This is a genomic window from Paenibacillus kobensis NBRC 15729 (assembly GCF_004000825.1).
Taxonomy (GTDB): domain Bacteria; phylum Bacillota; class Bacilli; order Paenibacillales; family Paenibacillaceae; genus Paenibacillus_T; species Paenibacillus_T kobensis.
Map to the genome: position 1 here is coordinate 1 of NZ_BILZ01000006.1, position 115,343 is coordinate 115,343.

Sequence of the window (115,343 nt, forward strand, 5' to 3'; positions counted from 1 at the left end):
ACCGGTGCGACGGGCGCTACTGGTGAAACAGGTGCGACCGGTGCGACGGGCGCTACTGGTGAAACAGGTGCGACCGGTGCGACTGGCGCTACTGGTGAAACAGGTACGACGGGTACCACGGGTACAACAGGCGCGACCGGTGCGACCGGTACTACTGGTGCTACTGGCGCAACAGGTGCGACGGGCACGACTGGTGAAACTGGTGCGACAGGCACGACGGGTATTACAGGTGCAACAGGCGCGACTGGCGCTACTGGTGAAACAGGCACGACGGGTACCACGGGTACAACAGGCGCAACCGGTGCGACCGGAGTTACTGGTGCAACAGGTGCAACAGGCGCGACAGGAGCTACTGGTGTGACTGGCACTACTGGTGCAACAGGTGCAACAGGCGCAACAGGTGCAACAGGCGCAACAGGTGCAACAGGCGCAACAGGTGCAACTGGCATCACTGGTGCAACAGGTACGACGGGCACTACTGGTGAAACTGGCGCGACGGGTACCACGGGTACAACAGGCGCGACCGGCGCAACTGGCACTACTGGTATAACTGGTGCTACTGGAACGACCGGGGCCACTGGGGCCACTGGGGCTACAGGGGCTACTGGATCTGCTTTTACAAACGTGAACGCCTTTGCAGCTAATACAACAGGGGCCGTCATTGCTGTCGTTTTGGGCGGAACGTCTGTGGCGCTGCCCAACAACCAAGTGCTGAACGGCGGAATTACGGTTAATGGGGCGAATACGGTATTTACGGTACCAGTAGCAGGCGACTATTTGATCACGTATCAAGTGAACACGACAGCCGCACTAGCAATGGGCACGAGGCTAATCATTAACGGTGCTCCGAATACACCGAGTACCAGGTCTGTAGCGGTTGCGGTATCCAGCTTCAACAACGTCATCATTACGCCGCTGGCCGCAAGCTCCACCATCACTTTAGAACTGTTCGGACTGCTCGGGGCGGCGACGTTAATTTCCGGCGGTGCAGGTGCGGCTCTTACAATCGTGTTACTGTCTTAAATACCTGATGTAAATGACGAACAAATGCCGTGCAATGCGGTCATCCAAGACGTCGACAGTGCGACCTTGTATCTGTTAGGCGAATGACCAACTATAATTGCCCCCGATACAAATGCCCATGCAATCGCGGAACTTCCTGCATAACCTACTTTCGTACCCACAACGCAAGGAGGTGCGAAGCACAATGTCTGGACATATTGGCGGAGCTTTCACGAACGTAGGAACAATTCTCGTTCTTTTCATCCTTCTTGTTATCGTAGCATGCAGCTGCATGGGACTCGGCGGTATCGGCTACGGCGGTTACGGCAAATACTAATCTAACTAGGGAAGTGCGGACGGCGGCAGCACTACGCTGCCGTCCGTTATTCTCTCCCGGCTTTATATCCAATTAACGAATTCGAGAAACTTACAAAATGTGTCGCAAGACCGCTTAAAATTTCAAGGTAATGGTATATGTTTCTCCAGCTCATCTGGTACCCATTAATGGCCCTAACCACCCCGATCATACATACGGCATTCATTGCACAATCAAACGACTTTTGGAGCGTCTTCATCAGCATCATCACAAAATATATGCCTGTGTCGCATAGTTAAACGATTCGTTGCGTGCTGCTGACAATTCATCGAACCAATCGAATGGGTAGACTCGGTTCGTTTTAATCCAAACCACAAGAAGCGCTAAGGTACGGCTTCCCGTGACTTAGCGCTTTTCGTATTATCAGCAAAAAACATTCAATGGTTCTCAGGTACGCTCGCGTTCCCTACTACGGCTTCTCATGCCCGCTAACCCGATCAAGCCAAGAAGACCAAGCCAGCCCCAATCGAAGTCGTTATCATCGTTAGCTAAAGCTCTCGTTCGATAATTCCCCTCGTTGTTGTAAGACGTCGCATTCATCCCATTGCCAACCGTGTTGTTGTAATTGTTCGTGTTGTAACCCTCATTAGTGCCATTATAAGCGGAGCTCTGCAAGCCACTTCCGACAGTTGTACTTGTCGAAGCAGCCTCCGAATGTCCCGCAGCAAGCATCATAGTCAAGCAACTTGCTACGGCAAACATGGAAATCGCTTTTCTCATTGAGGACCACTCCTTAGTTGAATTGTTGCTCCATTGTTTTGTCCTTTGATCCGTCTGTCTATTCACTTGTCGGATTATCCCCTAAGCCATTAACGGCGGCAGCGCTATCTCATCGAATTGCGAAGTATAAAGCTCCAAGTTTGACGTTAATTCGTGTCCGCTCCAAGGTAAGGGGAAAGTCCGAACCGGAATAAAGGGACTCTCTCCGTTACGTCGCCGCCGCAAGGCTTTCCGGTACCAGAGCTTTCCGAAATGCCGAGCGAGCGTAGTCCTGGTATAAGCGATCTCTTCCGGTAAAGAGTATATATAAAAAGCGACCGCTCTCCCGTTCACGCGGGCTGCGGTCGCTCTGCTTATCGTTCATTGCTTCTTCTTCGTATCGCGAATGGTTTTGTGCAATATACCGTACTTGTCACATATTTCTTCGATATTGGCCGCCCACCTCGTAAAGAGCGCGCGTAATCTGCCCGAGCGTTGCATGTCTTACCGTCTCCATTAGCGCTTCGAATAGGTTGCCGTTCGTCCTCGCGGCTTGCTTGAGCCGTTCAATAGAAGGGCCGCACTCTGCCTGATGCTGATGCTTGAACTCGGATGCGCTCCGTAGCTGCGTCTCTTTCTCTTCAGCCGACGAACGGGCAAGCTCGATCTCTGCTCGTTCTTTGCCCGAATTGGGCTGCGTAAACGTATTTACGCCGATAATGGGCAGCTCGCCAGAATGCTTCTTATGCTCATAATGGAGCGATTCCTCTTGAATTTTGCCCCGCTGATATCCAGTCTCCATTGCTCCTAGTACGCCCCCTCGATCATGAAGGCGCTGGAATTCCAACAATACCGCCTCCTCCACGAGGTCGGTCAGTTCATCAATGGTGAATGAGCCTTGAAGCGGATTCTCGTTCTTGGTCATGCCGAACTCCCGGTTGATGATCATCTGGATGGCCATGGCACGACGGACGGAATGCTCGGTCGGTGTCGTAACGGCTTCATCGTAAGCATTCGTGTGCAAAGAATTGCAATTATCATAGATGGCAATCAATGCCTGCAACGTCGTCCGGATATCGTTGAAGTCCATTTCTTGGGCATGCAGAGAGCGGCCGGACGTTTGAATATGGTACTTCAACCTCTGGCTCCGTTCGTTTCCGCCGTATTTATTTTTGATCACCGTTGCCCAAATTCGCCTCGCAACCCGACCCATCACGCTGTACTCCGGATCAAGTCCATTGCTGAAGAAGAATGACAAATTCGGAGCGAATTGATCGATCTTCATTCCACGGGACAAATAATACTCGACGTAAGTGAAGCCGTTAGCAAGCGTAAATGCCAACTGCGTAATCGGATTGGCTCCCGCCTCCGCAATGTGATAGCCGCTAATACTGACAGAATAATAGTGGCGAACCTGATGATCGATAAAATATTGCTGGATGTCCCCCATCATTTTCATCGCGAACTCCGTTGAGAAAATGCACGTATTCTGCCCTTGGTCTTCTTTCAAAATATCCGCCTGAACGGTTCCACGCACCGTCCTAAGCGCGGCTGCTTTAAGCTCTTCCCTTTCGGATTCCGTCGGTTCGCGCAATTGAGCGGCAACGAACTGTTCCGTTAACTGGTCGATTGCCGTATTCATGAACATGGCGAGCAGGACAGGAGCCGGGCCATTAATCGTCATCGATACGCTAACCGAAGGATGACAAAGATCGAATCCCCGGAACAGTTTCTTCATGTCATCCAGTGTACAGACGCTTACGCCGCTGTTGCCGATTTTGCCATAGATATCAGGTCGCTCCTCCGGATCGTGTCCGTATAGCGTCACGCTGTCGAATGCAGTGGACAGCCGTTTCGCTTCGTCGTTCCGGCAGAGCAGATGAAACCGCCGATTCGTCCGCTCAGGTGTACCTTCGCCAGCGAATTGGCGCTTAGGATCTTCGTCAGAACGTTTGAACGGGAATACGCCAGCCGTATAGGGAAAATAACCGGGCAAGTTCTCTTTCAACAACCAGCGGAGCACCTCTCCATCATCTACGAACGAAGGAACACTGACTCGCGGAATACGTGTACCGGAGAGTGATTCGGAATAGAGCGCGGTTCCCTTAGCCTTCTCCTGACCGTTGGACGGCGTCGAAAGCCAGTCCTGACGATACGACTGGCGGATTGCCGGCCACTCCATTAAGCGCTTCCGGTTATCGGGATGGAGACGCTCCTCATACCGATGTTGCAATTCCTCCAGCCTCTTCACAAGAGCGGACGACTCCGCATTCGGCAGCTGCGGTCCATCGTTTGCTTCAATCAATGCCTTGGCTTCACGCAAATGCGCGATCTTCCTCGCAATAGAAGTCTGCTCTTCTACTAACTGCGAATACGCTCGGACTGTCTGCACAATTTCACCTAAATAACCGGTTCGATCTGGCGGAATGATGCGGGTAATTTTTGTTCCTTTCGTCTGCGGCTGTAGAGTGCTTACGGGTACCGGCGGCCAATATCCCCCTGTTACGGCGGTATCCACTGCTTTCATGAGATAGCGGAACAGCTCGTTCGTCCCATGATCGTTGAACTGACTGGCGATCGTGCCGAACACAGGCAGTTCCTCGTCTGGTATGTCGAACTTCTGCCGGCTGCGCTTGTATTGCTTGCACACGTCACGCAGCGCATCTTCCGAGCCCCGGCGTTCAAATTTATTGATCACGATCATGTCTGCGAAGTCGATCATATCAATTTTCTCAAGCTGTGAAGCCGCTCCGAACTCGCTCGTCATGACGTACACGGACACGTCGCACAGATCCACGACAGCAGAGCTGCCTTGCCCGATACCGCTTGTCTCGACGATGACGAGATCGCACCCCATTTGTTTGACAATATGGATCGCATCCTTCGTTGCCGCGCTAATTTCCGATTTGGACCCGCGTGTTGCCATGCTGCGCATATACACGTTCGGATGATGGACAGCATTCATCCGGATCCGATCTCCTAGCAGCGCCCCGCCGGACTTCAGCTTCGTAGGATCAACCGACAGAACCGCAATAGACTTATCCGGATAATGTTCGAGAAACCGGCGTACCAATTCATCTGTAAGCGAGCTTTTGCCCGCGCCGCCTGTGCCTGTTATGCCGACAACCGGAACAGATGGTATGTTCATTTCCAGTTGCTGAAGCACGGCTGCATCAGAGTCGTCGAGATCAGCTTGAAAACCACGTTCCTCTGCCCATGTAATAAGCCTCGCAGCGGCTCCCCAATCGCCGGTTTGCAGCGCAGCGAAGTCGTGTTCTGGCCGCTTAGGCTTCTTGTAATCACATTGCCGAATCATGAAATTGATCATCCCCTGCAGCCCCATCACACGTCCGTCTTCCGGAGAGAATATACGGGCAATACCGTAACGATGCAGTTGCTCGATCTCTGCCGGAATAATCACGCCCCCTCCTCCGGCGAATATTCGAATATGTCCCGCCCCTTGCTGCTGCAGCAGGTCGTACATATATTGCAAATATTCGATATGGCCTCCTTGGTAAGAGCTGACCGCAATGCCTTGGACATCTTCTTGGATAGCACAATCCACAACTTCCGATACTGAGCGGTTATGTCCCAGATGGATGACCTCAACACCTGAAGCTTGGAGGATACGCCTCATAATATTGATCGACGCGTCATGTCCGTCGAATAATGCGGCAGCCGTTACGAATCGAACAGGGTTGCATGGGCGATAAGCTTCTGTCTCCAATATTCTCATCCCTCCCGTTACGGCCGGTTAATATCAAGCTAACCGCACAGCTCTTGCTTTATTAATGTATTCTTCTGCCGCAAGGTGTAGTAAATAAAAATAGACCCGCGATCATCATCGCAGGTCCAATCTATCGAACAACAGTATCAGAAAAGCTCCGCAAGCTGGACAAGCAACGTTATGCCCGCTGCCTGCTTGTGGATTGGTTCCACACTACGATCGGTATTAAGATCAGCGACAGCAGGCTCCCGCCTAGTGATAGCATCGCATAGCTAGTACCCGCGACGACCATTCCGGACAACACCCCGCCGGATGCTCCCGATAGCGAGACGAATACGTCGACGCTGCCTTGTGTTTTGGCCCGAGTAGCCGGATCCGTAGAATCCACGATTAATGTCGTTCCGCTGATTAAGCCAATATTCCAGCCCAAGCCGAGCAAGGCCAGAGCAAGAATGAGCAGCGGCATCGAATCGGAAGGTGATAACGCTGCGACAAGACCGGCGGATAACAGCGTGAGACCAGCGGCATACACCATTGCGGTACGGCCAATTCGGTCAATTAAAGCTCCGGTCACGATCGACGGCAAATACATCGCCGCGACATGGATGCCGATTACAAGACCAACGTCGCCTAGACTATGGCCATGATGCTTCATATGAATGGGCGTCATTGTCATTATCGAGACCATCACTGCTTGGGTAATAATCATTACGGACGCACCGATTACAATGCCGCGTTTGTTCGTTTGCCGGGCAACCGCAGTCTGGCTTCCTTCTGCAAGTTGGGCTTGAGCAATTGCTTTGGCTATGACATGAGGGTCAGGACGAAGAAACGCCAGCAGGAACAGTCCAGCCAGCGTGAAGGCGACGGCTCCGAGCATGAATGGTCCGGCTAAGGTCGGAAGACCGACCGATTCCGCAGCATGGCCTGTCACTTCAACCAAGCTTGGACCCGCAACGGCACCGAACGTGGTCGACACGAGCGCCAGGCTGATCGATTTGGCACGCTGCGACGGTAACGCAAGATCGCTGCCGGCGTATCGCGCTTGCAGGTTTGTCGCTGTTCCCGCTCCATATACAATGAAGGACAGGAACAAGAGCCATACTTGATCCGCAGCGGCCGCTGCTATAATACCGACTGCACCGGCGCCTCCCAATAGGAAGCCAGTCGCTAGTCCGGCTCTCCTGCCGCTGCGCTGCGTGAGCCGTCCGACCATCAGAGCGGCGACAGCAGAACCAAGTGTAAGCAGCGCCGTCGGCAAACCGGCATAACTTTCGGTGCCAAGCATATCTTGCGCCAGCAGTGCGCCAACGGTCACCCCAGCAGCAAGACCAGCCCCTCCGAGCAACTGCGAGATGATGACAACCGCCAGCGTTCTGCGGTAGAGCTGACGGAGCCGTTCTGGAGATTGAATGTATTGCTCAATCGTATGCCGTGAATGTGACGGCATCGATTCAGCCTTCACTGTCGTCGTGTCAGGCATATCGGTATTCCCCTTTCGCTTTCCGTTCATTGCTGCCGATACTTGTTCCAGTCATGCAGGCTTGCGTCGAGCCTGATGGCATGCAGCCCCTTCGCTTTCAACAGCTTCACGGCCTCCGCCGCATACAAGCAATAATGGCCCCGGCAGTATGCGAAGATAGCCTGGTCTTGCGGCAATTGATCGATATAACGTTCCAAATCGCCCATCGGTATAGAGATGGCACCATCAATATGGCCGGCTTCATATTCTTCGCGCGGTCTCACATCGATGATTGTAATCCCCCCGCTCTCATACCGGTCTACGAATTGCTCCACCGTAACCGACTCGAACGGCTCCCTGCTCTCCTCGATCTGTTGACGTAATTGCGCAAGTTCTTCGAGCTGCTTATCGGCTACTGTCCGAATGGCGAGCAGCAGATCGATGACTGATTTATCGCTCAAGTCATAGATGACATAATTACGGTCTTTGCGATAGACGACAAGCTGTGAATCAAGCAGCGCTTGCAAATGCTTCGACGTGTTCGCCACACTCATTCTCGTGATAGCCGATAAGCTTTCGACCGACTTGGGTCCTTGTGACAGCAGGTCAAGTATTTCTAGCCGCTTTGGGCTCGACAACACTTTGCCGACTCTGGATAGTTGATTGAACACATTGTCCTTGAACGCCGCACCATCCATCTTGATGTTCCGCCCCCCTGATCTATTCAACTTATTGGTTGAATAGTAACATGGTGAATGATAGGAGTAAAGCCATTTTTCAGAACATCCTGAATATAATAAAAGACCGGAGAGTAATTCCTCTCCGATCTTCGATTCCGTTACTTCTCGCAAGCGATCAAATCCTTGTCTCGATCACTCTTCTTATTAGCGTCGTACAATTCTTTGGACACATACGGTTTTTTCTTCGTTTTGCCGCCCTTATTCTTCGCTTTAGCGGATTGCGCCACTCCGCCCGGGTAATCTTTATTGAGCTCTGTACAGTTTGTGTACGTCTTCACTTTACTTGCGGCATGTACAGGTGCGCTGATGCCAACCAACAACGATATGACCATTAGTCCGATTGCGACATTCCTCATCGTGATTCCTCTCTCCCTTGCATCAACCGTCAAGGCTTGATTGCTTTCCAAATAAACTTATGCTCGCGCAGCGCCAGCTCGCCGTCGATTCGATTCTGCAGCATCAGTGCTTCCAGCTCTCCCCGGTGCTCGGGCCTTGTGAGATCCGGATTGCCCGGAACGTCAGACATAAACTTCGCGAACTCCTGTTCATTCGGAAAATAATGGACGGCATCATGGTACTCTTCGATTTCGACATCCTTAAATCCGTTGCCTGCTAATCTCTCGCGTACCTTGTCCATACTCGTATGAATGCCGAAGATCGTTCCGCCAGACGCAAGAATTCGGCCGTGATCCAATATCGAAGTCGGTCCTCGGCGGTCGTAGATGAGATCAAATTGTCCATCCTTGAACGGCAGTTCCGTCTTCGTTGTCGCATAGACGAACGACACGTTCGGCACTCCGCTGCTATGGAGCAGCGATTGTGCGATGGAGAGAAGTTCGGTCGAGTTATCGAAACCAGTGATGTGCTGTGCATATTGTGCCATTCTCAACGTAAAATCGCCATGCCCGCATCCGGCATCCAGAACCGAGCGATATTGCGGGAGCATGTCCCGAAGCCGCTCTTCAAATATCGGTTCCGCAGACTTTCCGGCCGTCGTGTACACCGCACGGCTCTTGTAGCCGCCATTCCTTCTCGCAATAAGATCATACCATTCTACGCTCATTGAGTCCCCCCTGTAAATAAGTCACGAGGACGACTATAAAACTCCAGTAACTGAATTGTCAAGAAAAAAGTGGAATTGGGTTCGTCACCATGTTCTAACTCCCGGAGCGTTCACCGAATTACGGATGATATCGATAAGCGGAATCGTATAAGCGAACAGGATTAACGCAACGGCAATGCCGATCCACAATCCCCAGCGTTCGAGATATTTTGGCGTATGATCGGCTGATTCCGACACTTCGCCAATCGGATATTCGGTTTCTCCTTTCGGCGCGCGCAGCAGGCCGATTACATTGCTTATTATCAGTACGACACCGATGAACAAAATGACGCCTCCTACAGCCATTGCCACATGATATGGCATCCAGAGCACCGCATCGGGATGATCGTCATAAGTCGTGTATGCGGTACGCCGCGGAGAACCCAGCAACCCGACCGTATGCATGGAACCGGACATGATGAACATGCCCACGCACCAGATTAAGGTCTGAATGATGCCTAGCCGATTCATACGAGGTGTCAACACACGGCCCGTTACGACCGGAATAAGCCAGTATACGATACCGAAGAACGTAAGAGCGACACTAGTGGCTACCGTCAAGTGAAAATGTCCCGTCACCCACAATGTATTATGGACGACTGCGTTCATCTGATTGCTGGCATTAATAATGCCGCCTGCGCCAGCCGGGATGAAGATGAGCATGCCCATGAATGGCGCGAAGAAGCGGACATCCTTCCAAGGAAGCACCTTCACCCAGCCGAACAAGCCCTTCGCTCCTTTCGATCTTCCGAACAGTTCGAACGTAGCGAACATCGAGAACGCCGTCATAAGCGAAGGAATGATGACCATAAACGTCAAGACAACCTGCAGAAACTTCCAAAACGACGAGATGCCCGGCTCCATGAGTTGATGGTGGAAACCGACCGGTATCGAGAACAACAGAAACAACATGAACGACAATCTTGCAAGCGCATCGCTGAATATGCGCCCGCCGATAATTTTCGGAATGACGACGTACCAGCACAGATAAGCTGGCAGCAGCCAGAAGTAAACCAGCGGATGACCGAAATACCAGAACAGCGTCCGGCTTAGCACAACGTTCACGGTATCCACCCAACCGAATGACCATGGGATAAGCTGTACGACGACCTCCACCGCTACGCCGATCGTTGCAATCTGCCACAGCAGCATCGTAACGACGGACATATAAGCGAACAGCGGCGACAGCTTGCCTGTGTTAGCTTTGCGCCATTGCCGGTATTGATAGAACATACCGAAGCCGCTCAGCCAACTGCCGATGACGACGAGAGCCAATGCGATATAAAACCAAGGCGACGCTTTCATTGGAGCGTAGAACGTATACAGCACCGTCGCTTGGCCTGCCAAGATGACGGCTACGCCGATAATCGTGCCAACCGACATGAGTATATAGCCGGCCCATCCCAGCTTGCGTGCCGCAGGAAGCAGCTTTCCTCCTAACGTATGGGAAACGCCGGAGTACAGAAAGCCGACAATAAAGTACGTCGTGAAAATAAGTGCCATTAATACGCCGTGAGCGGTCAGAAGCTCGTAGTAGCCGATGAAATCAGGCAATATCGATGCTCCGCCCCTCACCATTCCTTGCATCATGCCTGCAATGCCGCCGAGAAGAAGCGCTCCGAAAGCGAATAATATATGAGCAAGGACTAGCTTACCGTCTTGCCGGTCGAATGATTTCATACGTGAAGCCTCCTATTTCACGACGAGCGTCGTTTTCATATATTCGTGGCCGGTGCCGCAATACTCGTTGCATAGAATGAGGTAGGTACCCGGCTTGTCGAACGTATGGCTGATATGGCTTATCTCGCCTGGCACGATCATCATATTGACGTTCGTACCGACGATCGAGAACCCGTGTACAACATCTGAGCTTGTAACGGTGAAATCAACCGTCGATCCGGCTTCAACTTCGTAAGTAGCCGGATCGTAGCCGAAGGCATAGGCCACCATAGCCGCTTCATAATGCCGGTCGCCGATTAATTGAAAGCCCGGCTTATCGAACGGTGCCGTCTCCGTCACTTTGGCAGGATCAATCGTGTGATGATGCTCGCTCGGCGGCTGAATGCCCATGCTGAAAGCCATCGTGCCAAGCACGATCAGGAAGACTGCCAGCATGGAGATGCCGATCGCAAGCCACATTTTCTCTAGTCGATGCAAATGCATGAGTGTCCACTCCCCTTTAATTTCGAACGATGAATAGTACGAACACGCCGATCCAGGATATGGCGATGAAAGCGCCAAGCAGCAGAACGGAGACGAACGTCCCTTTCAGCGCTGGCTCATCCCCCTTCTTCACAGGCGCATCTTGTTTCGTATGATGCTGCTGTTGCGTACCGGACATATGGATAACCTCCTGTTCGTCGATTATGGATTCATTGTATGGAATCGTCTGCACTGGATCTGTGAGCAACGTCACAAAATCCCAGCTGCAGTTGTGTATAAATCGTGAATTGGTCATACGAAAGCCCCATCCGTTTCTCCTGCGAGATCGAACGGGGCTCCTGGACTGCGAGTATGATCCCATCTTTGTGACTATGGAATAAGCAAGCTATGATTCATTCGACACAGCGGCAAGACTGTCGTTTGCCATATAGAACGACTGAGCAGGTCTCGCGAGCTGGAACATATCGCGCGCCATGACGATTTCTTCATTCGTCGGAATAACCATCACTTTCGTCGGAGAATACGGGCTGCTAATGAGCCGCTCTGAATGGCCCGAACGGTTCGCCTCCGTATCGACGTAGACGCCGGCGAATTCAAGGCCAGAGCAGATCCTTTCCCGAATCTCGGCACTGTTCTCCCCGACACCTGCGGTGAATATAATGCCGTCCGCACCGTTCAACCGGGCGAAATAGAGCCCGATATATTGGTGAAGCTTAGCAATAAACATGTCCAGAGCGAGTCTTGATCGCTCATGCCCTTCGCCAGCCGTCTTGAGCAGATCCCGAATGTCATTGCTGACGCCGGATATGCCCAGCAGCCCGCTCTGATGGTTCAGCATATGCATAACCTCTTCCGTCCCGACTCCTTCCAGCCGCTCCAAGTAAGGGATGACGGCCGGGTCGATATTGCCGCTTCTCGTCCCCATCGTAACGCCGGCCAGCGGAGTCAATCCCATCGACGTGTCATACGACTGTCCGTAACGGATTGCCGTCACGCTTACGCCGTTGCCAATGTGACAGCTGATCAACCGCAGCTTCTCCAGCGGCATCCCCATCAGGTCCGCAGCTCGCTGCATCACATACCGGTGGCTTGTGCCGTGGAAGCCGTATTTGCGGATCTTATGCTTGCTGTAATACTCGTAGGGTATCGAATACAAATAAGAGGTCGGCGGCATCGTCTGATGGAAGCTTGTGTCGAATACCGCTGCATGCGGGATCGCAGGATAATGGAGCTGGGCGAGCCGGATTCCCTCCAGATTGACCGGATTGTGCAGCGGTGCAAGATAGGAGATCGACTCCATGCGCCGCAGCACATCCTCATTCAGCAGCACGGATTCCGGAAACAAATCCGCGCCGTGTACAACACGGTGAGCCATCATATCGACATCGTGGCCGATGAGCCGGAAGATCGAATCCAGCAGCGCTTGGAACGACTGATCCGGCTCCCTCCTTTCATTGCCTTCCTGCAGCAGCCTCTCAGTTGGCATTTCATACAGCTTATACTTCACTGAGCTGCTGCCGCAGTTCAGAACGAGTACCTTGCATGACGTTGAAGTTGAATCCATCGGTCGACCTTCCTTCCATGAACGGAATCTGCGTATGTTTCTGCAAGGATGTGCGATTATCTCGGGATTATCGTGCCTTTATGGACCGTGTCTTGCCCTTTTGGATTCGCGTCCTGCTTGCGCGTCAGCTTCGCCCATATTTTACGAAGGAGAGGGAGCAAGAAGGCGTCAAGACCAAACCGTTCTGCATTCGTACCCGCTGTGAAAATCACAAAGCCAAGCAGCAGCAGCCAAGGGTTCGTGCTTACGGTGCCCGCGAACATGAACAAGAAGTTGAGCAGCATGCCGAAGAATGCAGCCGTTAACGTCAATCCGCCGACCAGGATGCCTAATCCGATGAGAAACTCGCCGAGCGGAATTAAGAAGTTGATTACCTTCACGTTCGGCAAAGCAAAATGCTCGATGAAATACGTATAATTCGGGAATAGCACCTCGCTCGTCGCTTTGTCGACGACTGGTTTATTTATGGCATTGTTCAGGAAGCCCGTTGCATCGAAACCGTCTTTCAACTTATCGAAGCCATGCGTTAGCCAAGTCCAGCCGACATAAATCCGAAGCAATGTAATCGCAACAGCCGCCCATACGTTTTGTTTGAAGAACCTCATCACCATGAGGGTCATCTCCTCTCGAATCTTAATTAACTTGTGAAAATAATCACATACTGTAGGTGAAATGACGACTCTCCCTTCACATCATCCGGGAAGAGCCGCAAGTTGTTGCTGTTCTGCTATTCGACAATGAGTTTGCCGGTCATCTCGGTATGGCCTCCGCCGCACATCATGTTGCAGAAGTACTTAAATTCACCGGACTTATCTGCCGTGAAAGTAACCGATTGATTCCCTTTCACTTCCTTGTCATAGCCGTCAATCTTAAGCGTATGGTTGCCTTGGCTGTTCACCAGTTTAATCGTTACCTTGTCGCCCTTCTTCACTTTGATTTCCTTCTGGTCGAATGTAAAGTTCTTCGCATCGACCGTAACCGTTGTACCGCCGCCTGCATCGTCGCTAGCGGTTGCGGCCGCCGGACTGGATGAGGTCTCCTTATCGCCTCCGCCGCATCCCGCAGTTACGAGCGCGATCGTCATTAGTAACGCCATTGTGCAAATCCATTTGTTCATCGTCTGTTCCTCCTTCGATTGAATGTCTTTATCATATCCAATACTTTCATAAAACATTGTGATAAAAATCACAAAATAGCAACTGTCATTAATTCGACACAATTCTTGAGTTGAAGCACATGACAAAAAGCCGCCTAGGACGTGATCCTAAGCGGCTTCTTCAGCTTAATTCCTTGATTCATCTTCCTGCCGCAACGATCCTCCCGTTCCGGTCTACGGCTCGAAACACGACCCCGCCGGGACCGGTCGACGGAACGTCGGCCATTCCTGCTGCGTAACCCTTCTCCACAATCCAGCCGATAATCTTCGTCTCTTCATTCTGCCCTCCATCTCCTCCTCAAGGAGGATGAGTCCTTAGCAAACCGCTTCGGACTTACCGAATTTGACGACTTTATCGTCTTTGAATTCAAACCAGGTATATACCTTCTGATCGCCGTATAACCACCGTCCGTCGCTGCTTTCATCCTCGTTCGGCTCTCCGTATTGGACGTGCACAAAGCTTCGGCTGGAACCGACCGTCACACCGCGGTACGTCTTCAGTACGGGCTTCGACACTTCGATCGATCCGGCATTCGTCATCGTTACCCCGTCGAATGTATACGTCATAAGTTCTGATGCCATGCATTCGTTGTGTTCTTTGCTTACTGTACGAGGCTTGCCTAGCAGCTTGGCGTAATACTGAGCGTTGTTCGACTCCCCGATTAGAACGTCGTATGGCAGGAAGCTTTCATGGTTCACATGCTTGCCGATGTTGACCCAGCCGTCAGACAGATCGAATCTTTTGCCCAAATAATGGGACAGCTTCTCGACGTCAAGATACGTCTTGTTCTCATACAGCAGTGAACGGTCCGCATACACGTTTCCCTCAACGTAGACCATCGCATCTGCCATCGCTGCGCTGACAGGCTTCGTATAGACAGATGCGCTCGATCGGTCATTGTCAACCGTACCGAACCAGTACCCAGCAGCAAATGTGAATAGAAGAGCACCAACTGTTATCATCCGCTTCATTTTCATCGTGTACCTCCATTCGTTTCGATATGAAGAAAGCCGCATGAATGCGGCTTCCAATCACTCCGTCTGGCGTTCGAGTCTTACTTTGAATACTGGTTTCGAATGATGACGCTTGCCTCTCCCGAATGTACGTCAATCGTCTTCACCAGCAATGCAATTCGATTGTCTTCATTCAGAAGATCCCAATACTGCTTCGCAAGCGAATCTGCCTTGCCTGCAAGCTTTACCTCGAACGGTTCTCCTGCAAAAGTCGGCAGCGGCTCGGCGTTAGCCGCATAAGTATGGATGCAATGCCCGATGCCGGGTACAGCCTGTTCGTAGTTATAATAAAACCGTCCGCAGCTGCCGCGTTCGTTGATTCGTTTCAAAATCGACAACTGGTACGCATACCGGGCGTCCGCCGTCGTATCGACAAGACCGGATATGCGGGGCGTATAGTTCGGTTCGTCCGGTTCATACGTTCGGGTAAGCAGTGCGTCCTCTAACGTACCACCCTTCGTGATCGAATCGAAGATCGTATCGGTCTGATCGCCGTTCGATACGATATGGCGGCCATCCGCCGACTTCAGCGGATAGTAAATGATAAGCGACGGATCGGACAACTTAGCCGGATCGACCGCCTCATTTTTGACGAAATCGCCTTCGATGACGAACTTTCGGTTGCGGCTGTTGACGCTGCGCCCCATGATCCAATAGATTTGAACGATATGACGGGAATCCTCGGATAATCCGATGACGATTCCGCGTCCTGGATATGGGTTGCCGGCGATACGCTCAAGATTGTGCTGTGCCTTCTGTTCGGTATTAGGCATTGATAGAACGGCTCCTCTCATCGATTCAGCTTGTAATAATAAAGACCGTCACGCAGTTGTTCTTCCCGTTCGAAATTCAATTTCGATAATAATTTCTGGCATTGGCTATTGGCGGTTTCGACCGTCGCTTCGATATAATCCAAGTTCATCAGCTTGAATCCAATCTTAACGACTTCGCCAAGCGCTTCCTGCATATAGCCTTGTCCCCAGTGCTTGCTCGACAGATCGAATCCGATCTCGGCCCTCGCGCCGTCTGTATCCGCAACCCAACAATGATAGCCGCATGTACCCACTAATTCGCCCGTCATTAACGAAAACAAGCCATATCGGCACCCGCTGTCATCAAGGTGAAATTGAATGATTTCCTTCGCCTCCTGCAAGCTCTGGCAAGGCTCGATATCCATGAACCGGGTCACGTCCGCATCGGAGAAATGGCGGAAAATCGCAGGTGCATCCTCGATCGTTAGCTCTCTTAGCAATAATCTCGTAGTCTGAATTGGAGGAAAATGAATCACGTTGACGGCTCCCTAAATGCAAATTTATAAGAAAGATTTCACTACTATTCGGCATCATTTGTCAAAATCCTTGCGAAAAAGCGAGATTTGTAAATGATAAGGACATTCGAGCGAAATGACTGGTTTCTACAACCCTATATATTTACCCATAATTGAAGAGAATCTGACCCTCATGCTATGATACACGAATAAGATGTTATTTATCGTTAAGGAAGTGTTGTCGTGGAAACGCTCAAACTCGGATTTCTAGCCTCGCACGGCGGGAGCAACGTCAATGCCATTATTCAAGCTTATGAGAATGGCCAGCTGTTAGCGGTTCCTTCTGTCGTCATCAGCAACAACTCGGGGGCAACTGCGCTTGAACATGCCCGCAGCGCGGGTCTGCCCGCCTATCATATTAGCGCCAATGCTCATCCCGATCCGGAGGAATTAGACCAACAAATCTTGCATGCGCTTCGCAAGCATGAGGTCAATCTCGTCATTCTGGCAGGCTATATGAAAAAAATCGGACCGCAGACGCTGCACGCCTATAGCGGCCGCATCTTGAACGTCCATCCTTCTTTGCTCCCCCGCCACGGCGGCCACGGCATGTTCGGACGGGCCGTTCATGAATCCGTTCTTCAATCCGGCGATGAGATGACAGGCGTTACGATCCATCTCGTCAATGAAGAGTACGACGAAGGCGCGATTGCTGCGCAATTCGAAGTGCCCGTCATGCCAGGCGATACCGTCGATACGCTTGCCGCACGAGTTCTGGCCCAGGAGCATTTCGCCTACGCGGAGACGATCAACCGAATTGCACGCGGCGAGATTGATTTGGACAAGCTGTAGCACCGCACCGAATAGCCGATTTAAAAAGCTGCGCATCAGACTGATGCGCAGCTTTCTCGGTTTGAGTCGCAATGATTGCTAACGTCCACGATGCTTGTCCTTGGATTTTTGAATTCTGCGTTCCCGCTTCCACTCGGCCAATTGCTCTTGCTGCAGCCGGCCGGACACCTGCCGCTCCCGTTTCCGGGCTTCAAGCTCCTTCTTGACCGCATCCTGCGCATACGACGAGACGCCTTTCCTTGCAAGTTCCCGCGCCGCCTGTCGGGCAAGGCGCTTCGGATTCATCGTGCCTGCCGGCTTACGAATCGATTCTACCGAGACCCTCGACCGCTCCATCAACGCCATCATCTCATGATGAACGAATGACAATACCTGCGCATCCTTCGGCTCATCGCCGAACAAATGTCTGCAGGCTTGCAGCCGGTTGCTCTCCTCCCGTTCGACAATGCCGACCCATAGCTTCATGCTCTCATCCCAAAATACAGTTAGCTTCATAGAGCTTCCCCCTCATGTACTGCTCGGAGCGACGGACATCCCGAGGGGGGAAGGCTACGGATACACGGACGAATCATTGCCCCGTGCACGCCCGGACTACCAACCGGGCCGTGATTTTACTCTCCATTCATGATCAGTATATCGGATCGATACCGAATAATGGAAGCCTAAACCGTCCTAATCTTCATCTTCATCTTCGGCGAATAACTCTCGCAGCACCGTTGTGCGATTTTCCAGAAACCGGCGCGTAAGAATGTAGTGCAGCGTATCCTCATACTTTACCGGACGTATCGGCTGTTCGTCGAAATCGAGGATTTGCGCATCAGGATAACCGAGCAGGATAGGCGAATGCGTCGCAATAATGAACTGCGCCTGATCCTCTAAATCTTTCATAATACGAAGCAGCGCAAGCTGCCGGGCCGGAGACAGCGCCGCCTCCGGTTCGTCGAGCAGATAGATGGCCTTCTTGCCGAAGCGATGCTTGAACAAAGACAGAAACGCTTCGCCGTGCGATTGCTTATGGAGCGATTTGCCCCCATAATATTGAAGCGCCCCTGGTACTGTGTCCAAATGAGAGGCAAATTGATAGAACGTTTCGGCGCGCAGAAAAAAACCGTTCGTTATTTTCGGCATCCAAGACAGCCGGAGATGTGCGCCTAACGCAGAATGCGCGGCGTCGACGTCATATGTATTATTTTTGCCACCGCCCGCTGTATGAAAGCCGCATTGATCAGCTATCGCCTCCAGCAGCGTCGATTTGCCTGAACCGTTCTCGCCGACGAAGAACGTGACCTGATGGCTGAATGCCAGCGTATCGATCGCCCTTATTGCCGGGATCGAGAAGGGATAGGCTGACGTTTCGGACTCTTCATGCCGCATTACCGTCACACTGCGCAAATACATAGGTTCCCTCCTTGCTCTCGCTATAGATGGTCACTACTTTACCGCGTGACGGGCTGGAAGTCCAGATGCAAACGAACCTCAGTTGCTGTCCGCTTGCCCGCTTCCCCTCATTTTCCCAATAGTAAGGAGCACTGCCGGAAACAGCAAGCTGAACACGAAGACGTAATACGGCCAAAATTCAAACGAATGAATAACTTCCGCATAGTTCGGAAAAATCGATTGCGCCGTTGCAAAGCTGATGAGACCGAGCGGGATCAGCAGCGCTCTCCCGTCATGCAGACGAAAGATGCCGGACAGACCTGTCTTCACGGCTTGAAGGATCATCGATAACCGGAAAAAGATCGAAATATACCACAGCACGGCGATCAATATTTCGAACCGTTCAAAAATGTCGGCAAAACTGATCGTTCGTATGACAAAGTAGCTCGGATAAGTCAAATTGGCGGTCACCTTGCTGCTTAATGTCGCAATGTTACAGAAGGTCACGATGCAAAACAGCGTTCCGCAAATGATGGAGCTGCGCAGAACGGTGCTCGTCCACTGCTTCGCATTTTGAAAATCGGGCACGAAGAATAGATACAGCACGCTTTCCAGAAAAGGAAAAGCGATAAGCAGAATCGAGGCGTGAACGACCGGTTTGAATCCAAACTCCAACACCGGTTTAATGTTATCGAGTTGGATAGTCGGAACGAGTGCCGCTATGCTAATCGTCAACAGAAGCATAACCGCCCAGAATAGCAGCTCTGCCGCGCGCCCGGTTACCGTTACACCAGAGCGGACCGCATAGATGACAGCGACAAGGATAAGGGCATAGATGGCTTCCGTTGGCGTCTCCGGCAATACAGAAGTCGCCACGAAGTCGCCGATATCCCGCAGTACGAGCATAAATAGAAGAAACGAGAAAGCAACCACAAAGAGTAGAGCAATGCTTCTGCCGAGCACATTGCCCATAATGAAAGAGACATAATCAACGAAAGATCGCCCATTCATCTGTCTGGCAAGCGCAATGTGCAGCGGACTCATCAACAAATAGCCTGCTAAAGCGACGAATATCGCCAACCAAGCATCCTGCTTTGCAATGTTAGCGAGGGAGGCTGGCAGAATAAGCAGTGCGCTTCCAAGCTGCGATAGCGTAAACCACATCGTCGCTTGCCGAACGGTCAGTGACGGCTTCTCCAACTCCACTCCTCCTCTCAATTTAAGTAAACAGAGGCACGACGATTCGATGGATCGGACTGAACATATATTCTATCCATATAAGCGGACTGGGCAGCTCTACCTGAAAGATGTGCAGTATACTAAGTCCAATGCCTATCATGAGGATGGAGACGCTGACCAGCAGTTCGCGCCAACGTCCCCCTCCTTTGATCATGGTCCGATAGTCCAAGAAACTAGCCGCCACTGCTGCAAGCATGACAATCCCAATAAGCATGCGCTCATTCCTTTCTTGTCTCGGGACTGTTATCGAACGGGCTTATAATTTTGCCGAACTTGCCGAGTTGATAATGGATTTGAATTTCCACCGGCATGTCCTCGAATCGCTGGTTCCAATCCGCCTTCCACCTATGCCAATCCTTCGGATACTTCCGGTGGAATGCCTCGCCGAAACCGTATATGTCCACACCGTAACGCTGTTGAACATGACGTATACCCGACATAATGACCTGATTCAACCGTTTCGCAGCTTCTGTCTGCAACTTGTACATATCCTTAGGTTTAGACAAGTCCATCATGCAGTGCATCTCGCCTACATTGGCGCGAACGTCGATCTTCATCGTCATGTAAGGCTTGCCGCTGCGGATAGAAGGCTGCATCTTCGTCTTTGCGCCCAACACTTCGACGACGAATTTATCGTCTGAATCCATACATGTCACATTCGCGACAGTCGAAGTTACATGATTCGTAATATAGGCATACGATTTGCTGTCCGATTCATTCAGCCAACCAAGCAGACGGTCGTCCCGGAAGACGCCAATGCCTTGATACTTGAAGTTGGCAAAGGTCGCCGGTTGGGCAACGTTCTTGGACGTGATGCCTTTCTTCGCGTCACCGGCAATGGTAAGTCCGGTCAATATCGGCTCCAGCCCGTCCTTCGTCAACATCTGCATCATGGAGACGACGTTAACGGCCGAGGTCGGCGCCCATGCTTTCGCCGAAACGCGCAGCGATTTCATAAGATCCATCGCCGGCAGCACCTCCATTGGCGTGACGAGCGAAAGCATCTGTTTGGCTGAATACTCACGGGCAACCGCCATATTAAAGTCAGGCCTTACTTCATGGTCGCGGAGCAAGAAGTCTAGCGTCTGCTTGATCCCTTCACGGGCTACGGTTTCATCGAACAATAGGAACGTCATATGAGACAAATACATTCTGCGGGGCGCGCTCGTTGTTGACTTGCGCAGCGCTTCGAACAGTGTCGGCGCTTTCTCCGAATATACAATTGTCGCCGATCTCTGGGTATTCGATTTCTGCGACATTTGGATGGGATCAACAACTTGTACGGATACTTCGTATTGCCCGTCTGCCCGATCGATTCCCATCGCTAGGACCGTCGATATTTCATTCAGCTCCCGCCGGTTCCAGCAGCCCGTTAAACTTATTAACAACAGAGCAAGGACCATCCTATACCCTATCCGCCGGTATGTACCCAAGTGCATCTGCTCAGCTCCTTTGTCTGGACCGTTTTGTATTCAACCGGTACGGCAGACGGACTAGTGCATCTTTCTGCGCATCCGCTTTGTATGGCGCATAGGGTCTCATGTACGGAACGCCGAACGATTGCAGCCCGCACAAATGGATGACGAGCACGATAATACCGATCGTTAATCCGAAAGCGCCGAAAGCTGCTGCCAATCCCATAAAAATAAAACGAAGGATCCGAATGGCGATGGACATCGAATATGAAGGAATCACGAAGTTGGATATCGCCGTGATCGCCAATACGATTACCATCGCTGCAGAAACGATGCTGGCTTCTACTGCCGCTTGTCCAATGACGATCGTACCCACGATCGATACGGCTTGTCCGATCGTTCTTGGCATGCGGATGCCGGCTTCTCTTAATATTTCGAACGTCACTTCCATCAGCACGGCTTCGATGAACGCAGGAAACGGTACACCTTCCCGTTGTGCGGCAAGACTGAGCAGCAGCTGCGTCGGCAGCATGTCTTGATGATAGGTCGTCAATGCAATATAGATCGCTGGCGCAAACATGCAGATGAAGAGAGAAAGATACCGAAGCATACGAATCAAGCTGCTGTAGATATACGACTCATAATAATCTTCCGCGGACTGCATGAAGTCGGCGAACAACGACGGAGCCAACAGCACAAAAGGCGATCCATCGATAAAAATAGCGGCCTTTCCATCCAGGATGCCCGCCGCAATGACGTCCGGGCGGTCCGTATTATAGAGAAGCGGAAATATCGTCCGCGGCTTGTCTTTCAGCAGCCATTCTTCAATATATTCGCCTTCCAGCACTTTCTCCAATTGACTGTTCCGCAGCCGCTCGGTTAATTGACGAATGAGCTGATCGCCCGCAATACCTTGCACGTACATGATCGTTATATCCGTCTTCGTCATTGAGCCCACCGGAATCGTTTGCACCCGCACCCGTACGTCCTTTACCCTCCGGCGAACAAGCGTCGTATTCGTATGCAGCGATTCCGTGAACGATTGCTGCGGTCCTCGTACGACCGGCTGCGCTTTCGACTCCGTAATGGCGCGGTCTTCCCAACCCGGCAGCGACACCGCCAACGCCTCGCGCGAATGATCAAGCAGCACAAGCACACTTCCGGATAGAAGTTGATCCATCGCCTCTTCCCTCGACGCCGTAAGCTGTACTTCGTCGCTGGCGATAATACTCTCCTTCAAATAATGGACCGTGACCGGCTTCATCTCGTCATACACACGGTCAAGAATAGCCGAGATCAGACTATCCTGCACCAAATGCTTCTCAACCATGCCATCTAAAAAAATAAGCGCCAGACGGATCTGCTGCATGACGGTTATTTCCCGTACGATGAGATCCGAGCTTTCCCCCATAATCGATTGGATGCTCTTGATGTTAAGATCCAGCCTGTCCGAGAAGGCGGATTGGTGATTGATGCTTGCCATGTCATCCCTCCACCTCGTAAGTATTTCCAATAAAACAAAAAAGCCGCTCGAAAGCGGCAGCAAAGATGAAATATACCGTAACGAAAGACTAGCTCCAAGCTCCGCCTGACATGATAGACAAACACTCGGCATATGGATTACCGATTATATGCATACCATTCGCCTGAAGCTGAAAGGAGGAAAATTCATGTACAGCAAGACAGTGCTGCTTGCAGCTAACCGGAACAGAAACACCGTTACGGTCATAGATGCAAGGTCGAACCGCATCGAGCGCCTTATCCCGGTCGGTCCAGGTCCAACCGGCATCGCGGTCGGGCCGAACGAGCATGCCTACGTTAACAACTTCGCCGGTTCAACCGTGTCGGTCGTTCGATATACGACTGGGGAATATGTTGCTACCGTACCTGTCGGCATTGATCCCGTTGGCATCGCGGCATCGCCCAATCGGCGATACGTATACGTTTCAAGCACTGGCGATGATTCGATAACGCAAATATCGACTTCGACTAATGAAGTGCTTTCCCAAACTCCGGCCGGCGGGGATGACCCGACAGCTATCGCCTTCTCGCCCGTTGGCGACCTGTCCTATGTCTGTTTGTCCGGCGGAGGAGCGGTTGCAGTCATTGATCTGGCAGATCCGAATCAAGGAGGAAATGGTCTGCCCGTAGGCTCCACGCCCAATGATGTCGTATTCAATGAGGCCGGCACACGGGCTTATGTCACGAATAGAGACAGTCAGACGGTATCCGTCATCGATACAAGCGTAAATTTCGTAATGAATGATATTCCGATTCCTGGCGCCGTCTCTCCCACCAAAAATGTTCTGTCCCCGGACGGCAGCACGCTATATGTATGCGACTCCGGTACCAACTCGGTCTACATGATCAGTACCGTTACCGAGACCGTCGTCGGTGCCATTACGATACCGGATCCAGTATCCGTTGCCGTGTCCCGTATGCGAGACCGGTTATATGTCGGAAGCGGAGCGGGAGGCTCTATAACGGTCATCGATACGAAAGTTCATGCGGTCGTCGACACCATCACCGGTATCGACGAGCCTTACGCGCTGGCCGTAACGGACATTGAACCGTTCCCATTATCCACCGGCATTCTCGACCGGCAGGCTGGAGATGAATTTTATGTCAATATCAATTATTTGAACACTTCCAGCACGGATCTCGCCGAGGTCATCGTTCTCGCGTTCGATTATACATCCGGCAGCAAGGTGCCGTTCATCCACGAACAATTCTCCATCTCGCCTAATCAGCTTATGACGAAGAAATATTGGGTCTCCTTCACACGGAAGTTCGAGTTCCAATTCGGCATTACGTGTACGCTGGCCGCCGATGTACTCATCTCGATCTGGCCGACGGACGCTGCCGGCAACGTCATTCCGGAGCTTCGTCTTCTGCCTACGCAGCTATCGGTTATCTCCAGCTTGACGCCTAACGTGCCGTGATAAGACTAATGTAGTTCCAAGGTGATCGTAACGCTTCCAGGCGGTAAAAAGAGGAGGCCATTGTATAGTGCAGTGGCCTCCTCTTTTTACCGCCTGTATGATTCAACTACCGTTCTCCTTTAGTTGAACTTACTTTGTGCCTGGTAAAACATTACCTTGCATTTCTTTTATGAGTTCTAAGAATTGAACAACTTCCTTGGATGGATGTAATGGATATATCAAACCATATGGAACTTCGAAATCTAAATCACTAGGGATCGTCACCAAGGATGGATGAATATCTGCCCACGCCTCCAATGTTAACATAACCGTATTACTTTCCTCGCAGCGATTAAACACATCAAGATCATAGAGACGCGGAACATCCTTAATTTGTATTTGAGGATGTTTCATTTTCAGGAAATCACGTATGTCATGAATGACGGCACTATTCCCACCGTTCACTACAGCCAATCTTTCCCCATACAAATCTTTGACAGAAAGTGTTTTTCTTGAAGCCAGCCTATGTTGCCGAGATACAGCAAAGCAAACGCGGTAACTCCCCAGTTCGAGCACACGGTAGTAATCCTTGAAGTTATCTGTAAGAAATGGCCCCGCAATGATATCGAGCGATTGGCCAATCATGCGGTAAGTGGTTGGGAGTGTATGTGCGTCATCTTCGAAATGAACGATGTTTATTCCGAATTGAGGGTATAGGTCGCTAATTCCATTCCACAAATCAATCAAAACCTTACAGGGATTAAGCATCGAAGTACCCACCCGAACAATATGCCGATTAGCCTTTGCAGAGTGATGCATGCGGATAAGAGATTCTTGAAAATACTGCAGCATATATTTCGCATCTTTGATAAAAGCTGTTCCTGCCTTTGTGAGGCTGACACCGTGGTTGGTACGGTTAAAAAGTGGGACTCCGGCTTGCTTTTCCAACAAATTCATTTGTTTCATCACTGCGGTTGAAGAAATAAACAGCTTTTCGGCTGCCTTAGAAAAGCTTCCGGACTCCACCACTTGAACAAACGTCTTCAGTTGCTCCATCATTCAGGCAGACTCCTCCTTTTGCATCAACCATAAGTTAATACCATGCTAACTTATTTGAAATTCCGCATCAAGCTGCTAAGCCGTAACATTATAGAAGAACGAATGAGTAAACAGAAGCTTTAAAAATACTACACACAGGAACTTTATTGGAGGAGAATACGATGGAAAACAAAGTCTGGTTCATTACAGGAGCCTCTCGCGGATTAGGGCGCATTTGGGCGGAGGCCGCACTCTCTCGCGGGGATAAGGTTGCCGCGACCGCTCGAACACCGGAAAGCATCGCCGAACTTAAGGAACGTTTCGGAGACGCGGTTCTCCCTCTAGCGCTCGATGTAACGGATTCCCAGCAGGTCGAGCATGTCGTTCAGCAGGCTCATGCGCATTTCGGCAGGTTGGACGTCGTCCTAAACAATGCCGGTTACACACTGGTTGGCACGACTGAGGAGGCTGACGAATCCGACATCCGCGAACTATTTGACACCAATTACTTTGGTACGCTTCGTGTCATCCAAGCTGCCCTGCCTCTGCTTCGACTTCAGGGCAGCGGGCACATTCTCGGCGTCTCAAGTGCCATGGGGATTGTTGCGGCCCCGCTCATCGGCTTCTATTGCGCGTCCAAATGGGCAGTCGAAGCATTGCACGACAGCCTCGCTCAAGAGGTTAACAGCTTCGGCATTAAGGTCACGTTGCTCGAGCTGGGCGCCTTTGCAACTGACTTTGGAAGCCCCCTGTCCATGAAGACATCACAGGGAATGGAAGTTTACGCTGAACTTCGGAATCGGGTGTCCGTTCGTTTATCGACAGAAGAACGAGGCGATCCGAGTGCGACGGCCGAAGCGATTCTTCAAATCATAGACGCCGAGGACCCGCCTCTGCGGTTTGCGGTCGGCGCAGGGGTCTTGCCTTTGGTGCGCGGAGTCTATGCTGATCGTTTAGCCACTTGGGAAACATGGGAAGCTGTTTCGAACGGAGCGCAAGGAACGTCGATAAGCCACCGTTAGATCTGGAATGAGTAAAAGGTAAAGGGGGCAGCTGCCAATAAGGCAGTCTGTCCCCTGTTTTTTGCAATACTTCTAACTGATCCTATACGTAGCTTCAATTCAACTCTTCTGCCCTTTAGTTGAACGGCGGCGGAGATTACTAAATGAGGTCTGCCGTTATTGTACCGAGGGAGTTGAATCCACGGGTTCATTCGGTTAAAACAATCCCCGACGAATGAAATTAGCTGTCACTGGGACTTTGCCCACTTCCCTCGACCATACAGACAACTGGCCGATATGATGGATTTCATGGGCGATGACATGCCGCATGATTTCTCCGTATTTGAAGTTTACGGGCTCCCCCGTAGGTGCTAATTCAGATAACACTTTCAATTCCATTTCATTAGTCCACGACATGACAAAAGGACGAACTTCCTCGTGAAACCTGGCGGATAAATCCGTCACTTGCTGCAGGCTGGCATAGGATTCGAACGGCTCCGTGAACTCTGGCTTCCCTTGTAGAGCAGATATCCAACTGAATTCCACATCCGCAATATGAAACAACGTGTGCAAAATGCCTCCAGTCCCGCCCGTTCGCTTCTTGAGTAGTTCTTCTACGGAAACGTCTTGGCACCAAGCGAGCCAGTCTTGCCGAACTTGCCAGTTATACTCGAATAATTTCAACATCTGAGTTGCCTCCTATTAAATTCTTATTTATACATGATGACTTCTAGTGTGTCAACCATCGGGACATGGAGTCCCTTAAATTAGTAGAAGTCTTGCAGTTTCTGTTTGTTCATCCCATATCCTTGGAACATAGCAATGATCCCTATCAACAGCATCAAACACTGAAAATGACACCATTTAATATTCACCCGTATTTCAAGATTCTAACTCAATCCCTACCGCTTGCAGTGAAATAATAACAAAAAAGAACGGCTGATAATTCAGCCGTCCGGTGGGACAAATATGTCTTATGCTCTTCATAATAACGGTATATTTTGCCGAACACGCGGTTCGCAAGCTGTTGGGGCAGAAGATCGTTCAACCGTCTCACCACGTCACTCATTGGCGTTTCCGATGGAATTTCCCCGCTAATGAGCCTCGCCAAGTCAACCTCGAACAGCCCATCCAACGGCTGAAGACAATTTCCGAACCGATAGATGGCCTTCTCACCAACCTGCTCAACTAACTCATAGTGGAGACAGATTGCCATATACGACCTTCTCCCCTCTCGCCTTGCATCATGTCAGCTCATGTACTGGTTCATCCGCTGAATCCTGCTTCTCTTTCTTGCGCGCAGGCAAGTTCAGAATGAGGAAGCCGGCGACGAAGATGAACGTGCCGCCTATAATGTAGACCGTAATGGGATCATGGAAAAATAAATACGACCACAGAATAGCGAACAAAACGGTGCTGTTGCCCACAATCGCGACAACCATGAATGGAACGCGCTTGATGGCTTCGGCGAACCAGAAGAAACTTAAGCCCGTAATGACGCCAAGCAGCACGAGTGCTCCCCATGCCCCTGCCGTAACCGGACCGGTAAAGCCATGCGATTGAATCGGTACAGGCACCGACACGATTAAGGTACTAACCAGGAAGACCGATAAGTTCATGTTGCCGTTGTCCATCGACTTCAGCAGCATCCGCTGGCTGAGAACGTGAATCGCAGCGCCGATACCGGCCAGCGTGAACAACAGCGTCGTCAACCCGCTTCCTTCCGCCAGCTTGTCGAGAGGCGTTCCGTTCCATCCGACGACGATGACGCCGGCGACACAGAACAGAGCCGCGATCCAGCCGCGTGCCGTAACACGTTCCTTGAACAGCCAACCCGCCGCGAACAGCAGCACAACGGTTTGAACCGGTTGAACGAGAATATTGCCGTAAGAATAGCCGATCTTCAAAGCGATATTCTCGAATACGTAGTTGGCTGCTTTGCCGAATGCGCCAAGCCAGATCCATTTCATCCCGAAGCGAAGCTGAAGCTTGCCGTCCCGATACCATAAATATGCGATTAGGCAGACGACTCCGAAGAAAAACCGGCAGAACGAGATAATCGAGCTGTCGACCATGGTCGACGCTGTTTTGACTAGAACACCTACGAAGCTCCATGCCAACGTCGCCAGCAGGAGCAATACATAACTCAAGTAAGGCACCTTCTTCTCTGATGAATTGAAGCAAAAAGAGGTTGTCCCCTATCGAACTTTCATGAGATCGGGGCAACCTCTTACCTTATATAATTTACTTACCGAGCTGCTCGCGCCATTGGTACTTCGGCTTCCAGCCCAAAAGCTTCATCGCCTTCTCGCTGTTCAAGAGAGCTTCATGTCCTTCGAGCGGCGCGCGGAAGTCAGTCACTTCCGGATAACGCGCAGCCATCAGCTCGCGGCTAGGAACAGCCATGCTCGTCTCGTCCGAACCGAGGTTCAACGCTACGGAGCCAAGTCCGTCGGTCTCGATCGCTAGACGGCAAGCTTCCGCTGCGTCGCGCGTATCGATGTAACTCCACAGAATGCGCTCACGTTCTTCGGGATTGTTGATCCACGAAGGAAATTGTGCGTACCATTCCGGCGGAATGACGTTGCCAAGGCGGAGCGATACGACTTGAATGCCCGTTCTGCGGTGGAACATGTCTGCTGTCGCCTCGTTCACCACTTTGGACAAGCCGTAGCTGTCCTGTGGCAACTGCGGATGCGCTTCGTCCATCGGCACGTACTGCGGACCGAAAGGATGAACCGCGAAGCAAATACCGTACGACGATTCGCTGGATGCGATAACGGCTTTCTTAATCCCAAGGCCGGATGCGGCTTCCAGCACGTTATAGGTTGCCATAACGTTGTTGCGGAACGTTACTTCAGGCGGAACCATGCCCGCTCTAGGAATGGCCGCCATATGTACAACCGCGTCTGCTCCAGCAAGCGCGCCGTACGTCTGTCCCAAATCCTCGAGGTCAACGATCAGCGTCGGACACAGATGCTCATCCGGTTGGCGCGTATCGACGTTCAGAACCTCGTAACCATGCTCGACAAAATGTTTGACGATCCAGCGTCCAAGCATCCCGCTGCCGCCGGTTACGACTACCTTCTTCTTCTTATCGGCCATCATCGAAATCTCCTCTCTCAACGTGTCTCATGATGTGTGATTTCTCGACTTCTTGCCCGAACGGAATCCAAGCAAACTTCTGAACGATATCAAGTATACCGTTCCTCCGGCTATGAAGTCTACACTTTGTTTATTCAATAAACCATAGGTTCTTTCGATATCGTCCGATTAAGCCAAAATCGATTCAATGCGCGTCAATACATCTTCGCTAAGCTCGATGCCGGAAGCTTTGGCATTCTCCGTCACCTGCTCCGGACGGCTTGCGCCTACGAGAGCGCTCGCGATGTTCGGCTGACGCAAAATCCATGCAAGCGCCAAGTTGCCAACGGTAATGCCGAGCTCCGCCGCAATGGTTTCAAGCTGGCGGACTTTGGCGATTTTCTCATCCGTAACACCGTTGCGCACCCAATCGATCTTCGCAGCCCGACTATCGGACGGGAGGTTCGCGGCAGATGTATATTTACCTGTCAGTAGGCCTTGCGCCAACGGCGAGAATACGACTTGTCCAATGCCGGAACGTTCACTGAACGGAATAACTTCTTTCTCGATATATCGCTCGAACATATTATAAATCGGCTGGTTGACGACGATCCGGTCAAGCAAATAACGGTCCGCTACACCGAGCGCCTCCGCCATTTGGGACGCTTGCCATTCACTAACGCCGACATAGAGCACTTTGCCTTGACGTACGAGATCATCGATCGCGCGAAGCGTCTCGTAGACCGGCGTCTCGGGGTCATGGCGGTGGCAGTAGTAAATATCGACGTAATCATGTCCGAGCCGCTTCAAGCTCGCGTGTGCTTGCTCCATGACATGCTTGCGGGACAACCCGCGGTCGTTCGGTCCATCGCCCATTGGCCAGAACACCTTCGTCGCAAGCACGTACGATTCACGCGGATACGCTTTAAGCGCTTCGCCCATCAGCTCCTCCGCTGCTCCACGCTCGTACATGTTCGCCGTATCGAAGAAGTTAATGCCAAGCTCATACGCCGTCTTAATCGAGTTAACCGCATGCTCGCGTTCGACGTAGCCCCCGTATGTCATCCAGCTTCCGAGACTGATCTCGCTGACTTTCAAACCTGTACCGCCCAATTTACGATATTTCATATCCCAAATCCTCCCTAGTCGGATAACGTGTGTATTGTAACCGTGAACACGCTTTTCATTCTAGAATAGTTTGCACCTTAAGTGAAGACGTGAAAAGTTGTTCATTATGTTATACCGAGTTTACCTACTATACTTAATGATAGTGAATAATCTTGCTATTTATTTGAATCGCAGTGCTTCATTTCCTCCGAATAATTCACAACGCTACACTCCAGCAGAAAGGTCATTGCGAAGGGCAGAAAACCGAGCGACTGCCTCCTCGATCGCGATCGTCTCCTTATTGCCGCTGCGGCGTTCCACCCACTCCACTTTCCCGGCTTCCGCGTCCTTGCCGACGACGATTCTCACCGGAATGCCGATCAAATCCGCGTCCTTGAACTTTACGCCCGGACGCTCGTCGCGGTCGTCGAATAACACCTCGATGCCGCGGCTGCGCAGACCGCTGTATAGCTCCTCTGCCGTTTGCTGCTGGACTTCGTCCTTCGTTGAAACTAGAACAAGGTGCGCTTGATAAGGCGCGATCGAAGCCGGCCAGATGATGCCGTTGCCATCGTGATGCTGCTCGAGAATTGCCGACATAATGCGCGATACACCAATGCCGTAACACCCCATAATCATCGTCTGGCTGCGGCCAGATGCGTCCAAGTACGAGGCGTTCAGCTTCTCGCTGTATTTGGTGCCAAGCTTGAACACATGCCCCACTTCAATGCCGCGGAAAAACTTCAGCTTGCCTTCGCTGCAACGCGGGCAGCCGTCTCCTTCTGCCGCATTCCGGTAATCGCCCACTCGCGTCAGGTCAAGATCACGCTGCGGGTTCAAATGACGGTAGTGGTGATCGGCTTCATTGGCGCCGGCGATGCCGGCAGCCATGCGGGCGACTTCACGGTCAATCAGCACCGGCAGCGATAAGCCGTACGGTCCGACAAAGCCGACCGGAACGCCTGTTAAGCGGGCAACCGTCTCGCTGTCTGCAATCGCAATATTCTCTGCGCCAAGCGCATTTTTTACTTTAATTTCATTAATCTCATGGTCACCTCTAACGACGACCGCTACCGCCTGCTCGTCCGCCATGAAGACGACTGTCTTCATAATGTCAGTTGCCGGCACACAGAGCGACTGCACGAGTTGCTCGATCGTCCGGACGTCAGGCGTATATACTTTCTCAATCGAAGCTTCTGTAGAAGAGGCTGTGTCGGCTCCATGCTCTTCGATCTTCTCCGATGACTCCGCCTTCTCTAAATTTGCCGCATATTGGCAGCAATCGCATGCCGCAATCGTATCTTCGCCGATTTCGGCCAGCGCCATAAATTCATGCGTTCCGCCTTCTCCGCCGATGGCTCCCGCATCGGCTTCAACCGCGCGAAAAGCCAATCCGCAGCGTTGAAAAATCCGGTGATAAGCGTCATACATCCGCTTATAGCTGCGGTCAAGCCCTTCCCAATCGGCATCGAATGAATAGGCATCCTTCATCAGAAACTCCCTGCCGCGAAGCAGGCCGAAGCGTGGACGGCGCTCATCACGGAATTTCGTTTGAATCTGATACAGCGTCACCGGCAGCTTCCGGTACGAGCTGATCTCGCCGCGGACAAGCGTCGTAATGACTTCCTCATGGGTCGGCCCAAGCGCAAATTCCCGTTCATGACGGTCTTGCAGACGCATAAGCTCAGGACCGTAAACGCCATAGCGGCCGGACTCCTTCCATAATTCCGCCGGCTGCAAGGTTGGCATTAGAACTTCTTGCGCATCAGCCGCATCCATTTCTTCTCGTACGATCTGCTCAATCTTACGCAGTACGCGCCGCCCGAGCGGCAAGTACGTATAAATGCCTGCCGCCAACTGCCGGATATAACCGGCACGCAGCATAAGCTGGTGGCTCGCAACTTCAGCATCAGCCGGACTTTCTCTTAACGTGGAAGAAGCTAATTGGGATTGCCGCATGATTGACACTCTCCTTAGTCGATTGAATAATAATCGCTTATAAACACAAAAAGACACATTCGTCAGGGACGAATGTGCCGTGGTACCACCCTAGTTATGGCCTTATGCCTGTCCGCGAGGACAGATGAAGGCGTCTCGAACGAATAACGGCTAACGCCGGCGGAAGAAGAGCAAAGTTTCTCCGCAGCTCACAAGGTAGGTAAAGCTCGGACCGGTGCGAGAAACCTTGCAGCCTTCGGGTTTCTTCTCTGTACGGCGGTTGCCCAAGCCTATTGGCCTTGATCATCGCTATTGAACTATATGAATTTCCACCATTCTACATGGCCGCAATGAACCCGTCAAGCTTATCGTACAGCGCCCAGCAGCCGCTTCTTGTCCAATGTCGACTTAATGTCCTTCACCATTTGAATCGAAGCCTCGATCTCCACTTTGCGCGTCGAGACGCTTTCGATGCTGCAGCCGACCGGAATGCCTTTCTCCAGACCGAATTCCAACAGCTCTTCAAATATTTTGTGCGTGAGCTGGATAGACTTGTCCAACACGTCCGATGAATATTTCAACTCGTTCTCGAGCCACTTCGGAATGCTGATGCCGAGCCACTTCATAAATTCCAATGTTTTCGTCGAGCCGCAAGGCGCAATGTTGAACAGAATCGGCACCATCTCCAGCTCTTCCTGCTGGCAATAATGATAGTAATCGGACAGGAAGTTTTTCGAAGCTTCTACATTGTACGTCGCTTGAGAAACGAAGAAGTCGCATCCCTGCTTCATTTTCTCAACAACGCGCAGATGCTCGTCATTCTTCTTCATATGCCGTTCTGGAATAATGACGCCGCCGAAAGTCAAATTACTGCTATGCTGCTTGCTGATCCGATACGCGTCGTTGAGCGAAAGTTGAACCTCTTGTTGACTGGAAGAAGCGCCAACGAAGACGGAATAGCGCTGATCGATCGTATTCTTATTCAGCCATCTCTTCAATTCTGCTTCCGAATATTTGCCCACACAACGGTAGATGATCTTCGGTATATCGAGTTCATGAAGATACTCTTTGCTGTATGTCTCTGGGTCAAGCGATTTCATGTAAGGGAATGGACGCTCCGTATCGATCCGGTCGGATTCCTCCTGTACGTCGTACAGAATCAATGCATCGATGTCCAAACCTTTCAACCGTTCGATTTGCTTCTGTGATATTTCGGTTATTTTCTCCGGCGTATGCGTTTCCTTCGGAGGCGTCATACCGTATGTGATGATACCCATCTGTTTATTTAAAATCGATTGTTTTAGCACGTGATCACATCCTCGAGTACGAATTGCGCAATAACAAACGCGATAATTAGCTGATCTTATATTCGCATATTTTGCGGTGAATCGCCATACTTTCGAGGAATTTGATTTATAATTATTTCTTATTCCTCATATTTATTCATATAATGGACTCATGTCTTCATTTAAATACCGGTACTCGTATACGTCCCGCGCCTTGAATCCTTTCGCTCTTGTTGGCCTTACGCTAGAACCCTCCGGCACAACGAATGCATATTCACAATCTTCTACTTCCTCTAGGAACCTGGCTTTCACGATATCATCCTCCATATCGTCGGCCCATCCGAACAGCTTCCGAATCGTTGAAACAGCGTCCTTGCGTTCCGCAAGAAACTTCTTGGCAGCTTCGCTCCGCCATGATGCCGTCATTTGATCCGAGCCTGCATACTTCACATTCTTGAGCTCTTTCGTCTCCGCGACCGAAACCTCGATGATCCATAGCTTGCCTGTATTTGGGTCTACACCGAAAATATCGATTCCGTTGCCCGAGTTGTTGAATTGTCCTGGTGCCGTATTCATCTGCGGCAGCGTGCGGCCTTCAACGTTCTCGATTTGCCCAAGCCCGCCATCTTTCTTGAGTGCGCCTCGAATCGACTCTTCGAACCTCTCGGGGTCCATCTTCGGCCGGCCCGGGCTGCCATATCCAAGCGGAGGGCCGTCTTTACCTGATCCCCCTCCTGATCCTTTACCGGATCCTTTGCCTGTACCTTTGCCGGATCCTTTACCTGAACCCCCTACAGTCCCTTTGGCCGAACTTCCTTTCATACCGCGCTTTTCCAGTACACCGGACTTCGGCGCCGGCGAATCCGGAATGGGCATATAGCCATGTTCGGTCATGCCTTGAGGCGGGAATAAAGCATCCGCCGCTTTCTGGATCGCGTTATCAGCTGCTTCCGTTGCCTCATTGACCAACTTCGCGCCAGCTTGCTTCGCTTCCTTATAAGCCTCTTCGAACCTTTGCGCGAGTATGGCCGCTTCGTCTTTAATTCGTCTAATCTTGTCGAGCTGTCTTTCTACCAATTGTCCCTCTTCTGCAAGAGTCACCATTTTGGAACTGAGCGATTTGAGCGTGCCGCCCAATGTTTTCAGAACCCCAACCGACCCTCGGGTAATGCCATATATCGCGATAATCGAGTTTATGCGATCGTTGACCTCAAGAAATTTGCGTCCATCATCGCCTAACTCGTCGATAATAAACCCGCGGTTTTCTTGGATAAGCGATGAAAGAGTACCTGCCACCGTTGCGATACGGTCCGCCCACAACAACGCTCTTGCTCCCCATGTCGCTTCTGCGCCGAGCACTACCCCTTCGCCGGCCCCTAACGTTAAGCCGAGACCGAAAGCCTCCGTCATCTTCTCTGCGACCCTCGTGTTCGTCTCATTGTGAAGTCTTACCAGAAATAAGGCCGGTTTATAAACGACGGGCGACGCTTTCCCTTCATCATACATCCGCACGCCGATCATTTCATTCTCCGGGAGCTCGATCCCGTCTACAAATACCGCGGTAGGAAGCGTCTTTCTTTCGGATTGATAATCGCTGTTACCCAAAGCATCAATCGTTAATCTTATATATATTTTTCCGCCCTCCCGGCGCTCCGCTCTATCGATGGTAGCGGATTTCGTGAACCCCGGCAGCATGAGCGGAAACACTTTCAAGTCGTCTCTCCCTATTTCATCTGGACTAACAAGCTGCGCTTTCGCCGTCATAATCCGTTCTGACTGCTCCTTCTCGTCATCGCCCAAATGACCATCGGTCAGCTCGTCGTACAACCGGTCAAGCAGCCGCCGTCCCGGCTCTTCTTGTACAATCTGTTCCAACAAATCATCCGGGCAGCTGGTAATAAGAGCCACCGACACATCGTCCCGATCGGTTGAATCGAGAGCATCAAGCGTCTGCTGCACAAAATCGAATTTTCCTTTCTTCACCATATCGAGCAGTGCGGCACCTAACGCTTCTTCGTCGAGATTCCCTATCGACTTATACTGCTCAATCAGGTCTTCCGGTTTTCCGGGGTTGTATGTTTTGTTGCTTTCCATTTGCTGCTTCAGGGAATCCGTAACCTTCTTATTGCCTAGGTTCTGTTGCTGCCTGCGCAGCTCTTCCGCCGTTGGAGGACCGGCAAACATAGAGCTTTGCAAGCTTGAATATGGGGATTGGCTTGACGCGGGCTCCGGTGTATAAGAGCTGTAGTTCGTTCCAGCCCCGTCCGAACTAGACGAACCGCTATCACTAACGTTGGATTGATTCGCATAGGAAGAATAATTCGGTTCCGACTTCGATGGCTGTTCTGAAACTAATTTCTCGTCTCCCATAACGTTCACACCTTTTCTCGAACGAATACCTGCCGACAAATAAACGCCTTGCACTTCGAAACTCTAGGTGCAAGGCGTTCTTATGTCTTTATTCAGCTTCAATATAAGTTCGTGTTCGAACTACCGATTCCTCTATACCTATAGAAAAACGGCTGCTGTATGTACAGCAGCCGTCTGCAGCCTACTCCAATTCTACGTTGTGGTACACTTGCTGAACATCCTCGAGATCCTCAAGAGCGTCGATCAGCTTCTCGAACGAAGCTGCCGCAGCATCGTCCGGCAAGGAGACATAGTTTTGCGCAAGCATCGTAATCTCTGCAACGACAAACTCGGTTACGCCTGCATCCTTCAACGCTTGCTGAACCGCGTTGAATTGATCCGGCGCAGCGTAGATCATAATCGTCTCATCTTCTTCCTCGATGTCGCGTACGTCTACGTCGGCTTCCAGCATTACTTCCATGATTTCGTCAAGCGACTTGCCTTCAACGCCGAAAACAGCCGTTGGATCGAACATATAAGATACCGATCCGCTGACGCCCATGTTGCCGCCGCTCTTGTTGAATGCGGAGCGAACGTTCGGCGCCGTACGGTTAACATTATTCGTAAGCGCGTCGACGATAATCATCGAACCGCCGGGACCGAAGCCCTCATAACGAAGCTCCTCGTAGTTCTCATCGGAGCTGCCTTTCGCTTTCTCGATCGCACGGTCGATAATGGCCTTCGGAACGTTATACGTTTTGGCACGCTCAAGTACGAATTTCAAAGCGCTGTTCGATTCCGGATTCGGCTCGCCCTTCTTCGCGGCTACGTAAATCTCGAGACCGAATTTAGCGTAAACTTTACTTGTGTTAGCGTCTTTCGAAGCTTTCTTCTCTTTAATATTGTTCCACTTACGACCCATGATGCGCCTACTTTCTAAATTAATCTATATACGTATATTATAACGACTTTCCGCCGTGTTGGACAACTGTTAGCTTCTTATTACGTAATATGCTGCTAGGCGAGCGTTATTCGATCCGCGATCCGGCGGGCCGTCCGTTCTCCATTCGCCACGCAATCTGGAATGCCGACGCCGTAATACGAGCAGCCCGCGAGCAGTACGTTCGGGAACAACTGTTCCATCTTGCTCTCCAACGATGCGACAATCTGTGGATGGCGAATGTGGTAGTTCGGCATCGTATCGTTCCATTTCGTCACATCGTAATAGATCGGCGCCGCGTCGATGCCCATCGCATCCTTCACGTCTTGAACCGCAACCGTCAGCAGTTCCGCATCGGTCATGCGGGACAGCTTCTCGTAAGCAGGCTTCGAGCTTTTATAAAATAACCGGACGAGCAGCCGGCTGGAAGCCGACGTATGCTCCCACTTGCGGCTTGTCCATGTGCAGGCATTGCACACAAGCTTGCTGCTGTCAGCCGTAATAAAACCGGTGCCGTCTGCCGGCAGACGGCCATCCGGCACATCGAACCCGATGTAGACGCTAATGAGCGAACTGTTGCGAAGCTCTGCAAAATCGGCATTCAGCTGCTCTGCGCCAAGCAGCGATTGAGCTGCGGTATGGAGCGTGCCGAGGACGATATGGTCGGCTTCGATTGTTTCGCCATTCGCCAGGATGACGCCATAGCGATCGTCCATTCGGTCAATCCGCTCGGCGCGCACTCCTTTCCGAAACTCCACTTCCCCGGCAAGCCGCTCCTCCATCCGGTCGATCAGCGTGGACAGTCCGTTCTCGAACGAATAAAACTTCCGGTCGCCGCCCTTCTGCAAGATGCTTCGGTTCGCCTCCAGCCCTTTCATAATGCTGCCGTGCTCATTCTTATAATCCAGCAAGTACGGGAGCGTCGATGCAATCGTTAACTCCATCAAGTCGCCGGAATAAACACCGGACAGAACAGGCGCGATTTGTTTCTCGACCAATTCCTTGCCAAGAAACGCCTCCAGGAAACGTCCGATCGAATCCTGTTTAGTGAAGCTCGTATTCGGCGTATAAAAGTCTTTCAGCGCTTCCACTTTGCCTTCGGTGGATACTAACGTGCTGCTGACGAGCGATTCGATTGTCATCGGAATGCCGAACAGACTGTCCTTCGGGATGAGTTTCAATTCGCCGTCGACATGGATATACGATTTGCCGGTCGCATTGTAGACGAGCTCCTCCTGCAAGCTAAGCTCTTCGAGCAGCGGATCCATATTCGTCTTGCGGGAGACGACGGAATCCGCTCCCGACTCCATAATGTATTCGCCTTGCCGAGTGGTTCTGATCTTGCCGCCGAGTTCTCGGCTTCCCTCCACGACGACAAGTCTGACGGGCGATTGCGCGCCGCGCGTGTATTGGTTCAAATAATAAGCGGTCGACATCCCTGTCACACCGCCTCCAATGATGACGATTGTTGTCATTGTATACACCTCGAATCGAATGGCGTCCTATTGCGTAAGCTCTTATTATTCTAGCAGTAATGCAGATGCCCTACAAATGGGCGGAACGCGAAAAACCCGCTATAACTGCGGGTTTTTCGTGAACGTTATGTGGCAAATTTGCGACGCTCTTACCAGCCAAGCTGCTGGAATTGAATGTCGGTGCTCCACAGCTGCTCCAACTGAAGCACCTGCTCAGCCGGCATAACGCCAGCGCTAGCCGATACATTCTCGATCAACTGCTGCACGCTGCGCACACCGGGAATGACGGTCGCAATCTCCGGGTAAGCGAGAATGAATCGAAGGGCGGCAACGGTCATCGACGTGTCCTCCCCGATAATCGACCGGATTCGGTCGACGATCGCGCCGCGCTTCGCAATGATTTCCGGTGACCAGCGTTTACGTACGCCTTCGAATGTACTTCCGCTGTTGTACTTGCCGGACAGCCAGCCGGAATCGAGCGGCACCTTAACAATGAGGCCGATGTTTTTTTCCTTCGCCAGCTTGAACGTCTCCGCCGTCTCTTGGTACATGATGTTGAACATGACTTCGATCACGCCTACGTTTGTCTTGCTAATCACTTCAATCATCTCTTCACGGCTGTCCACCGAAGCGCCATAGGCAAGCAGCTTGCCTTCCCGCTTCAGCTCATCGAACACATCGTACTGGCCGAACTTGCCGTCCAAGTGGTCAAAGGGCGGATTATGGATCAGAATTGAATCCAAATAATCGGTCTGCAGCCGCTTCAAGCTCTGCTCTACCGATTCACGAATGGCGCTTGCAGAGTAGTCGGTTACGCCGTCCGCGCCATGTCCGAATTTCGTATTGATGACGACTTCATTCCGCCTGCCGCGAATCGCTTGTCCAAGCAATTCCTCGCTGGCTCCGCGTCCGTAGCCAGGCGCCGTGTCAAAAAAGTTCATTCCCCGCTCGATCGCCTCATGAACGAGCTTGACCGCCTCCGCGTCGTTCATAGACTCCCAATCTTGCTTATTGCCAAGCTGCCACGCCCCAAAACCGACTTCTGACACTTGCTTGCCTGTGTTTCCATATGGTCTTGTATTCATTGTCATCTCCCTTTCTCATAATCCGATATTGCTCTTCAGCCCTTGATAGCTTCCCGCATCCGGGAAACCATTCGCAGCGAGTGATTGGAACCGTTCGGAGAAACCACAGCTTACCAACTGATCAATGGGCACCATCACGACGTCTTGAATTGGATTCGCATCGAATTCGTTCGACGGCAGCCGGATCTCGCCGCCGATGCGTTCAAGTTTGAATGTAATATGGAGCAAAGACGGAACTGCATCCGGTTTATCGCAAATGTAGAGGAGCTTCACAACCTTCGTCGCAAGTCCCGTCTCTTCTTCGATCTCACGCACAATGGCCTCTTCAAGCGTCTCGCCTTGCTCGACTCTTCCGCCTGGCAGTGACCATCCTCGGCTGGCATTGACGTTCTGCTTCACTAACAGTATCGAATCTTCCTCGATTAGAATGCCCGTTACGCGAACCTGCAGCAGATTGTTCATCGCTCTCTCCCTTAGTATGAAATAATCGACAACCTATCATACTACAGGGTCCCTATAAATGGTAGATGTGAAGAGAGCTAGACAGACAAACGCTGTCTTAACGTAACCATCCATTCCGGCTCATGCTCCCATAGAAAACGTGATGATGCACTTTCCGTGGTTCAGATTACCATTTTAGATTGAACATTGGGTTCGCTCATGTTATATTATTCAGAAAATTTCGACAGGAGTGATCTTCATGACAACCGAGCCTAGTAATCCAATCTTGTTCTCGCTGCCAGAACAGTTCGACAGCGAACGGCTGCATATTCGTGCCCCGTTGTGGGGAGACGGCGCAGCTCTGAATGAAGCGGTTATCGAAAGCCTGGAACAGTTTAAGCCCTGGTTTCCATGGGCACAATCGATTCCGTCCGTAGAAGATTCCGAAGCAACGGTTCGAAGAACGCGTCTCCAATTTTTGGAGAGAAGCGATTTGATGCTGCTCCTTACCTCGAAGCAGGACGGCCGGCTTATCGGCGGCAGCGGACTTCATCGAATCGATTGGCCCGCTCGGAAATTCGAGATCGGCTATTGGGTGCGAAGCACTTGCAGCGGCCAAGGCTATATTGCAGAAGCGGTAGCTGCCATAACGCAATTTGCTATTCAGGAACTTCATGCGAACCGTATTGAAATTCGGTGCGATTCCCGCAACACCCGCAGCGCCAAAGTCGCAGAACGTTCCGGCTATACGCTTGAAGGTGTTCTGCGTTCGGAGAAATGCGCTGAAGACGGCTCGCTGAGGAATACGATGATTTGGGCTAAAGTGAGAGGAATCGAGTTCTAAGCGAATCCAAGCAGGATCACCCCTGCTGTAATGACTAACGATGCGGCGATTCTCCTCTTCCCCTGCTCTTCCTGCAAGATGAAAATGCCCATTAATGTACCGAATACGGTGCCGATTTCTCTCATTGGGGCTAATTGCGAGACCGGAGCGAGAGACAAGGCATACAAGAACAGCAAATATCCCCCGGGCGCCATCAGTCCGCCAAGCAGCATAATGCGCCAATTGGTCTTCCACTCGATCGATATGCCCTTTGCCTTCACAGCCGCCCATGACAGGATGAGAAAGTTGCCGACATTCGTCGCTTCGTTCAGGACGACGGCCGACGTGTATTCAAGCGCGATTTTGTCGATGATGATATAGCTTGCAATGCAGATGCCAACGGCTAACGCTAATAAGGGGGCTTTTCGGGACGTTTTCTTCTTGAAGCTCATGCCGCTTACCGATCCGATGCCGATGACGATGCCGAGTACTCCTGCCCAGCCCACTAGATGCAGATGCTCGCCAAGCACCAGCACGCCAATAATCGGCACGAGCAGCGGACTTGTTCCTCTCATAATCGGATAGACCTGCGACATGTCGCCAACCGAATAAGCAGCAGCAAGTAGAATAACATATAGACCGTGAACGGCCATCGAAGCAACAATCCAGCCTGCGCCGCCACCGGTGAATGATGTGCTGTCCCATTCTGCGATAGCCCAAGGCAAGAACAGGATCATGGCAATGAGCTGGCAGAACCATAGAAAGATGTTTTTGTTAATGCTTCGCTTCGTATACAAGTTCCACACCGAATGCAGAACCCCCGAACCGAGCACGAGTGCGATTGCTGTTCCGTACATAGAAGCCCTCCTGCTAATAAAGCTAATAAAAGAAGAACCGAGTTCGTCGGTTCTTCTTTTATTGATATTACCGGCTACGATACAATAACGCCTTCACCGCGAACCGGGGCAATACTAACTGCCGCCGCCATCTGTGCGGCTGTTGAATGAGACGGTAAAGCCATTCCACGTTCAACTTTTGCCACAGTACAGGGGTCTCTTTCGCCCATATCTTCATTCCGCCTTTGCTGTATCATCAACTTCGTGTTCGTGCAAACTGCTGCGTATCAAATGGATAAACGATTGGACAAGCGGCGGCGTCGGAACGTCATTCGCCGTACAAATCGCGATCGGACGCTTCAGATCGATGCCAGGCACGAATACACGGCATACTTCGCCTCGCTCGACGAACTCGCGGACAGCCATAGCGGATATAAGATTCGCCCCGTAACCGGCACTGACCGCCTTAATCGTTTCATGTAAGCCGTTGAATTGCATGCCGATTCTCGGCTGCCTCACATTATAGGTTCGGCACATGGACAAGAACCGCTCGCGTGTCGAGCTTCCGTCTTCACGGATGACGAACGTCTCCTCCATCATGTCGTGCAACGATACTTCGCGGTTCGCGAGCCGATGTCCGGGCGGAACGACAAACCACAGCTCGTCGTCCATCACCTTCTCCCAGCGAACGTTAGGAAGCTCCCATCCCCCGCCGATGACGGCAACGTCAGCGGTATGGCGATTTAGCAGTTCGAAAGCCTCTTCCGTATTCCCGGTCAGAACCGTGATACGAACATCTTCATGATCAGCCTTGAACCTGGCAATACATTTGGGAAGGAGAGCCGTCGCTGGCAGATAGGTTGCCGCTATCGTCAGTTCTCCTATTGCTCCTCCAGCTATTTCTCTCATTCTCGCCATAATGTCGTGCTCTACAGCAAATAGCCTGCAGGACATACGATACAATTCCTCTCCGGCGTAAGTCAGGGCGATACCCCGCCCTTCCGGCTTCACGAGCGAGATTCCAAGCTCCTTCTCCAAGCTGCGTAAATGTTGGGTTACGGCCGGTTGGCTAATGTGCAACTGCTCCGATGCTTTCGTCACACTTCCGTACTGGGCAACGGAGTGGAATATTTTGAGCGCATGCAAGTTCATGGATAACACCTGCCTCCGCCGGAATTCATTAGTTAAACTTATGATTTTCTCATTATTATATATTAGTTTTTCCATATTGGCTGTATTAATTTGTAATTAGAAAAGAGCTCTTGCTGCAGTAGATCAACATACTAAAGTTAAACTGGAGGATGGCAAGCATGAACAGTAATGACCGAATCCGCGAAGCTACTGAGTCCGATATTTCGGTTCTATGTACGTTAATGGAAGAATTGAGCGGAAGCAGCTTAACGGAGGAAGAAATGCGCAATCGAATGAAAATGATTCAAGATAGCCGCACCGATTCGCTCTATGTCTATGAAGAGGACGGCGAGGTGCGCGGTACGTTAGGTTTTCGAGTGAAAGAGAATATTCGCGAGATTAGCCGTTACGGGGAAATCTGTATCGTAATCGTCAAATCCGAGCATAAACGGTTCGGTATCGGCAAGCGGCTGATGGCATACGGAGAACAATTGGCACAGCAGCTCGGCTGCAAAGCGGCTTATCTCAATAGCGGCTTCGGCCGCGCAGAAGAAGCGCACCTGTTCTACAAGGCGCTGGGGTATGAAATAACGGGGTACAGGTTCGTCAAAACGCTTGAGAGGATCGATCCCAATGACTCGATTACACTTTAAAACGGACGGCAGTTTCAAAATCGTTCAGTTCACGGACATTCACTGGCACGATGGCCAAGCAGAGGATATTCGCAGTCTGCAGCTGATGCGCGGTATACTCGGTCAGGAACAGCCTGACTTGATCGTATTTACAGGCGATCTGATTCACAGCGAGCTTACCGCATCGCCGTCAGAAGCTTTTATACAAGCGGTCTCAGCGGCAACAGGAAGCAGCATTCCATGGACATTCGTGTTCGGTAATCACGATGCAGAGGAAGGCATTACGCGTGATGCATTGATGATGTTGGCGAAACAACTCCCCCATTGCCTGGCGGAAGCAGGCCCATCGCTCATTCACGGCGTTGGCAATGCCTTTCTGCCGATCTACGATTCCGAGCAGTCCGGCCGCATTCGTACCGCCCTATATTTGTTCGACTCTGGCAGCAAGGCGCCCGACTCGATCGGCGGGGCTGCGTGGATTGAGCACAGTCAAATCGAGTGGTATTTAGAACATTCACGCCAGCTGCAGGTGACTAACGGAGGTACACCTGTCCCTGCACTCGCCTTTTTCCACATTCCGCTGCCTGAATACAACGACTTATGGGATTTCAGTATTGCTTATGGCATCAACGGTGAAGGCGTCGGTTGTCCCCGCCTCAACTCCGGGCTCTTTCATGCTTTCCGCAGCAGAGGCGATGTGTCCGGTGTATTCGTCGGGCATGATCATCTGAACGATTACTGGGGTCAGCTGCATGGTATCCGTTTATGCTATGGCCGTTACACCGGATTCAACGCGTATGGTCAGGATGGCTTTCCCCGCGGAGCGCGCATTATCCAACTGAATGAGGACGCTCGCCATTTTTCAACTTGGCTGCATCTTGAAGAAGGCACTATCGTACACGAGCAACCGAAGCACGAGCCTGCTGCACAGGCTTTATGGCTACAGTGTAAGAAGCGCATTGTACAGTAGCAGATATCAGCCTCTCCTTACTTACGGCGTAACAGTGACTCGAACAGTATCCATGATGAGTTCGACTAATTGCTGTACGGTTGAACGGTCAATCGGACGGCGGAGACGGTAGATGGGCACTTGCGAAGCGACTTGCGTTATTGAAGAGAAATGCCATTGCTGCGCGTTAATCCGCTCGACTAGGAAGCTGCGGAATGTATGTTTGCGCAGAACGGCTAACCGCTCGAGCGGTTGATAATTCGAGAGTTCAATTTCGCCGTCAAGTGTTTTATCAAGCTCGAACAAGCCGGCTAAAGGAATCGGCTGGGAATAAAATTGTTCTTGGACTGGAATAGCGAATTTGTCAGAATAAATTTTGTTATATCCGTCCGCATCCATGTTCAATTGATCGATGCTGCTTTGCCACAGCTTCTGCTGCGGATAAGCCGGACTGACAATCGGACGGCCCGTATCCGTGTCAATGCTTACTGCAATGACATCGTCGGTAACAAGAGGACAACCCTGTTTCAACAGCGCCGCTGCGAGTGTCGACTTGCCCGCACCGGAATCGCCGACGAATGCATAGCCTTGCCCGCCGATGACAACGACGCTCCCATGCAGCGGCAGTACACGTCTCTGCATAAGTACCATGCCCATGCAAGTACCGAGCAAATAGAGACGAATCATTCGAGAATCCGCCCCCTCGAACGGCGACACGATAATTGACCGTCCTTCTTGCACGGCGAATATCGCCACATCGGGCACAAGCATTATAAACTGCTGGTCAAAGCATGCGTAATAGCCCTTCTCCGGACCTTTCGACCGCCAGTCTTCCGTTAAATCGCCAGCCTTTATTTCAAGATCAATGATTGTACCGGACCCATTGGGCTTCATAAGTTCAGGCATCGCGATCTCGCTCGCAATGATAAGTCCGAACGCTTGATAGACCTCAACTTTATTCGCCTTATTCTCTATCATCTTTAGACCCACCTCATTGTAAAAGTGAAGTATTATGCCCTTATAAGCAATAGGCTTATAAGGGCATCACATCACGTGAATTAAGAAGCGGCCAAGCAGCCTACGTCGATAATGTCATCCGGATGCTTCGCATCGCATTTGTTTTTATCGATGATGACGCCGCCTGCACCGTGCATCGTCATATTGACGTCAAGCACTTCCAAAGCCGGAGCTTGCCATTGCTTCAACGCTTTATTTTCCATGGGTATCACCTCCTTTCCATGCGCCAGACTATGCCAACTGTTTCAGGAACCGGTATACGATCAGGCTTCGCATTAACATTCGGGCATCAGAATCGTACGCTTGATCAGGTCTCGGCGCCGATCCAATCACGTCTCTCGATTTCTTTATTTGTTCGATGTTCAATATTTCCGCGTATCGGCGGTCTTCGCATAACGAATTGAGCTCATCCATGATCAAATTCCAGGACGGAATTACGCGGTGAAGCCAGTCCGAGCCTTGAATGCCGCGAAGCCGCTGATTCAACCTCACTTTATCCGGCAAATACCCTTGCGTTGCTCTACGAATGAGAGAACGGTCGATACCGTCTTGTACATATTGTTCAAGAGGAACAGATAAACAGAACTGAATAACGCGAGGATCATAAGTCGGATCCCGTTCCCAAATTGCATAATTAAGCGATAGCTGGGTTCCTAATGTTCCGGACATATGCGGGAATACGAGCCGGCGGAATTCGTTCTCTCGCGCTTCGATAAAATTCAACTTGCTGTCAGGTGAACCGACCTCGACGTTATGCAACTGTTCGAACACCTTCGTTTTCCTTGCATAATCAGGGTGAATTAATGAAGGAAACGACTTGGCAAGAGTCGCGGAAGATTTGTCCAACATGGGAAAAGCGGTTGGTACGATCATTTGAAGCAAATGCTTTCTTCTTATTTTCATCTGACTGCCGTAAAGCTTAAGCTCCCGGTACAACTTCGGCCATTTTAACCGTTTCAGCAAATGCCCATAATAATCGATACCTGAACCCCACGATACCGATAAATTGCCTCCAGAGCCTGTCAGCAAGATGCCCACGTCATCCTGCTTCGCACGCTCGAATATTCCTCTGAGCCAATGCGAGTTCTCGAAGCACTTGTAAGGAGCATTCAGCATTTCAAGCCATGGCATAACTTCGGTTAGCGGATTGACTTCCGCAAAGTCGAGATACTGGTGCTTTAACGTTCGGACATGCTGTACCGTCGCTTCTATGTAAGGGCTTTCATTAGCAAATCTGCGTCTGGAGCTCCAATCGATAAAATCAGATGGCGGTATGCTGCTGTATGTATGAAGCGTCTTTCCTTCACGGCTAAGCTGCTCTGCCGCAAAGCTGACGACAGCTCCCGAGTCCAGCCCTCCGCTTAAGCTGGAACCGACTTGCCGATAGGTACGAACCTTCGATGCTATTGCGGTCTGGAATACTTCGCGGAACGCTTCCTCGTATTCCCCGTTCGACCGGAATCGAATGGATTTCCCTCGAAATTCAAAAGCGTTATACTGCGCAAGCTTCAGCTTCCCGTTCGCGACCATGAACGAATGGGCAGGCGGCAGGTGTTGGATCCGGTTGTAAGCCGATAAGTTCACATCCGCGACTTCTAGCATCGTCGGTATCGCTAGAAACTGCGCAAGCCACGTTTCGTTCAATTGTTTCTTCACGCCTTCGATCTCGAACAGCGGCGGAATGACCGTGCTGAAAGCGAACTTCTTTTGATCATAATAGTAATGGAGCGTCCGATTGCCCAGCATATCCCTTGCTCCGAATAGCTGCTGTTTGTTCGCATCCCATATGACGAAAGTGAAGTCGCCGATTAAATATCGCGGTGCTTCCTCCCCCCACTTCACATAGGCAAGCATGATAAGCTCGCTGTCGGTTATGTTCTTCCTTCTCGGCCACTCGATCCGCAGCCGACCGAACAGTTCCTCCCGGTTATCAATAATAGCATCGGCCGTGATCGCGAGATTATGGCCAGCGCTATAATAGGGCAGTTTCTCATTCACCGATTCAGGCGTTACCCATTGTGCGTGGCAGCCCATTCCGATCAAGCCCCCGTGCCAAGTACGAACATCATTGGCCGGATATCGTTGCAAAGCAAGCATCATTCGCTGAGGCAAGTCATATGGAACGGGTTCAGCTGTTAGATGCAGGACTCCGATGATAGCACTCATATGCTCCTCCTCACCTATTAAATCGATAGAGAATATAGTTCCTTACGACTAGTTGAATTTATCTTATCACACTTGCTACATTTTGTAACTATTTATTTTTAAAAAGGGTCAATTTTGCTCTGTTAGGTTACGAAACGTATCTATTAGGTGAAAGAAAAAACGTCTGCTCGACGTCTATTTCCTCTATTCCATATGCTCTCCGCGCCGTTCCAAATCTTGGACCGTATCGCTTTTCGGCACTTCCTTCTCGTTCTTCAGCGTTCCGAACAGTACATCGACGAACGGCGTAGATACTCCGTACCAGTAATTCTCATTCTTGTAGTGATGCAGCAGATGGGTGCGTTTGACCCATTGACCGAGCTTCGTCGCCGGTTGTATCGGACGATGGGCGACATAATGCTTCCATTCATAGATGAGCAGCATCGCGACTAAGCCAGCGGCGAATGCGAGCGTCGAGTTAAAATTCCCGAATAGGAAGTAGAACAATACAGCAAACACCGTTAAGTTCGGCAAGCTGTACCATACGGGCAAAAACAGCAGTTTCAATTCGGACGGGCGAGTATGGTGATCGTAATGTAAGCGCTTTAATATTTTCAAAAACAAAACGTTCTTCGGCGCCTTCAGATGAAAGAGAAACCGGTGTGTCAAATACTCACTGAACATGAAGGCGACCATTCCGATAACCCCATAGAGCACGCTTGACAGCACCAAACTTTGAATCCATAACGCTGTTGCCAATACGACTAGCACGAATGACATGATGACGACATCGAGATGAAGAAAAAAGGGCCGGTATAACTCTTGCTTCGGTTTGTTAGCCACGCCTTCGTGACCCCACCCCTTCCCTGTTCGTCGTAGATGAGTGTTCGTATTACTTCACTCCTACTCTAACATGAATCGCTGTATTTGAATACGGGGGCTGATCATAGAAATAAGCCGCTGGATTAGTCCCGCGGCTTACTCTGTCATAGGGAGGTTCTGATTCCTTCTACCCGATACTCCGGAATGTTCAACGAAACGTTAATGCTGAATTGAAAATGTATCGCACTGTCTTCTATAAATACAATCTTGTAGGTGACGACATAAGGCGTTTCGATATAAACAAGTTTCAATTCCAATGTTCTACTGTCCAGCCATGACGCAGAAGTGATAACTTCTTGCCGGTGCAACGATAAATCTTTGTTGAACACATCATATACAGCGATCGGCTCTATCCAACTAAAAGGCAATACATTATTCCTCTCGTCCCCATAGACCATCTGCATCTCCAATAGATCGTCCTGCTCAAAGAAGCGAATCTGACGAAGACCATGAGGATTGCCGCTTAACGTATAAGCTGCTCCGTCAAGGCTTGCCGTACGGTCAGAATACGGCTTATTGATGTCGATACCTTCTGACAGTTGAGCAACCCGTTGCAGCAATACCCTTTGCAGCAATACCTGATCGTCATCGTGAGATAGAGAGCCTTCCTCATCTATTCGATCAATGATATGTTCGTAAATAAGATTCAGCAGCGATTGCAGCTCATTCATGCTGGTGAAGCTCGCTGTCGCAGCGATAACGATCTGTTCATTCGGCGCGACAAAACATAATTGGCCGAACGAACCGTCACCGCGATAGCATTCCTTCCGGCACAAATGAATTTGATAGCCGTAACCTTGTGCCGAATCAACCCGGCCAGGCGCCGCTTCCGCGCGGTTGTCGCTTTGTTCGGATGTCGCCATTCGAATATAAGTCTCCGATACGATCCTTTTCCCCTCGTACAATCCGTTATTCAACAGCAGTAAGCCGAACTTGGCGATGCTTTCCGTCGTCAGACTAAGTCCCATCCCGCCTGCCGTTATTCCCATCGGACATTTCTCCCAAGACGGTCTAGGGATGGCTAAAGGCTCGAACAACGCCGGCATAAGAAAATCGACCAAGCCGATTCCCGTTACTCTCTCGATTATGGCAGCCAGCATATAAGTCGAGTGAGTACTATAACGGTATCTTGTCCCCGGCCCGTGCGGCACGTGCTGTGACAAGAACGCCGAAGCCCAATCCTGCTCCTTCGCCACAGCTGCATAAATATTGTCTTCATGTCCGGCCGTCATCGACAACAGATGACGGACCGTCATTCGGGCCAAATTCGGCGTTACCGTTGTCGGGAGCTTATCCGGAAAGAATGAAATGACGGCATCGTCCAGATCCAATAAGCCTCGGTCCCATGCAATGCCGACTGCAATTGATGTTATGCTCTTGCTCAATGAAAACAGCAACTGCGGGCAATCGCTTCGGTACGGGTTCCGATGCCATTGCAGCATACAATCCCCATTCTGTAACAGCATAAAGCTGTTAATGGCCAATTGGTGCTCAGCAATATCATCGACAAGCGCGATCAGCGCATTTGCAGGTAACTGGCGTTGTTGTGATATCGTACTTCGAAAGCTCGTCATTCCATCGTCCCCCTCGCCGTTGTACCCGTTATGCGAAAGATCACGGGGTCTGTCTATTTGTTTCAACCCGCATCCTTCTGCAGCGACTCTTCATGCCTTTGTTGAATATCATGAAGACGCCGGTATACGCCGTTTAACGCCAACAAATCAGCATGTCTTCCTTGTTCGACAATCGTTCCCCGATCGATGACATAGATCTTATCCGCCTGCCTGATCGTCGACAGCCGGTGGGCGATTGCGATTGTGGTCTTCCCCTCCATTAGACGCTGAAGCCCTTGCTGGACCGCTTGTTCCGATTCGGAATCAAGCGCTGATGTCGCTTCGTCGAGCAGCAGAATCGGCGCATCCTTCAATAAAGCTCTTGCAATCGCAATCCGCTGCTTCTGGCCGCCCGATAATTTCGCACCACGCTCGCCGAGAAGCGTTAGATAGCCATTCTCCTGCTCCATAATAAAATCATGAGCATTCGCCGCGCGTGCAGCAGCCACGATCTCATCGCTAGAGGCATTGGGACGCCCATACCGAATGTTCTCTTCTATCGTACCCGTGAACAAATAAGTATCTTGCGACACATAAGCGATGCGGTCTCTTAATTCATGCAGCGTAAACTCGGAATAGCTCTTGCCCTCCATAAGCAATTCACCTTGTTTAAGCGGATACAATCCGAGAAGAAGCTTCAAAACCGTACTTTTCCCTCCCCCGCTCGGACCGGCAAGAGCGATAACGCAGCCTCTCTCCGCCTTTAGGTTCAGACTGTTCAACAGCAGATTCTCTTCGGTGTAGCCAAACGATGCGTTGCGCAGTTCAAGCGCTTCCTCTGCTCCAGCGCCATTATCCGTATGCGAGGAATGACTGTCATAACGAATCGGCTCCGCTTCAGCGTCCATGAGTTCAAAGATACGGTCTGCACCAGCCAATGAGGCTTGTAAGCCCGACCAGAACATCCCGAATTGACTGAATAGGTTCGATACATTATCAAGCAGCAATATGATCGCTAATAGCGTAGCAAACTCGATATGTCCATTCATAACCATCCAAGCTCCAAGCATAAAGGCTCCGCCGCTATTCACCCATCGTAACCCATAGTTCGTACCGTTCATGTAGGCATTCGTGCGGGCACGTCTCATCATGAGCTTGGCGAGCAAATGATTCATTCCGCGATACTGCCGGGACACCCTATCCTTCATATGAAACATGCGAATGACTTGCGCACCAGCAATCTGATCCGACAACCGCTCCGTCAATGCAGATGAATGCGATTGAATCGATGCGCTGATCTGCCGAAGCGGTCTTGCGAATTTGCCGTTCAAATAGGCAGACAATAGTCCCATGCCCATCATTGCAGCGGCGAAACGCCAATCGAGCGAATACATCACAACCGCAGAACCGGCGCCTGTTACGCAAAGCGAAACGACCGATCGAATATTGCCTGTGAACGCTGATTCCATCATGCCGAAGTCGTTCGTCATTCTAGAGATGGTGTCCCCGCTATGCCGATTCTCATAATAAGAGACAGGCAGTTTCTCCATATGGTGGAACAGCTTATGCCGAACGTCCATCATAATGGTATGAACCGACCGTCCGAACAAATATTGAATGATCGGAACCGCTATACATAGCACAACCGCTACGCTTGCAAATTGAATACATATTTGATATAACTCCGGCATGCTTCGGTGCTTTACAGCTTCGAGCACGCGTTTCACCAGCAGGGCGGTTACGATCGATACGCTGGAATCGGACAGACCAACCGCAATTAAGGCGGCTGTATAAGAGAGCTTATGCCGACCCATGAGTCTAGCCATTTGTACGAATTGAGCAACTCCCGATCTGGACGACAATTATGCTCCCTCCTTAGCAACGAATGGGGGCGGATTCTCCGCGGCGCTCGTTTGTACGCTGTACAGTCGGTTATAGTCTCCGCTGCTTGCTAACAATTCGGCATGTGTACCGCTCTCTACGATTCGGCCGTTAGCCATCACGAGAATGGTATCCGCTTCGATGATCGTGGACAATCGATGTGCAACGACCAACACCGTCCGGTCTTTCATCACCTGCTGAATAGCGTCTTGAACTTGCCGCTCCGACTCCGCATCCAGCGCTGAGGTAGCCTCATCTAGTAATAGGATCGGTGCTTTCTTAATTATTGCCCGGGCGATGGATAGCCGTTGCCTTTGACCTCCGGACAGATTGATGCCTCTTTCGCCGATGAGCATTTCATATCCGTCAGGAAGCGATTCAATATAGTGATGGATGTTCGCCATCCGCGCCGCTTGTTCGATTGCCTCTTGTTCAACCGAGTCGTCCCCGCATGTAATATTGTCAGCTATTGTACCCGGAAACAGAAACGTATCTTGAGATACGAGGGCGATCATCGATCTCGCAGCCGAAAGACTCCAATCCGACAACGGCACATCGAATAGCTTGATTCCCCCTGAATTCTGCTCATAAAATCCGGTGATCAGCTTGAACACGGTCGATTTGCCCGAACCGCTCGACCCGACGAGTGCCGTCATCGATCCTCTGGGCAGCGTAAAGCTAACGTCGTCCAATACGTACTTATTTCCGTCATATGCGAATGTTACATGATCGAACGATACTGCTGGTGCATCAGAAGAGATAACCGGGGTTCGGCCATCCATTCTTTCTGCCGGCTTATCCATCAACTCGAACAAATGCTCCGTCACGCCAGCGATTTGTTTGTAATGACCAATCTGGGCCGGCAGCAAACTCATCCCTTGAACGAGAAAATTAATGAACTGACCGAATGCCAGCAAGGCCCCTAATGTAAGCAGATCTTTGATCACGAGCACGCCGCCAAGAAAGAAGAATGTAATAAACGGCGCCATGCTCACGAAGACGGTTACGGATGAGATTATGGCCTTTCTCTTCTCAATGATTAACGAGTTGACCAGCAATCGGTTAATCATCTCTTTATATTTGTTATGGAACAACTGTACGAGATTGAATGACTTGATGAGTGTAATACCGCCAACGGCATCCTGGACGGCAGCATTCGATTCCGCTACGATCTGTTGGTGGTTCATGGAGTAGTGATGAAGAGGTCCGCTGATCAGGAGAGACATCACCGCGGTTACCGCAATTATCGCAATGCAGATGAGGGTTAGTATCCAATTCATATAGAGCATCAAAGTTAAGCAGACGACGACCCGGATCAACTCATAAATGATGGTCAGCATCGTCCCGCCTAGGAAATCTTCCAGCTTATTCATACTGCCGGCTAATCGGGATTGAATATCGCCTGAATGGTGCAGCTCAAGTTCATATAGCGGAAGACGATCCAGATGCGCGCTGAACGAATCCCGCATATCCCGTAAGGCATACACTGTGTATCTCCCGGTGGCATATCTTTCTGCAAAGGATAGGATGATACCTAACAAAATGGAAGCAACCATTAGCAGCATCGACATGTTAGCTTCCCTGCTGTCGCTTGCAACCGCAGCATTGACCAGCCGATTAATCACATACACGACGAATATGTCATTCCCCGCGCTAAGAATGATCGTTATCAGCTTGAGGGCAATCCATAATCGATAAGGTTTCAAAAAAGGGAACAGCCGCATAATCGAGGCCATTGCTTGACGATGAACCAAAGCTTCCATAGCGAGAACACCTCTTCTCACGATTCGATTAGACTAGACTAGACTAGACTAATTTAACTTTTCAATTCCTTCTCTGAGCACAACCGATTCGTACAGCTTGATGAGCATCGATTCCGCTTCACGAATGTCGAGCTCCAGCGTATTCGAGTTGATCATCGTTCCCATGCCGATGATGAAGATCGACAGGCTCATAAAGATTTGTTCAAACGTGCTTTCATCCAACGATTGAAGCCGGGAGTCGATATCTTTAATTGCGGAGTACATCATTTCTCTCAGCTTGTGATGGCTTTTGGTCAAGTAATGCTTCGTATAATCGGATAAGTATACGACCCGGAACAGCTGCTTCTCATGCTGCGCGAACAACAACATGCCCAATGTTAAATTAAGCGCGCGGGCGTTGTTCGAGTCTTCGTATTTGCTTATGTAGTCGATCGTATAATCGACAGCCAGCTGATAGACATCATCTTTGATCGCGTCCATATTCCCATATACTCCGTAAATGGGATGCGTCGAACAGTTCAGGTGCTGTGCAATGCGTCTTGCGGTAAGCGCTTCGAAACCATGCTCGCGCACGAGCTCGAACGCTGCTTCCGCGATTTTTTCTTTCGTCAGTTCCGCTTTCGGGGGCACAGAATCAACTCCATCATTTGTTAATAACACTCGTTACGTAACATATGTTATCTGGATTTTATTTACATGTCAACGAAAAATATGAAATGATGTAATCCACAAAATTTACTGCGTCCTTCCCATCCCGTTCGTTCTCTGCTACAATAAAACCAATTTAAAAGCTGTATGCGACTGGCGATTAAAGTGGAATGAACCACAAGGGAGCATAGAGTCGGATTGTACCGTTCGCCTGGGGAAGTATCTGTAGGAACTCGTGAATTGCGAGCTCTTGCAGATGCTTTTTTTTTCGTTTAGGAGGAGCTTGTAATTCTAATCGATGAGGAGGAACAACAAATGACCGTCATGATGAAAGCTAGAGAAGCCGCAGATGAAGTGTATGAATCGGTCCGGATCAAGATCGATAACTGGAACAAAGCAGGGATTACGCCCTGCATCGCAACCATTCTAGTCGAAGGCGATCCGGCTTCCGCCTATTACGCGCAAGCGAAGAACAGAATGGCCGATAAGCTGGGCATCCGCTTCGAACTGCACTCGCTGCCGCAGGATGTCCAAGAAGACGTTGTTATCCAATTGGTAAAACGGTTGAATGACGATCGTTCCATCCATGGCATTATGCTGGAACTTCCGCTTCCCAAGCAGCTTTCGGCTAGCCGCCTCGAGAGCATCATCTCCCCCTTGAAGGACGTCGACGGCGTTACGCCGGTCAACAAGCTGGCAACTCTAACAGGAGCCGAAGGACTTTACCCCGCCACACCGCAAGCGTGCATTCAGCTGCTGAAGCATTATGGCTACTCGCTCGAAGGCCGGAATGTCACGTTAGTCGGACGCGGCCAGACGGTCGGACTGCCTCTCTTCCACATGCTGCAGAGGGAGAATGCAACCGTCACCGTCTGCCATTCCCGAACGCCGGATATCGCGTTCCATCTCCGGCATGCCGAGATTGCTTTCGTTGCCGTCGGACGCCCTAACATGATCAAGAAAGAGATGGTTCATTCTGAATTAGCGATCATCGATGCCGGCATTAACGAGCTTAACAATGGAACGATCACCGGTGACGTAGAACCCGAAGCCGCCTTGCATGCCGCAGCGCTCTCCCCCGTTCCGGGCGGTGTCGGAACATTAACGACAGCCATTTTATTCGAGAACTTAACGAAAGCTGTCTCCCTTCAGCACCGGGAGGTGCCGCATCCATGAGTACGAGCTTATGGGATCAATCGATCCGTCATTTCATACAGCACGCCGCTAGTCCGCAGCCAACACCTGGCGGCGGCAGCATCGCCGCACTCGTCGGAGCGCTTGCAGCGTCCATGACGTCCATGGTCGGCCATTTATCCCAAAGCGATAAATACGCTGACGTTCGCCCTCAGATGGACGATGCCATTGATACGATGAACCGTTTAATCTCTCAATGCGAGCAGATTCTCCAAGAAGATATCGAAGCTTTCAATACGTACATGCAAGCCTACAGGCTGCCTAAAGTTACGGATGAGGAGAAGAAGATACGCAGCCATGCGCTGCAGCAAGCAGCCGTCTCTGCTATTGAAGTGCCGATTCGGCTCATCGAGTTGTGCCGCAGCGGAGTCGTCTCCACGCACAGCATTGCGCATACGTCGAATCCTAATGTCATTTCCGATCTTGCGATCGGCTCGATCTTGTTCGAAGCAGCCGCCCAATCCGCCCTGCTTACGATCGAGATTAACCTGGCTTCACTGAAGGACGAAGCTTTGATTCAGCATTATAAGCACCAATTAGCCCAATGCATGCCAGCTATTGAACAATTGAAACGTTCAACGCTTCAAGTAACCCGCGACCGGTTGAAAGCCGAATCATAAGGCAGTCCATTTTCCTTCAAATCCATCCCGCCCGCCTTGTCATAATCGACGCCCTGACGTAATACGATCGTAAGAAAAAGTGCGGAATGGAGGAATAACGTGATTCCTCGATATAGACGGGCTCTGATCGTCGAGGGCGGGTACGAAGGACACAAGCCGCAGGAAGTTGCGCTCATTGTAGCGCGAATGCTGAGCCAGCAGCATTTTAGAGTTGATATCTATAACACTCTGGACATTTTCTCCTACCGTACTAAGCTGGAGGAAGCCGATCTTATCATTCCTTTATGGACGATGGGGGAGCTTACGCCCGACCAGACCCGCAATTTGACCGATGCTGTAGCTGCTGGTACGGGTCTCGCCGGCCTGCATGCCACCGCCGATGCGTTTCGAAGCGTCATCGAATATCAAGCGATGGTCGGCGGCCAATTTCTTGCGCATCCCGGGGGACAACAGGTAACCTACCGGGTACACCTGCCCCATCCAACGCATCCGCTTGTTGCCGGTATCGGCGATTTCTGCGTAACGACGGAACAATATTACATGATGGTCGATCCGTCCATTGCGGTACTCGCGAACAGCTGCTTTTCCACCCCTGCTCCTCCGCTTGTATGGCGGCCGGTAATCATGCCGACAGCCTGGATCAAGCAATACGGCGAGGGCCGCATTTATTACAATTCGCTTGGGCATTCTCCCGAAATCGTCCTCATGCCTCAAGTATCCGAGATGCTAAGACGGGGGCTCGTATGGGCTGCCAGACGCTAATCGAACCAAGTTGTCCAGACTCTTCCTCCGCTATTACCACTTACAGGAATAATTCGACACCCCCTATCGCACAATAGCGGTACGGGGGTGTTGTATGTATGCCGGACCAAAGCCAATCCAACAGCAGTGAACCGACCGTGTCCCTTACGCCGATCTCGACACAGCTGGAAGTCAATCGGTCCCGGCTGGAACAGATATTAGTCAATTGCAGTGATTTGATCTATCTGCCTTGGAAGTACGGACCGAACTTGGAACTGGAAGCACTAACTGTTCATTTCCAATCCTTGGTTGAACTCAACCAAACGAACTACCTTAAGACGGTTCTGCAAGATCTGGTCACTCACGAGGTAGGGCCAGGTACAGAAGTTACGCTCGACACGATAAAGGCATTCTTCGAAGGAAATGGCGTATCCGACCGTACTGCACGATTAGCGGACGATATCGATACGGTTGTACAGAAATTGCTGGACGGCTATTTTGTTATTTTGATAGCTGGATGGGATAAGGCGCTGTACTTCGAAACGTCCAATGTTGAGACAAGAGCAATTTCAGAGCCTCCCAATGAAAGCGTTGTGCAGGGTCCTCGCGAGAGCACGGTTGAGAACATGAACAAAAACCTTGGCCTTCTTCGCATTCGGCTCAGAAGTCCCCATTTCAAGCTCGTGTCGATTAATGGCGGCGGCAAGACTCGTACACATGTCGTATACGGCTATCTGGATGATTGTATCGACAAGGAATTGTTAGTTGAATTTGAACACCGTATCGAGAAAGTGAAACAAACCGAGATATTGGAAACCTCTTATGTCGAGAAGCTGATCCAAGACTCCGCTTACTCGCCGTTTCCGCAGTTCCGGATCACCGAGCGTCCTGACGTAGCAGTCGCTTCCTTGCTGGACGGCAGAATTATCGTACTCGTTCAAGGAACAGGGTCGATGCTGATTTGTCCCGGCTTGTTCATCGATCTGCTTCAATCGAACGAAGATTTTTATCATCGTACCGTCTACACGACGATGATTCGCTGGCTGCGATTGTTCGCATTTTTGTTCGCCTTGACGTTGCCCAGCATCTATATCGCGCTCAGTACTTTCCATTCCGAAATGATCCCGACCGTACTGCTGCTCGCGATTCTGGATTCACGCGAAGGCATCCCGTTTCCCGCCTTCTTCGAAGCATTTATTATGGAATTTTTCTTTGAATTGCTTCGGGAAGCCGGTATTCGCCTGCCAAGGCCCGTCGGTTCAGCCGTCAGCATCGTTGGAGCACTGGTTATTGGCGAAGCAGCGATTAATGCGGGACTCGCCTCCCCGATCATGGTGGTCGTTGTTGCTCTGACTGGCATCGCTTCGTTCGCGCTTCCGCAATACAATATGGCGATCGCACTGCGTATTCTCCGGTTTCCGTTAATGATGCTATCAGCCGTTCTCGGCGGATTCGGCTTAATGTTCGGCCTGCTGATCATCCTATGGCATCTCATCACGCTGCGGTCGCTCGGTAAACCGTACATGAATCCGGAACGGGTCTTCCAATTGCATCAAGCTTACGCTGCAGCAACCAACAAAAAAGAGAGCAATAAGAACCCGTAAATAAAACCAACCAACGCCATAGGATCACGACTCGGAGAGAATGAGGATGAGATGAGGATGAGGAAATGGTTCAAGATACTCTTTCTTATACTAAGCATCGCTCTCTTATCAGGATGCTGGAACCGCGAAGAGCTTCCGGAGAAAGCATTCGTTATGGGTATCGCGATCAATAAACCAGAACCAGACAAGGTCAAAATTATGGTTCAACTGTTTAAACCGTCGCAGAAAACGGCAGGCAAAGGTGACACCGGCAACTCATTTACAAACATCGAGTCGACCGGGGCTACCACTCAAGAGGCCATACGGGATATTACGCTTCGTCTCGGCCGCAAAACGCAATGGGGACATACGAGAATGATCATTATTGATGAGCGAACGGCAGCGCGTAACAATTTGTTATCCTTGCTAGAATTATTTTATCGGGACCATGAGACGCGAATTACGACCAAAGTCGTTATTGCCAAAGAAGATTCCGCAGACCTGTTGAAAGAAAAACCGATGATCGAGCTGACATCCTCCCAACAAATGAACCGTATGGAGGAAATCGCCAACCGATTTGCAGGTAAAGTACCGAACATGACTTTATTGAAGCTTGCCCGCGATTTGAAAAGCGAAACCGGGAACACGATAATGCCGCTTATGTCCAAATCGTCATCCAACGAAATGATTCTCATTGGCTCGGCAGCTATCCATCAAGGACAGTTCGCTGGACCGCTAAGCAGCAGACAAACGCAAGATTTATTAATGCTGAGAGGCCAATTCCGCAGCGGAATCGTCAAAGTGCCTTGCGAAGCCAATAACAACGAAAAAGAACGTAAGTACGAATCTCTCGAGGTGCAATCGGTCAATTCCGTCATGAAGCCTGCCATTGCATCAGATTCGCTGCGCGTCCATTATCAGGTGAAGGTGCAGGGTAACATATCCGAACTGCAATGCACCCGATTGGACACCTCGAGCGACGAAACAGCATATCTCCATCGCATTGAAGAACTTATTCAGAAAAGGCTGCTTGATACGATCAAATATACACAAAGCAAAGAAGTGGATTTGCTCGGAATCGGCAACTCAATATACCGCAAGCATACCCGGATCTGGAGACAGTGGAAGCCGGATTGGGACAAACGATATGCCGAAGCAAAATTCGACATTAAAGTTACGGTTCATATCGACAATACATTAACGATGGTTGGGAAGCCATTGTTCACGAAATAAAGGGGGGCTGGGAGCCATGCTGGAGAAATTGACCGTACTCACTGCATTCTACGCCTTGGCAACCGCTACCGATATGCGGAAGCTGAAGGCAGCATCACGACACGGAAAGTGGTCCTATATGGCGCTTCTTCTCTGCTCGCTCTATTTCAGTACCGATTATTTACTGGATGTCCAATGGCCCGATTTACAATGGCTGGCTCGTCATATACTTCAGCATCCAGCGCAAGCCGTTATCGAAACATTGAGAGCGAAACACGCATGAAGAAGCATGAATCGATCGGTTTTGTCCAAACGGCTATTTTGTTGTTTGCCTACTTGTCCGGCTCTTCGATCATTGTCATTCCATCGCCCGTCATTACCTATGCCTCTAATTCGGCATGGCTGTCGATTCTGCTGTCGATGATGTTCGGGCTCGTCATACTGTCGGTCATCCTCTATTTGCTCCGGCTATACCCGGACAAGTCATTCATCGGCATTTGCCGTGCGGTGATCGGACGATGGCCGACCGTAATCGTCGCCTGCTTGATGCTGACCATGGCATTCCATATGGCAAGCGGCATTATCATCGATGTCGTCGCATTTATGAACAGCATGATGCTGCCGGAAACCCCCGGTTATATCTTCATGTGCCTGATGTTCATCATGTCAGCACTGTTGCTGCGTACCGGCATTGAATCGATGGCTCGGATGTTTACGATCCTTACGATCGTCGTTTTTTTATTCTGGCTCACCGTCATCGTCCTGCTTATTCCAAGCTATCAATTGGACTTTCTGCAGCCGGTATTCCCCGATGGCATGAAGCCCACGCTGCTTGGCAGTTATCTGACTTCCGGCTTCCCGTACGGAGAGATTGTACTGTTCGCAGTCATCCTTCCCTTCACCCGAGATATCAAATCAAAGCCGCTTAAACGGTCTCTGGTGCTGGTCATCCTGCTCAATGGCGCAATGCTAACCGTAACAACGCTTAGTACCATCATGGTGCTGGGTCCGATTGCGACGGATAAAAAATACTCGTTATTCGTCTTGGCGCAAACGATCGAAATTGGCGATATGCTTGAGCGGATCGAAGCCATCATCGGCATGTCAATGATCGCTGGTTCGCTAATGAAAGCATCGATTACCCTATTCGCGATTCAAACGATTATAACGGAGTTGTTCGGTCTGCAGGACCACCGGCTATTGTCCAATCCGTTATGTCTGCTCGTCCAAATCATGTCGCTGTCTATGCCAACGACAATGAAAGCATGGGAAAATCTCGTCTTAGTGATTCATCCGCTGTGGGTAGGCATTGCCTATATCCTCCCGCTGCTTCTCGTTACGATTGTCGCAACTTTCAAGCAACCCGCTAGAGCAGCACCTGCCTGAAACTTGCAGGACCGCCGGCCTGTATACGGTTCTAGACCGGATGCAGGCCGAATACATTTCAAGATGCGCAGTGTAAGAGCAGTTAGCATGGTGGATTCGCTGTGACTATCGCGCAATGATGAATGGTCCCCACGAAAGCAGGTGCGCGGATGCGGAGATATATAACTCAACAAGGCGATACGTTGGCGCGAATCGGACTACAGCTGCAAGTCGATCTCCTGCAGTTGTGCCGAATGAACCCACAAATTGCGGCTAACCATCCCCTCGCTGCAGGGCAAATCATCACCATCCCTGATCATGATAGCCCACCATTACAGATTCTTACACCGGTCATGCCCCCTCCGCCAGGCTACTGCACGGACACGCTCCTTCCGCCAGCATTCACCTTTCCCGAATGGGTACCGCTTACTCCGTTATCCCAAATGGAACAAACCGATTACGACATTCTCATCGTCGGCGCTGGAGCCGGAGGCAGTGCGGTGCTGCGCAGATTGTGCGAACGAATGGGCAGCCGGCGGTTAAAAATAGGCATTATCGAACGCGGCAAGCTGTTGCTGCCATCCCATGCCCTCAACGTTCCGACGTTGTGGAATTGGGACCGCATGCAGCGTTATTATCAGAATCCGACCGTTACCGTTCCCGCCGGACGGCAATGGCCCGAATTCCCTGGCGCCATTCTTGTCTTCGCCCTTGGCGGACGCACCTTATTCTGGGGATTAACATGCGTGCGCATCCCGTCTTTCGAGTTCGCCAATTGGCCAATCTCCTACAAAGAACTGGAGCCTTATTATAAAATCGCAGAGACGGTTCTGCTGGTGAACGATGCGAAGTCTCCGATTAATGATCAACTTCTCGAACGGTTATGGCTGTCCGGTTATATCGGAGCCTCGGACGTTCCTGAAGCGGTCGCCCGCGGACGAATCCCCCGATACATGAGCGCGATCGAGTTCATAGGCGAAGCGCTGCGGACTGCGGCGTTCGACATGGCTGTCCAGGCGCGCGCTGTTAAAGTCATGACGAACGAAGGCCGTGTGACGGGGGTACAAGTGATGGATGCAAACAAGAGATCCTATGTACTGAAGGCTTCCACCGTTGTAGTCTCTGGCAGCACGTTCGAAACCCCCCGCCTGCTCCTTAATTCTGGCATACCAGGCAGAGCCATCGGTCACTATCTATCGAATCATTCCTATATTAAAGCCGAAATGCCAAGCGGAGTACCTGCCGGACGAGAAGGCTCGATCAATATTATTGTTCCTCAAACCGAATCGCGGCCTTACCAGTTCAAAATATTAGGCAATCGCGACCTGGTCACTTATGACGTAGCGGGCATAGTCGAGAACCGATTCGACAATTACGTCTATCTGGACGAGCGTCGTCGTGATAACTTCGGCATACCGGAGCTGCAGGTCCGATTCTCATACTCCCCTGCCGATGAACAGGTCATGCGGGAGATGGTTCATGCGCTACATGACGTATCGGCTGCGATGCGTATTCAAGACCCGTGGCATTACTGCTTCTGGCCTCCTGGCATCGACAATCACGACTACGGCACATGCCGGATGGGCAATGACCCCAACACATCAGCGACAGACCGCAATGGCCGGATTCACGGCATCGAAGGCCTGTACATTTCGGATGCGAGTGTGTTCCCCAGCCTCGGAGCGTCCAATCCTTTATTGACGAACGTCGCGCTATCGACGCGGCTTGCGGATCATTTGTTGAAATTATAGACATTTCGATATAGTTTCCAAGAAATAAGAAAAGAGGAGCTAATCGCCCCTCTTCGTTATTCCTTCGCGCCATTCTGGCGAAGCAGTTCCGCAACGTTGTGGTTTCCTTGCTCTATCGCAATCGATAAAGCAGTCAAACCTCCTTCTTGCTTCGCATTGACATCCGCTCCATGTTCAATCAGCAAGCGGATCAGCTCCATGTTATCGTCATGAAATGCCGCTGTATGCAGACTCGTATGACCAACACTATCGAAAATGTTTGGGTTTGCATGCTGTGCCAGCAACAATCGAATAACATTCAGGTTACGTTGCCCGGCTATCGCTGCGTGCAAGGCTGTATTCGAAGGAATGAACGAGATCTTGGAATGCGATACCGCATCCACATTCGCATCGTAATCGATTAATAACTGTACAATCACTTGATTTCCCATATGTGCCGCATACCCCAATGGCGTAAGCCCGTCACTATTCTCCACATTGGCAAGCTGCGGGTTCAATTCCAACTGGTCTTTCATACGTGAACCATCACCAGATTGTAAGACTTTGAACAGATCATTGATCAATTGCTGGTTCTCCATTCCTATTGCCTCCTTATGCGACTGTTTGTTTCAAGGACAATCCTAATGAACTGCACTTCGAATTATACGGAAGATATCCGGTCACGACTTCTCGAAAATCACCTATTTCGACGGAACTGCGAAGGCGATGCTGCAAACCGTCTGGCAAAGAGACTGCTGAATGAGCTAACGCTTTGAAATCCAATTTCTATACAAATGTCCGTAATTGGCCTATCCGTTTGCAGCAGCAGCTTCTTCGCTTGCTGCAGTCTTCTCTCCGTAACATATTGATGAGGAGACATACCGAATAACTGCTTATAGCTTCTTAGAAAATGATTGGTGGATAAACATGCCGCCCGCGCCATATCGGATAATGAGATCGATTGATCGTAGTAGGCTGATATGTATTCATGACCCAGATGGAGTCTCTTATATAATTCTTCGCGAGTTGAAGCCCGGAGTGATTGCAATCTTAGCCTCTCTTGACCTGTCTCGCGATGCACCAGCAGGAGACCTTGTGCCAGTTCATGCAGCTTTTCATCCAGCCAGGACTGCTCGAGACTATTATGGACATGTTGAGACTTCATCTGAGCTAACGTACCGGCTAACCAATGATCACTATACGTTTTCTCTACAAAGTCAATATTCGTAGGCTTCACATCATTCGGATCATCCAATAGCTGCTCATTCGATGCTTTCATACTGCTATATACTTCATTCACCATCTTATCCGGGAAGAAGATACAAAACGATTCCACAGGAATATCCGATTCAATCGTTATTGCATACTCCTGACCGTGATTAAGAAGCAGGTAACTCCCTTCTTCTACCGCAAAATGACCTCGTCCGGCATGATAGTATGCTCGTCCGTTCCTAAATGTCTTAATGGATAAGGCTCCCTTGCCCTTCCAATAATAGCTGTCGCTCCTGTCGTGGAGTATCGACCTGTTCGTTCGTAGTGAATCGTTCTTTACCGCCACCTACTCACCACCATGTCTACACTTTAGATTCTATAGAACCGATCCAAGCCTCTCCAACCTTAACCGTAAACAAAGTCTCGTCACCATACGGCAGCTTTACAGGTCTGCACGAGTAAGACCGTCTTACAAGATTGTTGTAACGGTCCAACGTCTCTACCCCAATCGCGATAGCTTCATTTCACTCAAAATCGTAATCATCGGCGGCACTACTTTTATCGGACCGCAGGTCATCAAGCAGTTAAACCAATTAGATCAGTATCAAATTACTCTATTTCACCGGGGTTAGACCCGTTGTGAACTGCCTCCCCATGTGAAATAAGATACAAAAGCTCCCCCTGCGTATTAACCGATATCCTTAACAAGATTCTACCAAAGATCCGAATGACTGGTGCAATAAATATGGAACGGACAATTCATACTCGCCCCTCAAGCCAAAATGCCAGACCAATTAAGAGTGCAATTCAATCTGGAACCAACCCCGCTCCGCTCGTTGTGGACTGAGCAACAATTTTAACAAAAAGAACCTAAGGGATATACGAGTTGTATCTCCTTATCTTCTCCGAGGCCCTCACACAGCATATAATTATGATCCGCACCAGCAATGCACAAGATTCGCTTACCTGGGTGTCTCTTTATTGCGTTCTTAATTCGTTGAATCATGATCAAATGCCGGCATTCCCACCTGAATACATGAGCTTGCGGATTAAGCTGCTCTAACCATTCATACTTCAGTTTGGTCACTTGATCGAAAGCGATGGAATTGAACGGAATCGAGTTGGTATCCCCTGCTGCAAGCTGTTTCTCAAACCACCTGTCTAATTCATTCTCCAATTGTTCCTTCTGAGGCTCGGCATACTGGTTAAACGGGTCAAAGTCAGTCCAAACGTCAAGTTCAACCCAATCAATCGGTTCGAAGACAATCGATCGTTGTTCGCACAATGGGAAGATTAATTCCCAGTACTCACTCGCCGGCTCTCCCCAGTACCCGCGGTTGTTCGGGTCTTCAATAAATTTATCCCAACTGCTGGGGAGCACCTCACCACAAATGACATCTGGATTAAATTCAACAATTAGTTCCTCTATTAATTCCATCGTCAAGCCATATCGCTGCCTCAATTCTGGATCATGAAGCACCCCGAGTATTCCTATAGTCGTCAAGTAAGCACACTCCTTCTATCTCTATTATTCGCCACACTGACATCTAATCCTAATGCCGAGCTGTCTCCACAACGAAACAAATTTAACATACTTCTAATTAGATATCAATTAAATCACATACTATTTGACCTACCACTAAATGTCAAGTAAATTCTGGAATTCGTGTAATGGTAGGCGCTTGCCAGCCCCCATTCCGGACTTTCACCGTAGAGATGACGCCCATGCTGGGCGTACTATAAAAAAGCCTGCACATCAATGTGCAAGCTTTTTGAGTTCCATTTGAAGAAGGTCATAACTACTTCGGTCAATGGGACCATGACCCGGTTATCTTTATTCGCGTAGAAGTAACCCAAACAATAACACGCCGCAACAATGCGGCGTTTACCATCTAACATCTCACGTACTTCCGTTTGAACCCGAGCGCTCCTCTGTCTATCTGCTTCTGAATATTGTCCATCGCGTTGATGAACTTGCTTTTCTTAGTATCTTTATTAAGCTCTACCGGTCCTACCGCATTGGCGGTTTCGACTGCCTTATCGTGAAGCGGCGAGTAGGATACGGCTACTGTATATATAAAATTGTTCATCGCAGCCTTCGTCCGGTCAGGACTTTGATGAATCGTGTTCGCCGCTTGATCCAGCATACCTGCGATTTTGCTCTCTTCGAACTCGCTGTCCTTCCGACTGCCGAGAAGCCAGCAATAGCAGCTCCAGCCTGCTGACATTCGCAGCTCTTCTCCGCTGGCAATCCACCGGTCTGCGACTTCCTGCGCAATAGCGGTCTCTGCCAATGTTACCGCCACAACGTAATCGGACAGCATATAGAAATAAGCACCGTCAATCCAGCGCTCAAAATCATCGGCTGTCATCGCTTTCGGATCGGCGATAACGCCGGCAAAATACATCGCATCATAATTACCCGTAGCATACAGCTCTTCTGCCAGCGGTTGATTGATTTTGATCTTTTTGGCGATTGGCTTCATTTCGCCTGTTGCCACGCCATACAGCGGCTCTCGCGCGCCATTGGTACTATACATTTTCTTAAGGCGATCCTTGCCGAGCGATTCAAGTTCCTGCATCACCGTATCAAAATTCATTATCAGCCCATCCTTTCATAGCCGTTTATCGTAACAGCCAGTTCCTCTACATCCAAAATAGCTGAAATGAACAACTTTCTCAACCTATATAAGAATCGAGTGATTAGATCACTAAAATCCCCGCCATTCCTTTGCTTAAGCTCATGAAGCGAAGAGCTTAGTCGCAAATCGAATGACGGGGACCTCTAAGTGTGTATCCATTTATTTGTTGCGGCTTACGCGGAACCCTTGATCGGGTCCAAAGCCGTTCGCATCGAACTTGCCCCGGTAAGTAGACTCGTTGTTGACTACGTCGCCGATCCAACCGCCGCCTCTTACAATACGGAACAAGCCACTGGCGTAATTCTCATCTTGGAACCAATCCCAGACCCATTCCCGTACATTGCCGGACATATCGTATAGTCCCAGTTCGTTCGGTTTCTTGAGACCGACCTCTTTGGTTTGGGTGTGATTGTTCTCGATAGCTGGCCAATTCCAGTCTCCATCCAATGGTTTATCCCCTGCGTTCCTCCAACCCCAAGCCACATCATCTGCATTATCACTGCCGCTGTATTTAAAGCTCTTGCTGGACTGACCGCCGCCTGCAGCATATTCCCACTCCGCATCGTTCGGAAGGCGGTACCCGTTAGCCCCTTCATTGACGGTTACGGTCCATTTGACCGTATCGATCTCGCTCTTATTGGCCGGATCGGGTTTATCTATATCTACTTTGTAGTATGGCGTTAGACCCTCTTTGACACTTCTCTTATTGCAATACTCTATGACGTCATACCAGCTTACCATCTCGACCGGCAGCTTGCTGCCTTTGAACTGAGACGGGTTGCCTCCCATGACATCAATCCACTCTTGCTGTGTAACCTCGTATTTGCCGATATAAAAATCCGCTATCGTTACGTTTCTGTTAAAATAGTTGGACTTCGTGTTAACAAACGTCCCGCCTTGGACTAACACTAGATCATCTGTTGACGCTGTATTTTCTTGTTTCGCAGTCTCTGCTTTATTCTCGTTCTTCGGCTGCGAACAAGAGCTAACAATAAGAGACATCGCTATTAAACAGAAGATCCCAAGCTTTTTCATTAATATATCTCCTTTAGCGAACAGGATAGGAATAGGCATTGTTAGCCTAAGTTTATCCCCTAATCAGATACGCTGTAAACCCGCATTGAAATATATAAGGCCGCCGGTCGTGAGACCGGCAGGCCTTTAGTGATTTAAATGATGAGACCGTTATATTACCAAACCGTTACGTTGGAGTAGCCGCTCGATTGGTAACCTTCCGTTGCCAATACTTGGTACGACCAGCTGCTGCCCAAGTTCATGCCTTTGCTCTTCCAAGCGTTATAATGGTTTTGGAACGTAATCGCTACGTTGCTGCCCGTTGCGCGTTTCGACTGGCGAACGCTCCAGAACTGCGTGAACGTAGCCGTACCGTCGATCGAAGGTTGGTTAACACGTTGCGTCGTGTAGATATCGTACGTGCCGCCGTCGCTGGAAACCGAACCTTTGTACGTTCCCGTAGGACGGTAAGTGCCCCAGCTGTCTACTACATAATATTCAATGAGGGAGTTTCTCGTCCATCCGTAGAGCGTCAAATAACCGTTGCCGCTTGGCGAAAATGCGCCAGCATTGTAGTTGATCACGCGGGAAGCCGAACCCGTGTTCCAACCTTTACCTACGACGAAATTACCCGTATTAGACCAAGTTACACTATAATTGCCACCGGAACCATTAACAGCGTTTACAGAACCGCCGCCATCTGTCCAGTTCTGCCAGTAATCCGTTGCTGCGCTTGCCGTTGCTGCGAGCATACCAAAGCTCAGGGATGCTGCTACGAGTGCTGTTGCGATTGTCTTTTTGAATTTAAACATTACTTAATTCACCCTCCAAAGATTTTTATTTTTTTTGACACCGCTTACATACTACCTTTTCAAGCTTTACTTACGCAGTACATAATTCTATCTGTGCCGATACTTGATGTAAGTATTCCTGTGAATCGCCTCCTCTCGTTGTAAATTATAGTATGTAAGCGCATACGTAACAACTTAACAAATTATAGATTGAACCCTACTAATTTAAGTAAACTCTAGTAACTTAGCAGAAAATTGATAAGCAATTTCACAACGTTGGCATATCTTCCAGACAATTTCCATAGAAATCGACTCACCTGATATCCTCTGCTATTCTATCGTACAATGACGGCCTAATAAAAGAACCGCCCCTAATTGGACGGCCGGAACCGTTTATTCAAACGGCCCAAATGCGCTTTATACAAGGCTTATCCTCTGCGAAAGCAAGTAGAAATACATCTGGATTGGACATCGAGTCCCATTCAGCGAATCCGAAACGATCATCATAATGGTTAAGTAGAAGAGAGATTAGTCCGCCATGTGACACGATAATTATGTTGGCATGAGCGCTGCACAGCACTTCCTTGACTACCTGAATAGCACGATTCATAGCCGTATTAGTAGACTCCCCGCCTGGATAACACAAGTTCAGATCCTCATAGGTCAGACGGAGCATATTGTACCAGTCCGGATGGAAGCAAACCAATATGCTCTGTCATCTCATCTCTATCACTCGAGATTAGTATTTACAGAATCCATTGGAGCCAGTATGATGGAGTAACAACTTGTATACAAGTACACTAGTAGACTTCTTTGAGGTGAACATGATGAAACTAGGCATGATAGGTCTTGGCAAAATGGGTTACAATCTGGTGCAAAATATGCTGCAGCATCAGCATCAGGTCGTCGTATACGATGTGAACCCTGAGCCTGGCAAGAAATTAGCGGAACAAGGCGCTCAGTTTGCGGCATCGATTGAAGAACTCGTAACGAGTCTGCCCTCCCCTCGAATCATATGGATGATGGTACCTGCAGGCGAAATCGTCGATCACGTCATCGAGACACTCATCCCGATGCTGTCGCAAGGCGATATCGTCATCGATGGCGGCAATTCGCACTACAAACAATCCATTCGCCGCTCGGAGAAGCTGCAAGCTCACGGCATCCGCTTCTTTGATGCTGGTACATCCGGAGGAATGGATGGCGCGGCACATGGCGGCTGCTTCATGATTGGCGGAGATAAAGAAGCGTTCGCAATCATCGAGCCTATTTTCCAAGACATTGCGGTAGACAAAGGCTATCTGTACGCGGGCAAGTGCGGCAGCGGCCATTATCTCAAGATGATTCACAACGGCATTGAATACGGCATGATGCAATCGATCGCTGAAGGATTCGAGCTGTTGTCGAAGAGCGATTTTGAATACAACTATGAAGAAGTAGCCCGTGTATGGTCCAACGGTTCCGTTATTCGCGGTTGGCTGATGGAGCTTACAGAGAACGCTTTCTCGAAAGACCCTCAGTTGGACGGCATTCGCGGCGTGATGAAGAGCTCCGGCGAAGGCAAATGGACGGTCGAAACCGCACTGGATCTGGAAGTCAGCACTCCGGTCATTGCGCTATCGTTGCTGATGAGATACCGCTCCCTAGAGACCGATACGTTCCATGGCAAAGTCGTTGCAGCATTGCGCAATGAATTTGGCGGTCATGCTGTCGTTCGCAATAATTAGCAAACAACCGCTCTCCTCATAGTACCGATTGGCGAATTTATGTTAGAATCGATCATACATGTCGGTTTCATTATTCGAATTTGATCGTTATAGGAGAGTTGAGTCCATATGCATTATCCTTCCGCTTGGCTGCAAGGTGCTTCCTTGGGTGAGTCTATTGCTTCTGAATTAAGGCTGCAGATTATCAACGGGACCATTAAACAAGGTGAAAAGTTATCAGAGAACCGGATCGCAGCCGATTTCTCGACTAGCCGTTCTCCGGTTAGGGAAGCATTGAAAGCATTGTCCAATGAAGGGCTTATTCGTCTCGAACGGATGGGAGCTGTCGTTCTCGGGCTTAGCACTCAAGATCTTCAGGAGCTGTATGATGTCCGCTATTTGATCGAGAGCTTCGCCCAGCAACGGCTGGCTAGCGGAAACCACGAGTCTCTGCTCGCTAATTTGAAGCAGCTCATTGATAAAATGGAGTTAGCTGTGAAGTACAACGATTACGTTGAGTTTTCGCAGCTGGATTTTCGTTTTCATGAATCGATCATAGCGGAAGCCCAGCATACAAGAATTTTGCATCTGTGGAAGAGCATCCGACACATCGTGCTGACCGTCATGCTCATTACAACCGATGTCGTGTTCTCCGAAGGGGAGAAAGAACAACTTCGAGTGATCGAGAAGCACCGGGTCATTATCAAAGCACTGGAAACGAAAGATGTGAATGTGATTCAAAACGTTACACAAGAATACTTCGCGGATTCCAATATTACGCTTCATAGCAGTCTTTCATAATCAATCGGGGTACTGCTCTATAGAATGAAAGCGCTTGAACAAGCGTTTTATCTTTGTTGTCGACAAGTATACAGATAGTGAACTGCTTTCATTTGTTGAAAGCGTTCTATACTGGGAATGCTACAAAAGATAGGCATTCGAATTCACCAGGAGGTCACATCATGAGCACGATCTTTGGTTTCAGCCACAATGTTACGTTATTGATATGGGCGTTAGTGTCCATTGTTTTTCTTGTCCTGCTTATTGCGAAGTACAAATGGAATCCATTCGTCACCTTGTTGATCTCTTCTCTACTATTAGGGTTTCTTGCCGGCATGAAGCCTGATGATGTCATCAAATCAGTGACAGGCGGACTCGGCGGAACATTAGGCACGATAGCCATCGTAATCGGACTTGGTACAATGCTGGGCAAAATGATGGCCGAATCAGGCGGAGCCGAGCGGATCGCGACAACATTGGTCGACCGGTTCGGCGAGAAACGAGTTCATTGGGCGATGATGACCGTTGGCTTCATTGTCGGGATTCCCGTATTTTTCGAAGTCGGGGTTATCCTCCTCATTCCGATCGTGTTCATCGTCGCACGCAAAACAAAAATGTCTCTGCTGCAAATCGGTATTCCCGTTCTGGCGGGTCTGTCTACGGTACACGGACTTGTTCCTCCCCATCCGGCACCGATGATTGCAATCGACGCGTATCAAGCGGATCTTGGCACAACGATTCTGTATTCCATCATTGTCGGTCTGCCGACTGCTATCATTGCGGGACCGCTATTCGGTAAATTTATCGGCCGTCGAATTCAGGTGGAGCCGCCGGCTAACTTAGCGGAGCAATTCGCAACGAGGGAAAACAACAACCTTCCGGGCTTCGGCATAACACTGTTTACGATTCTGCTGCCTGTCCTGTTAATGCTGATTGGCTCCATCGCCAATATCGTCGATCCGGAAGCAACGAGCAGCTTCACCGTATTCTGCGAGTTTATTGGACATGAGATCATTGCGCTGTTGATCGCCGTTGTGTTCGCCTTCTTTTCTCTTGGTTTTGCAAGAGGATTCTCCAAGGAAGATGTGTCGCGGTTCACAAGCGAATGCTTGGCCCCTACAGCTACAATCATCTTGATCATCGGTGCAGGCGGAGCGTTCAAGCAAGTGCTGATTAACAGCGGCGTTGGCGGTGCGATTGCCGAAATTGCCACTCAGGCGAACATCAACATTATCCTCTTCGCCTGGTTCGTCGCTGCGCTAATTCGGGTCGCAACAGGCTCAGCAACGGTTGCGATGACGACGGCGGCTGGCATTATTGCGCCAGTGCTAGTGCAAAACCCGGATACGAATGTCGAGTTAGTCGTTCTTGCGACCGGTGCAGGTTCTCTTGTTCTGTCCCATGTCAACGACGCTGGGTTCTGGATGGTGAAGGAGTTCTTCAACATGTCTGTGCCGCAAACGTTAAAATCATGGACGGTCATGGAGACGCTGTTATCCGTTGTAGGTTTGATCTTGATCATGCTCCTTAGCACGGTGGTATAATGTAATTTAATCCCGAAAGAAGGTGTTTCCATTGAGTCAGCCTCACTATATGATTGGCGTTGATATCGGTACAACGAGTACGAAAGCGGTTATGTTCGAAGACAACGGGAAAGTTGTAACGAAGGCGGACGAAGGATATCCCCTATTCACACCTTCTTCGTCCGTCGCGGAGCAAGATCCTGACCAAATATTCCACGCCGTTGTTCATACGCTGAAGCAGGTGATGGAGCAGAGCGGCGCAAATCCGGATCAAGTGCTATTCATCTCCTTCAGCTCGGCCATGCACAGCGTGATTGTTGTTGATGCTGACGGCAAACCGCTTACACGCTGCATCACGTGGGGAGATAACCGAAGCGCGGCTTGGGCAGAACGGTTAAAGAATGAAATGAACGGGCATGAAATTTACCGGAGGACGGGAACGCCCATCCATCCCATGTCCCCCCTGCCCAAGCTCATGTGGCTTCGCCATGATCAACCGGAATTATTCCATAAAGCATACAAGTTTATATCGATCAAAGAATACGTATTCGCTAAGCTATTCGGCGAGTATGTCATCGATCATTCCATCGCTTCCGCGACAGGCATGATGAATCTGGAGAAGCTGGATTGGGACGAAGAAGCATTAAGTCTCGCCGGGGTATCGAGAGACCGATTGTCCAAGCTTGTTCCTACGACTTATACGTTAACCGGAATGTCTGCTGCATTCGCAGAAGAAATCGGATTAAACACCACGACGCCATTTGTTATAGGAGCCAGCGACGGGGTACTGTCCAATCTTGGCGTTAACGCCATACAACCAGGCGTTGTCGCAGCGACAATTGGGACAAGCGGTGCCATTCGCACCGTCGTTGACAAACCGGTAACCGATCCGAAAGGCAGAACGTTCTGTTATGCATTGACCGAGAAGCACTGGGTTATCGGCGGGGCTGTCAACAATGGCGGCATGCTGCTGCGTTGGGCAAGAGATGAATTCGCTGCATCTGAAGTCGAGACGGCTAAGCGATTAGGCATCGACCCGTATGATCTCATCATGCAAATCGTCCAGAACGTCAATCCGGGTTCGGACGGCTTGCTCTTCCACCCTTATCTGACCGGAGAGCGTGCGCCATTATGGAACTCGAACGCCCGCGGATCATTCTTCGGACTCAATATGCACCATCGCAAGGAGCATATGATTCGTGCAGTTCTCGAAGGGGTTATTTTTAATCTGTACACGGTATTGCTCGCCATGGAGGAGCAGATTGGACGTCCGACCAAGATCCACGCAACGGGAGGCTTCGCCCGCGCGCCGCTATGGCGTCAGATGATGTCCGATGTTTTCGGTCAGGAAGTCGTCATTCCGGAAAGCTTCGAGAGCTCGTGTCTAGGCGCGGTTGTCCTCGGCCTTCTCGCCATCGGCAAAGCCGATAGTCTCGATATCGTTGCAGACATGGTCGGCTCCACCCATCAGCATCAACCGATCAGGGAGCATGCCGATGTCTATCATCAGCTGCTGCCGATCTATATTCAACTGGCTCGCAAGCTCGAAACGGAGTACGAAGCGATTGCGAAGTTTCAGCAGCAGATTGTGAGGTAACAATGAATGAGAAAAGCAGTCCATCCTGGCGGGATGGACTGCTTTTTTATTTTTAGAAAGTCGTACTTTGGGATAATTACTTTTAGATTCACTTCATCTGATCGTACTGGTACTTAATAATAAGCTTCTACTTTCAACATCGAGCATCCTAACAAATATTCAAGGTTTGCTATGGTTTCTTTAGTAATATCTCTTTTAGGGTTCATTATTTCGATTGAGAACCGAGCAAAACCTGCGTTACCTTTATAAATCAGTTCACTTAATAACGAAGGTGAATTACAGCAATATGTAATTATATCCAACTTCTGAAATGACGTTTCAGAAGCCTTGTCCATTGCGGCCCCCCACCAACCCAAATCAAGGATATTTGAACAGATTGGGCAACTTACACTTTCAAAATTTCTTCCTTGGTCGATAAATCGCACTTCATCCGTCATTATGTAATTTGCTTTCTCAAAAGCTAAGCTTAGAGCAAACCACTCTTTTACTTTCTCTAAATTCATGTCAGTTGGCACATATTCAGGTTCATTGGGTATTAACTTGATGATCCAATCGGACATAGTGAATCCCTCCGTCTCGACCATTCTTTAGCCTATATAAGTGAAACGTCAACTTTCATCAGAAGAACGCATACAGACCATCTTCGAAATACTCGTACTCTTCATCGGTAATAATCTTGTCACCGTAACCATCGTAGAAAGCTCGATAGTCTTCCGCCGATTGAAATATATTGGGCTTCGGTCTAACCGCTAACGAGATATCATAACGAGGGTCCCCATAGGCACCCCCGCTCCAATCAATAAAACCTGATATTGCGCCTTCGTGCACTAAAACATTATCAATGGTGCAATCGCCATGTATCAGTGTTTGTTGCATCTCATTCGGCTTCTTATTTCTTAATTTGTTAAGCAATTCCGGAGTTCCATCCACCTTATAATGCTTCACATTATGCTCCGCTTGATTAAGCATATGGTCGAGCCATAATTCTCCGCTCATCAATTCGGCTGGACAAGGCGTAGAATGGAGTTCTCTTAGACTTCTTCCATAATTGAGAAAAACGTTGTACCTAATTGCTGGATCGTTCTCATCGGTCAGTATTTTACGTATAGATTCCCCTTGCAAATATTCCATGAGCAGCCAAGCCTGGATTCCTCCATCTTCCTCTTCATGCTCACTATAATGATAGACTTGTGGGACTCGCAGGCTGGTTCGAGACACATAGGTCAGAATGGAACGTTCTTTTCTCAACCATTCACTATATTGGCGGCCCTTCGTCCGCTTGAGTACATAAAGACCTGTGTCGCATGCAATGATCCCGACATCAGAGGTATGCCCTTGCCGCGGGAACGTAGTCTTACGTATTGCACCTAACTCATTCATGATTTCGAACGGGATCTCGTGTTGATAAAACGGCTCCAAATTATAGCCCCCTGCTTGTTACAGATGAATTGATTATAGCCAAACTTTACCTATCGTTCAAAGCACTTGAACCAGTATTGTTAAGGATAGACAAACACATCTCGGGAGGAACTAGCCTTGGTACTAAGTAATAATGTGAATGACATCATAACGTACCTGCAAGAAGCAGGAGTGATCGAACCCCATACTAAAATTATGAATAAAATGAACGGGACAACGGACGGACTCGTCTATACGCTGACCGTCAACGAAGAACCGAAATATGTATTGAAGCTCGATAACCCAGTAAATATAGGCTTGGCGGAGCAATTCCACCTTACCTACCGAAATAGCACGTTATTGCCGAGGCTCCACTACACCGATCCCGCTAGGTCATTCAATCTGTATGCTTATAGTAAGGGTACAACCCATTATAATCGCGGTTCCAAAATTCATTGGCTGACCCTTTTAGTTAAGCAGTTATTGAATCATTACGATAGATACGATCAAACGAATACATGGGGACGAATCATATTGCCGCGTCAATCTTGGCGTGAGTTTAATGAGATCAGTGTGGAAAGCGCTCGATCTAAGATAGGAAATGTATTGCCATCTGAGGATTATTATAAAGTAAAAGCTCTTATTGCACGTATTTCTGAAGTCAGCGACAACAACAAATTCCTATTGCACGGGGATACAGGCGTCCATAATTTCATGTTTCATGAATCTGTACTCCATGCAGTCATCGATCCCTCCCTAATGGTCGGGCCGGTTATTTATGATTTCACTTATGCTTTCTGCTCCTCTCCCGATGATTTGAATCTCGAAACGTTATTGGCCGCTTTCGGTTTACTCCAACAGGTGACAATGGACCAATCGAGACTTATCGAGGAAGTTATCGTTCAGCTTTATTGCCGTATTGGAATCTGCGTTCAAGTCCATCCGCATGATTTGGAAGGCTATTTGAAGGGGTGGGAGTATTGGAAAGCTCTCTTGACCTAGTCCTATAGCGTGATTACGTTTATCATAGATATCATAGACAAAACGAACTTTCGTCAGGAGGTAAGATCGCTTGAAACGTACGGAAGTTGCCTTTGATGTTGAGACTGTCCCCTCATCCATTAGGCCATATATCAAAGGGGCAGCCGTTTACGATAGCAGTTGTTCTGAAGATGCGAAGACCCTTTATATTTCGGGATCAGAACGAGCATTCTTGAAAATAAGCAGCAAAGGTTCCCTTGAACGCGAATACCGTATGACTAACTTTCTGCATCGACATCTTGTCGCACCGAGGGCTATAGCATACGAATCCGATTCAGACTATGATTATTTGCTAACCGAATCGGTAACGGGTGAAGATGGAACGGCTGAAGAGCACATTGCGAATCCGAATAAATTGGCAAGCGTGTTCGGTGAAAATTTAAGAAGACTCCACTCCCTTCCTGTCGAAGGCTGTCCATACAGCAAAAGAACAGTTGAATTGGTGGATGAGGCCCGCACTAATGGGTTTGATCTTCAAATGTTGAATGAATTCAACTATTCTGCCAACGACAATGTGGTTATCCATGGCGACTACTGCTTGCCTAATATCATCATGGACGATTTCTCGTTCAAAGGGTTTATTGATTTAGGATCCGGCGGGATCGGCGACCGGCACTACGATCTTTATTGGGGAATATGGACTCTCCAATATAACTTGAAGACGGACCGCTATCGTCAAGTATTCTTAGATGCTTATGGCCGAAGTGATATTGACGAAGAAGGACTGAATTATTTTACAATCCTTAATCAATTAACGGATTAGTGGGATAAGGTCAATCCGACGAGGCTAGAAATGAAATCGACTCACATCCGTTAAATTTCGCAAACTTATTGAAACAATCGTCCAAGGCTGTCCGCACGCTCTTCGTTTGCTTCACACCGTTCTCATACCAAATATTTTTAACGACAAGCGTTCTGTCTTTTCGCTCTGCGATGACCTCAACACGTCCGATGAAGTCTTCTCCGTATAACAGAGGCAGTACATAATGCCCGAACTTCCGCTTGATAACGGGCGTATAAATCTCCCACGTGTAATCGAAACCAAATATCGCATGGATAAGCTTCCTGTCCCACATCATATTGTCCAGCGGGGCGATTAACTCGCAGCGAGACTCCAGATTAGGGTTGTTCAGGACGGTTTCAATAAGCGGCAAGTCCTCTGTGCGGCAATACAAGGTATCCTTTATTTGTTCAACGGCAACCGCTAAAATTTTATTCTCGTTCAACAACTGGCGGAATACTTCGTTACGCTCGTCCGTTTTCAATCCCCATATGTTCAGCCATGCATCGGATGCGCGATTCCACAGCAAGCCAATTGCGCCAACCCGGCGTAATACCCGCCATTTTTGATGATCAAGCTCGCTAGGCAGCGGCTCTGGCGCATTCAACATGCGGTCAGGTATATACTTATCGGCGATGTCGTAGTATTTGCGCGTTCCTTTCTTGTGATGAATAATCAATTCGCCTGTCGAGTACATCTGTTCCAGTACCGAACGAGAAGTATTATTGCCGCCGCTCCAGTGAATGGCCGATCGCCAAGTGAAATCCTTTTCCAATTTATAATCATTCGAACACAGCGCACCCTGATTCTGGATATGAGACCGAACTTCCTCTGTCAGAGCTTGCATTTCAGGGTAGTGTTCGGCATGTTCCCGGGCGGCCTGTCTGTATCTCTCAAAATACGGCCAGTCCTCAACAAGGATAATGGCCAGGTTCTTATCAGGATAGTCGACTAGACGTCGATCTTGATACAGCAGTTCGTCGAGCATTTCCTTTGTAAAACCTTTAATTCTCGACTGCAGCACCAGCTCAGCATTTTTACCGCACACATCGATTGGATCGAATTGGATGCAGCCAGCCTGCCGAACAAAATCCAATATGCCCTGCTTCCCTTCAAACTTATAATGACCTAGTAGACCGTGCTTCAACAACATAAATTGCCGTGCTTGGCGGTTCGTTAATTTGATCATTCGCGCACCTGCCCTATTGTTTATAGGCTATCGCATCGATTTGGACCTGCAATCCATTCATTCCGCCAGCATGGGCAAACTCCGTAGAGATGGTTTTCCTTGCCGGATACCCCTGAATAAATCGTCTTGCAAACACCTTTTCCATGAACGAAATGTTCCAAACATCTTTGAGCAAAACATCGATTTTGACAACAGCCTCCAACGTCAGTCCGATGGTATGTAACCGCCGCTCCATATCGTCAATGGCTCCATCTACTTGTTCTTCAAAAGCAGCGCCGATATTGCCCGCACAAAAACTTAAAAAAACGAATTCTCCCGCTTCCACAATACCCGAATAAACATATTCCTCGTTAATGTCGCTTCTTATGATTCCGCTCATTATTCATGCACCCCCGTTATTTGTACCATCATTATATCGGGGTAACTACGACAACTGTCTGTCATAGTTTATCGTATAGAGAGACCATGGATTTGGCAGATTCGAGCACACGAATACGCAACTTTTCCGGCGTCAATATCTCCACGCTATCGCCAAGAGCTAACATCGTACCATACCAGAAATGTTCATTCTCCACAACGTTCAGCGTCATTAGAACGTCACCGTTATCCAACTCCTCCGTAATCGTGCCGCGCAAGTATTCGATAGCCCGTGCCTTTGCCTCCGCTTTGCAGCGGATCGTCACGTTCATATAGATGCGAGTATCCGTTTCGTCGGCGGCGCGGAGTATCGCTTCGGCGCTTTCATGCTCTCTCGTAAAAGTGATATCTGTCGGCAGAAGATCGTTCATACGAACAAGTTTATATGTGCGATAGTCATTCTTGACCGTGGAATATGCTAGCAGATACCACGCGTACCACCGATAAAGCACGGCTATAGGCTCGACCGTATGCGTTAGCGTCATCGCATTTGCGTTCGTATAAGTAAACTGGACCGCACGCTTGGAATGCACCGCGGATTGGAGCAACTGCAGCATCTTCTCGTCACCCTCACGCACGACCGAGAAGTCAAGGATCATGGTACTGTCTCCCGCTTTGGATACGGAGGCTAGCTTGTCGAGCGTTGCATTTACCTTCGGATCATTCGTAGCTGTAGCAAGTCCTTGAAGCGCGGTCAGGATATGCGAATAATCCTCTTGAGTTGCCGCATGCTGCCGCATCCCAAAGGTATCCATGATTTCGTATCCCCCGGCTGCACCTGTCAAAGCAACGACTGGTATTCCTGCACGGCACAGAGAATCAATGTCACGTTGGATCGTTCGGGATGATACTTCGAAGCGCCTTGCAAGTTCGCTGGCGGAAGCCTTGCCATGATTCAGAAGATAGACGGTGATGGCATATAGACGATCTATTTTCATAGGTTATAATTCCTTGGACGGAGAATGTAAGCTAGTGCTATTTTTCAAGTACGCAATGGACAGGATAAATTATACCTCTCAAACTAGTATAACGAGCTCTGTAATAATGTGGAATATATGATTTCAAAAACGAGCTTCATCAACTGCGGTTAAATCACACTTTGCCGTGATCTCACCATATCTCAGCCCTTCTGTACGGAAAACTTCCACCTACAATCTGGCAGGATTGTTCAATATTCTCTCGAATATATTCTAACTTGGAGTAATTATGATCTTCGTGAATATCAAGTAATATGAAATCGTTGCAAGTATTTAACAATATTTTCGGGAGTGATTCAATGGTTTTGGAGTTAGAACAAATTTCAACAGAGAGATTGCCTGCTCTTAAAAATCTATTTGAACTTGTGGCATACGACTTATCTGAATTTGGCGGAACGGATGTTAATGAGAATGGACTTTATGTCACCAACCTTAACCTCAAGGATTGGCATGAGGATCCGAATTATCGTCTTTATTTCATAACGGTAAGTGGAAACCTAGCAGGATTTGTAATCATTAAATACTTAGTTGAAAAAGATACTTATTATTTGAATCATTTTTTTGTACTCCGAAAATATAGAAAACAGAATATTGGTAAGCAGGCTGCTATAAAGGCATTCGATCTGTTTGCAGGGAATTGGCGTGTAAGTGAATTTGACTGGAATATGCCCGCACAGCTATTTTGGAGAAAGGTTATCTCCTCTTACACCGACGAGAATTTTACGGAGAGAAGAAGAGCGGATGATAAAGGGCCCATGCAAGAATTTACAACCTGTACTTATGACGAAAATAGTAGCTCAAAAAAGCCTGTGGTGTATTAGACCACAGGCTTCAGTTTTTTTATGCGGCGCCTATCTATATCGGGCGCTTGAGTACAGTTATTAAATTTTCGTTGTTCTTCCTATATGCGGCCTGATCATAGTTCCGAATCGGGGGAAAAGGATAACCCCGTCAGCTTTACTTTGATTCAGTAGACGTTTGTCGGAAAGGATTAAGAAACGACTTGGGGATGTCCGTTTCGAAACGCAAGAGCTCGCCTTTTGTTGGATGTTTAAAAGCTAACACTCTCGCGTGAAGTCCCAGTCGATTAATGGCCTTTGACCTCGAACCATATTTTTTATCGCCGACAATGGGATGCCCGATATCTTGCATATGGACGCGAATTTGATTTTTACGCCCCGTTTCGAGACGGACCTCCAATAAGGTAAAGCTGCTATTGGATTGAATGGTTTTGTAATGTGTCACAGCGTGCTGACCGTCATTAGGGTAATGACTGGAATACATTTTAAGCGTGCTGCTTTCTTTCAACCAAGACGAAATCGTACCTTCCGTTTTTTTGACCTTTCCTTCAACCAAGGCAACGTATGTACGTTCCTCTACCGTGTCTTGCCAGGAATTCTGAAGCAATTGCTGTACCCTCTCGCTCTTGGCGAACATCATGACACCGGAAGTATCCCGATCCAGACGATGAACGACAAAAATGCGGTTCCCGGGATCCTGAATACGAACATGAGCCATTAGCTGCCGGTAGGCTGTCGTTTCGTTTTCTTGGCCGGAAGAGATCGACAGTAACCCCGCATTCTTCTGAATGACGATGATATCCTCATCCTCATGCAGGATGGTTAGCCCGATGAGCTGTGGTTCTTCAACCACTTTATCCTTACGAATGGTCACCGTCTGTCCAGGCTCAAGCGGACAATTGTATGCCGTCACGACCCGGTCGTTGACCAATACTTGTCCGCGTGCCAGTATGGCTTTAACGGTGTTACGTCCGAGGTTGGACTGCTTATTCAATAAAAAAGGCAGCAGCTCCGTCGGTTCTTTAACGGTATATTGGCTGATATTGGGACGGTTAGTTCTAGAGTCGTTCGGCGTCTTCGCGCCGGGACGTCCTTTCTTCGCAGGAGCCGACTTCGCCATACGGTCGCCTCTATGGGTTGACCATTCGGCTTGAGCGGCTGCAATCTGAGCATGTCCGTTCCGTCTGTTCGCTTTCAGATTGTCTCGCCGGTCCGATGCACCGCCCGAGCGTCTTTGTCCATCTGCTCTATTAGAACCACTAACGTCTCGTTGATTGCTGCGATTATCCTTCGAATACCCGGAACGCTGCTCGCCATGCCGGTTCGCTGGTCCGTTCTGCTTTTTCCTGCTCTTATCGGGTTGTTCCTTATTACCACTCATCATGCTGATACGCTCCGTTTCTGCTTGTCCGCTATCGATTCCTTCCTTCACTATACCATAGCAACTCTCATTTCCCAACGGCAGAACGACAAGCGAGTCTGTCAAAACAACGAACAAGCCGACCCGCACCGGGATCGGCTTACTGCTGTTATCAATATCTAGTTAACCGACAGGAACCGAAACAAGCTCTCCTCGTTCCTCCAGATAAGCTTTCAAGCAAGCACCAGTATAAGACGCTGATTCCTCCATCACTTGCTCCGGTGTTCCGGCTGCGACGACCATTCCGCCCCCTCGGCCCGCCTCAGGACCGAGATCGATAACGTAATCCGCCGTCTTAATGACATCGAGATTATGCTCAATCACGAGGACCGTATGACCCGCCTCGACGAGACGATTCAAGCAGTCGAGAAGTTTTTGAATATCTGCCAAATGAAGTCCCGTTGTAGGCTCATCCAGTATGTAAAGATTGTGTGCGCCTCGTTTGATTTTGCCGAGCTCTGCCGCGAGCTTGATCCGCTGCGCTTCCCCGCCCGACATTATCGTTGCCGATTGGCCTAATTGAAGATAGCCAAGGCCCAGTTGGTTCAAAATATTAAGCTTATGCACAACAAGCTTCTCATCGTGGAAGAAAACTTCTGCATCCTCAATCGACATGTTTAACACATCGTTAATGGTGCGGTCCCGATATTTAACCTCCAGCAGCTCTGCTGTATAACGGGCGCCTTTGCACGAGGGACAAACGGTCTCGACATCCGGCATGAACTGCAGCTGAGTGGTAATCGTGCCATACCCTTTGCATTCCTCGCAGCGGCCGCCCTTCGTATTGAAGCTGAAGTACGAGTCTGTGAAACCGCGCTCGACCGCTTCCGGCAATGAAGCGAACAACGACCGGATCCGATCGAACAGACCGACATACGTCGCCGGATTCGACGTCGGCATTCTGCCGATAGGCGACTGATCGATGCTGATGACATTCGAGATAAGATCATAACCTTCCAGTGCATCATGCTCTCCGGGAATGATCCGTTCATCCTGAAATAAACTGGACAGCTTCTTATATAGAACCTGGTTTATCAAGCTGCTCTTGCCCGATCCCGAAACGCCTGTTGCACAGATGAATACGCCGAGCGGTATATCGACCGTGATGTTCTTTAGCGTGTTCTCGCGTGCGCCTATGATTCGCAGCTTGCGACCATCCGGTCGTCTTCGGATAGCCGGCATCGGAATCGTACGCCGTCCGCTCAAGTATTGACCCGTCAGCGAGTTCGGATGGCGCTTCAAGTCATCAATCGTGCCCTCTGCGACGATATTCCCGCCGTGTACGCCGGGACCTGGTCCGATCTCGATCACATGATCAGCTTCGGCTATCGTCTCCACGTCATGCTCGACAACGATAACGGTATTGCCGGTATCACGCAGCCGCTTCAACGTATCAATCACTTTGCGCCCGTCACGCGGATGAAGTCCAATACTAGGCTCATCCAGCACATATAACATTCCCATAAGCCCCGATCCGATCTGTGTGGACAATCGGATTCGCTGCGCTTCGCCCCCCGAGATCGAATCCGAACGGCGGTTCAAACTTAAATATCCGATGCCGATTCCGAGCAGCAGATCGATTCGGCTTGTCAGTTCATGCAATATCGGCACGCCGACCGCTTGCTTCCGCTCCGGGATCGATGTTCCTCTCAATACCGGCAGCAGTTCGTCGAGAGGCATCGTGCATGCATCATGAATCGTTAAGCCGCCTACCGTCACGAGCAGCCGTTCGGCTTTCAGCCGAGTTCCTTCGCATTCCGGACACGTATGCTCGACCATCACTTTCTTGAACATACTTTCTTCGTAGCCTTTGACGTCTTTCTTACGGCGGGAATTGCGGTACCATCGATCGATCTCGCCGACGATGCCGTCGAACGTGAACATTTTGCCGACATGCCTCTGAATCCACTCCGACTGATCGTTCGTCTCCGAACCGATGAACGGGAAGCGCTCCCCTTTTGTTCCATAGAACAACAGCTCCACGCTGCGGCGCGGAAGCTCTTTGAACGGCAGATCAAGATTGATCCCATAATGCTGTGACAGTCCGTATATCATCATGTTCCGCCACGATTTCGGATTGGACAGCTTATAGATCCGCTCGCTTAGCGCACCTTTGCGGATGCTGCGCTCCGGATGATCGATCATGAGCTCCGGTTTCGCTTTCTTATAGGTACCCAGTCCGACACAAGTACGGCAAGCGCTGTCCATATCGTTGAACGAGAAATAATACGGAAGCAGTTCCCCAACGACTAACTGGTGGGATACGCAGCCGAACCCGGCATAAAACTTCTCGCCTGCATCCGCAGCAAGCTCCTCCCCCTCGAATGCGATATGAAGGAAGCCTTCGCCTAGCTTCAGTCCTTCCTCTACCGAGCGGACAAGCTGCTTGTATACATCCCGCCGAACCTCGAATCGGTCAATAAGCACTTTAATATCATAGGGAGACTGCTCATCCAGTTCGATGTTATGACTTGCATCGTGAAGTACGCCGTCGATCCGGTAACGCCTGAATCCTTTCTCACGAATCTCATCGAACAGAACCGAATATTCTTCACCGTAGATGCGGGCAACAGGAGCATACAATTCGACAATCGAACCTTCAGGAAGCGTAAAAATATGTTCCGCGATCTGCGCAGACGTCTTCATGGCCAGCTCTCCGCGGCAATGCGGACAATGAGCCGTTCCGATCGTCGCGAACAACAACCGGACATAGTCATAAATATCCGACATCGTTCCGACCGTCGAGCGCGGATTCGGCGTTCCCGTCTTCTGTTCAATGGATACGACAGGTGACAATCCGGTCACATAATCGATGTCAGGCTTCTTCAGCTGCGGGATATAACGCTTGGCATAGTTCGAAGACAGGGACTCCAAGAACCTCCTCTGTCCTTCTCCGTAGATGACGTCGAACGCAAGCGTCGATTTGCCGGAGCCGCTAACGCCTGTGATGACCGTAAGCTGATCGCGCGGAATATCGACCGAGATGTTATTCAGATTGTTCTGCCTTGCACCTTTGATCGAAATCGTCTTCCTCATCCTCGCAGCATCTCCTCATCCAACATGAAATAAGCAACCTCGTCCAGTTCCACTCTGCTCTTCGGCGTCAGCTTGACGGGCGACGACGCTTTATCGATAATCCCCTTCTCCGCCAGCCATTCCGTTGCATGAACGATCAGACCGTCCTCCATCCGGTGTTTCTGCTTCATGTGCTGCATGAGATCCGAGAACGGCCGCACGTCCCGCTCCTCTTGCAAATAATTGAAGATCAGCTTGAACAATCGATCTTTGCGCTCGTACAAGTAGCGGTCCGCTTGTTTAACCGCATCCATGAGAATCAGTTCATTCTTCGGCCCTTCACCAGTTCCGTATACATCGCTCCGAAGAAATCCGGGCGAAGACGCAGCGCTTGCTGAATCGCTTCGCGAGTCGGAATCTCCTGATTGAGTACGACTTCAATCTGCGCAAGCTGTTCGATGATCTTCATCATATAGAGGAACGAATACGTTACGTCATGCTTGACCACGATCCATTTCTCCGCCTTCTCGAGCAGGACGATCGCATAAGAAGCAAGCATGAGCAGCTGAATATCCCGGTCGCGGTCGCCGACTTGACGCATCCGCTCGTATATATCCCGGACGGCTTCGTCCTTGCAATAGACGAGCTTGCTTTTGTACAGGATGGAATGCGTGCCGCTCGATTGGATGACCCGTTCGAACGACTTCTTGAATTCGGTACGCGACATCAGGTTCGCACTGAATACGATGCCTTGCTCCACGAGATGAAACGGAGCGTAAGCCCGCTTCTCATCGTCACTGACCAAGAAAACATCGATATCCGATTTCTCCCATACCTCGTCGTACGACAAACTTCCTGCAATGAAGACGGCCAAAATATGGATGTCCTGCTTGACACGCTCCACGAACGCTTCCATAACATCGCGGTACTTCTGCTGAAGCTGCTCATTCACGGCTTCCGTCTCTCCCTCGATTAACGAATGTTTGTTCTCATATCTTACCACCAAAATATGGAACAGAGGAAGTCTCTATTCTATAAATCTTATATTAGGAGAAAAAACAAATCCCGGCGTCCGCACGCCGGGATTCTGAGATCAGCGAACACGAATACGCCGAACACGACGATCATGATAGAAGCAGCGCCATTGATAACACCAGCGGTCGATACATCGTGCCTAGCTCAATCACATCCTCTCCGGCATTCGGTCATGAACCCCGGCTCAGCGCCATATTTTAGCCAATAGAAGAGAATTCGTCCTTGGACGATGAAGGAGGTTGTCCGAATATGTACGACCATCAATTTCATCATGAACATGCAAGTTGCGAACAACTGTATACGATCCAGGTAGAAGGCGAAGGGCAAGTGACGGCTTCTCCCGACCGTGCAATCATTACGCTTGGCGTCATTACCGAGGGGATGCAGCTGCGCACCGTTCAGGCCGACAATGCAGCTGTGACGGCACAGGTCATTCAGTCGCTCCGGCAGTTGAACATTCCGCAAGAACAAATTCAGACGGTCGATTACCGAATTGAGAGCGAGTATGATTATATTGACGGAAAGCAGATTTTTCGCGGGTACAAGGTAACTCACAACTTTCAAATCACGACAGACAATATCGGCCAGGCTGGCATTATCGTCGATACCGCGGTGGCTAATGGAGCCAACAACGTTGCCGGCATCCGCTACACGTTGACGAATGCCGATCTGTATGAGAAGCAGGCGTTATCACTGGCTGTCCGCAATGCAGTCGGCAAGGCGGGCGCAATTGCGCAAGCGATGAGCATCACGATCGACCCGACGCCGGTTCGGGTGCAGGAACTGCCGAGCACATCTCTGACCCCTCAGCCTATGTCCGCCGCCCTGAAAGCAAGCGCCGTTACGCCGCTTTCACCCGGTCAATTGACGATTACCGCTTCCCTTCTCGCCTGGTTCAATCGGTGCTGACATCTTGCATATAGAAGGAATAGGCCTCTTGAAGCCCGGCTGCTAGAGATACTATCGGCTCCCAGCCCAGCTCCTTCTTCGCCTTGCTGTTGTCCAGGCAGCTGTGCGCCGTATCTCCCGCTCTCGGCGGCAGATAGAACAGCGGCACTTCGGTACGATGAATCGCCAGCAGTTGCCGGGCAAGCTCGTTGATCGACGTGCCAATTCCCGTACTGACATGAAAGGTATCATGGCTGTTGCCTGAAGCAGCGGCCATTAACGCAGCGACGACATCACGCACATTGACGAAGTCGCGTGTCTGATTGCCGTCACCATGGATCGTAAGCGAACGTCCCTCCCGAAGGCAGCATAAGAGCAGCGGGATGACGTTGCCTTCTCCTTGCGGCATTTGGCGCGGACCGTAGACATTGGAGAAACGAAGAATCGTTGCCTTTAGATGATACAGACGTGCGAACAGTCTGACATAGTGCTCGGACGTCCATTTGGACTGCGCATAGAACGAGACCGGTTCAACGGAATCCGCCTCCGTCAGCTGTTCCCGGTTGTTCGCTCCATATACGGATGCAGTCGATGCAAAGATGAACTTCGATACGTTCGCTCGAACGGCGGCATGGATCATTTGTACGGTTCCTAACACGTTCACCCTCGTATCTTCCGCCGGATCATCCATCGAACGGGCGACGTTCGCTTGCCCTGCAAGATGGAATAATAGATCCGGTTTGTGCTGCAGTACGATGTTCAGCGCTTGATCCGAGACGACATCTGCTGTATGCAACACGGCGCCGCCCGGCACATTGCGGGCTTGCCCCGTACTTAGATTATCAATGACATGAACGTCCATTCCTCTTTGCAGCAGCTCTTGCACGAGATGCGAACCAATGAATCCCGCTCCTCCGGTTACGATCGCCTTCATGCCATTGTCTCCCTCCAGCACATTCGTTCCATTCTCTTCTTGCTAGTATATGGTTGATAGAAAGGAGTTGGCACCGTCATTGTCCGCATCGGTTCGCATTTTCCGCTGCCAGACGAACGATTGCGGCGGTTGTGGCGTATGATGCAGTGATACAGTACATTCGTCCAGAAACAAGGAGGTGCAAGCGTACATGCATTCCCATTGGAACGGTTATCCGCCTCTGCAGACCAATCCGAGTCCGTCCGCGAATACTCAGCCGCTAACCTCACCGGTTGCACAGCAGCATGAGCCCAACCTTCCTCCATATGGCGCGGCTTACACGGATTCCTTTGCGATAATGCACCTTGCAAGCCGCATGGACTATCTCATCCGATTGATGGAAGAGAACAATAAACTGCTTCGTTCACTCGAGCAGCAGCAGAACCGCGTCGTCACGAGCGGAGGAGGCTCGGTCATCGTCCGGATGTAGACTCCGCTAGGCTGATAATTCGTGCACAAATCAAATAGGCTGTCCCTCTGCAAGCCGTGCGGCATGCGGAAGAACAGCCTATTGGTTGTGATTCGCAATTGATTTTACAATCGATAAAATTCGTTCGCGCTGCCCGGCGCCACTTGAAGCTCATCCTTGCGCATGCCATCGCTCTTCTTGTTCAGCGCCGCGTCAATGAGCCATTCTGTAAAACCGGCAACCTTCATCGTACGTTGTTCTTCCAGAGAGAAGAACCCCGCCGCATCCACCTCGACGCCGTCCGGCACCGGTTCCCCGCTTATATACTCCATTTCGAACGCAATATATACATTATGCACACTGCGCGGCTGATCTCTCAGCGCTACAATGCCGACGACGCTGGATTGTACCCCGGTTTCTTCGAGAACTTCGCGGACGACCGTCTCGCCTATCGGCTCCAGTTGTTCGATATAACCGCCTGGAATAGTCCAATTGCCTTTACCCGGCTCTTGAGCTCTGCGTACGAGAAGTATTTGCCCGTTTCTTCGGACAAGCGCTCCGACGCCGATGCTGTAATTGCCCCAATGCACCGCACCGCAGGCTTCGGCTGTACAAGCCCGCCTCTCCACGCCGTCGATGGTCCGTTTCTCCATCGGAGCTCCGCATGTTACGCAATAGTTGACCGACATCGCACTATCACCTTTCTGTTCGCTCATCAAGACGAGCCTATGAAATTTATCTTCCTATCATAGCTTGTCTGCGAAGATGGTTACAAGGATCAATTGATATTCAAGAGACAGCGGGAACCGAATCAAGCCCGGTTGTCTTCGTGTACGAAGGCAATCGGGCTGTGGCTTCTACCCTATTACGAAGGAGTGACGGAAAGCAAATCCATAAAGAAATGGACCGGAACATGCTCCAGCGTCAGACGATCCTCGAAAATCCTTATAATCGCATCCGCCTGCGCTTCCGAATAATGGCCCCTCACATTAGTCTCGAACTTGCGCTGAAGGAGCGGAATGCCTTCTTCTCGTCTCCTTCGGTGTCCGATCGGATACTCGACTTCCACCTTATCAGTAGCCGTTCCGTCTGTGAAACGGACTTGCACAGCGTTCGCAATCGACCTCTTCTTCTCATCCAGATAGTCTGCCGAATAGCGGACATCCTCTGAAGTCTTCATCTTGCTGCGAAGCAGATCGATTCGCGGGTCGCTTGCTGCAACATCCTCGTAATGATCCGCATTCAACTCGCCGTGGATAAGCGCGATAGCGACCATATATTGCAGACAGTGGTCGCGGTCGGCAGGGTTGTGCAAAGGGCCGCGCTTGTCGATAATGCGGAGTGCCGATTCATGCGTCGTCAGTTCGATCGTATCGATATCCGCCAGTCGGTCCTTCACTGCCGGATGCAGTTGAATGGCGCATTCAACTGCCGTCTGGCCATGGAACTCAGCCGGATAAGAGATTTTGAACAACACGTTCTCCATCACATAACTGCCAAGCTCCCGGCTGAGCGACACGGGCCGGCTTTTGAACAATACGTCTTGGAAGCCCCACATCGGCACGGTCAGAGCAGACGGATAGCCCATCTCTCCTTGCAGTGTCATCATAGCGAGCCGTACGGCCCGGCTCGTCGCATCGCCCGCCGCCCACGACTTGCGCGTTCCCGTATTAGGGGCATGACGGTAGGTCCGCAAGGAATGCCCGTCGAGCCAAGCATTCGACAACGCCGCGATAATATCGTCCTTCGTACCGCCGAACAGCCCTGTGACGACAGCCGTGGAAGCGATTTTGACGAGTATGACGTGGTCGAGACCGACGCGGTTGAAGCTGTTGTCAAGCGCCAGCACGCCTTGAATTTCATGGGCTTGAATCATTGCCGTCAGCACGTCGCGCATTAGCAGCGGCTGTTGTCCGGCAGCCGTTCTTGTTCTGCTAACATAATCAGCTGCTGCCAGAATCCCGCCCAGATTGTCGGAAGGATGCCCCCATTCTGCCGCCAGCCACGTGTCGTTATAATCGAGCCATCGAATCGCGCACCCGATGTTGAAGGCTGCGGAGACCGGATCGAGCTCATAAGCTGTACCCGGCACTCGCGCTCCGTTCGGCACGACTGTACCAGGCACTACGGGACCGAGCAGCTTCGTGCAGGCCGGATACTGCAGCGCCAACAAGCCGCAGCCGAGCGTATCCATCAGACAATACCGGGCCGTCTCGAACGCTTCGCTGCTGCCCGCTTGACGCTGGACCGCGTAGTCTGCAAGCCGTATCAGCAACCCGTCCGGCTCTGGGCGGTCCGCATGAATGAACGATGACATACGTGCACCTCCTTGATCATGGATCAACGGTCGTCTGTCATCTGCTCTTGCTCGCCTATATTCGTTCTTTCAATGGAATCCAAGGCTGCCGATCGCGTCCGACGTATTCGGCATTCGGTCGGATGAGCCGATTGCAGCTCCGCTGCTCGACGATGTGGGCCGTCCATCCGCTCAGCCGCGAAATCACGAACAGCGGCGTGAACAGGTCGTTCGGAATGCCGAGCAACCGATATGCGGACGCGCTGTAAAAGTCCAAGTTCGGGAACAGCTTCTTCTTCCGCTGCATGACGAATTCGATCCGTTCCGAAATATCATATAGCTTCCAATCGTCCGCGAGTTCAGACAAGGCGCGCGACTGCTCCTTAATCAGATCGGACCGCGGATCGGACGTCATATAGACGCGGTGGCCGAATCCCATGATCAGGCGCTTCTGGAGAAGCATCTGCTGGACGCCGGCTTCCGCCTCCTCCGCACTCGAGAATGCCCCGATCAGCTCCATTGCCGCTTCGTTCGCGCCGCCGTGCAGGTTGCCGCGAAGCGTTCCGATGCCCGTCGTCACCGCCGAATAGAAATCGGACTGCGTCGACGCCGTTACACGCGCCGCGAACGTAGACGCATTAAACTCATGCTCCGCGTACAGAGTCAGTGATGTGTCAAGCGCATGCGCATGCTGTTTGCTAGGCTTGCGACCGTGCAGCAGCTGCAGAAAATGTTCGGCAACGGTGCCTTCCAGCTCGGTTCCAATCCGAATTTTGTTCGTATGGTATTGCCGCCAATAGAGAATAATCGAAGCGCTGCAAGCAATGAGACGCTCCGCGATCTCGGCTGCACCGTAACCGTAGCCTTCGGGCTCCAGCGAGCCTAACGCCGAAATACCGGTGCGAAGCACATCCATCGGATGCGCCTCGGCGGGAAGCTTCTCCAATATCGCGCATAGATTGGCCGGCAGTCCCCGCTTCTTGTCCAGACGGGATTGGAACTGGAACAATTGGTCCTCATTCGGCAGCTCGCCGTACAGCAGCAAGTACGCAGTCTCTTCGAAGCTTCCGTAACGTGCCAAGTCTTGAATCGCATAGCCCCGGTATGACAGTCCTTTCCCCTTCTTGCCTACGGTCGAGATCGATGTCTGGCCGGCTACGACGTCGGCGAGTCCGCCTTCTTTCTTGAGCGTCATCTAGTCCTCGCTCCTTTCCTGTCCGAACAATCGGTCAAGCTTCTGCTCGTAATCGAGATAGTGCAGTTGATCATACAACTCTGCTCTCGTCTGCATCGTATCGACTACGGCTTGCTGCGTCCCTTGCTCCCTGATCGTCTGGTACACCCGCAGCGCGGCAGCGCTCATTGCGCGGAATGCGGACAATGGATACAACGCAAGTCCGACACCCGCTTCGTGAAGCTGCGCCGCCGTGAACAGCGGAGTTCGGCCGAACTCCGTCAAGTTCGCCAACACCGGCACCTTCACCGCATCGGCGAAGGCACGGTAATCCTCAAGCCGCGTGACCGCCTCGGGAAAAATCATATCGGCTCCTGCTTCGACGAAAGCGCAAGCCCGTTCAATCGCCGCTGCAAGACCTTCGACTGCTATAGCATCAGTACGCGCCATAATTACAAAATGGGGGTCTTCCCTCGCATCGACGGCTGCGCGAATCCGGTCTGTCATTTCGGATGTGCGGACGATGGCTTTGTTAGGGCGGTGTCCGCACCGTTTGGCCGACACTTGATCCTCAATATGAACGCCGGCCGCGCCGGCCTGGGTCAGCTGTCTAATCGTCCGCGCGATTTGGAAGGCGCCCCCGAAGCCGGTATCCGCATCCACGAGCACCGGCAGAGTTGTCGCATCCGTTATACGCCGGACGTCTTCGGCGCAGTCGTTAATCGTCGTAATGCCGAGATCCGGCAGACCAAAAGACGCATTGGCGATGCCTGCGCCCGAAATATACAAAGCCTTAAAGCCCGCGCTTTCCGCCAATATAGCCGCATACGCGTTAATAACGCCGGGCAGCTGCAGCGGCTGCTCCGCCTCGACCGCTTCGCGCAGCTTTTGGCCAGGTGATGACCTCATCGCTACCACCTCCACCGCGCATTCATAAAACATCCGCTGTTATCGAAGAAGTTGATTGCCTATAACAATCCGATGAATTTCGTTCGTCCCTTCGTAGATTTGCGTCACCTTCGCATCGCGGAACAGCCGCTGCGCAGGATACGGCCGTGCGTACCCTTCCCTCCCGAGCAGCCGGACCGCCGCGCCTGAAGTTTCGACAGCCGTATCGGAGGCGAACAGCTTGGCGGCAGAAGCTTCCTTCGTGCATGCTCTTCCGGTCTGGCGCAAATACGCTGCGCGGTAGACGAGCAATCTCGCCGCTTCTACGCGTGCTGTCAGTTCTGAGAGTTCCACCAGTTCCGACGCGCGTCTTCCTCGACCCGCGAGCACCGATTTTTTTGCGCTGCCTGCAGCACGGCCCGGCCGCGTCAGCAGGCCTTCCTCCAACAGCCGCAGCGCCGCTTCCGCAATGCCGAGCGCTTGGGCAGCTATCCCGATTCGGCCGCCGTCAAGCGCCCCCATCGCGATAGCGAAGCCTTCGCCTTCCGCGCCAAGCCGCTGCGCCTCCGGCACAACGACACCGTCGAACGACAGCTCGCAGGTGTTCGAGCCGTGTAGTCCCATCTTTCTTTCTTTGCGCCCGATACTAAGACCCGGCATCCCCTGTTCAATGAGAAATGCGGTAATGCCGCGCGAACCTTTCGATGGATCGGTCACCGCGAACGTCACGTAGAGCTGCGCAGCACCGGCATTCGTAATGAACAGCTTCGAGCCGTTCAGCACATATTGACCGTCCTTATGCACAGCGGTCGTTCGAATCGCCGCCGCATCGGAGCCGGCTTGTGGCTCTGTTAATGCAAATGCGCCCAGCCACTGGCCGGAAGCCAGCTTGCGGACGTAGTGCTCCCTTTGCTCCTCTGTTCCATTCTTTAATACGGGGAGCGTGCCGACGGATGTATGGACGGACAGGATAACGCCGACGGCCGCGCTTATTTGGGACAGTTCCTGGATGGCTGCAATATACGATATAAAATCAGACCCTGCGCCGCCCCACTGCTTCGGAACCGGAATGCCCATCCATCCCAGCTTCGCCATTCGCTTCACGATTTCCGAAGGGAAAGAGCTTTCCCCGTCCGCCTCCATGAGCGGTACGGCTGCGGCCAGCTCCGTCTCCGCAAAATGCTGAACCGACTGCCTGAACGTCTCTTGCTGCGCCGTGAACCGAAGTTCCACCGCCCTCCCCCCTTTTGGGTGAACAATGAACAACGTTACTGACTCTCATACTGGTAAAATCCGCGGCCGCACTTCTTGCCAAGCCACCCGGCTTTCACGTACAGGCGCAGCAGCGGACACGGACGGTATTTGCTGTCGCCGAAGCCGTCGTGCAATGTTTCCATAATAGACAGACAAGTATCCAGCCCGATCAGATCGGCCAGCGCAAGCGGGCCCATCGGATGATTCATCCCCAGCCGCATAATACCGTCTACCGTCTCCGGCGATGCAACTCCTTCGTAAACAGCGTAAACCGCTTCGTTGATCATCGGCATCAGGACACGGTTTGAGACAAAGCCCGGATAGTCGCGTACGGCGAGCGGTGTTTTGCCAAGTGACACCGCTAATGCCTCGACCTGACCGAATGTGTCGTCCGAAGTCGCCAGCCCGCGAATGATTTCCACGAGCGGCATTAGCGGCACCGGATTCATGAAATGCATGCCAATCACATTTTCCGGACGACGGGTTACCGCAGCGATCTCTGTAATCGATAGAGATGACGTATTCGTTGCCAAAATAACGCCTGCCGCACAGCGCGCATCCAACGTTCGGAACAGCGCTTGCTTCACCGTCATCACTTCCGGCGCGGCTTCGATCACGAACTCCGCCTGCTCTGCGGCCTCTTCGAGCGAGGCCGAACAGGTTAAGCGCGACTGCGCCTGTTCAAGCTCGCCGGAAGATATTTTGCCTTTCGCTGCCGACTTCGCCAAACCCGTCCGGATCGCAGCCGCACCGCGCTCCAGAGATGCATCATTAATGTCGACTAGAATGACCGACCGGCCGCTTTGCAGCAGCGTCTGAGCGATACCGCTGCCCATTTGTCCCGCACCTGCCACTAACGTTAGCTGCGCATTCATATGTCCTTCCTCCTCTGAAGGCGCGTTTTCTTTAAATTTGCAAAATGGGAAACGATGTCCGGCTAGCCGTCTACGCGAATCAGGATCGCATCACCTTGCCCCCCGCCGCTGCATATTGCAGCAATGCCGAGTCCGCCGCCTCTTCGCCGCAATTCCTTCACAAGCGTCAGCACGATCCGAGCGCCGCTAGCGCCGATCGGATGGCCAAGCGCGATGGCACCGCCGTTCACGTTGACTTTGTCTCCCTCCCAGTTCAGCAGCTTGCCGCACGTCAACACGACCGCAGCGAACGCTTCGTTCACTTCGAACAAATCGATGTCTTCTACTCGGGTACCCGTCTGCTGCAGCAGCTTGCGGATCGCATACGCTGGCGCTTCCGCCAACTGGTGCGGCTCCAAGCTGACGGAGGCATGACCGGCGATCTTAGCCCACGGTTCATGTCCGCCGTTCTTCGCTGCGGCCTCCGACAGTAGCAACAGTGCGGCAGCTCCGTCATTCACGCCAGGCGCATTGCCTGCCGTAATCGTCCCTGTACCGTCCCAGCCCGCAATTGGCCGCAGCTTCGCCAGCTTCTCGATACTCGTATCGTGCCGCGGACACTCATCCGCCGTTATCACAACCGATTCCGATAACGAATAGGGCACGATTTCATCCGCGAATCGGCCGGTTTGCGCGGCGTTTACCGCAAGCGTATGACTGCGCAGCGCCCACTCATCCTGTTCTTGCCGGCTGATGCCGTACTGCTGAGCCGTCCGGTTGCCATGCGCTGCCATCGGCACACCGTCGAATGCGCATAACAATCCGTCATACAGCATGAGATCGATCAGCTCCGTATTGCCCATTCGGCTGCCCCACCTCGCAGAACGCGCGCCGTAGGGAGCCCCCGACATGCTTTCCATCCCGCCTGCGATTACGATCCCGGCATCCCCGGCGCGAATGGTGCTGTCCGCTACCGCAACCGCGCGCAACCCGGATGCGCACACCTTGTTCAACGTATCGGACGGAATGCTCCATGGAATTCCGGCTTCTACAGCCGCTTGCCTCGAAGGAATTTGTCCTGCGCCAGCCTGAATGCCCATCCCCATCCACACCTGTTCGACTTGCGCGCCAGCGATGCCGCCGGACCGCAGCGCACCTTGGATTGCCGCAGCCCCGAGCTGTACAGCCTTCACTTCTTTGAACACGCCGCCGAGCTTACCGATCGCCGTCCTTGCTCCGCCGACGATGACCGTACCGCCCATTTGCAGAACCTCCTTCCTACCTTTGCGGTTTGGGCTTGTTCTGCTGTGGCGCAATGTGATCCATACCGCCGACGGCAATTGCCGTCTCGATGCATTTCGCATCCCGCAGCAGCCGCTCCAGCTTATACTCGCGCATATAACCGTAGCCGCCCATAATTTGTACCCCTTCTAATGCTGCGCGTACGGCTGAATCCGCCGCATAGTTCCGTGCAAGCGCCGCCTCATGTTCCCCGCTGGCTCCTTCATCAAGCCGCCAAGCCGCCTGATAAGTCAGCCAGCGCGACGCTTCGATCGCAACGGACATATCCGCAAGCTTGAACAAAATGCTTTGCTGCCGCCCAATCGGGGCACCGAACTGTTTGCGTTCTTTCGCATAGGCGGTGGCAGCATCCAGCGCTCCCTGCGCTACGCCAACCGATTGTGCGGCTGCGCTAAGCATCCCGGCAGTCGCAATGGGCTGCACCATTTCGCGGGCGCGCCCATCCCGGCCTAGCGTATGGCTGGCCGGTACTCGGCACTCGGATAACGACAGCTCCCCCGTTGCGAACGAACGAAGTCCAAGCTTATGGATCCTTTTTCCAATCGTAAGACCGTCAGTGTTCCGATTGATCCAAGCCGCTTGCAGTCTGCGCGATTGACGGGAAGCTGCGAAGAGCAGATAGCCGTCCGCCTCACCGGCATTGACGACGAACGGATGTGTTCCTTCCAGACTGAAGCCCTCATCGTTCTCGTCAACCGCATACAGCTGCTGATCAATTGGCAATAGGCCGGGTGGTCGAGCCATCTCCAATAAGCCTGCCCCTGCCAAGCTGGCTCCCGAAGCGAATGGCACGAGCAGCTGCTCTCGGATCGCATCGCTGCCATAGCGGTACAACGGCCATACGGCGAACGAGGTATGTGCCGCAAGTGCAGAAGCTGTCGAGGCACATACGCGAGACAGCTCCTCCAAGACGATGGCATAAGCCAACCATCCGCCGCCGGAGCCCCCGTACCGTTCCGGAACCGGAATGCCGGTGAGCCCAAGCGCCGCCATCTTCGCGAACAAGGGACGATCGAACCGCTCCTCCTCATCTCTTCCCGACGCGCCAGGCGCAACTTCCGCCTCGGCAAACTCCCGAACGACCGACCGCAGCATTTCCAGCTCCTCCGGCAGTTCGAAACGCATGCTTCTCCCTCCCTGATCGAGCTTTACGCCGGACCCGCCCGAACGAACGGAGTACGAACTCGGACAAGGTTCGACGGTATCCGTGGATACCCATGTATATGAGCTAGAAGACGTCCCAAATCACAATTTTCCACGCTCTTGTTAGAGGGACGCTGGCATCTGCTGTATTGGTGCATGTTACATCACTTTCTGTGTCACACCAGCACGGCCACCAAACTCATCGGCGCTCTTGCATCACTTTCTGTGTCACACCAGCACGGTTCCCCCACTCAGCGGCGCTCTTACATCACTTTCTGTGTCAAACCAGGTTGTACAAAAAAATACACCCCCGGAATCTATCATTCCAGAGGTGTATCTGCCGTTTACGTTCATTATACGACGGCAAAGCCGACGCCTTCTTGGTTCGCCTCGAATTGCAGCACTAAATCTTTGTTGTCTAAATACCAGAGCTGGTCATCAAGCATATAAAACTCGATCCCCTCGCTTACGTGGCAAAGTCGCGGAGCGTTCGAGGATTCCTTCGTAATGCCGAGCGACATGCCGGGCTGTACGCTGCCGCATCCGCCTAACCGGACAAAAATATGCATCTGGTCGCCGGGCTCCAGCGCCATCTCTTCGATATACCAGCGCGCAACAGCAGCCTCTACCTTAATTTTCATCGCTCTTCTCTCCCATGCGAAGTAATCATTTCTGTTCCTCCATCGTATCGTGACGAGCCGATTATCGCAATACCGCAATTACTGTAACCTTTCAATCCTGCATACAATTCAGTAAAGACCGCCACGAAAGGAATGTTAACATTGAACATACAACCTCACCGAAATCAGCCGATGCCTGTCCCGTTTCCCCCTTCCCCTGGTAAAATACAACCTCTAACGTTCGTACTCGTACACGGAGCATGGGCCGATGCAAGCTTCTGGGACCGGGTTGCTGCCGAACTGCGACGAATGGGCCACGCCGTGCATTCGCCTGAATATCCCGGGCATGGCGGCGATCCGAACACGAATGTCACCCATTCGATGTTGAGCCGATCCGTTGCCGACTACATCGTCTCGCACGGCTTGCGCGATATCGTGCTTGCCGGTCACAGCTTCGGCGGTACAATCGTGCAGAAAACAGCGGAGCTTGTGCCGGACCGGCTGAAACGGCTTGTGTTCATGAACGCCTTCGTATTGAAAGACGGCGAAAGTGCAAGCGAAGAGTTTCCGCCTCAAGCCCAGTCCTTCTTTGAGCAGCTTCGAGCAAGTTCCAGCAATGATACGATTATGCTCCCGTTCCCGTTCTACCGGGATGCGTTCGCCAATCTGGCCAGCCTGGAACAAGCGCGCTGGATGCACGAACGGATTCAGCCGGAGCCGGCGAAGCCGCTATACGAGAAACTAGATTTAAAAACATTTTACAAATTGACGACGCCCAAGAGCTATCTCTACTTAACCGAGGATAATGTCATGCCGCAAGGCCAACCCAATTATGGCTGGCATCCGCATATGTCGAGCCGACTCGGTTTATTCCGTCTATTGAAATCGCCTGGCGACCATATGACATTCGTCTACACACATCCGCAATGGATTGCCTGGAGGCTATATGAGGCTGGGCGAGATTAGTATAAAAAAGCAGTCGGATGCATTTCCATCCGACGGCTGCAAAACAAAAAAGCCGGAAGAGTCAGCGTTCGCCACTCTTCCAGCTTTATCCGGTTACTAGGTGCGTTAACGATTATGCCATGCTGTACTGCGCTTCGTGAAGCCGGCTGTAAATGCCGCCCGCCTCGACTAGCTCTTTGTGCTCACCTTGCTCGGCAATGCCGTTCTCGTTAATGACGACGATGCGGTCGGCGTTCTTAATCGTAGCCAGACGGTGAGCGATGACGAGCGTCGTCCGCCCCGACGACAGCTCGCTGAGCGCCTGTTGAATCGCGGCTTCCGTTGCCGTATCGAGCGCGGAGGTGGCTTCGTCCAGAATGAGGATCGGCGGATTCTTGAGGAACATCCGCGCGATAGCCAGACGCTGCTTCTGTCCGCCCGACAACTTAACGCCCCGCTCTCCAATGACCGTTTCGAGCCCTTCCGGAAGGCTGCGGATCAGCTCATCCAGCGATGCGCGGCGTGCCGCTTCCCAGATTTGATCTTCGGAAGCCTTCAGATCGCCATAGGCGATATTCTCACGGATCGTGCCAGAGAACAGGAATACATCCTGCTGCACGATGCCGATATGTTTGCGGAGCGAATCCAGCTTCATCTTGCGAATATCGAGGCCGTCAATCGAAATGCTTCCTTCACTGACTTCGTAGAACCGGGGCAGCAGGCTGCAAATGGTTGTCTTGCCCGCGCCGGATGGACCGACGAATGCGATCGTCTCGCCTGCACGGACCGACAGGTTAATGCCGTTCAGAATCTTACGGCCCGGCTCATAGCCGAAGCTGACGTCCGAGAATTGAATATCGCCATGTACCGAAGGCACATCGACAGCATCCTTTACATCGGCGATGTCCGGCTCCGTATCGATGACTTCCAGGTAACGCCGGAAGCCGGCGAGACCTTTGGGATAGCTCTCAATGACGGCATTAATTTTCTCGATAGGACGGAAAAAGACGTTCGATAAGAGCAGGAAGGCAAGAAATTCACCCATGTTGATTCGTTCTTGTAAGAAGAACCATGCACCGCATACCATTACGAAGACGGTAACCAGACGCATCATCATATAGCTGACCGAGATGCTTTTGGCCATCGTTTTGTACGCCAGCAGCTTCGTTTCCCGGAACTGCATGTTGTCTACGGCGAACAACTTCTTCTCATGCTGCTCGTTCGCGAACGATTGAACGACACGAATGCCGCCGACGTTGTCCTCGATTCGGGCATTGAAGTTGCCGACATCTCCGAAGAGCTTCCGGTACGTCTTGGTCATCCGGCCGCCGAATACGATAATAAGCCAAGCCATAACCGGAATGATAATAAATGTAAGCAGCGCGAGCTCCAGGTTAATGTACGCCATCAACGTGAACGAGCCGATCAGCGTCATGACCGCAATAAAAATGTCCTCCGGACCGTGATGCGCGACTTCTCCGATTTCGTTCAAATCGTTCGTCATCCGGCCGATCAAATGACCGGTTTTATTATTATCGAAGAAACGGAACGACAGCTTCTGAATGTGCTCGAACATTTTGCGGCGCATATCCGTTTCAATATTGATGCCCAGCATATGTCCCCAATAGGTTACGACATAGTTCAGAGCGGTATTCAAAGCATAGACCGCCAGCAGCGCTGCGCTGCCGAGCACGATCAATCCCCAGTTCTCATTCGGCAGCAGATCATTGACGAACGAGCTAACGGCGAACGGAAACGCAAGTTCCAGCAGACCTGCTACGACTGCGCAAGTGAAGTCTAGAAAGAATAAGCCCTTATAGGGGCGGTAATACTCGAAAAATCGGCGAAGCAATTCAGTCACTCTCCTTCGGCTGCAGCAGATCCGGACATTCCTTCTCCACTATTGGACTGCTCATACCTGCTGCTCTCATCATGTAGTTCGAATAATTGGATATAATCTTCGATCACTTGTTCGAGCGCCTTAAGCTCGCCCACCAGAATTGGCTTAATCGACTCGAATGCAGGCTGCGTCAGCTGGCGCTGCAGCGTCGCCCTTCTATTGTTCATTTGCTCTAGAAACAGTACGATGCGGCCCCGGCGGTATGTCTGTGCGCCTTTGCCCCCATGTTGCTCGCCTTCGCGATGACGATGATGCCCGCCTCCTCGCCGCCCCCTGCCGCGGTCGTGCCCTTCTTCTCTATTCATTCGAGCACCCTCCTTTACAATCATTTTGGATGGATTCAACGGCGTTGTATACAAATGTATACGCGTTCCATCTAAAAGGCAACCCTTTATTTGTTTAAACGCTTATTTGTACACGCGTTCTGCTTCCTTTAATAAGCATTCCTCATTAGAAGCACAAAAAAGCTTCCCATCGTGAAGACAATGGGAAGCTTACATTACCTTTATTTTTGCAAGTGGAACGGCACTGTCGCGATCACGATATTTTTTTGATTAATAAGGAACGTCCGCAGAAGCAGACCCGATTGGTTATGAAGGAAATATTGCCACCAATGCTTCGTAATAAATTGCGGGATGAGTACGGTTATATGATCTGTCTCCGACGCCTTCCACTCCACCGTTTCGATAAAACGAACGATCGGCCGAATAATGCTTCTATAGCTCGAGCGGAGGACGATCAGACGGACGCCTGGATTCCATTCTTCCCACTTCTGCTCCATCCGTTCCATCGACTCGTCGTCGAATGCGACGTACACGGCGACGACATTATCGGTCAACGACTTCGCATAACCGATCGAATTCATGACAACTCGCGTGATGCCAGCTACCGGCACGACGATCGTGCTGCCCTTCAGTACCGGCCGATCTTCGAGCGGATTGATGCGCAGCTGCTCTGCCGTGTTGTCATAATGCTTCCGAATGCTGTAGAACAGCATAATGACGATCGGCAAGAAGATGAACACCATCCATACATGACTCAGCTTCGTGATGATAAAAATAAGGGTAATCGTCAGGGTCGTCAACATGCCGATTGTATTGATCGTAAACTTCGCAACCCAGCCTTTGGGCTTCAACCGCAGCCAACGGATCATCATGCCGAGCTGCGAGAGTGTGAACGGAATGAACACCCCGACCGCATACATCGGGATCAAGCTTTCTGTATCCCCGTGGAACGCAACGACGAGCAAGGCGGACAATACGCCGAGGAACATAATCCCGTTCGAGAAGCCAAGACGGTCGCCCCGCACCATGAACGCGTGAGGCATAAACTTATCTTTCGCCAGCATGAACGACAACAGCGGGAATGCCGCATATGCCGTATTCGCAGCAAGGAATAGAATCAGTGCGGTAATGCCTTGAATCGCGTAGTACAAAATGCCCCGGCCGAACGTGGCGTCCGCGATCTGCGATATGACCGTTTCTTTCTCGTCCGGCTTAATGCCATACCAGTAGGCCAGCAAGCTGATTCCGATAAACATCGCGCCGAGAATGGCGCCCATAAGCATCAGCGTCTTGGCGGCGTTTCGTTCTGCCGGCTGCTTGAAGTTCGGAATTGCATTGGACACAGCTTCGACGCCTGTCAAAGCGGAACAACCGGAACTGAATGCCTTAAGCAGCAGGAACAAGCTGATGTTCGATAAGGCTGCTCCCATTTCCGGTACTTCGGCATGTGCGCCGCCTGTTGCATATTTGATAACGCCCGAGATAATCAAGACGAATATTGCGCCGACAAACACATAGACCGGAACGGCCAATATCGAAGCGGACTCGGTTACACCGCGTAAATTCATGACGGTCAAAATCAAGATCACGATAATCGAAATCATAACCCGATGATCATGCAGGGAAGGAAAGGCCGACGTAATGGCGTCCGTCCCTGCTGAAGAGCTTACCGCGACGGTAAGAATATAATCGACGAGCAGCGATCCGCCTGCAAGCAAGCCCGTTGACATCCCCAGATTATCTTTCGCAACGATATACGCTCCGCCGCCCGCCGGGTAAGAGAATATTGTCTGCCGGTAAGACAGCACGAGAATAAGCAGCAGACCGAGCACCGCGATCGAAATCGGGATGGAATACCACAATGCAGCGAACCCCGCTGCCATTAATACGATAAGAATTTGTTCTGTTCCGTACGCAACCGACGACAATGCATCAGATGACAATACGGCCAATGCTTTCAGCTTCGTCAGCTTTTCCCCTTCAATCTCGGAGCTTTTCATCGGCCGTCCGATTAGAACCCGTTTCAACCTGCTGTACATTTCGTCGTCATCCTCCTATTAATGAACGCGCAGCACAAAAAAAGCCGCGGGAAAGAAAAACTTTCCCGCGGCTTCTAGGCACAATTGCAGTACAAAGAAGCGCGTCCAGTTCCTCTTCAGAACGCTTACGAGGTTAGCTGTCGGATTCGGGCGCGAAGTCGCCCTATGCTCGCCAAGCGAGCAATTCACCCCTGAACCAATCCTTGATGTAATGCTGGACCGGCTCGTTGGTTCCCCCGTTTCTGTTCGTACAGAATTCAGCGATTCAGGAATCTACGACAAGAATCATACTCCTCGCGCAAAGAAACTGTAAAGCGTCAAACAAGGTTGAAAATGCATCAAATGATCCAAAAGCAGACGCATTAAAACGCATACAAAAGAGGATTGCTTGGCAAATCTACGTTTTACACGCTCTATCTCTCATTCTCACGAACTTCGCACGTCCAGCCTGCGCAAATTAATCGCCGAAGGAGAGGATCATTACAAGACTGATCGTCCATACAATAGTGCCGAACGTAACTCCGCTCCAAAATAGCTCCTTCGTATAAGGCTTATTCTTCACAATATTCCGCACGGCGCGCAGCAAAGAAACGATAAACAAATAACCAAGCACCGGCATTCCATACAAGCCAATAAACCAAAATAGCTCCATTGTCAGCCTCCACTAATTCATTTTTGTCATAAAATATACACAATTCTCCCGATTCAACTCGTTGCTGAGAGGTCCGCTACTTTATCTTCTCGATCAGTTCATTTAATTTGTCGATCACAATCTTATCATTTTTTAACTTTTGCTTGAGAGAGAGATCAAGACTGATCAAACCAGTGACTACTAAAAACATAAAAACAACCATAAGTATGCCCATTTCGGCAAAGCCTCCTTATCGATTTCATCCTCTGTTCCATAAACTTCCAACCTAATAGTACCATATACTGGAATACGATCCACCCTATTTTTTACTGAAACATAAGTCAAATCCCTTTGCATCAATTACAGTTTTCTTTCTGCAGACACGCAAAAAAAGCGACCGAGATGGTCGCTTTTAACTTTTCCGTCATTATTCTTTTGTGATCATTTGCATAGTAATGACATCATTAAGACAACGTACGCAGCGCTTCCGGCGAGAACGGCTGCAGCTCATCCAACCGTCCCGTCCGCACCTTCTCCGCCCAAGCCGGATCGGCGAGCAGCGCCCGTCCGACAGCGACGAGATCGAACTCGCCTTGTTCCAACCGGTCGATCAATCCGTCGATGTTCGATGTTGCTGCCCCTTTGCCTTCCATGAACAACGACATGAAATCGGTATCCAGGCCGACCGAACCAACCGTAATAACCGGCTTGCCCGACAGTTTCTTCACCCAGCCAGCGAAGTTCAGTTCCGAACCTTCGAATTCCGGCTCCCAGAACCGGCGGGTCGAGCAGTGGAATCCGTCAACGCCTGCCTCGACGAGCAGTGCCAGCAGCTGTCCGAGCTCCTCCGGCGTATTGGCCAGCTTCGCCTTGTAATCGGAAGATTTCCACTGCGACAGACGGATAATAATCGGATAATCCGGACCTACGGCAAGACGGCATGCTTCGATGACCTCAACAGCGAACTTCGCCCTCTTCAGCAAATCTCCGCCATATTCATCCGTACGCTGATTCGTCCGTTCCCACAGGAACTGGTCGATTAGGTAGCCGTGCGCGCCATGGAGTTCAATCCCGTCGAAGCCGAGCTTCTTCGCTGCTGCCGCTGCGTTGCCATATTCTGCGACAACTTGCGAAATCTCTTCTTTGGTCATCGGCTCCGTAACTTTATTCCCCATCAGATCAAGCCCGGAAGGACCGATCGGAAGCGCCTCTGGATTCGGCAGATCGCCGATTTGGCGCGTCATGCCTACGTGCCAAATTTGCGGGAAAATATGTCCGCCAGCCGCATGCACTTGCTTGACGACTTCTGCCCAACCTTGGAGCGCCTCTTCACCGTGGAAGTTCGGGATGTTCGGGTCGCCGGATGCAGCTGGATGCTTAATAAGCGTGCCTTCCGTAATAATAAGACCAACGCCATTCTCGGCACGGCGGCGGTAATAAGCGGCTACGTTCTCGCCCGGTACGCCATTCGGCGAGAAGCTTCTCGTCATCGGCGCCATGACAATACGGTTCGGCAGCTCCAGATGTCCAATCTTGAAAGGCGAGAACAGCGCTTGAACGTTCGTTTGTGTATTTGCAGTTTGTGTATTTGCAGTTTGTTTATGTTCAGTCATTCGGTATCCCTCCAACTTATTTTTATCTACTAACTTACAAAAATATATTACCCTGTTTCCTCCGATTTGAAAACATACAAATAAAGAAAAGCCGCGTTCGCACGCGGCCCACCTTGTTCCATTCGTTAATTAAATTGTCCGACGATCTTCAGAACCGCAGCGCGCGTCAGCTTGTTGCCTCCAACTGCCAGCAGCTTGGTCGTCGCGTGTGCGAGCGCAAGCGGAATTTTGCAGAAACGCATCGCCGGGCCTTCCTTCAGCTCCGCAATGTAATCGTCTGCCATTTTCAAATTGCGTTTCGTATACTGCAGCATATCTTTGAAGCTCCAGCCGTCCGGGAAAAAGTCGACGCCGCGCTTCAAATCTTCCTCGCGGTTGCGCATGATGTTGACTGCCTGCAAGCCGCGGCCGAAGGCAACCGCCTTGATCATATCCGACGACGTTCCGTCATACCATTGCCACAGCTCCGACAGCATCTCGCCGACCATGCCCGCAACGCTGTATGTATAACGGTCCAGATCCTCTTCTGTCTTGATGTTCCAGCCCGTCACGACCCACTCCGCCATCTGCTCGGACATCATTGCGGTGTACCGGATGACGATTGGCGCCGCCGTCGGCGGACATAACGCAAGCCAGTCGTCCAACTGCGTCGTTACAGCAGGCAGCCCGCAATCAGTCGGTCTAAGCACCTTCGCTGTCTCTTCAATCGGCTGGTCGCTGCGCAGAGCATCCCGCACACGGTTCAACAGCTCGACTTTACGTTCGTCTGCCAGCTCCTCATGATCTTCAATCTCATCGATGGCGCGCATGGCCAAATAGCCGGACGTGACCGCTTCACGCAACCCCGGCTCCAGTCTGCTGATTGGAATATAGAAAGTGCGGCTCGTTTGTTCAAGCATGATCATTGCATCATTCAATACGACGTTAGCGATGACAAACCCCTCCAAAAAATGCTTCACCTTGCCCTATAGTTTTCCTTATGTACCATGATAACATACGTTGATCGGATGACCAAATAAGAAGGCTGCCGATACGCCCCTTTAGAGGGGATACGGCAGCCTTTTGTAACAAAATCGATATATCTTCGGTTATTCGCCCGACATCGTGCTGTCTTTCAGCATAACGTCATGCGCTCCGCCTTCGACCAAGCTTGTAGCGGATACAAGCGTAATGCGCGCTGTACGCTGCAGTTGATCGATCGACAACGAGCCGCAGTTGCACATCGTCGACTTGATTTTGCTGATGGTCTTATCCATGTTCTCTTTGAGCGTACCGGCGTAAGGAACGTACGAATCGACGCCTTCCTCGAACACGAGACCTTGCTTGCCGCCCGTGTCGTAACGCTGCCAGTTGCGTGCCCGGTTCGAGCCTTCGCCCCAGAACTCTTTGACGAAGTTGTTGCCAACCTTCAGCTTCTTCGTTGGGCTCTCGTCGAACCGCGCGAAGTAACGGCCCATCATGACGAAGTCTGCGCCCATGGCAAGCGCAAGCGTGATGTGGTAGTCGTGCACGATGCCGCCGTCGGAGCAGATCGGGACATATATGCCGGTCTCTTCAAAATATTGCTGGCGCGCTTCCGCCACTTCGATAACAGCCGATGCTTGGCCGCGGCCAATCCCTTTTTGCTCACGCGTAATGCAGATCGAGCCGCCGCCGATGCCGACCTTAACGAAGTCCGCACCTGCTTCGACGAGGTACAGGAAGCCTTCGCGGTCGACGACATTGCCGGCGCCGATCTTCACGTCGAAGTTTTCTTTCACCCATTTGACCGTATCGTATTGATATTCCGTATAGCCGTCCGATGAGTCGATAACCAGAATATCCACGCCCGCTTCGACAAGCGCCGGCACGCGGTCCTGAAAGTCCTTCGTATTAATGCCTGCGCCTACGATGTAGCGCTTGTTGCTGTCGAGCAGTCCGAGCGGATTTTCTTTGTCAACATCATAATCTTTGCGGAATACGAGATGCTGAAGATGCTGCTTCTCGTCGACGATCGGCAGACAGTTCAACTTGTTGTCCCAGATCAGGTTGTTCGCTTCCGGCAGCGTAATGCCAGCCTGACCATAGATGAGCGACGTGAACGGCGTCATAAATTCACCGATTGGCTTATCGAGCGAATCCCGGCTCAGACGATAGTCACGGCTTGTCACGATGCCAAGCAGCTTACCGCTCGACGTGCCGTCTTCCGTAACGGCAACCGTCGAGTGGCCGTTCTCTTCCTTCAAGTTCAGCACATCGCGGAGCGTCTGCTCCGGCTTCAGGTTGGAGCGGCTAACGACGAAGCCCGCTTTGTATTCCTTTACCTTGCGCACCATCGCCGCTTGCTCCTCGATCGATTGGGAGCCGAAAATAAAAGAAATACCGCCGCATCGAGCCAGAGCCGTCGCCATGTTGTGATCGGAGACAGACTGCATGACCGCAGATGAGAACGGTATGTTTAGCGTAATGTCCGGCTGTTCGCCTTTTTTGAATTTCGTGATTGGGGTTTTGAGCGATACGTTGCCCGGCGAGCATTCCTTGGTCGTCAAGTTCGGGATCAGCAGAAACTCACTGAACGTACGCGACGGCTCCATGTAATAGTGTGCCAATGTTCTCCACTCCTCATCGATTTATAATTTCAAATAAGATAACAGATAGGCTGTTCACCTGTCAATTTGAAAAAAAGATCGATTTTGGCGCCCTTTTCTCCTACAATTCCATCATCATCCGAATCTGTCCGTATCTTCCACCCCGTTCGATGGCTCGGGATGCTCCATCACGTTCGAACCCGCATCGTTCGTAAAAAGCAATAGCAGTTGTGTTGCGTTCCAGCACCCACAGCATTGCGCACTTGCAGTTCTGCTCGTTGAACCGATCCAGCGCCCACGCTAGCAACTGCTTGCCGTAACCGGAACCCCGATATTCCGGCAACAAATAGAAAGCGTCGATCTCCCCGACTTTACGGCCATCCATAAGATTCGGGTCTTGAGCATAACCAATCGCCAGGCATCCTGCAGCTTGACCGCTCACGGACAATATAGCGCCTTTCCCATCCGCCGCGATGGACCGGTAGTAGAGCTCCCGCTGCTCAACGGTACATTGATTCAAATAATGATCATCCATCAAGCCGCGATAAGCGCTCCGATAGGCAGCCGAGTGTACGCTACCGTAGACTACCCAATCGGTCGTCCATTGGATGGCAACGCCGTTATTCGTATACATCTCTGGACTCCTCATCCGCCATTGCTTGCACATCCTCGGCTGTAATCGTCATGAACAGGTAGCCGTCTTCTTCGTGACGTTTGAACGCCCGCTCCTTCATATACTTCGGACTGGCCTCTCCCGCGTCTTCATCGTAGAACAACAGGATGCCGTCCGTCCGCCGCAGCAGAAGCTCATCCCGAGCCGTCAGTTGCCATACCCCTTGATAAGGCTGCTTGCTCACAATACCGTAATAGTCCACTTGGGCAACGATGTTCCGGTAATAGTTTTGTTTCTCTTCTTTCCACTTCTCTTCAGGATTCATATAGGCGGTTAGAATGGACAGCTTAAGCTGCGGATATTGGCGCTTTAATTCGATGGCCACCTCGCAAGCCCACAGATCGACGCCGTATTGTCCTGGTGTTACAATCCACTCCAGCCCGTCTTCGATCAGCGGAACAAGCCGCGATTCTATCGCCTTGCGTATGTAGGGTATTCCTTTATGCTTTTGATCGTAGATGCCGAGCTCGTGAGCCCGGTATCCGGTTACGAGTACACTTTTCATCCCTTACCCCTTGCCTTCCATTACACTCTTATTCTTTTATGTAGTATGCGTGACTTAACGTCTGTTGGCAATGCTTCGCGCAGCAACACTCAATACGCAAGTGCAAACTCCAATTCTGCTGTTGCCAGCCGCTTCATATTGACTTTGCGGGCGTAATCTTCTATGATTTACTATCAGATTAAGACGTGTAGTTACATTTCGCGGTAGAGAGACAATCCAAGCTCTCTGCCGCTTCCATTTATGTATGAAAGGAACGATATATGATGTCGGACAATCTTAACTATCGAGTACTTCTCTATTATAAATTCGTTCATATTGCTAATCCGGAGGAATATACGGCCGAGCATCTTGCATTCTGCAAAGAACTTGGACTGAAAGGCCGCATTCTGATCGCCGAAGAAGGCATCAACGGCACCGTATCCGGCACTTTCGAGCAGACCGAGCAGTACATGCGTCACATGCATGCGAACCCGCTGTTCGCAGATATGGTGTTCAAGATCGATGAGGTCGAAGGCCATACGTTCCGCAAAATATTCGTTCGCCACAAGAAAGAGCTTGTGACGCTCCGTTATGAGAAACCGCTCGATCCGAACAAGGAAAGCGGCAAACGGCTGTCCCCTGTCGAGTTCCATGAAATGCTTCAACGCGATGACGTCATTATACTTGACGGCCGGAGCGATTATGAATTCGATCTCGGACACTTCCGCGGCGCTATCCGCCCGGATCTCGAGACGTTCAAAGAATTCCCGGAATGGATTCGCAATCATATGGGCGACGATCTCCGTGACCGTCCGATCCTGACGTACTGTACAGGCGGCATCCGCTGCGAGAAGCTGACTGGCGTGCTCATGAACGAAGGATTCCCGAACGTGTACCAGCTGGAGGGCGGCATCGTCACGTACGGCAAAGACCCGGAAGTGAAAGGCCATCTGTGGGACGGCAAGTGCTACGTATTCGACGAGCGGATCTCGGTGCCGATTAACCGGACCGATGAGCAAGTCGTCGTCGGCAAGTGTCACCATTGCGGCAGCCCGACCGAGACGTTTATCAACTGCGCGGACGACACCTGCCACCTCCAGCATCTCGTGTGCGAAGCGTGTGACGATGTGCATAACGGCTACTGCTCCGAAGAGTGCCAAGAGCATGTAACAGCAGGTTAATAAGTTTATTGAATACAAGAAGGACATGCATCGGCATCATATGACACCGGCATGTCCTTTTGTTTGCTCCAACCCGGGCAGTTAGCCTGTCGACGGGCTGTTTGGCACATGGCCTTTTTGGTTGCGGTTGACTTCTGTCGTTGCGGCCAAATTATCTTCCGCCTGCTGACTGTTAGCCTGCAGTGCTTGTTGCTTGCCTTCGAACGTGCGGTTTTTGCTGCGCCCCATTGCGATACCTCCCGAAGGTTCAAAGTGAAAGTCCGGCGAACTTATCGTGCCCGTTGCCGCCCCTTTTTATCGCCTAATCGAGTTCAAGCCCTTTCGTTTCTTTACCAAGCATCAGCACCGCCGCAGCACCGATCAAGATCGTAATGAAGAAGATCGCGAATATCGCGCTGATCGCCGTTTCCTTCGCCACGAACCAGCCGACGAGATAGGGTCCGATAATTCCGCCGACCCGGCCGAACGAAGCCGCCATTCCGACGCCTGTTGAGCGGATTGCGGTCGGATACAGCTCCGGCGTGTAGGCATACATCGCTCCCCATGCTCCCAGATTGAAGAAGGACAAGCCGATGCCTGAACCGAGCAGCATTGCCGTCGTAGTGGCGTTGCCGAACAGAATAGCGCATATAGCCGTCAACAGCAGATAGACGATCAGCACGAACTTCCGTCCGGCGCGTTCGATCAGATAAGCTGCGGTGAAATAGCCAGGCAGCTGAGCCAGCGTCATAATAAGAACGTACTGGAAGCTTTTGACCAAATCGAAGCCTTTGAGCACCATAACGGTTGGCAGCCAGAGGAACATCCCGTAGTACGACAGAACGACCGTAAACCAGAGAACCCATAGCATGATCGTCGCCCTGCGATGCTCGGACTGCCAGATCGAACGAAGACGCATGGTGTAAGACATCGTCACGTCGCGCTTCTCCGCGAACCGCTTCGGATCCTGGATGGCAGTACGCAAATAGATGGCATACACTGCAGGAATCATTCCAAGCGCAAAGCCGATGCGCCAGCCGTACTCCGGTATGATGAAATAAGCGACTAGAGCCGACAATATCCATCCGCCGGCCCAGAAGCTTTCGAGCAGCACGACGGCGCGGCCCCGGTCAGCCGGTGCGACCGACTCGGAGACGAGCGTCGATGCGACAGGCAATTCGCCGCCGAGACCGAAGCCTGCTGCGAAGCGAAGCGCAAGCAGCACCGCGAAACTGCCAGCAAGCGCAGATAACCCCGTCGCGAAGGAAAAGATGAGCAGCGTCCACAGCAGAATAGTCCGCCTGCCGTATCGGTCGGCCAACAATCCGGCGGCAGCTGCACCCGCTGCCATACCGACCGAGTTCGTTGCGGTCAGCAATCCAATCTGCTGCGGCCCAAGATTCCATTCGACCTTTAGTGCGGCAACGATGAACGACAGCATACCGACGTCCATCGCATCGAATAGCCAGCTGATGCCGGCGCTAAGCAATAATTTACGTCCAGGGCCGTCCCGGAACGAACCGGCGCCCGATTGTAGGATGGAATTGTTCATACGGGATAGATTTCCCCAAATCCCGCTCAACCATGAATTTATACTGCGGCTGTCAGATTAATCGAACGGAACGACGGGCAGCACTCTTCCCTTCTCCTGCTTCAGATCCCGGCTGCCATATCCGTCATGGAGAAGCTCTAATCGGCCAGTCGTCGAATCGATGATGAATCCATGCACAGGAATGTGCGCAGGTACAAGCGGATGCTTGCGGATCATATTGACGCTGTGCATCACGCCTTCCTCCGCCGAGTCGAATCCTTTCAGGAAACGTTTCATTTTAATGCCCGAGTTCTCAAGCGTCATAAGTACCTCTTCCGAAATGCCGTTATCAAGAAACTTCTTAATCATCTGGTCCGCATCCAGATTCGTCATGCCGCAGCCATGGTGGCCGATGACGAGCACTTCCTGCACGTCGAGATCATGGATCGCAATCAGTAAGCTTCGCATTGCGCTGCCGAAAGGCTGGGTCAGAACCGCACCGGCGTTTTTAATAATTTTCGCGTCTCCATTGCGCAGATTGAGCGCCTTAGGCAGCAGCTCGACAAGCCGCGTGTCCATGCAGGTGAGAATCGCGATCTTTTTATCCGGGTATTTATCCGTTACATAAGACTGGTAATCCTTGTTCTGTACAAATTGCTCGTTGAAGGCCATCATTTCGCTCATCATTCGGCTTTCACTCTCCCTTGATAATGGTACGGAGGGGTCCGAAAGAACGCAAAAAAGACCCTATGGTTATAGGGTCTCAGGGCGTGTTCAATCGATAAAATGCAAGACCCATCCATCGCTGACGAGGTTAGCTGACGGGCTCGGGTAAGATGGTCCCCTACACGGACAAGACGTCCGCCGATTCGCCCCAAAATGACTGGTTCCCCCGCTTATCGGCAAGCCTGCCGACAATTAAGCGTAAAATCATTGTACGATACAACGATCCGATTAGTCAAAATAATCTGTTTATATTTTTCGTAAAATCAACTCTCGCCTATCGTATGCCTGCTTGAATTCGGGTCGTACACATCCCACCGATGCTCGAACTTTAATAGCTTCGGATGCAACCGGACGCCTGCTGGCTCGGAGTCAAGCAGCAGCCGAATCCGGACGATCCACGACTCGAACGAATCGAAGCTGGCGAACAGATTCGCCATTTCTGGTGTCAAGTAGAGAAACATCGGCGTTCCGTACGTCTCCATGAGATGGCGCAATGCACTATCGACTGGCGTATACTTCTTACGCTTTCCCTCCAGACCGTCAACGACGATGTTCGGTTGGTCCTTCGTACGGCGCCAATCGTGCAATCGGTCCATTCGCTTGTAATAAGGACTGACCGATTGTTTGACCATCCGTTTCGCGGTCGCTTCATGAAGAGGATAGAGCACGAACGTCCGGAAAGCTAACCTTCTTGCCGCTTCCGCCGCAATATCCAGCTCCGCATCCTTCGTATCTTCGAACCAATCGTAATAGACGAGCGTTCCTTTGCGCGGATCCTCGGTTGGCTCATAGCCGAAAGGAACCCGATCCTGATTCTGGCTCAACGCGATTCCTCCTCCATCACCTGTCCGCAGCAAGCGACAGGTGTCTGTCTTCATCCTTAGTGTCGCACTCGGCAAGGCCCGTCATTCACGTTTAAATCGTCTGAAGGAAACGTTCGATTCGAACGAGCGCCTCTTCGATCTTCTCGACCGATGTCGCGTAGGAGCACCGGATATAGCCTTCGCCGCCAAGCCCGAACACGTTGCCCGGAACCGTGACGACTTTCCCTTCCTTGAGCAGCCTCTCCGCGAACTTCTCGGACGTTAACCCGGTACTCTTGATCGAAGGAAACGCATAGAACGCTCCATTGGGAACATGACATGGCAATCCAATTCGGCGGAATCCTTCAACGATAGCTCTGCGGCGCATATCATAGCTTTCGATCATCGCCTTCATATCGTCGATCCCGATGCGCAGCGATGCGAGCGCCGCGATCTGCCCCATAATTGGCGCGCACATAATCGTATATTGATGAATTTTGAGCATAGCCGCGATCAATGGCTTCGGACCGCAAGCGAATCCGACACGCCAGCCCGTCATGGCGAACGCCTTGGAGAAGCCGTTCACGAGCAGCGTACGCTCGCGCATTCCCGGCAACGAAGCGAAGCTGACATGCTTGTCGCCGTACGTAAGCTCCGCGTATATTTCATCCGAGATCACGACCAGGTTATGCTCTTCCGCGATTCGGGCGATAGGCAGCCAATCCTCATAGGACATGGTCGCCCCCGTCGGATTGTTCGGATACGAGACCATCAGCACCTTCGAGCGAGGAGTTATGGCGCGGCGCAGCGCTTCTTCCGTCAGCTTGAAGCCGTTGCTTGCTTCCGTCTCGACCTCTACAGGCTTGCCATATCCGATAGCCGAGATCGGCGAATACGAAATATAGCAAGGGACAGGGACTAGAATTTCGTCATCCGCCGTAATGAGCGCCCGGAGCGCTAAGTCGATCGCTTCGCTGCTGCCGACCGTCACGAGTACTTCCTCCGCCGGATCGTAGCTTACTTCCCAGTTCTGAAGGACGTAACCCGCGATCGCTTCCCGAAGCTCCGGCATACCTGCATTGGATGTGTACGACGTGCGTCCTTGTTCCAGAGCGGCAATGCATGCATCCCGCACTGGCTTAGGCGTAGGAAAATCCGGTTCTCCAACACCGAGCGATATCATCTCCGTCTGTCCGGCGGCCAGATCAAAAAACTTCCGGATGCCGGACGGCTTCATCTCCCGCACAAGCGGCGCCAGCATCTCCTCCATCGAATTGGATTTCGTAACCGTTGAACTGATCATGACCCTTTCCTCCTTCGGCTTTAGAAAAAAATAAAGACCCGTCCCTATAAAGGGACGAGTCTGCACCCGTGTTACCACCCTAGTTCCGCCGTCATCATGACAGCGGCACTCCAATCACGTATCCATCAATACGCGTTCCTAATAACGCTGGAATAGCGGCAAGGCCTACTTGGGATTCAGCCCGCTTCTCGGAGATGGCTTTCGGTTATCGTTTGAACGTCGGTTTTCAGCTGCCCCGACTCTCTGGCGGATCGAACGGATAACGTACTCTTTCTCGTCATGGAATTTATCGTTCCGATATGAAATTACTCGTAATTATACACGCGAAGTTTAAAAATGCAAACATTATTTTGAACGCTTTGTCCTTTTTCCTAATATCCGCTAAATGAAGGCTGAGTTCTGAGCCTAACGCCCTATATACTGATCAATGCATTAAATCTCCTTAATTGTGCTTCATCGATAGCTTGAAAGGTTGTCGAGCATTTCGCTAAGCTAAGCCGTTCATTGCTCTTTCATTTCTCGAACTTGCAGCACCTGCCGCTAAATATCGAACTACTTTGTCTTAATCTCCACCGTATGAGAGCTCGCGTTCCATTCCACCTGTATGCCTAGCAGCTGGCCAAAATCTTTCAACGGTACATACAGATTGCCGTTCAGCGTCACGGGAGGGAATGACAGCTGCTGCTGGCCATCGGCTGTTATCGCGAACGACTTCCCTTGTGTAATCGAAAATACGCGGTTGTTATAAGTCACCGTCGCCTGATTCGTTGCGGCATCGAACGTGACTTCCGCTCCAACCGCCTCAGTCAAGGATTGGAACGGCACGAACATCCGGTTCGCGCTCGTCATCATGCCCGGTTCGACTGCCCGTTCCACGCCGTCGATCGACAGCTTCGCCTTCGTCTTCGCGAACGAATCCGCAGCCGCGGAATCAGCGCTAATCGGTTTTACAAGCTCGGAGGGCAGTTGAAACCCATACAGCTTTCCTTCAGCCTGCACAAGCAGCGTACTGCCTGTGGT

At 51.0% G+C, this 115,343-nt stretch carries 112 protein-coding genes, 2 pseudogenes, 3 riboswitches and 1 other annotated feature (1 of these 118 running past the window's edge); of the genes and pseudogenes, 28 read left to right on the top strand and 86 right to left on the bottom strand.

Translation table 11 applies throughout. The features are described 5' to 3' along the window. A partial coding sequence (locus tag PKO01S_RS05650) for a BclA C-terminal domain-containing protein (RefSeq protein ID WP_127530346.1) occupies nt 1-1,023 on the top strand: 1,023 nt, incomplete at its 5' end. A 184-nt stretch (nt 1,024-1,207) separates the two neighbouring features. Further along, a complete protein-coding gene (locus tag PKO01S_RS29590) occupies nt 1,208-1,339 on the top strand; it encodes a sporulation protein YjcZ (RefSeq protein WP_127530347.1) in 132 nt (43 codons plus the stop codon). A gap of 426 nt (nt 1,340-1,765) precedes the next feature. Here PKO01S_RS29590 and PKO01S_RS29270 read toward each other — a convergent pair whose 3' ends face one another. Continuing rightward, complete coding sequence (locus tag PKO01S_RS29270; RefSeq protein ID WP_127530348.1) at nt 1,766-2,098, bottom strand: WGxxGxxG family protein; 333 nt, start codon at nt 2,096-2,098, stop codon at nt 1,766-1,768. A 171-nt stretch (nt 2,099-2,269) separates the two neighbouring features. Here PKO01S_RS29270 and PKO01S_RS05665 point away from each other — a divergent pair. Continuing rightward, nucleotides 2,270-2,395, top strand: a pseudogene (locus PKO01S_RS05665) (manganese catalase family protein); the annotation flags it as partial. A gap of 115 nt (nt 2,396-2,510) precedes the next feature. Here the strand turns inward: PKO01S_RS05665 and icmF are convergent. The 14 genes from icmF to PKO01S_RS05735 form a co-directional block, all read right to left on the bottom strand. Beyond that, nucleotides 2,511-5,804: a fused isobutyryl-CoA mutase/GTPase IcmF gene (icmF, locus tag PKO01S_RS05670; protein ID WP_174818549.1), complete on the bottom strand. Its 3,294-nt coding sequence runs from the start codon at nt 5,802-5,804 to the stop codon at nt 2,511-2,513. A 178-nt stretch (nt 5,805-5,982) separates the two neighbouring features. Beyond that, nucleotides 5,983-7,254, bottom strand: coding sequence for an MFS transporter (locus PKO01S_RS05675; RefSeq protein ID WP_127530510.1), 1,272 nt, complete (start codon nt 7,252-7,254; stop codon nt 5,983-5,985). 59 nt (nt 7,255-7,313) lie between these two features. Next, on the bottom strand, nt 7,314-7,964 hold the full coding sequence (locus PKO01S_RS05680; RefSeq protein ID WP_127530350.1) for an ArsR/SmtB family transcription factor: 651 nt from the start codon (nt 7,962-7,964) through the stop codon (nt 7,314-7,316). A gap of 140 nt (nt 7,965-8,104) precedes the next feature. Then, a complete protein-coding gene (locus PKO01S_RS05685) occupies nt 8,105-8,338 on the bottom strand; it encodes an excalibur calcium-binding domain-containing protein (protein ID WP_407669632.1) in 234 nt (77 codons plus the stop codon). A 53-nt stretch (nt 8,339-8,391) separates the two neighbouring features. Further along, complete coding sequence (locus PKO01S_RS05690; protein ID WP_127530352.1) at nt 8,392-9,069, bottom strand: class I SAM-dependent methyltransferase; 678 nt, start codon at nt 9,067-9,069, stop codon at nt 8,392-8,394. Nucleotides 9,070-9,153: 84 nt separating this feature from the next. After that, nucleotides 9,154-10,788 carry a b(o/a)3-type cytochrome-c oxidase subunit 1 gene (locus tag PKO01S_RS05695; protein ID WP_127530353.1) on the bottom strand — a complete coding sequence of 545 codons (1,635 nt, stop codon included), beginning with the start codon at nt 10,786-10,788 and terminating at the stop codon, nt 9,154-9,156. A 12-nt stretch (nt 10,789-10,800) separates the two neighbouring features. Further along, on the bottom strand, nt 10,801-11,271 hold the full coding sequence (locus PKO01S_RS05700) for a cytochrome c oxidase subunit II (RefSeq protein WP_127530354.1): 471 nt from the start codon (nt 11,269-11,271) through the stop codon (nt 10,801-10,803). 16 nt (nt 11,272-11,287) lie between these two features. After that, complete coding sequence (locus PKO01S_RS05705) at nt 11,288-11,449, bottom strand: cytochrome c oxidase subunit 2A (protein ID WP_127530355.1); 162 nt, start codon at nt 11,447-11,449, stop codon at nt 11,288-11,290. 207 nt (nt 11,450-11,656) lie between these two features. Next, a complete protein-coding gene (locus PKO01S_RS05710) occupies nt 11,657-12,835 on the bottom strand; it encodes an acetate/propionate family kinase (RefSeq protein ID WP_127530356.1) in 1,179 nt (392 codons plus the stop codon). A gap of 56 nt (nt 12,836-12,891) precedes the next feature. After that, nucleotides 12,892-13,446: a DoxX family protein gene (locus PKO01S_RS05715; protein WP_127530357.1), complete on the bottom strand. Its 555-nt coding sequence runs from the start codon at nt 13,444-13,446 to the stop codon at nt 12,892-12,894. A gap of 116 nt (nt 13,447-13,562) precedes the next feature. After that, nucleotides 13,563-13,952, bottom strand: coding sequence for a cupredoxin domain-containing protein (locus PKO01S_RS05720; RefSeq protein WP_127530358.1), 390 nt, complete (start codon nt 13,950-13,952; stop codon nt 13,563-13,565). A 354-nt stretch (nt 13,953-14,306) separates the two neighbouring features. Continuing rightward, a complete protein-coding gene (locus PKO01S_RS05725; protein WP_127530359.1) occupies nt 14,307-14,969 on the bottom strand; it encodes a hypothetical protein in 663 nt (220 codons plus the stop codon). Nucleotides 14,970-15,046: 77 nt separating this feature from the next. Then, nucleotides 15,047-15,778 carry an IMP cyclohydrolase gene (locus tag PKO01S_RS05730; RefSeq protein ID WP_127530360.1) on the bottom strand — a complete coding sequence of 244 codons (732 nt, stop codon included), beginning with the start codon at nt 15,776-15,778 and terminating at the stop codon, nt 15,047-15,049. A 17-nt stretch (nt 15,779-15,795) separates the two neighbouring features. Next, on the bottom strand, nt 15,796-16,293 hold the full coding sequence (locus PKO01S_RS05735; protein WP_127530361.1) for a GNAT family N-acetyltransferase: 498 nt from the start codon (nt 16,291-16,293) through the stop codon (nt 15,796-15,798). 222 nt (nt 16,294-16,515) lie between these two features. Here PKO01S_RS05735 and purN point away from each other — a divergent pair, with 222 nt between their 5' ends. Beyond that, entirely contained in the window at nt 16,516-17,124 is a 609-nt protein-coding gene (gene purN / locus PKO01S_RS05740; RefSeq protein ID WP_127530362.1) for a phosphoribosylglycinamide formyltransferase, read from the top strand. A 78-nt stretch (nt 17,125-17,202) separates the two neighbouring features. On the opposite strand, the gene PKO01S_RS05745 is transcribed toward purN, so the two are convergent. The 6 genes from PKO01S_RS05745 to PKO01S_RS05770 all read right to left on the bottom strand — a co-directional run bounded on the left by PKO01S_RS05745 (nt 17,203) and on the right by PKO01S_RS05770 (nt 22,638). Then, nucleotides 17,203-17,619, bottom strand: a complete 417-nt coding sequence (locus PKO01S_RS05745; protein ID WP_127530363.1) for a YjdF family protein — start codon at nt 17,617-17,619, stop codon at nt 17,203-17,205. Between the two features lie 177 nt (nt 17,620-17,796). Next, nucleotides 17,797-18,522: an AAA family ATPase gene (locus PKO01S_RS05750; RefSeq protein ID WP_127530364.1), complete on the bottom strand. Its 726-nt coding sequence runs from the start codon at nt 18,520-18,522 to the stop codon at nt 17,797-17,799. 78 nt (nt 18,523-18,600) lie between these two features. After that, nucleotides 18,601-19,701, bottom strand: a complete 1,101-nt coding sequence (locus tag PKO01S_RS05755) for a GerAB/ArcD/ProY family transporter (RefSeq protein ID WP_127530365.1) — start codon at nt 19,699-19,701, stop codon at nt 18,601-18,603. Nucleotides 19,702-19,720: 19 nt separating this feature from the next. Beyond that, a complete protein-coding gene (locus tag PKO01S_RS05760; RefSeq protein ID WP_127530366.1) occupies nt 19,721-19,954 on the bottom strand; it encodes a hypothetical protein in 234 nt (77 codons plus the stop codon). Nucleotides 19,955-19,958: 4 nt separating this feature from the next. Next, the gene (locus PKO01S_RS05765; protein WP_127530367.1) at nt 19,959-21,179 is read right to left on the bottom strand and encodes a Ger(x)C family spore germination protein; all 1,221 of its coding nucleotides are present in this window, start codon (nt 21,177-21,179) and stop codon (nt 19,959-19,961) included. A 4-nt stretch (nt 21,180-21,183) separates the two neighbouring features. Continuing rightward, nucleotides 21,184-22,638: a spore germination protein gene (locus PKO01S_RS05770; protein WP_307719820.1), complete on the bottom strand. Its 1,455-nt coding sequence runs from the start codon at nt 22,636-22,638 to the stop codon at nt 21,184-21,186. 187 nt (nt 22,639-22,825) lie between these two features. On the opposite strand from PKO01S_RS05770, the gene PKO01S_RS05775 reads away from it, so the two are divergent. Then, nucleotides 22,826-24,097 (top strand): YncE family protein, encoded by a 1,272-nt coding sequence (locus tag PKO01S_RS05775; RefSeq protein ID WP_164779498.1) that lies wholly within the window; start codon nt 22,826-22,828, stop codon nt 24,095-24,097. 129 nt (nt 24,098-24,226) lie between these two features. Here the strand turns inward: PKO01S_RS05775 and PKO01S_RS05780 are convergent, their stop codons facing one another. Beyond that, the gene (locus PKO01S_RS05780; RefSeq protein ID WP_127530369.1) at nt 24,227-25,135 is read right to left on the bottom strand and encodes a LysR family transcriptional regulator; all 909 of its coding nucleotides are present in this window, start codon (nt 25,133-25,135) and stop codon (nt 24,227-24,229) included. A gap of 161 nt (nt 25,136-25,296) precedes the next feature. On the opposite strand from PKO01S_RS05780, the gene PKO01S_RS05785 reads away from it, so the two are divergent. Continuing rightward, nucleotides 25,297-26,136, top strand: a complete 840-nt coding sequence (locus tag PKO01S_RS05785; RefSeq protein WP_127530370.1) for an SDR family NAD(P)-dependent oxidoreductase — start codon at nt 25,297-25,299, stop codon at nt 26,134-26,136. Nucleotides 26,137-26,331: 195 nt separating this feature from the next. Here PKO01S_RS05785 and PKO01S_RS05790 read toward each other — a convergent pair whose 3' ends face one another. From PKO01S_RS05790 to PKO01S_RS05845, 12 genes are all read right to left on the bottom strand, one after another. Next, nucleotides 26,332-26,802, bottom strand: coding sequence for a DinB family protein (locus PKO01S_RS05790; protein ID WP_127530371.1), 471 nt, complete (start codon nt 26,800-26,802; stop codon nt 26,332-26,334). 208 nt (nt 26,803-27,010) lie between these two features. Beyond that, a complete protein-coding gene (locus tag PKO01S_RS05795; protein ID WP_246070451.1) occupies nt 27,011-27,331 on the bottom strand; it encodes a hypothetical protein in 321 nt (106 codons plus the stop codon). A 28-nt stretch (nt 27,332-27,359) separates the two neighbouring features. Beyond that, nucleotides 27,360-28,265, bottom strand: coding sequence for a DMT family transporter (locus PKO01S_RS05800; protein ID WP_127530372.1), 906 nt, complete (start codon nt 28,263-28,265; stop codon nt 27,360-27,362). A 94-nt stretch (nt 28,266-28,359) separates the two neighbouring features. Next, a complete protein-coding gene (locus tag PKO01S_RS05805; protein WP_246070452.1) occupies nt 28,360-29,223 on the bottom strand; it encodes an NAD-dependent epimerase/dehydratase family protein in 864 nt (287 codons plus the stop codon). Between the two features lie 165 nt (nt 29,224-29,388). After that, a complete protein-coding gene (locus PKO01S_RS05810; RefSeq protein ID WP_127530373.1) occupies nt 29,389-30,327 on the bottom strand; it encodes an aldo/keto reductase family protein in 939 nt (312 codons plus the stop codon). A 204-nt stretch (nt 30,328-30,531) separates the two neighbouring features. Then, nucleotides 30,532-32,265 (bottom strand): proline--tRNA ligase, encoded by a 1,734-nt coding sequence (locus tag PKO01S_RS05815; RefSeq protein ID WP_127530374.1) that lies wholly within the window; start codon nt 32,263-32,265, stop codon nt 30,532-30,534. Nucleotides 32,266-32,609: 344 nt separating this feature from the next. Further along, nucleotides 32,610-33,551: a methylenetetrahydrofolate reductase gene (locus PKO01S_RS05820; protein ID WP_127530375.1), complete on the bottom strand. Its 942-nt coding sequence runs from the start codon at nt 33,549-33,551 to the stop codon at nt 32,610-32,612. A gap of 132 nt (nt 33,552-33,683) precedes the next feature. Further along, the gene (locus PKO01S_RS05825) at nt 33,684-35,900 is read right to left on the bottom strand and encodes a hypothetical protein (protein WP_127530376.1); all 2,217 of its coding nucleotides are present in this window, start codon (nt 35,898-35,900) and stop codon (nt 33,684-33,686) included. Between the two features lie 181 nt (nt 35,901-36,081). Then, nucleotides 36,082-36,801, bottom strand: a complete 720-nt coding sequence (locus PKO01S_RS05830; protein ID WP_127530377.1) for a YebC/PmpR family DNA-binding transcriptional regulator — start codon at nt 36,799-36,801, stop codon at nt 36,082-36,084. A 95-nt stretch (nt 36,802-36,896) separates the two neighbouring features. Then, a complete protein-coding gene (gene hemG, locus PKO01S_RS05835; protein ID WP_127530378.1) occupies nt 36,897-38,294 on the bottom strand; it encodes a protoporphyrinogen oxidase in 1,398 nt (465 codons plus the stop codon). Nucleotides 38,295-38,443: 149 nt separating this feature from the next. Further along, a complete protein-coding gene (locus tag PKO01S_RS05840) occupies nt 38,444-39,379 on the bottom strand; it encodes an aldo/keto reductase (RefSeq protein ID WP_127530379.1) in 936 nt (311 codons plus the stop codon). 15 nt (nt 39,380-39,394) lie between these two features. Then, nucleotides 39,395-39,841 (bottom strand): NUDIX hydrolase, encoded by a 447-nt coding sequence (locus PKO01S_RS05845; protein WP_127530380.1) that lies wholly within the window; start codon nt 39,839-39,841, stop codon nt 39,395-39,397. Nucleotides 39,842-40,079: 238 nt separating this feature from the next. Here PKO01S_RS05845 and PKO01S_RS05850 point away from each other — a divergent pair, with 238 nt between their 5' ends. Next, nucleotides 40,080-40,664, top strand: a complete 585-nt coding sequence (locus tag PKO01S_RS05850; protein WP_127530381.1) for a GNAT family N-acetyltransferase — start codon at nt 40,080-40,082, stop codon at nt 40,662-40,664. Here the strand turns inward: PKO01S_RS05850 and PKO01S_RS05855 are convergent. From PKO01S_RS05855 to PKO01S_RS05865, 3 genes and pseudogenes are all read right to left on the bottom strand, one after another. Then, complete coding sequence (locus tag PKO01S_RS05855; protein WP_127530382.1) at nt 40,661-41,500, bottom strand: DMT family transporter; 840 nt, start codon at nt 41,498-41,500, stop codon at nt 40,661-40,663. The genes PKO01S_RS05850 and PKO01S_RS05855 overlap by 4 nt on opposite strands. Before the next feature lie 67 nt (nt 41,501-41,567). After that, nucleotides 41,568-41,702 (bottom strand): annotated as a pseudogene (locus tag PKO01S_RS05860) (WecB/TagA/CpsF family glycosyltransferase); the annotation flags it as partial. Between the two features lie 11 nt (nt 41,703-41,713). After that, nucleotides 41,714-42,631, bottom strand: a complete 918-nt coding sequence (locus tag PKO01S_RS05865) for a LysR family transcriptional regulator (RefSeq protein ID WP_127530384.1) — start codon at nt 42,629-42,631, stop codon at nt 41,714-41,716. 158 nt (nt 42,632-42,789) lie between these two features. On the opposite strand from PKO01S_RS05865, the gene PKO01S_RS05870 reads away from it, so the two are divergent. Beyond that, nucleotides 42,790-43,263, top strand: coding sequence for a GNAT family N-acetyltransferase (locus PKO01S_RS05870; protein ID WP_127530385.1), 474 nt, complete (start codon nt 42,790-42,792; stop codon nt 43,261-43,263). Next, a complete protein-coding gene (locus tag PKO01S_RS05875; RefSeq protein ID WP_127530386.1) occupies nt 43,244-44,212 on the top strand; it encodes a metallophosphoesterase family protein in 969 nt (322 codons plus the stop codon). Before PKO01S_RS05870 ends, PKO01S_RS05875 begins: the two co-directional genes overlap by 20 nt. A gap of 21 nt (nt 44,213-44,233) precedes the next feature. On the opposite strand, the gene PKO01S_RS05880 is transcribed toward PKO01S_RS05875, so the two are convergent. The 8 genes from PKO01S_RS05880 to PKO01S_RS05915 all read right to left on the bottom strand — a co-directional run bounded on the left by PKO01S_RS05880 (nt 44,234) and on the right by PKO01S_RS05915 (nt 54,062). Beyond that, a complete protein-coding gene (locus PKO01S_RS05880) occupies nt 44,234-45,169 on the bottom strand; it encodes an HPr kinase/phosphorylase (protein ID WP_127530387.1) in 936 nt (311 codons plus the stop codon). A gap of 80 nt (nt 45,170-45,249) precedes the next feature. Then, a complete protein-coding gene (locus tag PKO01S_RS05885; RefSeq protein WP_127530388.1) occupies nt 45,250-45,411 on the bottom strand; it encodes a paeninodin family lasso peptide in 162 nt (53 codons plus the stop codon). A 28-nt stretch (nt 45,412-45,439) separates the two neighbouring features. Continuing rightward, nucleotides 45,440-47,374 carry an asparagine synthase-related protein gene (locus PKO01S_RS05890; protein WP_127530389.1) on the bottom strand — a complete coding sequence of 645 codons (1,935 nt, stop codon included), beginning with the start codon at nt 47,372-47,374 and terminating at the stop codon, nt 45,440-45,442. Nucleotides 47,375-47,557: 183 nt separating this feature from the next. Next, the gene (locus PKO01S_RS05895) at nt 47,558-48,196 is read right to left on the bottom strand and encodes a sterol desaturase family protein (RefSeq protein WP_407669631.1); all 639 of its coding nucleotides are present in this window, start codon (nt 48,194-48,196) and stop codon (nt 47,558-47,560) included. Nucleotides 48,197-48,339: 143 nt separating this feature from the next. Then, on the bottom strand, nt 48,340-49,809 hold the full coding sequence (locus tag PKO01S_RS05900) for a serine hydrolase domain-containing protein (protein ID WP_127530390.1): 1,470 nt from the start codon (nt 49,807-49,809) through the stop codon (nt 48,340-48,342). 62 nt (nt 49,810-49,871) lie between these two features. Further along, nucleotides 49,872-51,650, bottom strand: a complete 1,779-nt coding sequence (locus tag PKO01S_RS05905; protein WP_127530391.1) for an ABC transporter ATP-binding protein — start codon at nt 51,648-51,650, stop codon at nt 49,872-49,874. Next, entirely contained in the window at nt 51,651-53,432 is a 1,782-nt protein-coding gene (locus PKO01S_RS05910; protein WP_127530392.1) for an ABC transporter ATP-binding protein, read from the bottom strand. Nucleotides 53,433-53,480: 48 nt separating this feature from the next. Continuing rightward, the gene (locus PKO01S_RS05915; RefSeq protein WP_164779499.1) at nt 53,481-54,062 is read right to left on the bottom strand and encodes a TetR/AcrR family transcriptional regulator; all 582 of its coding nucleotides are present in this window, start codon (nt 54,060-54,062) and stop codon (nt 53,481-53,483) included. Nucleotides 54,063-54,219: 157 nt separating this feature from the next. After that, a riboswitch (ZMP/ZTP riboswitch) is annotated at nt 54,220-54,304 on the top strand. A 91-nt stretch (nt 54,305-54,395) separates the two neighbouring features. On the opposite strand from PKO01S_RS05915, the gene PKO01S_RS05920 reads away from it, so the two are divergent. From PKO01S_RS05920 to PKO01S_RS05950, 8 genes are all read left to right on the top strand, one after another. Beyond that, entirely contained in the window at nt 54,396-55,256 is an 861-nt protein-coding gene (locus PKO01S_RS05920) for a bifunctional 5,10-methylenetetrahydrofolate dehydrogenase/5,10-methenyltetrahydrofolate cyclohydrolase (RefSeq protein ID WP_127530394.1), read from the top strand. Further along, entirely contained in the window at nt 55,253-55,894 is a 642-nt protein-coding gene (locus PKO01S_RS05925; RefSeq protein ID WP_127530395.1) for a cyclodeaminase/cyclohydrolase family protein, read from the top strand. The genes PKO01S_RS05920 and PKO01S_RS05925 overlap by 4 nt, the downstream gene beginning before the upstream one ends. Nucleotides 55,895-55,993: 99 nt before the next feature. Next, complete coding sequence (locus PKO01S_RS05930; RefSeq protein WP_127530396.1) at nt 55,994-56,656, top strand: ThuA domain-containing protein; 663 nt, start codon at nt 55,994-55,996, stop codon at nt 56,654-56,656. A gap of 98 nt (nt 56,657-56,754) precedes the next feature. After that, the gene (locus PKO01S_RS05935) at nt 56,755-58,239 is read left to right on the top strand and encodes a spore germination protein (RefSeq protein WP_127530397.1); all 1,485 of its coding nucleotides are present in this window, start codon (nt 56,755-56,757) and stop codon (nt 58,237-58,239) included. A 57-nt stretch (nt 58,240-58,296) separates the two neighbouring features. Next, entirely contained in the window at nt 58,297-59,451 is a 1,155-nt protein-coding gene (locus PKO01S_RS05940) for a Ger(x)C family spore germination protein (RefSeq protein WP_164779500.1), read from the top strand. A 16-nt stretch (nt 59,452-59,467) separates the two neighbouring features. After that, on the top strand, nt 59,468-59,713 hold the full coding sequence (locus PKO01S_RS28700; protein WP_164779501.1) for a hypothetical protein: 246 nt from the start codon (nt 59,468-59,470) through the stop codon (nt 59,711-59,713). After that, complete coding sequence (locus tag PKO01S_RS05945; RefSeq protein WP_164779502.1) at nt 59,710-60,816, top strand: GerAB/ArcD/ProY family transporter; 1,107 nt, start codon at nt 59,710-59,712, stop codon at nt 60,814-60,816. The genes PKO01S_RS28700 and PKO01S_RS05945 overlap by 4 nt, the downstream gene beginning before the upstream one ends. Nucleotides 60,817-60,965: 149 nt before the next feature. After that, entirely contained in the window at nt 60,966-62,546 is a 1,581-nt protein-coding gene (locus PKO01S_RS05950) for a GMC oxidoreductase (protein ID WP_164779503.1), read from the top strand. Nucleotides 62,547-62,602: 56 nt separating this feature from the next. Here PKO01S_RS05950 and PKO01S_RS05955 read toward each other — a convergent pair whose 3' ends face one another. From PKO01S_RS05955 to PKO01S_RS05985, 7 genes are all read right to left on the bottom strand, one after another. Beyond that, nucleotides 62,603-63,124: an ankyrin repeat domain-containing protein gene (locus PKO01S_RS05955; RefSeq protein ID WP_127530401.1), complete on the bottom strand. Its 522-nt coding sequence runs from the start codon at nt 63,122-63,124 to the stop codon at nt 62,603-62,605. Between the two features lie 98 nt (nt 63,125-63,222). After that, the gene (locus PKO01S_RS05960; RefSeq protein WP_127530402.1) at nt 63,223-64,083 is read right to left on the bottom strand and encodes a helix-turn-helix domain-containing protein; all 861 of its coding nucleotides are present in this window, start codon (nt 64,081-64,083) and stop codon (nt 63,223-63,225) included. A gap of 510 nt (nt 64,084-64,593) precedes the next feature. Next, nucleotides 64,594-65,241: a hypothetical protein gene (locus PKO01S_RS05965; RefSeq protein WP_127530403.1), complete on the bottom strand. Its 648-nt coding sequence runs from the start codon at nt 65,239-65,241 to the stop codon at nt 64,594-64,596. A gap of 388 nt (nt 65,242-65,629) precedes the next feature. Continuing rightward, nucleotides 65,630-66,337 (bottom strand): DNA alkylation repair protein, encoded by a 708-nt coding sequence (locus tag PKO01S_RS05970; RefSeq protein ID WP_127530404.1) that lies wholly within the window; start codon nt 66,335-66,337, stop codon nt 65,630-65,632. Between the two features lie 201 nt (nt 66,338-66,538). Continuing rightward, nucleotides 66,539-67,414: a formylglycine-generating enzyme family protein gene (locus PKO01S_RS05975; protein ID WP_127530405.1), complete on the bottom strand. Its 876-nt coding sequence runs from the start codon at nt 67,412-67,414 to the stop codon at nt 66,539-66,541. Between the two features lie 155 nt (nt 67,415-67,569). Beyond that, nucleotides 67,570-68,205 carry a glycoside hydrolase family 11 protein gene (locus PKO01S_RS05980; RefSeq protein ID WP_127530406.1) on the bottom strand — a complete coding sequence of 212 codons (636 nt, stop codon included), beginning with the start codon at nt 68,203-68,205 and terminating at the stop codon, nt 67,570-67,572. 376 nt (nt 68,206-68,581) lie between these two features. Further along, on the bottom strand, nt 68,582-68,860 hold the full coding sequence (locus PKO01S_RS05985) for a histidine phosphatase family protein (protein ID WP_127530407.1): 279 nt from the start codon (nt 68,858-68,860) through the stop codon (nt 68,582-68,584). Between the two features lie 151 nt (nt 68,861-69,011). On the opposite strand from PKO01S_RS05985, the gene gnd reads away from it, so the two are divergent. The 4 genes from gnd to gntK all read left to right on the top strand — a co-directional run bounded on the left by gnd (nt 69,012) and on the right by gntK (nt 73,790). Further along, nucleotides 69,012-69,911: a phosphogluconate dehydrogenase (NAD(+)-dependent, decarboxylating) gene (gnd, locus tag PKO01S_RS05990; RefSeq protein ID WP_127530514.1), complete on the top strand. Its 900-nt coding sequence runs from the start codon at nt 69,012-69,014 to the stop codon at nt 69,909-69,911. Between the two features lie 108 nt (nt 69,912-70,019). Further along, on the top strand, nt 70,020-70,691 hold the full coding sequence (locus tag PKO01S_RS05995) for a GntR family transcriptional regulator (protein ID WP_127530408.1): 672 nt from the start codon (nt 70,020-70,022) through the stop codon (nt 70,689-70,691). Nucleotides 70,692-70,852: 161 nt separating this feature from the next. After that, nucleotides 70,853-72,214, top strand: a complete 1,362-nt coding sequence (locus tag PKO01S_RS06000) for a GntP family permease (protein ID WP_127530409.1) — start codon at nt 70,853-70,855, stop codon at nt 72,212-72,214. A gap of 31 nt (nt 72,215-72,245) precedes the next feature. Then, a complete protein-coding gene (gntK, locus tag PKO01S_RS06005) occupies nt 72,246-73,790 on the top strand; it encodes a gluconokinase (protein ID WP_174818551.1) in 1,545 nt (514 codons plus the stop codon). A gap of 113 nt (nt 73,791-73,903) precedes the next feature. On the opposite strand, the gene PKO01S_RS06010 is transcribed toward gntK, so the two are convergent. Next, a complete protein-coding gene (locus PKO01S_RS06010; RefSeq protein WP_127530410.1) occupies nt 73,904-74,350 on the bottom strand; it encodes a hypothetical protein in 447 nt (148 codons plus the stop codon). 58 nt (nt 74,351-74,408) lie between these two features. Next, nucleotides 74,409-75,209 carry a phosphotransferase family protein gene (locus tag PKO01S_RS06015; protein WP_246070454.1) on the bottom strand — a complete coding sequence of 267 codons (801 nt, stop codon included), beginning with the start codon at nt 75,207-75,209 and terminating at the stop codon, nt 74,409-74,411. A 117-nt stretch (nt 75,210-75,326) separates the two neighbouring features. Between PKO01S_RS06015 and PKO01S_RS06020 the strand changes: the two genes are divergently transcribed. Continuing rightward, a complete protein-coding gene (locus PKO01S_RS06020; protein WP_246070455.1) occupies nt 75,327-76,190 on the top strand; it encodes an aminoglycoside phosphotransferase family protein in 864 nt (287 codons plus the stop codon). A gap of 70 nt (nt 76,191-76,260) precedes the next feature. Next, a complete protein-coding gene (locus PKO01S_RS06025) occupies nt 76,261-76,992 on the top strand; it encodes an aminoglycoside 3'-phosphotransferase (RefSeq protein WP_127530411.1) in 732 nt (243 codons plus the stop codon). Between the two features lie 10 nt (nt 76,993-77,002). Here PKO01S_RS06025 and PKO01S_RS06030 read toward each other — a convergent pair whose 3' ends face one another. From PKO01S_RS06030 to PKO01S_RS06040, 3 genes are all read right to left on the bottom strand, one after another. Next, nucleotides 77,003-78,199 carry a winged helix-turn-helix domain-containing protein gene (locus PKO01S_RS06030; protein WP_127530412.1) on the bottom strand — a complete coding sequence of 399 codons (1,197 nt, stop codon included), beginning with the start codon at nt 78,197-78,199 and terminating at the stop codon, nt 77,003-77,005. A gap of 13 nt (nt 78,200-78,212) precedes the next feature. Then, nucleotides 78,213-78,578, bottom strand: coding sequence for a RidA family protein (locus tag PKO01S_RS06035; RefSeq protein WP_127530413.1), 366 nt, complete (start codon nt 78,576-78,578; stop codon nt 78,213-78,215). Between the two features lie 61 nt (nt 78,579-78,639). After that, nucleotides 78,640-79,554 carry a helix-turn-helix transcriptional regulator gene (locus PKO01S_RS06040; RefSeq protein WP_127530414.1) on the bottom strand — a complete coding sequence of 305 codons (915 nt, stop codon included), beginning with the start codon at nt 79,552-79,554 and terminating at the stop codon, nt 78,640-78,642. A 338-nt stretch (nt 79,555-79,892) separates the two neighbouring features. Between PKO01S_RS06040 and PKO01S_RS06045 the strand changes: the two genes are divergently transcribed. After that, the gene (locus tag PKO01S_RS06045; RefSeq protein WP_164779504.1) at nt 79,893-80,414 is read left to right on the top strand and encodes a GNAT family N-acetyltransferase; all 522 of its coding nucleotides are present in this window, start codon (nt 79,893-79,895) and stop codon (nt 80,412-80,414) included. A 136-nt stretch (nt 80,415-80,550) separates the two neighbouring features. Here PKO01S_RS06045 and PKO01S_RS06050 read toward each other — a convergent pair whose 3' ends face one another. From PKO01S_RS06050 to PKO01S_RS06065, 4 genes are all read right to left on the bottom strand, one after another. Continuing rightward, complete coding sequence (locus tag PKO01S_RS06050; RefSeq protein ID WP_127530518.1) at nt 80,551-81,513, bottom strand: RluA family pseudouridine synthase; 963 nt, start codon at nt 81,511-81,513, stop codon at nt 80,551-80,553. A gap of 423 nt (nt 81,514-81,936) precedes the next feature. Then, entirely contained in the window at nt 81,937-84,849 is a 2,913-nt protein-coding gene (gene uvrA, locus PKO01S_RS06055) for an excinuclease ABC subunit UvrA (RefSeq protein WP_127530416.1), read from the bottom strand. Beyond that, on the bottom strand, nt 84,846-85,142 hold the full coding sequence (locus PKO01S_RS06060; protein ID WP_127530417.1) for a hypothetical protein: 297 nt from the start codon (nt 85,140-85,142) through the stop codon (nt 84,846-84,848). Before PKO01S_RS06060 ends, uvrA begins: the two co-directional genes overlap by 4 nt. 5 nt (nt 85,143-85,147) lie before the next feature. After that, a complete protein-coding gene (locus tag PKO01S_RS06065; protein WP_127530418.1) occupies nt 85,148-85,780 on the bottom strand; it encodes a nucleotidyltransferase domain-containing protein in 633 nt (210 codons plus the stop codon). Between the two features lie 332 nt (nt 85,781-86,112). Between PKO01S_RS06065 and PKO01S_RS06070 the strand changes: the two genes are divergently transcribed. After that, nucleotides 86,113-86,772, top strand: coding sequence for an SIMPL domain-containing protein (locus PKO01S_RS06070; protein WP_127530419.1), 660 nt, complete (start codon nt 86,113-86,115; stop codon nt 86,770-86,772). On the opposite strand, the gene PKO01S_RS06075 is transcribed toward PKO01S_RS06070, so the two are convergent. Further along, a complete protein-coding gene (locus PKO01S_RS06075) occupies nt 86,759-87,685 on the bottom strand; it encodes an NAD-dependent epimerase/dehydratase family protein (RefSeq protein WP_127530420.1) in 927 nt (308 codons plus the stop codon). The two genes, PKO01S_RS06070 and PKO01S_RS06075, sit on opposite strands and share 14 nt — an antisense overlap. 190 nt (nt 87,686-87,875) lie before the next feature. Here PKO01S_RS06075 and PKO01S_RS06080 point away from each other — a divergent pair, with 190 nt between their 5' ends. Beyond that, complete coding sequence (locus PKO01S_RS06080) at nt 87,876-88,154, top strand: hypothetical protein (protein WP_127530421.1); 279 nt, start codon at nt 87,876-87,878, stop codon at nt 88,152-88,154. A gap of 104 nt (nt 88,155-88,258) precedes the next feature. Here PKO01S_RS06080 and PKO01S_RS06085 read toward each other — a convergent pair whose 3' ends face one another. The 9 genes from PKO01S_RS06085 to PKO01S_RS06125 all read right to left on the bottom strand — a co-directional run bounded on the left by PKO01S_RS06085 (nt 88,259) and on the right by PKO01S_RS06125 (nt 97,685). Beyond that, nucleotides 88,259-88,849, bottom strand: coding sequence for an NUDIX domain-containing protein (locus tag PKO01S_RS06085; RefSeq protein WP_307719821.1), 591 nt, complete (start codon nt 88,847-88,849; stop codon nt 88,259-88,261). Nucleotides 88,850-88,998: 149 nt separating this feature from the next. After that, on the bottom strand, nt 88,999-90,450 hold the full coding sequence (locus PKO01S_RS06090; protein WP_127530422.1) for a bifunctional 2-methylcitrate dehydratase/aconitate hydratase: 1,452 nt from the start codon (nt 90,448-90,450) through the stop codon (nt 88,999-89,001). A gap of 55 nt (nt 90,451-90,505) precedes the next feature. Then, nucleotides 90,506-91,624 carry a citrate/2-methylcitrate synthase gene (locus tag PKO01S_RS06095; RefSeq protein WP_127530423.1) on the bottom strand — a complete coding sequence of 373 codons (1,119 nt, stop codon included), beginning with the start codon at nt 91,622-91,624 and terminating at the stop codon, nt 90,506-90,508. Continuing rightward, nucleotides 91,625-92,512, bottom strand: coding sequence for a methylisocitrate lyase (gene prpB, locus PKO01S_RS06100; protein WP_127530424.1), 888 nt, complete (start codon nt 92,510-92,512; stop codon nt 91,625-91,627). It abuts the gene before it with no gap. 39 nt (nt 92,513-92,551) lie between these two features. Then, entirely contained in the window at nt 92,552-93,724 is a 1,173-nt protein-coding gene (locus tag PKO01S_RS06105; protein ID WP_127530425.1) for an acyl-CoA dehydrogenase family protein, read from the bottom strand. A gap of 35 nt (nt 93,725-93,759) precedes the next feature. Continuing rightward, on the bottom strand, nt 93,760-94,620 hold the full coding sequence (locus PKO01S_RS06110; protein WP_127530426.1) for a 3-hydroxybutyryl-CoA dehydrogenase: 861 nt from the start codon (nt 94,618-94,620) through the stop codon (nt 93,760-93,762). 62 nt (nt 94,621-94,682) lie between these two features. Further along, entirely contained in the window at nt 94,683-95,861 is a 1,179-nt protein-coding gene (locus PKO01S_RS06115) for an acetyl-CoA C-acetyltransferase (RefSeq protein ID WP_127530427.1), read from the bottom strand. 16 nt (nt 95,862-95,877) lie between these two features. Beyond that, nucleotides 95,878-97,026, bottom strand: a complete 1,149-nt coding sequence (locus PKO01S_RS06120; protein ID WP_127530428.1) for an acyl-CoA dehydrogenase family protein — start codon at nt 97,024-97,026, stop codon at nt 95,878-95,880. Between the two features lie 371 nt (nt 97,027-97,397). Continuing rightward, entirely contained in the window at nt 97,398-97,685 is a 288-nt protein-coding gene (locus tag PKO01S_RS06125) for a HesB/YadR/YfhF family protein (protein ID WP_127530429.1), read from the bottom strand. Nucleotides 97,686-97,817: 132 nt separating this feature from the next. On the opposite strand from PKO01S_RS06125, the gene PKO01S_RS06130 reads away from it, so the two are divergent. Continuing rightward, the gene (locus tag PKO01S_RS06130; RefSeq protein ID WP_164779505.1) at nt 97,818-98,630 is read left to right on the top strand and encodes an alpha/beta fold hydrolase; all 813 of its coding nucleotides are present in this window, start codon (nt 97,818-97,820) and stop codon (nt 98,628-98,630) included. A gap of 112 nt (nt 98,631-98,742) precedes the next feature. On the opposite strand, the gene PKO01S_RS06135 is transcribed toward PKO01S_RS06130, so the two are convergent. The 9 genes from PKO01S_RS06135 to PKO01S_RS06175 form a co-directional block, all read right to left on the bottom strand. Then, on the bottom strand, nt 98,743-100,461 hold the full coding sequence (locus PKO01S_RS06135) for an ABC transporter ATP-binding protein (protein ID WP_127530430.1): 1,719 nt from the start codon (nt 100,459-100,461) through the stop codon (nt 98,743-98,745). Nucleotides 100,462-100,466: 5 nt separating this feature from the next. Next, nucleotides 100,467-100,814: a hypothetical protein gene (locus tag PKO01S_RS06140; RefSeq protein WP_174818552.1), complete on the bottom strand. Its 348-nt coding sequence runs from the start codon at nt 100,812-100,814 to the stop codon at nt 100,467-100,469. 200 nt (nt 100,815-101,014) lie between these two features. After that, nucleotides 101,015-102,832: an APC family permease gene (locus PKO01S_RS06145; protein ID WP_127530431.1), complete on the bottom strand. Its 1,818-nt coding sequence runs from the start codon at nt 102,830-102,832 to the stop codon at nt 101,015-101,017. A 107-nt stretch (nt 102,833-102,939) separates the two neighbouring features. After that, nucleotides 102,940-103,105, bottom strand: a riboswitch (cyclic di-AMP (ydaO/yuaA leader). A 184-nt stretch (nt 103,106-103,289) separates the two neighbouring features. Beyond that, entirely contained in the window at nt 103,290-103,484 is a 195-nt protein-coding gene (locus tag PKO01S_RS06150) for a hypothetical protein (RefSeq protein ID WP_127530432.1), read from the bottom strand. A 443-nt stretch (nt 103,485-103,927) separates the two neighbouring features. Beyond that, on the bottom strand, nt 103,928-105,076 hold the full coding sequence (locus PKO01S_RS06155; RefSeq protein ID WP_127530433.1) for an NADH:flavin oxidoreductase: 1,149 nt from the start codon (nt 105,074-105,076) through the stop codon (nt 103,928-103,930). A gap of 125 nt (nt 105,077-105,201) precedes the next feature. Then, on the bottom strand, nt 105,202-106,023 hold the full coding sequence (locus PKO01S_RS06160; protein WP_246070457.1) for a squalene/phytoene synthase family protein: 822 nt from the start codon (nt 106,021-106,023) through the stop codon (nt 105,202-105,204). A 141-nt stretch (nt 106,024-106,164) separates the two neighbouring features. Continuing rightward, nucleotides 106,165-107,664 (bottom strand): IMP dehydrogenase, encoded by a 1,500-nt coding sequence (locus PKO01S_RS06165; protein WP_127530434.1) that lies wholly within the window; start codon nt 107,662-107,664, stop codon nt 106,165-106,167. A 100-nt stretch (nt 107,665-107,764) separates the two neighbouring features. Next, complete coding sequence (locus tag PKO01S_RS06170) at nt 107,765-108,277, bottom strand: GNAT family N-acetyltransferase (protein WP_164779506.1); 513 nt, start codon at nt 108,275-108,277, stop codon at nt 107,765-107,767. Next, a complete protein-coding gene (locus PKO01S_RS06175) occupies nt 108,264-108,821 on the bottom strand; it encodes a DUF1273 domain-containing protein (RefSeq protein WP_127530436.1) in 558 nt (185 codons plus the stop codon). Before PKO01S_RS06175 ends, PKO01S_RS06170 begins: the two co-directional genes overlap by 14 nt. Before the next feature lie 263 nt (nt 108,822-109,084). Here PKO01S_RS06175 and trhO point away from each other — a divergent pair, with 263 nt between their 5' ends. Next, a complete protein-coding gene (gene trhO, locus PKO01S_RS06180) occupies nt 109,085-109,981 on the top strand; it encodes an oxygen-dependent tRNA uridine(34) hydroxylase TrhO (protein ID WP_127530437.1) in 897 nt (298 codons plus the stop codon). An 81-nt stretch (nt 109,982-110,062) separates the two neighbouring features. On the opposite strand, the gene PKO01S_RS28705 is transcribed toward trhO, so the two are convergent. From PKO01S_RS28705 to PKO01S_RS06205, 6 genes are all read right to left on the bottom strand, one after another. Further along, complete coding sequence (locus PKO01S_RS28705) at nt 110,063-110,209, bottom strand: hypothetical protein (RefSeq protein ID WP_164779507.1); 147 nt, start codon at nt 110,207-110,209, stop codon at nt 110,063-110,065. A 73-nt stretch (nt 110,210-110,282) separates the two neighbouring features. Next, nucleotides 110,283-111,512 carry an MFS transporter gene (locus PKO01S_RS06185; RefSeq protein ID WP_127530438.1) on the bottom strand — a complete coding sequence of 410 codons (1,230 nt, stop codon included), beginning with the start codon at nt 111,510-111,512 and terminating at the stop codon, nt 110,283-110,285. 57 nt (nt 111,513-111,569) lie between these two features. Next, on the bottom strand, nt 111,570-112,178 hold the full coding sequence (locus PKO01S_RS06190; protein WP_127530439.1) for a beta-class carbonic anhydrase: 609 nt from the start codon (nt 112,176-112,178) through the stop codon (nt 111,570-111,572). A gap of 101 nt (nt 112,179-112,279) precedes the next feature. Then, a riboswitch (cyclic di-AMP (ydaO/yuaA leader) is annotated at nt 112,280-112,426 on the bottom strand. Nucleotides 112,427-112,480: 54 nt separating this feature from the next. After that, nucleotides 112,481-113,041, bottom strand: a complete 561-nt coding sequence (locus PKO01S_RS06195; RefSeq protein ID WP_127530440.1) for a hypothetical protein — start codon at nt 113,039-113,041, stop codon at nt 112,481-112,483. A gap of 91 nt (nt 113,042-113,132) precedes the next feature. Next, on the bottom strand, nt 113,133-114,323 hold the full coding sequence (locus PKO01S_RS06200) for an aminotransferase class I/II-fold pyridoxal phosphate-dependent enzyme (protein ID WP_127530441.1): 1,191 nt from the start codon (nt 114,321-114,323) through the stop codon (nt 113,133-113,135). 47 nt (nt 114,324-114,370) lie between these two features. After that, nucleotides 114,371-114,613 (bottom strand) — a binding site (T-box leader). 262 nt (nt 114,614-114,875) lie between these two features. Further along, nucleotides 114,876-115,343: the end of a stalk domain-containing protein gene (locus PKO01S_RS06205; protein WP_127530442.1), read on the bottom strand. 1,266 nt of this gene lie beyond the right edge of the window; 468 of the gene's 1,734 nt are visible here — the last part of the coding sequence; the start codon falls outside the window, past its right edge; it ends in the stop codon at nt 114,876-114,878.

Bases quoted from the DNA above. Each gene is read 5' to 3' on its own strand.
- PKO01S_RS29590 (WP_127530347.1), top strand. From the start codon at position 1,208: ATGTCTGGACATATTGGCGGAGCTTTCACGAACGTAGGAACAATTCTC.
- PKO01S_RS29270 (WP_127530348.1), bottom strand. From the start codon at position 2,098: ATGAGAAAAGCGATTTCCATGTTTGCCGTAGCAAGTTGCTTGACTATG.
- PKO01S_RS05675 (WP_127530510.1), bottom strand. From the start codon at position 7,254: ATGCCGTCACATTCACGGCATACGATTGAGCAATACATTCAATCTCCA.
- PKO01S_RS05680 (WP_127530350.1), bottom strand. From the start codon at position 7,964: ATGGATGGTGCGGCGTTCAAGGACAATGTGTTCAATCAACTATCCAGA.
- PKO01S_RS05685 (WP_407669632.1), bottom strand. From the start codon at position 8,338: ATGGTCATATCGTTGTTGGTTGGCATCAGCGCACCTGTACATGCCGCA.
- PKO01S_RS05690 (WP_127530352.1), bottom strand. From the start codon at position 9,069: ATGAGCGTAGAATGGTATGATCTTATTGCGAGAAGGAATGGCGGCTAC.
- PKO01S_RS05695 (WP_127530353.1), bottom strand. From the start codon at position 10,788: ATGAAATCATTCGACCGGCAAGACGGTAAGCTAGTCCTTGCTCATATA.
- PKO01S_RS05700 (WP_127530354.1), bottom strand. From the start codon at position 11,271: ATGCATTTGCATCGACTAGAGAAAATGTGGCTTGCGATCGGCATCTCC.
- PKO01S_RS05705 (WP_127530355.1), bottom strand. From the start codon at position 11,449: ATGTCCGGTACGCAACAGCAGCATCATACGAAACAAGATGCGCCTGTG.
- PKO01S_RS05710 (WP_127530356.1), bottom strand. From the start codon at position 12,835: ATGGATTCAACTTCAACGTCATGCAAGGTACTCGTTCTGAACTGCGGC.
- PKO01S_RS05715 (WP_127530357.1), bottom strand. From the start codon at position 13,446: ATGGTGATGAGGTTCTTCAAACAAAACGTATGGGCGGCTGTTGCGATT.
- PKO01S_RS05720 (WP_127530358.1), bottom strand. From the start codon at position 13,952: ATGAACAAATGGATTTGCACAATGGCGTTACTAATGACGATCGCGCTC.
- PKO01S_RS05725 (WP_127530359.1), bottom strand. From the start codon at position 14,969: ATGAAAATGAAGCGGATGATAACAGTTGGTGCTCTTCTATTCACATTT.
- PKO01S_RS05730 (WP_127530360.1), bottom strand. From the start codon at position 15,778: ATGCCTAATACCGAACAGAAGGCACAGCACAATCTTGAGCGTATCGCC.
- PKO01S_RS05745 (WP_127530363.1), bottom strand. From the start codon at position 17,619: ATGAAGCTAACTGTATTTTGGGATGAGAGCATGAAGCTATGGGTCGGC.
- PKO01S_RS05750 (WP_127530364.1), bottom strand. From the start codon at position 18,522: ATGTATTTGCGCAGTGTGACGGTAATGCGGCATGAAGAGTCCGAAACG.
- PKO01S_RS05760 (WP_127530366.1), bottom strand. From the start codon at position 19,954: ATGCTTATTGGGATTGTCATGCTTGCAGCAGTGGCGGCTAGTTTCTTG.
- PKO01S_RS05765 (WP_127530367.1), bottom strand. From the start codon at position 21,179: ATGCACTTGGGTACATACCGGCGGATAGGGTATAGGATGGTCCTTGCT.
- PKO01S_RS05770 (WP_307719820.1), bottom strand. From the start codon at position 22,638: ATGGCAAGCATCAATCACCAATCCGCCTTCTCGGACAGGCTGGATCTT.
- PKO01S_RS05775 (WP_164779498.1), top strand. From the start codon at position 22,826: ATGTACAGCAAGACAGTGCTGCTTGCAGCTAACCGGAACAGAAACACC.
- PKO01S_RS05780 (WP_127530369.1), bottom strand. From the start codon at position 25,135: ATGATGGAGCAACTGAAGACGTTTGTTCAAGTGGTGGAGTCCGGAAGC.
- PKO01S_RS05785 (WP_127530370.1), top strand. From the start codon at position 25,297: ATGGAAAACAAAGTCTGGTTCATTACAGGAGCCTCTCGCGGATTAGGG.
- PKO01S_RS05790 (WP_127530371.1), bottom strand. From the start codon at position 26,802: ATGTTGAAATTATTCGAGTATAACTGGCAAGTTCGGCAAGACTGGCTC.
- PKO01S_RS05795 (WP_246070451.1), bottom strand. From the start codon at position 27,331: ATGGCAATCTGTCTCCACTATGAGTTAGTTGAGCAGGTTGGTGAGAAG.
- PKO01S_RS05805 (WP_246070452.1), bottom strand. From the start codon at position 29,223: ATGATGGCCGATAAGAAGAAGAAGGTAGTCGTAACCGGCGGCAGCGGG.
- PKO01S_RS05810 (WP_127530373.1), bottom strand. From the start codon at position 30,327: ATGAAATATCGTAAATTGGGCGGTACAGGTTTGAAAGTCAGCGAGATC.
- PKO01S_RS05815 (WP_127530374.1), bottom strand. From the start codon at position 32,265: ATGCGGCAATCCCAATTAGCTTCTTCCACGTTAAGAGAAAGTCCGGCT.
- PKO01S_RS05825 (WP_127530376.1), bottom strand. From the start codon at position 35,900: ATGGGAGACGAGAAATTAGTTTCAGAACAGCCATCGAAGTCGGAACCG.
- PKO01S_RS05830 (WP_127530377.1), bottom strand. From the start codon at position 36,801: ATGGGTCGTAAGTGGAACAATATTAAAGAGAAGAAAGCTTCGAAAGAC.
- hemG (WP_127530378.1), bottom strand. From the start codon at position 38,294: ATGACAACAATCGTCATCATTGGAGGCGGTGTGACAGGGATGTCGACC.
- PKO01S_RS05840 (WP_127530379.1), bottom strand. From the start codon at position 39,379: ATGAATACAAGACCATATGGAAACACAGGCAAGCAAGTGTCAGAAGTC.
- PKO01S_RS05845 (WP_127530380.1), bottom strand. From the start codon at position 39,841: ATGAACAATCTGCTGCAGGTTCGCGTAACGGGCATTCTAATCGAGGAA.
- PKO01S_RS05850 (WP_127530381.1), top strand. From the start codon at position 40,080: ATGACAACCGAGCCTAGTAATCCAATCTTGTTCTCGCTGCCAGAACAG.
- PKO01S_RS05855 (WP_127530382.1), bottom strand. From the start codon at position 41,500: ATGTACGGAACAGCAATCGCACTCGTGCTCGGTTCGGGGGTTCTGCAT.
- PKO01S_RS05865 (WP_127530384.1), bottom strand. From the start codon at position 42,631: ATGAACTTGCATGCGCTCAAAATATTCCACTCCGTTGCCCAGTACGGA.
- PKO01S_RS05870 (WP_127530385.1), top strand. From the start codon at position 42,790: ATGAACAGTAATGACCGAATCCGCGAAGCTACTGAGTCCGATATTTCG.
- PKO01S_RS05875 (WP_127530386.1), top strand. From the start codon at position 43,244: ATGACTCGATTACACTTTAAAACGGACGGCAGTTTCAAAATCGTTCAG.
- PKO01S_RS05880 (WP_127530387.1), bottom strand. From the start codon at position 45,169: ATGATAGAGAATAAGGCGAATAAAGTTGAGGTCTATCAAGCGTTCGGA.
- PKO01S_RS05885 (WP_127530388.1), bottom strand. From the start codon at position 45,411: ATGGAAAATAAAGCGTTGAAGCAATGGCAAGCTCCGGCTTTGGAAGTG.
- PKO01S_RS05890 (WP_127530389.1), bottom strand. From the start codon at position 47,374: ATGAGTGCTATCATCGGAGTCCTGCATCTAACAGCTGAACCCGTTCCA.
- PKO01S_RS05900 (WP_127530390.1), bottom strand. From the start codon at position 49,809: ATGACGAGCTTTCGAAGTACGATATCACAACAACGCCAGTTACCTGCA.
- PKO01S_RS05910 (WP_127530392.1), bottom strand. From the start codon at position 53,432: ATGGAAGCTTTGGTTCATCGTCAAGCAATGGCCTCGATTATGCGGCTG.
- PKO01S_RS05920 (WP_127530394.1), top strand. From the start codon at position 54,396: ATGACCGTCATGATGAAAGCTAGAGAAGCCGCAGATGAAGTGTATGAA.
- PKO01S_RS05925 (WP_127530395.1), top strand. From the start codon at position 55,253: ATGAGTACGAGCTTATGGGATCAATCGATCCGTCATTTCATACAGCAC.
- PKO01S_RS05935 (WP_127530397.1), top strand. From the start codon at position 56,755: ATGCCGGACCAAAGCCAATCCAACAGCAGTGAACCGACCGTGTCCCTT.
- PKO01S_RS05940 (WP_164779500.1), top strand. From the start codon at position 58,297: ATGAGGAAATGGTTCAAGATACTCTTTCTTATACTAAGCATCGCTCTC.
- PKO01S_RS28700 (WP_164779501.1), top strand. From the start codon at position 59,468: ATGCTGGAGAAATTGACCGTACTCACTGCATTCTACGCCTTGGCAACC.
- PKO01S_RS05945 (WP_164779502.1), top strand. From the start codon at position 59,710: ATGAAGAAGCATGAATCGATCGGTTTTGTCCAAACGGCTATTTTGTTG.
- PKO01S_RS05950 (WP_164779503.1), top strand. From the start codon at position 60,966: ATGCGGAGATATATAACTCAACAAGGCGATACGTTGGCGCGAATCGGA.
- PKO01S_RS05955 (WP_127530401.1), bottom strand. From the start codon at position 63,124: ATGGAGAACCAGCAATTGATCAATGATCTGTTCAAAGTCTTACAATCT.
- PKO01S_RS05970 (WP_127530404.1), bottom strand. From the start codon at position 66,337: ATGAATTTTGATACGGTGATGCAGGAACTTGAATCGCTCGGCAAGGAT.
- PKO01S_RS05975 (WP_127530405.1), bottom strand. From the start codon at position 67,414: ATGAAAAAGCTTGGGATCTTCTGTTTAATAGCGATGTCTCTTATTGTT.
- PKO01S_RS05980 (WP_127530406.1), bottom strand. From the start codon at position 68,205: ATGTTTAAATTCAAAAAGACAATCGCAACAGCACTCGTAGCAGCATCC.
- PKO01S_RS05985 (WP_127530407.1), bottom strand. From the start codon at position 68,860: ATGCTCCGTCTGACCTATGAGGATCTGAACTTGTGTTATCCAGGCGGG.
- gnd (WP_127530514.1), top strand. From the start codon at position 69,012: ATGAAACTAGGCATGATAGGTCTTGGCAAAATGGGTTACAATCTGGTG.
- PKO01S_RS05995 (WP_127530408.1), top strand. From the start codon at position 70,020: ATGCATTATCCTTCCGCTTGGCTGCAAGGTGCTTCCTTGGGTGAGTCT.
- PKO01S_RS06000 (WP_127530409.1), top strand. From the start codon at position 70,853: ATGAGCACGATCTTTGGTTTCAGCCACAATGTTACGTTATTGATATGG.
- PKO01S_RS06010 (WP_127530410.1), bottom strand. From the start codon at position 74,350: ATGTCCGATTGGATCATCAAGTTAATACCCAATGAACCTGAATATGTG.
- PKO01S_RS06030 (WP_127530412.1), bottom strand. From the start codon at position 78,199: ATGATCAAATTAACGAACCGCCAAGCACGGCAATTTATGTTGTTGAAG.
- PKO01S_RS06035 (WP_127530413.1), bottom strand. From the start codon at position 78,578: ATGAGCGGAATCATAAGAAGCGACATTAACGAGGAATATGTTTATTCG.
- PKO01S_RS06040 (WP_127530414.1), bottom strand. From the start codon at position 79,554: ATGAAAATAGATCGTCTATATGCCATCACCGTCTATCTTCTGAATCAT.
- PKO01S_RS06045 (WP_164779504.1), top strand. From the start codon at position 79,893: ATGGTTTTGGAGTTAGAACAAATTTCAACAGAGAGATTGCCTGCTCTT.
- PKO01S_RS06050 (WP_127530518.1), bottom strand. From the start codon at position 81,513: ATGGCGAAGTCGGCTCCTGCGAAGAAAGGACGTCCCGGCGCGAAGACG.
- uvrA (WP_127530416.1), bottom strand. From the start codon at position 84,849: ATGAGGAAGACGATTTCGATCAAAGGTGCAAGGCAGAACAATCTGAAT.
- PKO01S_RS06060 (WP_127530417.1), bottom strand. From the start codon at position 85,142: ATGGATGCGGTTAAACAAGCGGACCGCTACTTGTACGAGCGCAAAGAT.
- PKO01S_RS06070 (WP_127530419.1), top strand. From the start codon at position 86,113: ATGTACGACCATCAATTTCATCATGAACATGCAAGTTGCGAACAACTG.
- PKO01S_RS06075 (WP_127530420.1), bottom strand. From the start codon at position 87,685: ATGAAGGCGATCGTAACCGGAGGAGCGGGATTCATTGGTTCGCATCTC.
- PKO01S_RS06080 (WP_127530421.1), top strand. From the start codon at position 87,876: ATGCATTCCCATTGGAACGGTTATCCGCCTCTGCAGACCAATCCGAGT.
- PKO01S_RS06085 (WP_307719821.1), bottom strand. From the start codon at position 88,849: ATGAGCGAACAGAAAGGTGATAGTGCGATGTCGGTCAACTATTGCGTA.
- PKO01S_RS06090 (WP_127530422.1), bottom strand. From the start codon at position 90,450: ATGTCATCGTTCATTCATGCGGACCGCCCAGAGCCGGACGGGTTGCTG.
- PKO01S_RS06095 (WP_127530423.1), bottom strand. From the start codon at position 91,624: ATGACGCTCAAGAAAGAAGGCGGACTCGCCGACGTCGTAGCCGGCCAG.
- prpB (WP_127530424.1), bottom strand. From the start codon at position 92,512: ATGAGGTCATCACCTGGCCAAAAGCTGCGCGAAGCGGTCGAGGCGGAG.
- PKO01S_RS06110 (WP_127530426.1), bottom strand. From the start codon at position 94,620: ATGAATGCGCAGCTAACGTTAGTGGCAGGTGCGGGACAAATGGGCAGC.
- PKO01S_RS06115 (WP_127530427.1), bottom strand. From the start codon at position 95,861: ATGGGCGGTACGGTCATCGTCGGCGGAGCAAGGACGGCGATCGGTAAG.
- PKO01S_RS06120 (WP_127530428.1), bottom strand. From the start codon at position 97,026: ATGCGTTTCGAACTGCCGGAGGAGCTGGAAATGCTGCGGTCGGTCGTT.
- PKO01S_RS06125 (WP_127530429.1), bottom strand. From the start codon at position 97,685: ATGAAAATTAAGGTAGAGGCTGCTGTTGCGCGCTGGTATATCGAAGAG.
- PKO01S_RS06130 (WP_164779505.1), top strand. From the start codon at position 97,818: ATGTTAACATTGAACATACAACCTCACCGAAATCAGCCGATGCCTGTC.
- PKO01S_RS06140 (WP_174818552.1), bottom strand. From the start codon at position 100,814: ATGAATAGAGAAGAAGGGCACGACCGCGGCAGGGGGCGGCGAGGAGGC.
- PKO01S_RS06145 (WP_127530431.1), bottom strand. From the start codon at position 102,832: ATGTACAGCAGGTTGAAACGGGTTCTAATCGGACGGCCGATGAAAAGC.
- PKO01S_RS06150 (WP_127530432.1), bottom strand. From the start codon at position 103,484: ATGGAGCTATTTTGGTTTATTGGCTTGTATGGAATGCCGGTGCTTGGT.
- PKO01S_RS06155 (WP_127530433.1), bottom strand. From the start codon at position 105,076: ATGACTGAACATAAACAAACTGCAAATACACAAACTGCAAATACACAA.
- PKO01S_RS06170 (WP_164779506.1), bottom strand. From the start codon at position 108,277: ATGTATACGAATAACGGCGTTGCCATCCAATGGACGACCGATTGGGTA.
- PKO01S_RS06175 (WP_127530436.1), bottom strand. From the start codon at position 108,821: ATGAAAAGTGTACTCGTAACCGGATACCGGGCTCACGAGCTCGGCATC.
- trhO (WP_127530437.1), top strand. From the start codon at position 109,085: ATGTCGGACAATCTTAACTATCGAGTACTTCTCTATTATAAATTCGTT.
- PKO01S_RS28705 (WP_164779507.1), bottom strand. From the start codon at position 110,209: ATGGGGCGCAGCAAAAACCGCACGTTCGAAGGCAAGCAACAAGCACTG.
- PKO01S_RS06185 (WP_127530438.1), bottom strand. From the start codon at position 111,512: ATGAACAATTCCATCCTACAATCGGGCGCCGGTTCGTTCCGGGACGGC.
- PKO01S_RS06190 (WP_127530439.1), bottom strand. From the start codon at position 112,178: ATGATGAGCGAAATGATGGCCTTCAACGAGCAATTTGTACAGAACAAG.
- PKO01S_RS06200 (WP_127530441.1), bottom strand. From the start codon at position 114,323: ATGATCAGTTCAACGGTTACGAAATCCAATTCGATGGAGGAGATGCTG.